96 protein-coding genes are annotated in these 113,687 nt (G+C 73.1%); 37 read left to right on the forward strand and 59 right to left on the reverse strand.

The window, feature by feature from the left end; translation table 11 throughout:
• The 5 genes from ACFOVU_RS26410 to ACFOVU_RS26430 all read right to left on the reverse strand — a co-directional run.
• Nucleotides 1–544 (reverse strand): SRPBCC family protein (locus ACFOVU_RS26410; RefSeq protein ID WP_378537929.1); only part of this gene is annotated, 544 nt, incomplete at its 3' end.
• Nucleotides 541–2,973 (reverse strand): aerobic carbon-monoxide dehydrogenase large subunit, encoded by a 2,433-nt coding sequence (cutA, locus tag ACFOVU_RS26415; protein ID WP_378537930.1) that lies wholly within the window; start codon nucleotides 2,971–2,973, stop codon nucleotides 541–543. The genes ACFOVU_RS26410 and cutA, both read right to left, overlap by 4 nt.
• Nucleotides 2,970–3,506, reverse strand: coding sequence for a (2Fe-2S)-binding protein (locus ACFOVU_RS26420; protein WP_378537931.1), 537 nt, complete (start codon nucleotides 3,504–3,506; stop codon nucleotides 2,970–2,972). Before ACFOVU_RS26420 ends, cutA begins: the two co-directional genes overlap by 4 nt.
• On the reverse strand, nucleotides 3,503–4,414 hold the full coding sequence (locus tag ACFOVU_RS26425) for an FAD binding domain-containing protein (RefSeq protein ID WP_378537932.1): 912 nt from the start codon (nucleotides 4,412–4,414) through the stop codon (nucleotides 3,503–3,505). The genes ACFOVU_RS26420 and ACFOVU_RS26425 overlap by 4 nt, the downstream gene beginning before the upstream one ends.
• Nucleotides 4,415–4,449: 35 nt before the next feature.
• The gene (locus ACFOVU_RS26430; RefSeq protein ID WP_378537933.1) at nucleotides 4,450–5,841 is read right to left on the reverse strand and encodes a uracil-xanthine permease family protein; all 1,392 of its coding nucleotides are present in this window, start codon (nucleotides 5,839–5,841) and stop codon (nucleotides 4,450–4,452) included.
• Between the two features lie 421 nt (nucleotides 5,842–6,262).
• Here ACFOVU_RS26430 and ACFOVU_RS26435 point away from each other — a divergent pair, with 421 nt between their 5' ends.
• Genes ACFOVU_RS26435 through ACFOVU_RS26445 form a run of 3 tightly spaced genes read left to right on the forward strand, consistent with a single transcriptional unit; the run spans nucleotide 6,263 to nucleotide 8,654 of the window.
• Nucleotides 6,263–6,613 (forward strand): hypothetical protein, encoded by a 351-nt coding sequence (locus ACFOVU_RS26435; protein WP_378537934.1) that lies wholly within the window; start codon nucleotides 6,263–6,265, stop codon nucleotides 6,611–6,613.
• 42 nt (nucleotides 6,614–6,655) lie between these two features.
• Nucleotides 6,656–8,257: a polymorphic toxin-type HINT domain-containing protein gene (locus tag ACFOVU_RS26440; protein ID WP_378537935.1), complete on the forward strand. Its 1,602-nt coding sequence runs from the start codon at nucleotides 6,656–6,658 to the stop codon at nucleotides 8,255–8,257.
• Between the two features lie 7 nt (nucleotides 8,258–8,264).
• Nucleotides 8,265–8,654 carry a hypothetical protein gene (locus ACFOVU_RS26445; protein WP_378537936.1) on the forward strand — a complete coding sequence of 130 codons (390 nt, stop codon included), beginning with the start codon at nucleotides 8,265–8,267 and terminating at the stop codon, nucleotides 8,652–8,654.
• 16 nt (nucleotides 8,655–8,670) lie between these two features.
• On the opposite strand, the gene ACFOVU_RS26450 is transcribed toward ACFOVU_RS26445, so the two are convergent.
• The gene (locus tag ACFOVU_RS26450) at nucleotides 8,671–10,548 is read right to left on the reverse strand and encodes a PucR family transcriptional regulator (RefSeq protein ID WP_378537937.1); all 1,878 of its coding nucleotides are present in this window, start codon (nucleotides 10,546–10,548) and stop codon (nucleotides 8,671–8,673) included.
• 817 nt (nucleotides 10,549–11,365) lie between these two features.
• Here ACFOVU_RS26450 and hisS point away from each other — a divergent pair.
• From hisS to ACFOVU_RS26470, 4 genes are all read left to right on the forward strand, one after another.
• On the forward strand, nucleotides 11,366–12,685 hold the full coding sequence (hisS, locus tag ACFOVU_RS26455; RefSeq protein WP_378537938.1) for a histidine--tRNA ligase: 1,320 nt from the start codon (nucleotides 11,366–11,368) through the stop codon (nucleotides 12,683–12,685).
• Between the two features lie 319 nt (nucleotides 12,686–13,004).
• Nucleotides 13,005–15,416, forward strand: coding sequence for an ATP-binding protein (locus tag ACFOVU_RS26460; protein WP_449289743.1), 2,412 nt, complete (start codon nucleotides 13,005–13,007; stop codon nucleotides 15,414–15,416).
• Nucleotides 15,417–15,691: 275 nt separating this feature from the next.
• The gene (locus ACFOVU_RS26465; protein WP_378537941.1) at nucleotides 15,692–18,127 is read left to right on the forward strand and encodes an ATP-binding protein; all 2,436 of its coding nucleotides are present in this window, start codon (nucleotides 15,692–15,694) and stop codon (nucleotides 18,125–18,127) included.
• Between the two features lie 437 nt (nucleotides 18,128–18,564).
• A complete protein-coding gene (locus ACFOVU_RS26470) occupies nucleotides 18,565–19,425 on the forward strand; it encodes an AMP-binding protein (RefSeq protein WP_378537942.1) in 861 nt (286 codons plus the stop codon).
• 3 nt (nucleotides 19,426–19,428) lie between these two features.
• Here ACFOVU_RS26470 and ACFOVU_RS26475 read toward each other — a convergent pair whose 3' ends face one another.
• From ACFOVU_RS26475 to ACFOVU_RS26500, 6 genes are all read right to left on the reverse strand, one after another.
• A complete protein-coding gene (locus ACFOVU_RS26475; RefSeq protein WP_378537944.1) occupies nucleotides 19,429–19,944 on the reverse strand; it encodes an ATP-binding protein in 516 nt (171 codons plus the stop codon).
• Between the two features lie 347 nt (nucleotides 19,945–20,291).
• Nucleotides 20,292–22,466 (reverse strand): ABC transporter ATP-binding protein, encoded by a 2,175-nt coding sequence (locus tag ACFOVU_RS26480; RefSeq protein WP_378537945.1) that lies wholly within the window; start codon nucleotides 22,464–22,466, stop codon nucleotides 20,292–20,294.
• On the reverse strand, nucleotides 22,463–23,404 hold the full coding sequence (locus ACFOVU_RS26485; RefSeq protein WP_378537946.1) for an ABC transporter permease: 942 nt from the start codon (nucleotides 23,402–23,404) through the stop codon (nucleotides 22,463–22,465). Before ACFOVU_RS26485 ends, ACFOVU_RS26480 begins: the two co-directional genes overlap by 4 nt.
• Complete coding sequence (locus ACFOVU_RS26490) at nucleotides 23,397–24,407, reverse strand: ABC transporter permease (RefSeq protein WP_378537947.1); 1,011 nt, start codon at nucleotides 24,405–24,407, stop codon at nucleotides 23,397–23,399. The genes ACFOVU_RS26485 and ACFOVU_RS26490 overlap by 8 nt, the downstream gene beginning before the upstream one ends.
• Before the next feature lie 85 nt (nucleotides 24,408–24,492).
• Nucleotides 24,493–26,229 carry an ABC transporter family substrate-binding protein gene (locus ACFOVU_RS26495; RefSeq protein ID WP_378537948.1) on the reverse strand — a complete coding sequence of 579 codons (1,737 nt, stop codon included), beginning with the start codon at nucleotides 26,227–26,229 and terminating at the stop codon, nucleotides 24,493–24,495.
• A gap of 440 nt (nucleotides 26,230–26,669) precedes the next feature.
• Complete coding sequence (locus ACFOVU_RS26500) at nucleotides 26,670–27,902, reverse strand: acetate/propionate family kinase (RefSeq protein WP_378537950.1); 1,233 nt, start codon at nucleotides 27,900–27,902, stop codon at nucleotides 26,670–26,672.
• 134 nt (nucleotides 27,903–28,036) lie between these two features.
• Between ACFOVU_RS26500 and ACFOVU_RS26505 the strand changes: the two genes are divergently transcribed.
• The 6 genes from ACFOVU_RS26505 (at nucleotide 28,037) to ACFOVU_RS26530 (ending at nucleotide 34,214) form a co-directional block, all read left to right on the forward strand.
• Nucleotides 28,037–29,560 carry an aldehyde dehydrogenase family protein gene (locus tag ACFOVU_RS26505; protein ID WP_378537951.1) on the forward strand — a complete coding sequence of 508 codons (1,524 nt, stop codon included), beginning with the start codon at nucleotides 28,037–28,039 and terminating at the stop codon, nucleotides 29,558–29,560.
• A complete protein-coding gene (locus tag ACFOVU_RS26510) occupies nucleotides 29,557–30,678 on the forward strand; it encodes an alcohol dehydrogenase catalytic domain-containing protein (RefSeq protein ID WP_378537953.1) in 1,122 nt (373 codons plus the stop codon). Before ACFOVU_RS26505 ends, ACFOVU_RS26510 begins: the two co-directional genes overlap by 4 nt.
• 90 nt (nucleotides 30,679–30,768) lie before the next feature.
• The gene (locus ACFOVU_RS26515; protein ID WP_378537954.1) at nucleotides 30,769–31,620 is read left to right on the forward strand and encodes an alpha/beta fold hydrolase; all 852 of its coding nucleotides are present in this window, start codon (nucleotides 30,769–30,771) and stop codon (nucleotides 31,618–31,620) included.
• Nucleotides 31,621–31,631: 11 nt separating this feature from the next.
• Nucleotides 31,632–32,882: an LLM class flavin-dependent oxidoreductase gene (locus ACFOVU_RS26520; RefSeq protein WP_378537955.1), complete on the forward strand. Its 1,251-nt coding sequence runs from the start codon at nucleotides 31,632–31,634 to the stop codon at nucleotides 32,880–32,882.
• A 148-nt stretch (nucleotides 32,883–33,030) separates the two neighbouring features.
• Entirely contained in the window at nucleotides 33,031–33,777 is a 747-nt protein-coding gene (locus ACFOVU_RS26525; protein WP_378537957.1) for a hypothetical protein, read from the forward strand.
• Complete coding sequence (locus tag ACFOVU_RS26530) at nucleotides 33,774–34,214, forward strand: hypothetical protein (protein ID WP_378537958.1); 441 nt, start codon at nucleotides 33,774–33,776, stop codon at nucleotides 34,212–34,214. The genes ACFOVU_RS26525 and ACFOVU_RS26530 overlap by 4 nt, the downstream gene beginning before the upstream one ends.
• 24 nt (nucleotides 34,215–34,238) lie before the next feature.
• Here the strand turns inward: ACFOVU_RS26530 and ACFOVU_RS26535 are convergent, their stop codons facing one another.
• Nucleotides 34,239–35,081, reverse strand: coding sequence for a GNAT family N-acetyltransferase (locus tag ACFOVU_RS26535; RefSeq protein ID WP_378537960.1), 843 nt, complete (start codon nucleotides 35,079–35,081; stop codon nucleotides 34,239–34,241).
• A 144-nt stretch (nucleotides 35,082–35,225) separates the two neighbouring features.
• Nucleotides 35,226–36,743 (reverse strand): alpha/beta hydrolase, encoded by a 1,518-nt coding sequence (locus ACFOVU_RS26540; protein ID WP_378538227.1) that lies wholly within the window; start codon nucleotides 36,741–36,743, stop codon nucleotides 35,226–35,228.
• Between the two features lie 443 nt (nucleotides 36,744–37,186).
• Here ACFOVU_RS26540 and ACFOVU_RS26545 point away from each other — a divergent pair, with 443 nt between their 5' ends.
• Nucleotides 37,187–37,672, forward strand: coding sequence for a M23 family metallopeptidase (locus ACFOVU_RS26545; protein WP_378537961.1), 486 nt, complete (start codon nucleotides 37,187–37,189; stop codon nucleotides 37,670–37,672).
• Nucleotides 37,673–37,723: 51 nt separating this feature from the next.
• Here the strand turns inward: ACFOVU_RS26545 and ispG are convergent, their stop codons facing one another.
• The 3 genes from ispG to dxr form a co-directional block, all read right to left on the reverse strand.
• Nucleotides 37,724–38,881, reverse strand: coding sequence for a flavodoxin-dependent (E)-4-hydroxy-3-methylbut-2-enyl-diphosphate synthase (ispG, locus tag ACFOVU_RS26550; protein WP_378537963.1), 1,158 nt, complete (start codon nucleotides 38,879–38,881; stop codon nucleotides 37,724–37,726).
• Between the two features lie 240 nt (nucleotides 38,882–39,121).
• The gene (locus tag ACFOVU_RS26555) at nucleotides 39,122–40,480 is read right to left on the reverse strand and encodes a M50 family metallopeptidase (protein ID WP_378537964.1); all 1,359 of its coding nucleotides are present in this window, start codon (nucleotides 40,478–40,480) and stop codon (nucleotides 39,122–39,124) included.
• A 10-nt stretch (nucleotides 40,481–40,490) separates the two neighbouring features.
• Complete coding sequence (dxr, locus tag ACFOVU_RS26560; RefSeq protein ID WP_378538229.1) at nucleotides 40,491–41,690, reverse strand: 1-deoxy-D-xylulose-5-phosphate reductoisomerase; 1,200 nt, start codon at nucleotides 41,688–41,690, stop codon at nucleotides 40,491–40,493.
• A gap of 115 nt (nucleotides 41,691–41,805) precedes the next feature.
• On the opposite strand from dxr, the gene ACFOVU_RS26565 reads away from it, so the two are divergent.
• Together ACFOVU_RS26565 and ACFOVU_RS26570 are read left to right on the forward strand one after the other, a co-directional pair.
• A complete protein-coding gene (locus ACFOVU_RS26565; RefSeq protein ID WP_378537966.1) occupies nucleotides 41,806–42,633 on the forward strand; it encodes a DUF4184 family protein in 828 nt (275 codons plus the stop codon).
• Between the two features lie 20 nt (nucleotides 42,634–42,653).
• Complete coding sequence (locus ACFOVU_RS26570) at nucleotides 42,654–43,613, forward strand: trypsin-like serine peptidase (RefSeq protein WP_378537967.1); 960 nt, start codon at nucleotides 42,654–42,656, stop codon at nucleotides 43,611–43,613.
• 60 nt (nucleotides 43,614–43,673) lie between these two features.
• Here ACFOVU_RS26570 and ACFOVU_RS26575 read toward each other — a convergent pair whose 3' ends face one another.
• Entirely contained in the window at nucleotides 43,674–45,098 is a 1,425-nt protein-coding gene (locus ACFOVU_RS26575) for an aldehyde dehydrogenase family protein (RefSeq protein WP_378537968.1), read from the reverse strand.
• Between the two features lie 105 nt (nucleotides 45,099–45,203).
• On the reverse strand, nucleotides 45,204–46,595 hold the full coding sequence (locus ACFOVU_RS26580) for a cytochrome P450 (RefSeq protein WP_378537969.1): 1,392 nt from the start codon (nucleotides 46,593–46,595) through the stop codon (nucleotides 45,204–45,206).
• Between the two features lie 203 nt (nucleotides 46,596–46,798).
• Between ACFOVU_RS26580 and dacB the strand changes: the two genes are divergently transcribed.
• Both dacB and ACFOVU_RS26590 read left to right on the forward strand, forming a co-directional pair.
• Nucleotides 46,799–48,385 (forward strand): D-alanyl-D-alanine carboxypeptidase/D-alanyl-D-alanine endopeptidase, encoded by a 1,587-nt coding sequence (gene dacB / locus ACFOVU_RS26585; RefSeq protein WP_378537971.1) that lies wholly within the window; start codon nucleotides 46,799–46,801, stop codon nucleotides 48,383–48,385.
• Nucleotides 48,386–48,619: 234 nt separating this feature from the next.
• Entirely contained in the window at nucleotides 48,620–50,404 is a 1,785-nt protein-coding gene (locus ACFOVU_RS26590) for a hypothetical protein (RefSeq protein WP_378537972.1), read from the forward strand.
• Between the two features lie 28 nt (nucleotides 50,405–50,432).
• On the opposite strand, the gene ssb is transcribed toward ACFOVU_RS26590, so the two are convergent.
• On the reverse strand, nucleotides 50,433–50,903 hold the full coding sequence (gene ssb / locus ACFOVU_RS26595) for a single-stranded DNA-binding protein (RefSeq protein ID WP_378537974.1): 471 nt from the start codon (nucleotides 50,901–50,903) through the stop codon (nucleotides 50,433–50,435).
• Nucleotides 50,904–51,096: 193 nt separating this feature from the next.
• Here ssb and ACFOVU_RS26600 point away from each other — a divergent pair, with 193 nt between their 5' ends.
• Nucleotides 51,097–52,035, forward strand: a complete 939-nt coding sequence (locus ACFOVU_RS26600; protein WP_378537976.1) for a 3-methyladenine DNA glycosylase — start codon at nucleotides 51,097–51,099, stop codon at nucleotides 52,033–52,035.
• A gap of 79 nt (nucleotides 52,036–52,114) precedes the next feature.
• Here ACFOVU_RS26600 and ACFOVU_RS26605 read toward each other — a convergent pair whose 3' ends face one another.
• Nucleotides 52,115–53,737, reverse strand: coding sequence for a serine hydrolase domain-containing protein (locus tag ACFOVU_RS26605; RefSeq protein WP_378537977.1), 1,623 nt, complete (start codon nucleotides 53,735–53,737; stop codon nucleotides 52,115–52,117).
• A gap of 239 nt (nucleotides 53,738–53,976) precedes the next feature.
• On the opposite strand from ACFOVU_RS26605, the gene ACFOVU_RS26610 reads away from it, so the two are divergent.
• Complete coding sequence (locus ACFOVU_RS26610) at nucleotides 53,977–54,804, forward strand: hypothetical protein (RefSeq protein WP_378537979.1); 828 nt, start codon at nucleotides 53,977–53,979, stop codon at nucleotides 54,802–54,804.
• Nucleotides 54,805–54,885: 81 nt separating this feature from the next.
• On the opposite strand, the gene ACFOVU_RS26615 is transcribed toward ACFOVU_RS26610, so the two are convergent.
• The 9 genes from ACFOVU_RS26615 to ACFOVU_RS26655 form a co-directional block, all read right to left on the reverse strand.
• Nucleotides 54,886–55,383: a hypothetical protein gene (locus ACFOVU_RS26615; RefSeq protein WP_378537980.1), complete on the reverse strand. Its 498-nt coding sequence runs from the start codon at nucleotides 55,381–55,383 to the stop codon at nucleotides 54,886–54,888.
• Entirely contained in the window at nucleotides 55,380–56,453 is a 1,074-nt protein-coding gene (locus ACFOVU_RS26620) for a hypothetical protein (protein WP_378537981.1), read from the reverse strand. The genes ACFOVU_RS26615 and ACFOVU_RS26620 overlap by 4 nt, the downstream gene beginning before the upstream one ends.
• A gap of 160 nt (nucleotides 56,454–56,613) precedes the next feature.
• Entirely contained in the window at nucleotides 56,614–57,696 is a 1,083-nt protein-coding gene (locus tag ACFOVU_RS26625; protein ID WP_378537982.1) for a hypothetical protein, read from the reverse strand.
• Nucleotides 57,697–57,936: 240 nt separating this feature from the next.
• Nucleotides 57,937–60,312, reverse strand: coding sequence for an alpha-xylosidase (gene yicI / locus ACFOVU_RS26630; protein WP_378537983.1), 2,376 nt, complete (start codon nucleotides 60,310–60,312; stop codon nucleotides 57,937–57,939).
• Nucleotides 60,309–61,727, reverse strand: coding sequence for a GH1 family beta-glucosidase (locus ACFOVU_RS26635; RefSeq protein ID WP_378537985.1), 1,419 nt, complete (start codon nucleotides 61,725–61,727; stop codon nucleotides 60,309–60,311). The genes yicI and ACFOVU_RS26635 overlap by 4 nt, the downstream gene beginning before the upstream one ends.
• A gap of 119 nt (nucleotides 61,728–61,846) precedes the next feature.
• Complete coding sequence (locus tag ACFOVU_RS26640; RefSeq protein WP_378537986.1) at nucleotides 61,847–62,668, reverse strand: carbohydrate ABC transporter permease; 822 nt, start codon at nucleotides 62,666–62,668, stop codon at nucleotides 61,847–61,849.
• 5 nt (nucleotides 62,669–62,673) lie between these two features.
• Nucleotides 62,674–63,639 carry a carbohydrate ABC transporter permease gene (locus ACFOVU_RS26645; RefSeq protein WP_378537987.1) on the reverse strand — a complete coding sequence of 322 codons (966 nt, stop codon included), beginning with the start codon at nucleotides 63,637–63,639 and terminating at the stop codon, nucleotides 62,674–62,676.
• Between the two features lie 10 nt (nucleotides 63,640–63,649).
• Nucleotides 63,650–64,900, reverse strand: coding sequence for a sugar ABC transporter substrate-binding protein (locus ACFOVU_RS26650; protein WP_378537989.1), 1,251 nt, complete (start codon nucleotides 64,898–64,900; stop codon nucleotides 63,650–63,652).
• A gap of 41 nt (nucleotides 64,901–64,941) precedes the next feature.
• Nucleotides 64,942–65,955, reverse strand: coding sequence for a LacI family DNA-binding transcriptional regulator (locus ACFOVU_RS26655; RefSeq protein WP_378537990.1), 1,014 nt, complete (start codon nucleotides 65,953–65,955; stop codon nucleotides 64,942–64,944).
• Between the two features lie 289 nt (nucleotides 65,956–66,244).
• Here ACFOVU_RS26655 and ACFOVU_RS26660 point away from each other — a divergent pair, with 289 nt between their 5' ends.
• Nucleotides 66,245–66,988, forward strand: a complete 744-nt coding sequence (locus tag ACFOVU_RS26660; protein ID WP_378537992.1) for a hypothetical protein — start codon at nucleotides 66,245–66,247, stop codon at nucleotides 66,986–66,988.
• Here ACFOVU_RS26660 and ACFOVU_RS26665 read toward each other — a convergent pair.
• The gene (locus ACFOVU_RS26665) at nucleotides 66,985–68,304 is read right to left on the reverse strand and encodes a DUF2786 domain-containing protein (protein WP_378537993.1); all 1,320 of its coding nucleotides are present in this window, start codon (nucleotides 68,302–68,304) and stop codon (nucleotides 66,985–66,987) included. The two genes, ACFOVU_RS26660 and ACFOVU_RS26665, sit on opposite strands and share 4 nt — an antisense overlap.
• A gap of 133 nt (nucleotides 68,305–68,437) precedes the next feature.
• On the opposite strand from ACFOVU_RS26665, the gene ACFOVU_RS26670 reads away from it, so the two are divergent.
• The 6 genes from ACFOVU_RS26670 (at nucleotide 68,438) to ACFOVU_RS26695 (ending at nucleotide 74,367) form a co-directional block, all read left to right on the forward strand.
• Nucleotides 68,438–68,878 (forward strand): spore germination protein GerW family protein, encoded by a 441-nt coding sequence (locus ACFOVU_RS26670; RefSeq protein WP_378537994.1) that lies wholly within the window; start codon nucleotides 68,438–68,440, stop codon nucleotides 68,876–68,878.
• 472 nt (nucleotides 68,879–69,350) lie between these two features.
• Nucleotides 69,351–71,954, forward strand: a complete 2,604-nt coding sequence (locus tag ACFOVU_RS26675; RefSeq protein WP_378537995.1) for an nSTAND1 domain-containing NTPase — start codon at nucleotides 69,351–69,353, stop codon at nucleotides 71,952–71,954.
• Between the two features lie 121 nt (nucleotides 71,955–72,075).
• The gene (locus ACFOVU_RS26680) at nucleotides 72,076–72,759 is read left to right on the forward strand and encodes an RNA polymerase sigma factor (RefSeq protein ID WP_378537997.1); all 684 of its coding nucleotides are present in this window, start codon (nucleotides 72,076–72,078) and stop codon (nucleotides 72,757–72,759) included.
• The gene (locus ACFOVU_RS26685) at nucleotides 72,756–73,154 is read left to right on the forward strand and encodes a hypothetical protein (RefSeq protein WP_378537998.1); all 399 of its coding nucleotides are present in this window, start codon (nucleotides 72,756–72,758) and stop codon (nucleotides 73,152–73,154) included. The genes ACFOVU_RS26680 and ACFOVU_RS26685 overlap by 4 nt, the downstream gene beginning before the upstream one ends.
• A gap of 72 nt (nucleotides 73,155–73,226) precedes the next feature.
• On the forward strand, nucleotides 73,227–73,823 hold the full coding sequence (locus tag ACFOVU_RS26690) for a hypothetical protein (RefSeq protein ID WP_378537999.1): 597 nt from the start codon (nucleotides 73,227–73,229) through the stop codon (nucleotides 73,821–73,823).
• A gap of 76 nt (nucleotides 73,824–73,899) precedes the next feature.
• Nucleotides 73,900–74,367, forward strand: a complete 468-nt coding sequence (locus tag ACFOVU_RS26695; RefSeq protein ID WP_378538000.1) for a hypothetical protein — start codon at nucleotides 73,900–73,902, stop codon at nucleotides 74,365–74,367.
• A 28-nt stretch (nucleotides 74,368–74,395) separates the two neighbouring features.
• On the opposite strand, the gene ACFOVU_RS26700 is transcribed toward ACFOVU_RS26695, so the two are convergent.
• Nucleotides 74,396–74,755: a nucleotide pyrophosphohydrolase gene (locus ACFOVU_RS26700; protein ID WP_378538001.1), complete on the reverse strand. Its 360-nt coding sequence runs from the start codon at nucleotides 74,753–74,755 to the stop codon at nucleotides 74,396–74,398.
• 225 nt (nucleotides 74,756–74,980) lie between these two features.
• Between ACFOVU_RS26700 and ACFOVU_RS26705 the strand changes: the two genes are divergently transcribed.
• Together ACFOVU_RS26705 and ACFOVU_RS26710 are read left to right on the forward strand one after the other, a co-directional pair.
• Nucleotides 74,981–75,553: a hypothetical protein gene (locus ACFOVU_RS26705; protein WP_378538003.1), complete on the forward strand. Its 573-nt coding sequence runs from the start codon at nucleotides 74,981–74,983 to the stop codon at nucleotides 75,551–75,553.
• A gap of 153 nt (nucleotides 75,554–75,706) precedes the next feature.
• Complete coding sequence (locus tag ACFOVU_RS26710) at nucleotides 75,707–76,333, forward strand: phospholipase (protein ID WP_378538004.1); 627 nt, start codon at nucleotides 75,707–75,709, stop codon at nucleotides 76,331–76,333.
• 87 nt (nucleotides 76,334–76,420) lie between these two features.
• Here ACFOVU_RS26710 and ACFOVU_RS26715 read toward each other — a convergent pair whose 3' ends face one another.
• Nucleotides 76,421–77,302, reverse strand: a complete 882-nt coding sequence (locus tag ACFOVU_RS26715) for an Fpg/Nei family DNA glycosylase (protein ID WP_378538005.1) — start codon at nucleotides 77,300–77,302, stop codon at nucleotides 76,421–76,423.
• 172 nt (nucleotides 77,303–77,474) lie between these two features.
• Between ACFOVU_RS26715 and ACFOVU_RS26720 the strand changes: the two genes are divergently transcribed.
• Nucleotides 77,475–78,068: a TIGR00645 family protein gene (locus ACFOVU_RS26720; protein ID WP_378538006.1), complete on the forward strand. Its 594-nt coding sequence runs from the start codon at nucleotides 77,475–77,477 to the stop codon at nucleotides 78,066–78,068.
• A 52-nt stretch (nucleotides 78,069–78,120) separates the two neighbouring features.
• Here ACFOVU_RS26720 and ACFOVU_RS26725 read toward each other — a convergent pair whose 3' ends face one another.
• Nucleotides 78,121–79,596 (reverse strand): PucR family transcriptional regulator, encoded by a 1,476-nt coding sequence (locus ACFOVU_RS26725; RefSeq protein ID WP_378538007.1) that lies wholly within the window; start codon nucleotides 79,594–79,596, stop codon nucleotides 78,121–78,123.
• 140 nt (nucleotides 79,597–79,736) lie between these two features.
• Between ACFOVU_RS26725 and gabT the strand changes: the two genes are divergently transcribed.
• Together gabT and ACFOVU_RS26735 are read left to right on the forward strand one after the other, a co-directional pair.
• Nucleotides 79,737–81,077, forward strand: a complete 1,341-nt coding sequence (gabT, locus tag ACFOVU_RS26730; protein ID WP_378538008.1) for a 4-aminobutyrate--2-oxoglutarate transaminase — start codon at nucleotides 79,737–79,739, stop codon at nucleotides 81,075–81,077.
• A gap of 585 nt (nucleotides 81,078–81,662) precedes the next feature.
• Complete coding sequence (locus tag ACFOVU_RS26735) at nucleotides 81,663–81,797, forward strand: hypothetical protein (RefSeq protein ID WP_378538009.1); 135 nt, start codon at nucleotides 81,663–81,665, stop codon at nucleotides 81,795–81,797.
• A gap of 248 nt (nucleotides 81,798–82,045) precedes the next feature.
• On the opposite strand, the gene ACFOVU_RS26740 is transcribed toward ACFOVU_RS26735, so the two are convergent.
• Both ACFOVU_RS26740 and ACFOVU_RS26745 read right to left on the reverse strand, forming a co-directional pair.
• Nucleotides 82,046–83,605 carry a CoA-acylating methylmalonate-semialdehyde dehydrogenase gene (locus ACFOVU_RS26740; RefSeq protein ID WP_378538010.1) on the reverse strand — a complete coding sequence of 520 codons (1,560 nt, stop codon included), beginning with the start codon at nucleotides 83,603–83,605 and terminating at the stop codon, nucleotides 82,046–82,048.
• Between the two features lie 52 nt (nucleotides 83,606–83,657).
• Entirely contained in the window at nucleotides 83,658–84,953 is a 1,296-nt protein-coding gene (locus ACFOVU_RS26745) for an aspartate aminotransferase family protein (RefSeq protein WP_378538011.1), read from the reverse strand.
• 239 nt (nucleotides 84,954–85,192) lie between these two features.
• Here ACFOVU_RS26745 and ACFOVU_RS26750 point away from each other — a divergent pair, with 239 nt between their 5' ends.
• Nucleotides 85,193–86,803 carry a PucR family transcriptional regulator gene (locus ACFOVU_RS26750; protein ID WP_378538012.1) on the forward strand — a complete coding sequence of 537 codons (1,611 nt, stop codon included), beginning with the start codon at nucleotides 85,193–85,195 and terminating at the stop codon, nucleotides 86,801–86,803.
• Nucleotides 86,804–86,939: 136 nt separating this feature from the next.
• Nucleotides 86,940–87,434, forward strand: coding sequence for an Lrp/AsnC family transcriptional regulator (locus ACFOVU_RS26755; protein WP_378538014.1), 495 nt, complete (start codon nucleotides 86,940–86,942; stop codon nucleotides 87,432–87,434).
• A 25-nt stretch (nucleotides 87,435–87,459) separates the two neighbouring features.
• On the opposite strand, the gene ACFOVU_RS26760 is transcribed toward ACFOVU_RS26755, so the two are convergent.
• The gene (locus tag ACFOVU_RS26760) at nucleotides 87,460–87,933 is read right to left on the reverse strand and encodes a VTT domain-containing protein (RefSeq protein WP_378538015.1); all 474 of its coding nucleotides are present in this window, start codon (nucleotides 87,931–87,933) and stop codon (nucleotides 87,460–87,462) included.
• Between the two features lie 2 nt (nucleotides 87,934–87,935).
• Nucleotides 87,936–89,033, reverse strand: a complete 1,098-nt coding sequence (gene rlmN, locus ACFOVU_RS26765) for a 23S rRNA (adenine(2503)-C(2))-methyltransferase RlmN (RefSeq protein ID WP_378538016.1) — start codon at nucleotides 89,031–89,033, stop codon at nucleotides 87,936–87,938.
• Nucleotides 89,034–89,206: 173 nt separating this feature from the next.
• Between rlmN and ACFOVU_RS26770 the strand changes: the two genes are divergently transcribed.
• Both ACFOVU_RS26770 and ACFOVU_RS26775 read left to right on the forward strand, forming a co-directional pair.
• Entirely contained in the window at nucleotides 89,207–90,295 is a 1,089-nt protein-coding gene (locus ACFOVU_RS26770) for a suppressor of fused domain protein (protein ID WP_378538018.1), read from the forward strand.
• A gap of 89 nt (nucleotides 90,296–90,384) precedes the next feature.
• The gene (locus tag ACFOVU_RS26775) at nucleotides 90,385–91,635 is read left to right on the forward strand and encodes an MFS transporter (protein WP_378538020.1); all 1,251 of its coding nucleotides are present in this window, start codon (nucleotides 90,385–90,387) and stop codon (nucleotides 91,633–91,635) included.
• A gap of 36 nt (nucleotides 91,636–91,671) precedes the next feature.
• Here ACFOVU_RS26775 and ACFOVU_RS26780 read toward each other — a convergent pair whose 3' ends face one another.
• The 5 genes from ACFOVU_RS26780 to rpsB form a co-directional block, all read right to left on the reverse strand.
• Nucleotides 91,672–92,721, reverse strand: coding sequence for a phosphatidate cytidylyltransferase (locus ACFOVU_RS26780; RefSeq protein WP_378538021.1), 1,050 nt, complete (start codon nucleotides 92,719–92,721; stop codon nucleotides 91,672–91,674).
• Nucleotides 92,722–92,849: 128 nt separating this feature from the next.
• Nucleotides 92,850–93,407, reverse strand: a complete 558-nt coding sequence (gene frr / locus ACFOVU_RS26785; RefSeq protein WP_378538023.1) for a ribosome recycling factor — start codon at nucleotides 93,405–93,407, stop codon at nucleotides 92,850–92,852.
• A 49-nt stretch (nucleotides 93,408–93,456) separates the two neighbouring features.
• Entirely contained in the window at nucleotides 93,457–94,182 is a 726-nt protein-coding gene (pyrH, locus tag ACFOVU_RS26790; protein ID WP_378538230.1) for a UMP kinase, read from the reverse strand.
• A 180-nt stretch (nucleotides 94,183–94,362) separates the two neighbouring features.
• On the reverse strand, nucleotides 94,363–95,199 hold the full coding sequence (gene tsf, locus ACFOVU_RS26795; RefSeq protein ID WP_378538024.1) for a translation elongation factor Ts: 837 nt from the start codon (nucleotides 95,197–95,199) through the stop codon (nucleotides 94,363–94,365).
• A 113-nt stretch (nucleotides 95,200–95,312) separates the two neighbouring features.
• A complete protein-coding gene (gene rpsB, locus ACFOVU_RS26800; protein WP_378538026.1) occupies nucleotides 95,313–96,245 on the reverse strand; it encodes a 30S ribosomal protein S2 in 933 nt (310 codons plus the stop codon).
• A 407-nt stretch (nucleotides 96,246–96,652) separates the two neighbouring features.
• On the opposite strand from rpsB, the gene ACFOVU_RS26805 reads away from it, so the two are divergent.
• Nucleotides 96,653–97,210, forward strand: coding sequence for a murein hydrolase activator EnvC family protein (locus ACFOVU_RS26805; RefSeq protein WP_378538027.1), 558 nt, complete (start codon nucleotides 96,653–96,655; stop codon nucleotides 97,208–97,210).
• On the opposite strand, the gene ACFOVU_RS26810 is transcribed toward ACFOVU_RS26805, so the two are convergent.
• The 16 genes from ACFOVU_RS26810 to ACFOVU_RS26885 form a co-directional block, all read right to left on the reverse strand.
• Nucleotides 97,173–98,075 carry a tyrosine recombinase XerC gene (locus tag ACFOVU_RS26810; RefSeq protein ID WP_378538029.1) on the reverse strand — a complete coding sequence of 301 codons (903 nt, stop codon included), beginning with the start codon at nucleotides 98,073–98,075 and terminating at the stop codon, nucleotides 97,173–97,175. The two genes, ACFOVU_RS26805 and ACFOVU_RS26810, sit on opposite strands and share 38 nt — an antisense overlap.
• Nucleotides 98,076–98,124: 49 nt before the next feature.
• Complete coding sequence (gene dprA / locus ACFOVU_RS26815) at nucleotides 98,125–99,363, reverse strand: DNA-processing protein DprA (RefSeq protein ID WP_378538030.1); 1,239 nt, start codon at nucleotides 99,361–99,363, stop codon at nucleotides 98,125–98,127.
• Nucleotides 99,360–100,892, reverse strand: coding sequence for a YifB family Mg chelatase-like AAA ATPase (locus tag ACFOVU_RS26820; RefSeq protein ID WP_378538031.1), 1,533 nt, complete (start codon nucleotides 100,890–100,892; stop codon nucleotides 99,360–99,362). Before ACFOVU_RS26820 ends, dprA begins: the two co-directional genes overlap by 4 nt.
• Nucleotides 100,893–101,052: 160 nt before the next feature.
• Nucleotides 101,053–101,448: a YraN family protein gene (locus tag ACFOVU_RS26825; RefSeq protein ID WP_378538232.1), complete on the reverse strand. Its 396-nt coding sequence runs from the start codon at nucleotides 101,446–101,448 to the stop codon at nucleotides 101,053–101,055.
• 482 nt (nucleotides 101,449–101,930) lie between these two features.
• Entirely contained in the window at nucleotides 101,931–102,263 is a 333-nt protein-coding gene (locus tag ACFOVU_RS26830) for a DUF2469 domain-containing protein (RefSeq protein WP_378538033.1), read from the reverse strand.
• 159 nt (nucleotides 102,264–102,422) lie between these two features.
• Nucleotides 102,423–103,466, reverse strand: a complete 1,044-nt coding sequence (gene lepB, locus ACFOVU_RS26835; RefSeq protein ID WP_378538034.1) for a signal peptidase I — start codon at nucleotides 103,464–103,466, stop codon at nucleotides 102,423–102,425.
• A gap of 78 nt (nucleotides 103,467–103,544) precedes the next feature.
• The gene (gene rplS / locus ACFOVU_RS26840; protein ID WP_378538035.1) at nucleotides 103,545–103,904 is read right to left on the reverse strand and encodes a 50S ribosomal protein L19; all 360 of its coding nucleotides are present in this window, start codon (nucleotides 103,902–103,904) and stop codon (nucleotides 103,545–103,547) included.
• A gap of 157 nt (nucleotides 103,905–104,061) precedes the next feature.
• Nucleotides 104,062–104,853 carry a tRNA (guanosine(37)-N1)-methyltransferase TrmD gene (gene trmD / locus ACFOVU_RS26845; protein ID WP_378538037.1) on the reverse strand — a complete coding sequence of 264 codons (792 nt, stop codon included), beginning with the start codon at nucleotides 104,851–104,853 and terminating at the stop codon, nucleotides 104,062–104,064.
• 116 nt (nucleotides 104,854–104,969) lie between these two features.
• Nucleotides 104,970–105,482 (reverse strand): ribosome maturation factor RimM, encoded by a 513-nt coding sequence (rimM, locus tag ACFOVU_RS26850; RefSeq protein WP_378538038.1) that lies wholly within the window; start codon nucleotides 105,480–105,482, stop codon nucleotides 104,970–104,972.
• Between the two features lie 86 nt (nucleotides 105,483–105,568).
• A complete protein-coding gene (locus tag ACFOVU_RS26855) occupies nucleotides 105,569–105,811 on the reverse strand; it encodes an RNA-binding protein (RefSeq protein ID WP_067964979.1) in 243 nt (80 codons plus the stop codon).
• A 1-nt stretch (nucleotide 105,812) separates the two neighbouring features.
• On the reverse strand, nucleotides 105,813–106,283 hold the full coding sequence (gene rpsP / locus ACFOVU_RS26860) for a 30S ribosomal protein S16 (protein ID WP_378538039.1): 471 nt from the start codon (nucleotides 106,281–106,283) through the stop codon (nucleotides 105,813–105,815).
• Between the two features lie 196 nt (nucleotides 106,284–106,479).
• On the reverse strand, nucleotides 106,480–108,087 hold the full coding sequence (gene ffh / locus ACFOVU_RS26865; RefSeq protein WP_378538040.1) for a signal recognition particle protein: 1,608 nt from the start codon (nucleotides 108,085–108,087) through the stop codon (nucleotides 106,480–106,482).
• A gap of 120 nt (nucleotides 108,088–108,207) precedes the next feature.
• Nucleotides 108,208–109,437, reverse strand: a complete 1,230-nt coding sequence (locus tag ACFOVU_RS26870) for a hypothetical protein (RefSeq protein WP_378538042.1) — start codon at nucleotides 109,435–109,437, stop codon at nucleotides 108,208–108,210.
• A 384-nt stretch (nucleotides 109,438–109,821) separates the two neighbouring features.
• Nucleotides 109,822–111,126, reverse strand: a complete 1,305-nt coding sequence (locus ACFOVU_RS26875) for an ammonium transporter (protein WP_378538043.1) — start codon at nucleotides 111,124–111,126, stop codon at nucleotides 109,822–109,824.
• Nucleotides 111,127–111,514: 388 nt separating this feature from the next.
• Nucleotides 111,515–112,684, reverse strand: coding sequence for a signal recognition particle-docking protein FtsY (gene ftsY, locus ACFOVU_RS26880; RefSeq protein ID WP_378538045.1), 1,170 nt, complete (start codon nucleotides 112,682–112,684; stop codon nucleotides 111,515–111,517).
• A 56-nt stretch (nucleotides 112,685–112,740) separates the two neighbouring features.
• On the reverse strand, nucleotides 112,741–113,687 hold a 947-nt coding region (locus tag ACFOVU_RS26885; RefSeq protein WP_378538046.1), incomplete at its 5' end, for a FecCD family ABC transporter permease.

Below are 113,687 nucleotides of genomic sequence, written 5' to 3' on the forward strand. Positions count from 1 at the left end.
GCGCGGACGGGGGTCCGCCCGGCCGCGGGCCGGGCGGCGAGGCGGGGGCAGTGGGCGGCGAGGCGGGGGCGGCGGGCTCGCCGGAGGCCGCCGCGTGGGGCGCCGCGCCGGTGAGCTCGCCGTCGAGCCGGGCGAAGAACTCCCCCGCCATCTTGCGCGCCACGCCCGTCAGCATGCGCTGGCCGACCCCGCCCACCATCCCGCCCACGACCGCGTCGGCGTCGTAGCGCAGCTCGGTGCGCCCGTCGCCGGTGCCGGCCAGCTCCACGGACACGTCGGCCTTGACGGTGCCGGGGCCGCCCACCCCCGAGGCCCGCATGACCAGCGACGCGGGGCGGCGCAGGTCGGTGAGTTCGACGTCGCCCTCGAAGACCCCCTTGATGGAGCCCACGCCCGCGCTGATGGTGCCGCGGTAGCGGTCCGGCCCGGTGCGCTCCAGCGCCGCGCAGCCCGGGATGGCGCGCGCCAGCACCGCCGGGTCGAGCATGGTCTCCCATACCCGCTCGACGGTGGCGTTCAGGATGGCGGTACCGGTGACCTTCACGCTTGCTCCTTCACGGGGGTGCGGGCCGGGCGCGGGGGCACCGCGGGGATCTCGCCCGCGGCATGCCGCCGGCGCAGGTGGAACAGGTCGGACGGGGAGATCGGCATGGCGTCGATGCGGAAGCCCTCGGCGTCTTCGATCGCCGCGGCCAGCACCGCCGACCCCGGGATCACCCCGGCCTCCCCCGCCCCCTTCACGCCGAGCGGGTTGAGGGGGCTCGCGGTCTCCAGGCTGCCGATCTCGGCCACGGGGACCTCGCTGGCGTAGGGCATCAGGAAGTCCATGAACGAGGCGTTGAGGAGCTGGCCGCCGCCGTCGTAGACCATGCGCTCCAGCAGCGCGCCCGCCACCCCCTGGGCGACGCCGCCCTGCACCTGCCCCTCGACGATCATCGGGTTGATCACGTTCCCGCAGTCGTGCACCACGCAGTAGCGCAGGATGCGGATCTCGGCGGTGTCGGGATCGGTCTCCACGATCGCCGCGTGCGCCCCGTTGGCGAAGGTGCAGCGCAGCGGGGAGTAGAAGGCGGTGCCCTCCAGGCCCGGCGCGTCGCCCTCGGCCACCGGGGGCCGGTCGTGGCGGGCGTCGGAGAACTGGGTGGCGGCCACCGAGGCGGCGTCGAAGGCGTAGCGCAGCGGGTTGGACAGCACCGCGACGGTGCCCAGGTCCATCCCCTCCGACGGGGCGCCCCGGACCCGGATCCGGCCCTCGGAGAGGTCCAGGTCGCCGGGGTCGGCTCCCAAGGCCTCGGCGGCGACGCGCAGCGCCTTCGCGCGCACCTTGCGGGCGGCCATGGCGACGGCGCTGCCGCTGGTCACCGCGCCCCGGGAGGCGTAGGTGCCCACGGAGTAGGGCATGCGGCGGGTATCGCCGGTGGTGACCTCGATGTCGGACATCGGCACGCCCAGCTCGTCGGCGACGATCTGGGCCAGCACCGTCTGGTGCCCCTGGCCCTGCGTGCTCAGCCCGGTGGCCACGCGCACCCGGCCGCTGGTCTCGACCTGCACGTGCCCGCCCTCGTAGGGGCCCGGAGCGGTGCCTTCGACGTAGCAGGCCAGGCCGATGCCCACGCGGCGGCCCTCGGCGCGGGCCCGTTCGCGGTAGGCGGCGAAGTCGTCCCAGCCGACCAGGTCGGTGATCGCGTTCAGGGTGGCCGGGTAGTCGCCGGAGTCGTAGACCAGCGGGCGCCCGTCCTGGAACAGCAGTCCCTGGTCGTAGGGCAGGTCGCGGGGGTGGATGAGGTTGGCCGCGCGCACCTGTGCCCGGTCGCGGCCCAGGCGGTCGGCGATGGCGTCCATGGTCCGCTCCATCGCGAACACGCCCTGGGGGCGGCCGGCGCCCCGGTAGGGGGTGACGATGACCGTCGTGGTGTAGAGGCTGTGGACCTCCACCCGGTAGGCGCCCGGCTTGTAGGGGCCCAGGAGCTGGGTGGAGGTGACGATGGGGATGATCATCCCGTAGGGCAGGTAGGCGCCGTTGTCGTGCAGGATGCGCACGTCCAGGCCGAGGATCCGGCCGTCGCCGTCGAAGCCCACCCGCACCCGCTGCCGCTGGGCGCGCTCGTGGGCGGAGGCGATGAAGTGCTCGCGCCGGTCCTCGGCCCAGGCGACCTCGCGGCCCAGCCGCCGCGCCGCCCAGGGGACCAGCAGCTCCTCGGGCCAGGGGTGCACGATCTTCACGCCGAACCCGCCGCCGACATCGGGCACGACCACCTCGACCTGGCCGAGGGGCAGTTCCAGCCGGGCGGCCACCGCCGCCCGCACACCCGTCGCGGTCTGGGTGGAGGTGTACAGCCGCAGGCCGCCGCCCGCGCCGGGGTCCCAGCGGGCGTGGACGCCGCGGCCCTCCAGCGGGGTGCAGGCGGAGCGCTCGATGGTGAGGTCGAGGTCGAGGGTGTGCGGCGCGGCGGCGATCGCGGCGGGGGCGCCGCCGACCTCCTGGACCAGGAGCCCGGCGACGTTGTCGGCCATGTCCTCGTGGACGGTGCGCTCGGCGCTGAAGGCGTCGTCCAGGCCCACCACCGGGTCTCGGACGTCGTAGCCGACCCGGATGCGCTCCACGGCGTCCTCGGCGGCGTAGCGGTCGCGGGCCACGACCATGGCGACCGCCTCGCCGACGTGGTGCACGTACTCCCGGGCCAGCGCGTAGGGGGTGCGGGCGGCCACGATGGAGGGGTGCGGGACGAGCATCGGCAGCGGGTCGGCCATGGGGCCGGAGAGGTCCTCGTGGGTGTAGACCGCGATCAGGCCGTCGACGTCCAGCGCATCGGTGACGTCGATGTCCAGGATGCGGGCGTGGGCGTGCGGGCTGCGGACGAAGGCGGCCGCCGCGGCGCCGCGGCACAGGTCGTCGAGGAAGGAGCCCTGCCCGGTGACCAGGCGCTCGTCCTCGGTGCGCTGAACGGGCGCGCCCACCATGCGGTCGCTCATAGGGCGTCTCCCCGTGCCGCATTCGGGGCGCTCACATCGGCCTCCCCGGCCTCCCGCCGGAGCTCGGCCGCGCGCAGGACCGCGGCGACGATGTTCCGGTAGCCGGTACATCGGCACAGGTTGCCCGAGACCGCCTCGCGGGCCTCCTCCTCGGTGGGATCGGGGTTGGCCTCCAGGTGGCTCGCGATCAGGGTGAGGAAGCCCGGTGTGCAGAAGCCGCACTGGAGGGCATGGCACTCGCCGAACGCGCGCTGGACCGGGTGGAGCGCGCCATCGGGGCCGGCCAGGCCCTCGACCGTCGTGATGTCGGCGTGGCGGGCCGCGCTCACCGCGAAGATCAGGCAGGAGCGCACCGGGAGGCCGTCGAGGAGGACCGTGCAGGCGCCGCACACGCCGTGCTCGCAGCCCACGTGGGTGCCGGTGAGGCCGAGGTCATGACGCAGGCAGTCCGACAGCAGCCGCCGCGCGGGGACCCGCGCGGTGTGCGGGACGCCGTTCACGCGCAGCCGGATCTCGTGGAGGTCCTCGGTCATCGCTCGCTCCGGATCGCGGTGGGGTGCGAGTCGGGATCGAGGGAGTTGAGTGCCGCCCGGCCGGCGTCGCGGAGCGCCCGCTCGGTGAGGACGCGGGCCAGGTGGGCGCGGTAGGAGGCGGTGGCGTGGATGTCGTCCTCGGGCCGGATCCGGTCGGCGGCCAGGGCCTCCGCGTCGGCGGTGTCGAGGTTGCCGGGGGCCCGGCCGGCGACCGCCTCGGTGAGGTCGACGACCAGCGGGACCGGGGCGACCGATATGTAGCAGGCGCGGGCCGCGGAGATCCGCTGGTCGGCGTCGAGAGTGACGGCCGCCGCGACCCCGCACACCGCGTAGTCGCCCTGCCGCCGGGCGACCTCGGCGAACGCCGTCCCGGTGCCCGGCGCCGGTCGGGGGAAGCGGACGGCGACCGCGATCTCGTCGGCGGCGAGCGCCGTCTCCATCGGGCCGGTGAAGAAGTCGGCCGCCGCCACCGTCCGCACGCCCGCTGGGCCGCGGGCCTCCACCTCGCCGCCGAGCAGGGCGAGCACGGCGGGCATCTCGGCCGAGGGGTCGGCGTGGGCGATGCTGCCCACGGTGGTGCCGCGGTTGCGGATCACCGGGTGGGCGACCAGACGCAGCCCCTGCCGCAGCAGCGGGATCGCCGACACGGCCGCCGCGTGGCCTTCGAGGACGGAGTGGCGCACCAACGCGCCGACGCGCACGCCGCCGGGGTCGACCCGGACGGTGTCGAGGCCGGGGAGGGCGTTGATGTCGATGATGTGGGCCGGGGCCGCCAGCCGCATGTTCAGCAGGGGGACCAGGCTCTGCCCGCCCGCGAGCACCTTCCCCGAGCCGCCCGCCTGGGCGAGCAGGCGCACGGCGTCGTCGAGGTGAACGGGTGCGTGGTACGTGAACGGGGGTGGTTTCACGTGGCGTGTTCTCCCTTCGGCGGCCCGGCCCGCGGTCAGCGGGGCTCCGCGCCTTCGTCGTCGGTGTCCCGTGCCCCTGGTTCTTCCCCCTGCTCGCCTGAAGGGGTCTCCCGGGGGCGCAGATGCTCAGGGGCCAGGCGGTGCAGCGCGTGGTAGCCGACGAGCGTGATGACGGTACCCAGCGCGATCCCCTCGATCACGAACCCGTCGGTGATGGCCAGCCGCAGCCCGCCGATGCCGGCGATCAGGCCCGCCGCGACCGGGACCAGCACGACGGGGTTGGCGAAGTCGACCCGGTTCTCCGCCCAGATCTTGGCCCCGAGCAGGCCGATCACGCCGTAGAGGACGACGGTGACCCCGCCCAGCACGCCGTTGGGGGTGGCCGCGATCAGCGCCCCGAACTTCGGGCACAGGCCGAAGAGCACCGCGACGCCCGCGGCCACGTAGTAGGCGGCGGTCGAGTAGACCCGGGTGGCCGCCATGACCCCGATGTTCTCGGCGTAGGTGGTGGTGGGCGAGCCCCCGACCGCGGCGCCCAGCGAGGTCGCCAGGCCGTCGGCGAAGATCGCCCGGCCCATGTAGGGGTCGAGGTCGTCGCCGGTCATCTCCTGGACGGCCTTCACGTGGCCGGCGTTCTCGGCGATGAGGGCGATGACGGCGGGCAGCGCCACCAGGATCGCGGAGGCCTCGAATTCGGGGGCGTGGAAGGAGGGCAGCCCGAACCACGCGGCCTCCTGCACCCCGGAGAGGTCCACGCGCGGGGCGCTGCCGCCGTCGGGCAGAGCGGCCGGGCCGAAGGCGAGGTCCGACACCCACGACACCGCGAAGCCGAACACCAGGCCGAGCAGGATGGCGATGCGGCCGAGGAACCCGGGCAGCAGCACCGTGGCCGCCACGACGAAGGCCATCGTCAGCAGGGCGGTCCACTGGTCGAACGGCCAGTAGTTCTGGGCCACGACCGGCGCGAGGTTGAACCCGATGAGCATGACGACCGCGCCCGTGACGGCGGGCGGGAACGCCGCCAGCACCACGCGGGCGCCGAGCAGGTGCACGACCGCGCCCGACAGCGCCAGCGCGATGCCGGCGACGCACATGGCGCCGGTGAGGACGGCCGGGTTGTCGCCGCCCGGCGAGATCACCGCGGCGGCGCCGACGAAGGACGCGCTGGTGCCCAGGTAGCTGGGGACCTTCCCCTTGACGATCAGCAGGAACAGGATGGTGGCCAGCCCCGAGAGCATGATGGCCAGGTTCGGGTCGAGGCCCATGATCACCGGGAAGACGAACGTGGCCCCGAACATCGCGACCACGTGCTGGGCGCCGAGACCCGCCGTCCGGCCCCAAGACAGCCGCTCCTCCGGCCTGACGACCTCGCCGGGCGGCGGGGCACTGCCGTCCCCGTAGAGCTTCCAGCGCGAGCCGAGGTTCACGGCGGCCTCCAGTGCAACGTGTCCGGTGCGGCAGGGCCCGGCTCACCGCGCGCCCCGGCGCCCCACCGGCAGAACACGTTGACGTGATCCACTTCACGATGGGGCAACTCTAAAGAGGCCCACGGAGGCGCAGCACCGGCGACACCTGCCAAAGGAACACCGGACGCTTGGCAACCACCGGCCCCGGCCGCGTGTACCCCACCAGTCCGGCACACCCGTGTGTCACCGCCGTCGCCGACCGGTTGCACGTCGATGACGGTTGGGGCCACGGCGGTGAGCACCGGGTCGTCGCGGATCACACAGCGGTGGCCAGGGGCGGTCATGCGCAGGCCGGTCGGTTCATTCCGTGACAACGGGACGCTACGGTGACGAATAGCGCCCAAGTCCCGATTTCCCCACATGGCACGGAGGAGGCGTTCTGATGCCCGAACTTCCGACTCCTGTCCGCTGGGTCCGCATCCTCCTCTACGTATCGGGCGGGCTCTTCGTGGTGACCGCCGTGGGGATGCTGATGCTCACCGGGGTCACCGCCTACGAGCTGGGTTACAACGCCATGGCGTCACTGCCGGGCGTCGCCCAGATCCTGCTGGCGGTCTTCATCCGCCGCAACGGGCGCGTGGTCTTCTGGTCGATCGTGGTCCTGGAGACCCTGCTCGCCTTGTACTCCCTGATCACCCTCGGCGAGGACGGCCGAATCCCCCAGCTCATCCTGCCCGTCGCGACCCTCATCCTGCTGCTGCGCCCTGCCTCCCGCGCCTTCTTCCTCCGCTGACCCCCACCCCCTGCTCCAGGCCGGACCCGAGGTAACCCCCCAATGCTCCGACGCATCCACGACCCCGAACGCGGCGCCGGCTTCACCGAATACGGCGCCGTCATCCTGCTGGTCGCCGCCATCACCGCGGCGGTCATCACCAGCGGGGTCTCCGGCCGGGTCCAGGCGTTCATCGCCTCGGCCATCGACTCGGTCGAGGACGGCGGCGGAGACGGCGAAGACGGAGACGGCCCGGAGGCGACCGAGGGAAGCGACGAGGGCAATGGGCCCGGTGACGGCGAAGGGGAAGGCGACGGGTCCGGCTCCGGGGACCCGGGCGGCGACATCGTCCCCGCCTCCGAAACCAACGACGACGAACGGCCCGACGAGAACGCCGACGACGAAGGAGACGGCGGCGGCGGGTTCTGGAGCGGGGTGGGCGACACCTTCTCCGCCATCGGCGACGGCATCGGCAATGCCGCCACCGAGGCCTGGGACGGCGTCGTCGATGGCTGGGACGGCCTGGTCGACGGCGCGCAGCGCCTCTGGGACGACCCGGGCCAGTGGGCCTCCGACACCTGGGGCGGCTTCACCGAGGGCCTCTCCGGCACGTGGGACCAGATCACCACCGACCCCCTCGGATGGGCCGGCGACGTCCTGTTCAGCGAGACGGTGCAGGAGAACTGGGCCAACGGCAACTACTGGGAGGCGGGCTCCCAGGCGGTCGTGGAGAACGCGGTCGCCTTCATCCCCTTCGTGGGCTGGGCCAAGAAGGCCGAACGCATCGCCGACATCGCCGACGGCCCCGGCAACGACCGCGACGGCAATGGGAACGGCGACAACAACGAAGACGGCAATGACGGAGACGGCGACCGGCGGAACGACGAACTAGCGGAGGAGGACACCTATGATCCCCCCTCGTGCACTCCCGGCAACAGTTTCGTGCCCGGTACCCCGGTCCTGCTCGCCGACGGCTCCACCCTGCCCATCGAGAACGTCGCCATCGGCGACCAGGTCCTGGGCTTCGACCCGCTGACCGGTGAGGAAGGCCCCCGCGAGGTCACCGATCTCATCACCGGCACCGGCAGCAAGACCCTCGTCACGCTCACCATCGATTCCGGCGACGGCGCGACCGACACCCTCACCGCCACCGACGCCCACCCCTTCTGGGTGCCGGACCGCGCGGAATGGGTCGACGCCGCGGACCTGGAACCGGGCACGTGGCTGCGCACCTCCGCCGGCACCTGGGCCCAGGTCACGTCCATCGACACCCGCGCGGCCGACGACCAGCGCGTCCACAACCTCACCGTCGCCGACCTCCACACGTACTATGTACTCGCCGCCCAGACCCCGGTACTCGTCCACAACCTGGACCCGTGCGAGTGGGCGAGCCACACCGAGAACGCCGGTGATCTCGCCGGGCGGTACACCGAGGGACAGTCCACCCGGGATCCCGCGTCGCAGATGTACCACGAGTACCTGAGCGACGAGGAACTCCTCGACGCGATCAACAACGCCGAAGAGGGAGACGGAATCGCCGTTTCACCCGGCGGGACGATTCTCGGCGGCCACCACCGCTGGGACGAACTCCAGACGAGGATCAACGACGGCCGTATCGACCCGAACACGCCGATCCGTATCGATGTCTACGAGGGGGAGGAGTAGCGCCTCGATGCCCATGATCCGTTCGACCGACCCCGACTTCCGTGTGTGCCGGATCGATTTCGCGACGCTGGTCGACATCCAGTCGGAGGCTGAGGACCGGGGGTTCGCGACCCGGTGGACGTCGGTGGATGCGCTCCGGGGGCAGGTCAAGGAAGGGTCCGTGGTCCTCCAGTCGCTCATGCGCGAGGAGCGGGGTGGGGATGTCCGGGCCTACCGGTGTCTCCTCCTGTTCGCGACCGTGGAGGACGGGGATACCGGAGGGGTCGCCACGATCGACCTTGATCCGGTGAGGTTCCGGTCGTTGGAGCGGCTCGATCGCGATCCTGATGTCCGGAAGGCGCTCACCCGGATGTTCTCCCTTGCGCTGGGCGGGATTTCGATGGTCACCAAGAAGTAGGGGCCCGCCAGGGCGCTCACCCCCGCATCCCCCGCATGCGGATCACCCTCAGGGCGACCATCAGGTCGAGGCGGAGGTGGGGGTCGGTGGTGAAGGGACCCAGGAGGCGTTCGAGTTTGGTGATGCGGTAGCGCAGGGTGTTGTAGTGGAAGTGCAGGAGCCGGGCGGTCTCGGCGACGTTGAGGTTGTTGTCGAGGAGGGCTTCCAGGGTGGCGCGGAGGTCGTCGGTGTCCGGGTCGCCGGTGGCCGCCAGAGGGCCGAGGGTCTCGGTCATGAAGGAGTGCAGTTCCGCGCTGTCGGGGATCTGGCTGAGCAGCCGGTAGACGCCCAAGTCGTCGAACTCCGCCACCGAGCCGGTGCCGTGCATCCGGCGGCCCACGCGTGCCGCCTGGCGTGCCTGGTCGTAGGCCACGGGGATGTCCTCCGGCCGGGTGACCACGCGGCTCACCCCCGTTGCGAAGGAGCGGCGCCCTCCGCCGCCGTCGCCGGACACCTGCGCGATGAGGTGGCGCACCATACGGCCCGGGCGCGCCTCGGCGCCTGACGGAGCCGCACCGCTGCCCCTCCCTCCCGCACCGCTCCCCGTCCCCGCCGCACCGCTCCCCGCCCCTGGCGCGCCGTTCCCCGTCCCTGCCGCACCGCTCCCCGTCCCTGCCGCGCCCGCGACGGCTCCGGCCGTGCCCGTGGCGGCTGGGGCCAGCTCTGCACCCATCACGACGACCACCTCCTGGCTGTAGCCCGCGACGGCGGCCTTGGGGTCGCGTTCGCGGACCACCAGGTTCCAGGCGCTGGCGAAGCGCTCGTGGGCGGGGCGCAGTTCGCCGGCCGCGGGTGGGCCGGTGCCGGAGTCCGGGTCCATCTCGGCGACGATCACCACCAGCGGGCGGTCGAGGTCCCAGCCCAGGGTGGCGCAGTGGCGGGCCACGTGCTCGGGGTCGCCGGCCTTTCCGGCCAGCAGGTCGCGGAGGAAATCGCCCTGGTACTTGCTCTCGACCGCCGCCACGGCCAGGTCCCGGGTGATGACCAGGGCGGCGGTGGCCGCGGCCCGCTCCAGCAGGTGGACGTCGGTGGGGTGGACCGGGCGGTCGCGGGTGATCAGTACGACCCGGCCGTGGTCGAGCGTGCCCGCCAGGATCGGCACCTGCACGACGCGGGCCCCCTCGTCGTCGAGCGCCCGGATGCCGTGCTTGAAGTTCTCCACGTGGAACCGGCCGCCCGCGACGTCGAAGAAGCGGGGGTCCCGCAGGACGGCGGCGTCCATCCCGGAGCGGGCGAGCACGCGGCCGTCGGGGGTGGTCACCATGACGCTGCCGTCGAGCAGGTCGGGGAGCTTGCCGGTGATGGCCGCCAGCCCGCCGCCCGCCAGGATGACGTCCACCAGGACCCGGTGCACCTCCTCGGCGCGGGCGAGGGTGGCGGTCTGCCGGTTGAGGATGTCGGTGAGCAGCTGGTTGAGGACACCGTCGAAGGCCACGGCGTCGCCGAGCCGCAGGATGGGCAGCCCCCGCTCGTCGGCGGCCCGCAGCACCTCGCCGGGCAGGGCGTCGAGGTGGCGCCCCGGTTCGACGGCGACCGCCGCCAGCCCGCGGTCGTCCAGCTCGCGGACCAGGCGCACCAGGTCGCCGGGGGCGGCGCGGAGCGGGTAGCCGGTGGTCAGCAGCAGCTCGTGCGGCTTGACCCAGGGCAGGATGTCGGGGACCTCCATGACGTTGAGCCGCTGGATCACGCGGTCCAGGCCGCCCGCCCCCGCGAGGACCTCGGCGCCGCGCAGGCTCGACAGGCTCAGGGCGTCGGCGACGGTGAGCCCGCGCGCCAACGTGCTGGCCGAGCGTACCCGCTCGGGGCTCGGCAGATCCTGTCCAGGTCCGGCCGGATCGTTGGCAACGTTTCCCATGGGTCGACGATAGCCGCTCGCATACCGTCTCTCTGCGGGCCGGGGATGGCCTCGGAAGGGGCGGGCACGCGTGCCGCCGGACGCGTCGGCATCCGTGCATTCGCCCTGGTGGGAGACGGGACGGCCGCCTCGGGCGGTGGTCCCGGCGGCGCCGGTCCGGGGACCGTCCGCGGGAGGACGGCCCGGACGCCCGTGGCCGGCCGCCGCACCCGCCGTGCTTTACGACATTGTGAGCGGCCCATTTCGGCCGCCGGGAATACTGGGCGTGTCCCGTCTCGCGGTTTACCTTGAAGTCGGGGACCCTAACGCGGCCGCCGTGATCACGCTCCTGGCACGAGTCGTGGTCGGGCTGCCCATCGGGACGGTCTCCACCCGGCACGCAGAGCGTGGGGCCGCTTGCCGACGTGGCCTTGGCAACGTCGGTTCGCATCGGTCGATGCTCCGTAGTGCTCGACGGCCCCACCGGCCCGCGTACCGTCCACGTGGGCCGGTGGCGGCGTCACCTCCGCCGCCGCGGGCACATCCCTGGATCGCGGGCCGCCCGCCGCGCCCGGCCTGCGGCCCGCACCGAGACGCCGGAGGGTCCCGGAGATACGGTCGCCCTCCCGCCGCCGCCCGCTGGCCGGTTCCGGCCAGGCCCGCAAGGGCACTCCCCCCGAGCCGCTCCCCCGCTCCGCCCGCGGAGCCGGGCCCCCGGCCGCGCGGCTCCGCCGCCGTCCGGGCGCCTCCCGCGTCATTCCGGGCCCGGCCGCCCAAGGGCCTACCATTGAGCTGCATCCAGCGATTTCGCAGTGGCCGTAAGGAGCCTGCCGAACCCATGTCCGATCAGCGCGTGGTCCGCCCCACACCCATCAGCGGCTTCCCCGAGTGGCTGCCGGAGATCCGGTCCGTGGAGCTGCGCTGGCTGGACCATATCCGCGCGGGCTTCGAACGCTACGGGTTCGCCTCCGTCGAGACCCCGTCGGTGGAGAACCTCGACGTCCTGCTGGCCAAGGGCGAGACCTCCCAGGAGGTCTACACGCTGCACCGGTTGCAGGCCGACGCCGGCGACGACACCGACGCCCGGCTCGGGCTGCACTTCGACCTCACGGTCCCGTTCGCGCGCTATGTCGCCCAGCACTTCAACGACCTCACGTTCCCGTTCAAGCGCTACCAGATCCAGCGCGTGTGGCGGGGCGAGCGCCCGCAGGAGGGCCGGTTCCGCGAGTTCACCCAGTGCGACATCGACGTCATCAACGTCGACCGCGTGCCGCTGCACTTCGACGCCGAGCTGCCGCGGATCGTGCACGAGGTGCTGTCGGGGCTGCCCCTGCCCGCATGGACCATCAACATCAACAACCGCAAGGTGCTCCAGGGCTTCTACGAGGGCCTGGGCATCGCCGACCCGCTCGCGGTGATCCGCGCCGTCGACAAGCTGCACAAGATCGGCGACGACGGCGTGCGGGAGATCCTGACCGGGCCCGCCGGGCTCACCGCCGACCAGGCCGCCGCGTGCCTGGAGCTGGCCCGCGTCAAGGGCACCGACACCTCGGTGGTCGACGACGTCAAGCGGCTCGGGGTGTCCTCGGCGCTGCTCGACGAAGGGCTCGACGAGCTGGGCTTCGTGCTCGACTCCCTGGCCGACCTGCCGCGCGGCAGCGTGGTGGCCGACCTGTCGATCGCCCGCGGCCTCGACTACTACACCGGCACCGTCTACGAGGCGACCTTCGACGACGACCCCGGCTACGGCAGCATCTGCGCCGGCGGCCGCTACGAGAACCTGGCCGGCCAGTTCATCCGGCGCAGCCTGCCGGGGGTGGGCATCTCCATCGGGCTGACCCGGATCTTCGCCAAGCTCGTGGCCGAGGGCCGGATCGGGGCGGGCCGGGCGTGCCCGACCGACGTGCTGGTGGTGGTCCCGGCCGCCGACCGCCGCGGCGAGGCGCTGCGCACCGCCGCCCGGCTGCGCGAGCGCGGGTTCAACACCGAGGTCTTCCACCAGGCCGCCAAGGTCGGCAAGCAGATCCAGTACGCATCGCGCAAGGGCATCCCGTTCGTCTGGTTCCCGCCCTTCGAGGACGGCCGTCCCCATGAGGTCAAGGACCTCGCCACGGGCGAGCAGGCCGAGGCCGACCCCGCGTCCTGGGCCCGCCCCTGACCCCTGCCGCACCGCCGCGGCGCTGCGCCGCCGCCCGGTCCCGTTCCGGGCGGCGACCCCGCCGCGGCCGGCCCCGCTGACCATCGCGGACGCCCCGGAGCCGGGCCTGCGCCGGGCCGGGCGGACCGCGGGCGCGCATTGGGGTTCGGCCGGGAGCCTTGCCAGGACCGGCCATTTCGAAGACACGGCCCGCCCCACATGGAACACTTCTTGCAGGGCTCACGTCCGTGCCGGCACGCCCCCGCCGGCGCGTCCGAGCGGCTCCCGACGCGGTTGCCCAGTGAACGAGGCCATGCCAGATCCTCGCCAGAACCCGCCCATGCCCGCTGACGACTTCATCGGCCGTGAACGCGACGTCACCGATCTCTGCCGGATCGTCGGCGGCACCCGCATGGTCACGCTCACCGGAACGGGCGGCATGGGCAAGACCCGGCTGGCCCTGCGGGTCGCCGAGCGCGTCCTGCCGCGCTTCGCCGGCGGCCTCCGGTTCGTCGACCTCAGCGAGGCCGCCTCCCCCGCCCAGGTCGTGCGCGCCGTGGCGCGCTCGCTCGGGGTGCTGGAGAACGGCGACAAGCCCCCGGTCGAGGCCGTCGTCGCGGCGCTGCGCCCCCAGCGGGTCCTGCTGCTGCTCGACACCTGCGAGCGCGCCGTCGGCCCCTTGGCCGACCTGTGCCGCAGCCTGCTTACCTCCTGCCCCGGCGTGCAGATCCTGGCGACCAGCCGGCAGCCGCTGCGGGTCCCCGGCGAGTCCGTATGGCGGGTCCCCCCGCTCTCCCTCCCCCCGCCGCCGGCAGGCGGCCGCGCCTCCGCTGCGTCGCCCTACCCGGTGACGCCCGAGCAGGCGCTGCGCTTCGAGGCGGTGCGGCTGTTCACCGCGCGGGCGCAGGCGGCCCGCCCCGGCCTGGAGATCACCGCCGCGAACGCCGCCGACATCGCCGAGATCTGCCGCATGCTCGACGGCGTCCCGTTGGCGATCGAGCTCGCGGCGGCCCGCGCGCGGGTGCTCTCGGTGCAGCAGATCCTGCGCCGGCTTGACGACCGGTTCCTGCTGCTGGTGACGGCCGGGAACGAGCTGCCGCCGCGCCAGCGCACCCTGCGCGCCGTGCTGGAGTGGAGCCACGACCTGCTCACCCACCCCGAACAGGTGCTGCTGCGCCGGCTCACCGTGTTCGGCACCTGGAACCTGGAGCAGGCCGAGACCGTGTGCGGGCACGACGGCATCGACCCCGGGGACGTGCTGGAGCTGGTCTCCTCGCTGATCGACAAGTCGCTGATCGTGCTCGACACCGAGGTCGACGGCACCGCCCACTACCGGCTGCCCGACTCCGTGCGCGCCTACGCCGCCGAGCGGCTGGCGGCGGCGGGCGAGGAGGAGACCGCCTGGCGGCGCTGCCTGGACGCCCTCGTGGCCTCCGCCGAGGACATGGCGGCGGCGGGATCGGGCCGGCTGGCGTGGGAGGAGCGGCTGCGCCACCTGCGCCGGCTCGACCACCAGCGCGAGGACACCGCCCGCCTGCTGGAGTGGGCCCTGGAGCAGGGCCGCGCCGAGGAAGGGCTGCGCCTGTGCGTGGCGCTGCGCCCCTACTGGTTCGTCCGGGGGCTGTTCACCGACGGCAGCCACTACCTGCGGCGGCTGCTGGCCGTCGCGCCGCCGTCGTCGCTCGATCCCGTCCGGGCCCGCGCGCTGGCCGTCCACGCCGAACTGTGCCTCGACATCGAGGGGGCGGGCGCGGCTGCGGCGCTGGCCCGCTCGGCCCTGGGCATGGCGCAGGCCTGCGGCGACACCGCAGCGGAGGCGATCGCGCTGAGCGCCCTGGCCGACGCCGCGCTGCGCGCGGGCGAGACCGGCGCCTGCGAGGAGCATGCGCGCCGCGCCCTGGACGCCTCCGGCGCGGCCGGCGACCACCTCAGCGCGGTCGCGGCCCTGGGCACGCTGGGCCGGCTGGCCCGGCGCAGCGGGAACGCGGCGGCGGCCGAGGCCTACCTGACCCGCAGCGCCGAGGTGGCCGAGGAGGTCGGCGACCGCTGGTGCACGGCGCGCTGCCTGAACGGGCTGGGCGTGCTCGCCACACAGCTCGGCGACCTCGAAGGCGCCCGCCGCCGGCTCGACGAGGCGCTGCGCATCTTCGCGGAGATGGACGTCGCGCCCGAGACCGCCCGGTCCACCGCCGCTCTCGGCTACCTGGACCTCGCGCGGGGCGACATCTCCGGTGCCCGCCGCCGCTTCTCGGGCTGCCTGCGCGCCGGAGTGGCGTCGGGCCGCCGGGGGGCGGTCGCGCGGTCGATGGAGGCCCTGGCCGAGCTGGCGCTGGCCGAGGAGCAGCCCGAGCGCGCCGCCTCGCTCGCCGGCGTCGCCGCACAGCTCTACACGGCCCTGGGCCAGCCTGCGCCGCACGCCACGCGCCTCTACGACGCCGCCCGGCAGGACCTGACCAGTGACGCCGCGGAGAAGTCGTGGCGGGCCTGGCGGATGCTCCCGCGGGAGCAGGCCGTGGAGCGCGCCCTGGACTTCCCCACACCGCGCCGCGCGCTGCCGTCGCTGCTCACCCCGCGGGAGAAGGAGATCGCCGCGCTCGTGGGCGAGGGCATGTCCAACCGGCAGATCGCCGAGCACCTCACGATCAGCCAGGCGACCGCCGCGCGGCACATCGCCAACATCTTCCGCAAGCTCCTCATCACCTCGCGCACCCAGCTCGCCGAATGGGCGGGCCGCCACGGCATCGGCGGCTGAACACGTGGCGGGAGCGCTTCCGTTCAGCGGGCGCGGCCGCCCGTCCTCACCGCGGCGCCATACGCCCCTTCCCCCGCCGGGCAGGGCCCGCGGCACCGGCCGCCGGGTTTCCGACATAGCGGGGAGATTCCCTGGTATCGCTTGCGCACGGCCGATGCAGCTACTAAGACAGAAGCTCTAGGCACGCGCACGCACCGTCCCTCCGACCACCGCCGAACGCTCTTACCCCCAGGCAAGGTGAGAGCGGCCCCCTACTGCCTACTCGCGTGAAGGCCATGGCACCTCAGACCGCGCCCGCGCGGCAGAACCTCCCTGCGGACTCCGACAGTTTCATCGGCCGAGAACGCGATCTCAGCGATCTGCTACGGCTGCTCGACACCGACCGCGTGGTCACCCTGTGCGGTACGGGCGGGATGGGCAAGACCCGGCTCGCGCTGCGCGTGGCCGCGCACGCCGCCGCCTCGTTCCCCGACGGTGTGTGGCTGGCGGCCCTCGCCGAGGCCTCGACCCAATGGGAGGTCACCTCCCGGATCGCCGCGGCGCTCGCCGTCGCGGAGGAGCCCGGGCGCGACCTCATCGAAACGCTCTGCGATTCCCTGAGCGGCCGCCGGCTGCTGCTGGTGCTCGACTCCTGCGACCGCGCGGCCGCGCACGTGGCCGCGGTGGGCCGCATCCTGACCCGGCACTGCCCCGAGATCTCGCTGCTGCTGACGGCGGCCGAGCCGGTCGGGGCCGACGGCGAATCCGTCCGGCGGGTCCCTCCGCTGTCGCTGCCGCGGTCCGACGACGGCGGCGGTCCTGCGGGCGGCGAGGCGGTACGGCTGTTCCTGGACCGTGCCGGGAGAGCCGCGCCCGCCCGCATCGGCGACGCCGACCTGCCCGCGGTCGCCGAGATCTGCCGCCTCGTCGAGGGCAACCCCCTCGCCATCGAGCTGGCCGCCGCCTGGACCGGGCGCCTCGCGCCGGCCCTGATCGCCGAGGGCCTCGCCGAGCGCCTGGCGCCGGAGGCGGCCGGCCCCGGGCCCCGGCCGCCCGTGGTGGACACGGTGCTGGACTGGAGCCACGGCCTGCTCAGCGAGCCCGAGCGCGTGCTCCTGCGCCGGCTGGCGGTGTTCCCCGACTGGGACCTGGAGCTGGCCGAGCGCGTGTGCTCCGGCCGCCGCCTGCGCGATACCGCCGTCCTCGATCTGCTGTCGGCCCTGGTCGAGCGGTCGCTGGTCGGGCTCACCGGCGAGCACCGCGGCCGGGTCCGCTACCGGCTGCCCGGACCGGTGCGGCGCTTCGCCGCCGAGCGGCTGGCCGAATCCGGCGAGCAGGACCCCGTGCACGAGCGCCACTGCGAGCAGATGGCGCTGATCGTCGAGGAACTCGGTCGCGCGTCGGTCATCGGCCGTGCCATGCCCTGGCAGGAGCGGTTCGGCAACTGGGAGCGGGTGATCGCCGAATACGACAACATCCGCGCCGCCCTGCATTGGGCCGTGTCCGCGCGGCGGGTGCGCAACGGCCTGCGCATGTGCGTGGGGCTGCGGCCCTTTTGGGTGACCGGCTACCACTTCTCCGAAGGGGAGCGCTGGAGCGGGCTGTTCCTGGACATGCCCGGCGGCCCGGCCCTGCTGCGCGGCCGGGCCCTGGTCGGCCGCAGCGAACTGGCCTGGGCACGCCACGACCTCGGCCCGGCGGTGCGCCTAGCCGAGGAGGGCATGCGCATCGGCCGCGAGAACGGCGACAACGACCCGGTGGTGCGGGCGCTGAACCTGCTGTCGATGATCGACCTGCGGGTCGGCGCGCACGACCGGGCCGAGGAGCGCCTCGCCGAGACCCTGAAGATGGCGCGCGACTCCGGCGACCTGTGGAACGAGGCCATGGCGCTGGGCTCGCAGGGCAGCCTGGCCGCGCGCCAGGGCGACCCGGCGACGGCCGATACCCGCTACAAGAACGCGCTGATGATCCTGCGGGGCATGGACCACCGGTGGGGCGTGGGCATCACGCTGATCGCCCGCGGCGCCGTCGCGGAGGACCAGGGCGACCTCCTCGCCGCCGACCACTCCTACCGCCAGGCGATGGACATCCAGCGTGACATCGGCGCGGCACCGGAACTCGCGCGCTGCCTGGCGGGCGTGGGCCGCGTCGCCCACGGGCTGGGCGCCACCGGCCAGGCGTTCGACTACCTGAGCGAAGCGCTGATGCTCAGCCACTCCACGGGCCAGCGCATCGGTGTGTCCGACGCACTGGCGTCCATCGCCCGGGTGGCGGCCGCCCAAGGGCTGGAGCACGACGCCTTCCGGCTCGCGGGGGCGGCGGTCACGTTCCGCGAGGGGACCGGCCTGCCGCCGTCCAGGCGGCCGTGGCCGCTGCCCGAGGGGACCGGCGAGCCGGGCCCCGGGCTGGTCGCGTGCTGGGACGAGGGCCGCGCCCTGAGCGTCGACGCCGCGGTGGCGCTGGCGCTGGGCGTGGCCGACACCGCCCGGTCGCCGCGGCCGCGCCCGCCGGCGCCGCGCCTGGCCGAGCCGCCGAGGAAGGCGCTGACCCCCCGCGAGCACGAGATCGCCGGTCTGGTGGGCGAGCAGCTGTCCAATCGCGCGATCTCCGAACGGCTGTTCGTTGCGCCCGCCACCGTGGCCCGGCACATCGCGAACATCAACCGCAAAATGGGGTTCAACTCACGCAAGCAGATCGCCGCGTGGGTGAGTCAGCACGACGGCGCTGTGTGACCCCTCTCTGACCTGCAACAACTCGGGCCTACATAGAGAGGTCCAATATTTACATATGCAGCTGCACACGTGGATGCATGTGCAGAAGCTCGGGAAAACGCTAGTGTCATCGGCATGGGACCGCACGCAGGTTCCGGCGCCGATACGGCGGCGGAATCGGTGCGTCCCTGGCGTCCGGAGGGTCACCTCCGGGCGGCCGCGGATTCGGCGGGGGCCGGCCGGCACCATGTGCCATCCGGCGCGCCCGCTCCGCGTTCCACGGGGGCGGCGGAGCGGACGGCCCTGCCGCGTCAACGGCACCGCTGGAGATCCGTGGCCCCGGGTGCGCTTTGAGGGGAGGCATCCGGGATCCGCGGAACGGCGCCACCGGGCTCGCCACGTGGAGGGGGCGTGACGAGCCCGGCAGGCGATCATCCGATGCGACCTGGGGGCACCTCATGACGGTCGACCGACGATCCGGAGCGCCGGTTCCGCGGGTCGTCCCGGGCGACGGCGGCGTCCCGGTGGGGTCGCTGACCGGCGGGCTGCTCGACCGGCTGCGCCGCCGGGGCGGGCACGCGACCGTCACCGGCCACCGCGGCCGGGGGACCGACGCCGTCACGTTCGCCGGCACCATCGAGCGCGCCGCCGCGGGGCTGAGCCGCCGCGGCATGTGCCCCGACGACGTCGTGGGCGTTCTGGCACCGGTGTCCCCCGAGCGGCTGACCGCCGTCTACACGGTCCTGGCCGTGGGCGGGGTGGCGCTGCCGCTGGAGCTGACCTCCGACCTCGAAACCCTGATCTCGCTGCTCACCACGGTCGACGTGCGGATGATCCTGGTGGCCGCCCCGCTCGCCGGGATCGCCCTGGAGCTGGCCGACCGCTCCCGCGTCCGGCAGGTGATCGCCTTCGGCCAGGCGCCCGAGACCACCCCGTTCGGGGAGCTCCTGCTGCCCAGCCCCGACGGCAGCGGCTACGACCCCGCGCGCGGGCTCTTCGACAACGGCGTGATGACCTACGAGGTGGGCCCCGGCGGCCTGCTCACCACCCTGCACGCCCACGCCGACCTGCTGGCGCGGTTCCGGCGGATGGCCGATGAGCTGGAGCCCTCGGCCGACGACACCGTGGCGGTCGACGCCGGGATGCCGGAGCCCGACCGGGCCGCCCTGGCCGCGGCCGCTCTGTGGCACGGCGCGTCGGTGGTCACCGCACCCGGCGACTGCGAGGCGGATGTCCGCCGCGACCTGGCCGCGTTCCGCGTCACGGTGCACCGGACGAGCCGGACCGGCTGGACGGGCCGGAGCGGCCGGAACGCGTAGCCGTCAGGATCCTTCGGGCGGCGGCGGGGGGACGTCGATCTCGAACCAGGCCACGTGCGTGCTGTCGGTCCAGTACTCCCCGCTGCGGGTCGTGCAGCTCTCGATGATGAGCTTGCCGCGGCCGTAGTCCCCGTTGCCCTCGCGCAGGGAGTCGGGGCCCGACGCGCCGTCGGAGCGCTTCTCGCCCTGGTCGGCCACTGCCACCCGGACGCGTTCGCGGCCCGAGCGGATGAACAGCGTCATGACGCCGCCGACCTGGCCCGAGCGGGAGTGCAGCAGGGCGTTGGTGGCCAGCTCGCTGGCGGCGAGTTCGGCGTCGTCGAGGGTGGCGTGGGGCGGGCGCGAGCGCTCCAGGAACTCCCGCACGCGCGCGCGGATCGAGCGCACGGCGGTCAGGTTGCCGACACAGCTCCAGACGGTGTGGTCGGTGGCGTCCTCGGCGGGCTCGCTCGCCTCGAGGTCGGGCGCGTCGAAGGGGTCGGCAGCGGCGTATTCCTGGAGTCGCTGCGAATCGCTCATCCCCGTCTCACTCCCCATCACCACCGGGCGGTAGCCGACGGCCTCACCTTAGACAACGGCGCACCATGACCAGGACAGCACACCGCACCCCGGTAGTTCTCGGATACCCCACAAAACGCGGCCATGTGTCCGATCGCGATACGACAAAGGATTCCACCCGGAGTCACCGATTACCACTGTGACCTGGCCTTTCATAGGGAGGGCCGAATCCGGGCCCCGGGGGGCGCCGGATGCGCGTGCGGCCCCGCGCGCCGCCACCGGGCGGCCAGGACACGATCAGGTGAAAAGAGTGACACGAAGGGCGCAACGACGACGGTGACCGTTTCCCCGCGCGCCTCCGGGCCGGCTCAGACCAGGTGCAGTTCCTCGGCGTAGTGGCAGGCGGTGCGGTGGCCGCCGCCGCGGTCGGTGAGCGCCGGGACCTCCTCGACGCACCGCGTGCGCTCGCCCTCCGACAGCTCGCCCGCGAACTTCGGGCACCGGGTGCGGAACCGGCAGCCGGACGGCGGATCGGTGGGGCTGGGCACGTCGCCGGTGACCAGGATGCGCTCCCGGGCGCGCTCCTTGGGCGGGTCGGGCAGCGGGATCGCCGAGATCAGCGCCTGGGTGTAGGGGTGGGCCGCGCCGCCGAACAGGCGGCGGGTGGGGGCGACCTCCACGATGCGGCCCAGGTACATCACCGCGACCCGGTCGGCGATGTGGCGCACCACCGACAGGTCGTGCGAGACGAACAGGTAGGACAGCCCGAAGTCCTCCTGGAGGTCCTCCAGCAGGTTGACCACCCCGGCCTGGATGGACACGTCCAGGGCCGAGACCGGCTCGTCGAGGACGAGCACCTCGGGGCGCAGCGCCAGGGCGCGGGCGATCCCGATGCGCTGGCGCTGCCCGCCGGAGAACTCGTGCGGGTAGCGGCCGGCGTGCTCGGGGTCGAGTCCGACGGTGCGCAGCAGGTCGCGCACGCGGTCGCGCCCGCCGTCGGCGAACAGCCCGTGGATGCGCAGGGGCTCGGCGATGAGCTCGAAGACCGTCATGCGCGGGTCCAGGGACGCGAAGGGGTCCTGGAAGACCAGCTGGACGTCGCGGCGGAGCCGGCGCAGGCCGGCCCGGCCCATCGCGGCGAGGTCGGTGCCCCGGTGCCGGACGCTTCCGGAGGTAGGCGGGATGAGCCCCAGGAGCAGGCGCGCGGTGGTGGACTTGCCGCAGCCGGACTCCCCCACCAGGGCCAGGGTCTCGTGCGCGTGCAGCTCAAGGGAGACGCCGGATACCGCATGGAGGTCGCCGATCCGGCGGCGCAGCAGCCCTTTGGAGCGCACCGGGAAGTTCTTCACCAGGTCCTCGGCGACGAGGAGGGGGGCGGCGGCGTCCCGGCCGGGGGATCCGGTGCCCTCCTCCGGCGGGGCCTGCACCACGGCGCCGTCCCCGGACGGGGCCGTGGCGGCAGCGGCGGCAGTGGCGGCGGAGGCAGGGGCGAACAGGTCGGCGGGCGAGGTGCCCCCGAGGCGTTCGCTGAAGTGGCACGCCGCGGTGTGGTCCCCGGTGCCCTCCGACGGGGCGCGCAGCAACGGGACCTCCTCGCCGCACCGCTCCTCGGCCATGGGGCAGCGGGGCGCGAAGGCGCAGCCGGGCGGCGGGGTCAGCAGCGACGGCGGGCTGCCGAGGATCGGGGTCAGCCGTTCGTGGCGGGTCTCGTCCATGCGCGGCAGGCTGCCCACGAGCCCGATGGTGTAGGGCATCCGGGGCCGGGCGAAGACCTCGTCGACGCCGCCGCTCTCCACGATCCGCCCCGCGTACATGACCGCCACCCGGTCCACGTGGCCGGCGATCACCCCGAGGTCGTGGGTGATGAGGACCAGCGCGGCGCCGGTCTCGCGGCGGGCGGCCTCCAGCGCCTCCAGGACCTGGGCCTGGACGGTGACGTCGAGGGCGGTGGTGGGCTCGTCGGCGATGATGACATCGGGGTCGTTGGCCATGGCGATGGCGATGACGACCCGCTGCCGCATCCCGCCGGAGAGCTCGTGGGGGTAGGAGTTCACCCGCTGCTCGGGGAAGGGGATGCCGACGACCCTGAGCAGCTCCACCGCCCGTTCCCGGGCCGCGCGCTCGCCCACCGCGCGGTGGGCCCGCACGGCCTCGGCGATCTGGCGGCCGACGGTGTAGACGGGGTTCAGCGAGGTCAGCGGGTCCTGGAAGATCATCGCGATCGTGTTGCCGCGGATCCTGCTGATGCGGTCGTCGGGCAGGCCGACCATCTCCTGGCCCAGGACCCGGGCCGAGCCGGTGACCTCGGCGGTCTTGGGCAGCAGGCCCATGACGGCCAGGGACGTCACCGACTTGCCCGACCCGGACTCGCCCACGATGCCCAGCGCCTCGCCGCGGTGGACCCGATAGGAGACCCCGCGCACGGCGTGCAGCCGGCCGTCGTCGGTGGGGAACGCGACGTCCAGCCCGTCGAGTTCGAGGACCACGTCGTCGCGTTCGCTGCCGGGGGCCGCCCCTCCGGGGCGGGGGTCGGTCGTCGTCATCGGCGCACCATCGTCTGTCGGGGGTCGAGAGCGTCGCGGAGGCCGTCACCGATGAAGTTGATCGTGAGGCAGATCAGGACGATGACGATCCCCGGGGGGTAGAAGAGCCAGGGCCGGGTGAACGCAGCGGTCTGCGCGGTGCCGATCATCTGGCCGAGCGAGATGTCGGGCGGCTGGATGCCGAAGCCGATGAACGACAGCGCCGCCTCCAGCAGGACCGCGGTGGCGATGAGCAGCGTGGCGGCCACGATGATGGGGCCGGCCGCGTTGGGCAGCAGGTGGCGCAGGACGATGCGGGCGCCGGACGCCCCCGCTGCGCGCGCGGCTTCGATGAACTCCTGCTCGCGCAGCGACAGCACCACGCCGCGCACTACGCGCGAGACCGACGTCCAGGAGAACGCGGCGATGATCAGCGCCACGCTGTACCACTGGGTGCCGCCCTGCACGTTGCCGCCCACAGCGGCGACCACGACCAGCAGCGGCACCACCAGGAACACGTCGACGATGCGCATCATGACGGCGTCGGCCCAGCCCCGGTAGTAGCCGGCGACCGCGCCCCACACCGCGCCGAACACGGTGCCCAGCACCGAGATGGTCAGCGCGATCTGCAACGACTGCTGGGTCCCGCGCATGAGCTGGCCCATGACGTCGTGCCCGGCGTTGGTGGTGCCCAGGGGGTGCGCGAGGCTCGGCGCGGCGTTGCTGGGGATCTCGCGGTGCACCTGGTGGTCCCAGGCCCACACGAGCGGCCCGAGGAACGCGAAGGCGGCGATGGCGATCAGCAGGAACAGGCTGATCATGGCGGGCCGGTGCCGGCGGAAGCGGCGCCGGACCAGCCGCCACTGGCCGTGTTCGGCGGCCGCGGCCCCGGGGGCCGCCGGGTCTCCGGCGGGCCGGCCGCCGCCGGGGGCGCTCAGCCGCCCCTCCAGGTCACTCATAGCGGATCCTCGGGTCGAGCACGGCGTAGAGCAGGTCGGCGATGAGGTTGGCGACGATCACGATGGTGCCGCTGAGCATCAGCCAGCCCATCAGGGCATAGGAGTCGTTGCGGCGGATCGACTCCACGAAGAAGTCGCCCAGCCCCCGCCATTGGAAGACGACCTCGATGAGGATGACGCCGTCGATGAGCCCGGCGATCGCCACCGCGGTGACGGTGGTCAGCGGGATCAGGGCGGTGCGCAGCGCGTGGCGGCGCATCACCACGCGGTTGGGCAGGCCCTTGGCGCGGGCCAGCCGGACGTAGTCGCTGTTGAGCACCTCCAGCATGGAGGTGCGCTGGTAGCGGCTCCACGCCGCGTACCCGGTGAGCATCAGCGTGATGGTGGGCAGGACGAGGTGGCCGAACCCGTCGGCGAACCGCTCCCACGGGGGCAGGGCCGAAGCGCCGGGCGAGGCCGCGCCGATCGTGTAGAAGATGGTGGTGCCGACCTGGTCGTTGGTCCAGACGCCGGCCTCCTTGATCAGCGCGCCCAGCCAGAACGTGGGCATGGCGAGCGCGAGGAAGCCGATGAAGGTGAGCGTGTAGTCGAGTTTGGAGTACTGGCGCACGGCGCTGATCACGCCGGAGATGACGGCCAGGCCCAGCGCGAGCACGACGGCGATGCCGATCAGCCGGAGGGTGATGACGAACCGCTCGGCGATGGTGGCGCCGATGTCGAAGGCGGGTCCCTCGACGGAGGGGCCGAACTCGCCGCGGAGCAGGCCGATGTCGCCCTCGCCGCCGATGCCGGTGAGCCAGAGCCAGTAGCGCTCGGGCGTGGAGCGGTCGAGGTAGAGGCGCTCCTCCTCGGTCGCGATGGTCTCGGGCGGTGGCGGGGGCTGCATCGCGCGCAGTTCGCCCAGCGGGTCGCCGGAGACGTCCACGAGCAGGAAGGACAGGACCGAGGCGGCCAGCAGGATCGGGACGGCCATCGCGAGGCGGCGCGCGGTGTATACGAGCATGGCGGTAAGGGGTCCTTCGTCGACGCACGTGGCCTGCGGAGGGCCGGGCGGGGCGCAGTTGCGCCCCGGCCCGGCGGGGTGCGGGTCAGCCGGCGGCCACGCCCCACTCCTCCTGGTTGTACAGCGCGCGCCGGGACTGGGAGTTGTTGTCCCGGATGTTGGTGAACTCCTGGGTCACGAAGGTGACGACCGGGGTGTCCACGATGGGCAGGACGTAGGCGTCCTCGGCGACGATGCGGGCGGCCTCGTTGACGTACCCGGCGGCCTCCTCCCGGGTGGTGGAGGTCGCGGCGTCGCGGACCAGCTCGTCGACCTCCTCGTTGGCGTAGCCGCCGAAGTTGCTGCCGCTCTCGCTGTGCCAGTACTGCTCGGCGCTCGCGCTGAACTCGGGGGTCTGGCTCCAGCCGAAGAGCATCAGGTCGTAGTCCTGCTCGGCGAGGGTGCCGCCCAGGTCGTCGGTGGTCTGGATCTCGGCGGTCACCCCGATCTCGGCGAGGTCGGCCTGGATGAGCTCCGCCTTGGTCGCGCGGGCCACGTGGCCTTCGGTGTAGCGCAGCCGGAGAGGCGGCACGGCCTCGCCGTCGCGGGTCAGGGTCTCGCCGTCGAGTTCGTAGCCGGCGTCCTCCAGGATCGCCAGAGCCGCTTCGGTGTCGCCGGAGCCCTGGCCGGTGTCGGTCAGGACGTCCTCGTGGAAGGGGCTGTCCGCGGAGAAGACGTGGTTGGTGCGCAGCGCGTAGTCGGGGTACAGCCCACCGTAGGTGCGCTCGGCGAGGTTCCCGGTGTCGATGGCGGTGAAGATGGCCCGCCGCAGCTCGACGTCCTGGAGCCATTCGCTTTCGACGTTGGCGTCGACGTGCTCCCAGCTGCCGCCGGAGCCGAAGCCGGTGCGCACGGTGCCCAGGTCCTGGAGCTGGGTGATGACGTCCTCGTTCCAGGTCTCGGGTGAGGAGCCGTCGATCTCGCCGTTGGCCAGGGCCGGGATCCAGGAGCCCTCGTCGGTGATGAACCGGATCGTGATCCGGTCCAGGTTGGCGGGCTCGCCGTAGTAGTCCTCGTTGCGGACCTTGACGACCTGGTTCTCCAGGTCGCCCTCCTCGATGATGAAGGGGCCGCCGGACCAGTCGGGGACGGTCTCGTTGAACCACTCGGCGGATTCGAGCATGCCCTCGGGGGTGTCGAGGTCGAAGCCCTCCTCCTCGGCCCGGTGGGCGGGGAAGAGGCCGTCCTCGAAGGAGACGAACCACTCGGGCGAGGCGACGCCCTCGTCCATGGTGACGACCACGGTGGAGTCGTCGTCGCCCGGCTCGATACTGGCGATGAGCGATTCGGGGTTGGTGTCGCGCGAGCGGCAGATGTCGGCGCAGAGCTCTTCGTCGTTGCTGTTCATCCGCCACGCCCACCGGAAGTCCTCGATCCCGATGGGGGTGCCGTCGTTCCAGACGGCCTCGGGGTTGAGGTGGTACTCCCAGGTCATCGGGTCCTCACTCAGGAGCTCGGGCTCCTCGGTGAGCAGGTCGGTGTTCCACTCCCAGTCGCCGGAGGGGGCCCACTGGCCGACCGACGCGAAGATACCGGTGGTGGCCTGGAGGCCGTAAACCGATCCGCCCTCGGGCTGGTAGTGGTTCCAGCCGCCGAAGGGCTGGCTGACCACCCAGGTGATATCGCCGCCCTGTTCGACCTCCCCGCTGTTGCAGGTGTTCGGTTCCGCTTCGCAGTCCTCGAAACCGGAGGCGGTGGCTCCGTCGTCGCCGCCGCCCGAACACGCGGTCAGCGCCAAGAGCACCGCGGCCGCCGCGGCGGCCGGACCTTTTCCGAATCGCATCGATCTCGCTTCCGATCTGCCCTGCCGGTGGGGGTGAACCGATCAAGGCCGGCCCGAGCCGGACTTGATGCAATAGAAGACCATTGTCCGAATATGTCTGACTAGACCCATCCCACAATTCGAGACGGATCCGCAACCGTCCGGGTTCCCGATGCGCCGGAATTCTCAGGCGGTTCCCAGCCTTCCCGAGATCCGCACGGGGAAGGGGATACCGGCGCCCGAATGCGACGAATACATTTCCTCCGGGTAAACCCGTCGAATCACGCACCGATCATGCCGATCGGGGCGCAAGGATGGTTCCTTCCCGGAAAGCAAGATCGCCAATCATCGCGATAGATCGGATTTCGCGGGGAAATGCGAGTTTTGTCCGCGAACATTCGTGCGACGGATCGAATGGGCGTTTCCCCGCGTTCGGGCGGTGGCCGGACGCGGCCACGGGCTCACGGGCGCGTGATCACCGTCAGCGACTGCTCGGCGATCTCCAGCTCCTCGTCGGTGGGCAGCACCAGGACAGTTGTCGGCGCGCCCTCCGGCGAGATCACGCGCTCCCCGCCGCCGGGGGCGTCGTTGCGGCGCGGGTCCACGCTCAGCCCCAGGGCCTCCAGCCCGGTCAGCGCCCCCGCGCGGGTGCGGGCGTCGTTCTCCCCCACCCCCGCCGTGAACACCAGCGCGTCCACGCTGCCGAGCACCGCGGCATAGGCGCCGATGTACTTGCGCAGGCGGTGCTGGTAGACCTCCACGCCCAGGAGCGCCCCCGGGTCGCCGCGGTCGGCCGCGCGCCACACCTCGCGCATGTCGTTCGCGCCGGCCAGGCCCTTCATCCCGCTGTCGTGGTTGAGCGCCGCCTCGACCTCCTCGGCGGACAGCCCGGCGGCGCGGCCGAGGTAGGCCGTCAGCGACGGGTCCACGTCGCCGCTGCGCGTCCCCATGACCAGCCCCTCCAGCGGGGTCAGCCCCATGGAGGTGTCGACGCTGCGCCCGGCCGACACCGCTGTGGCGGTCGCGCCGTTGCCCAGGTGCAGCACGATGACGGCCGCGTCGTCGCGGCGCAGCCACGACGCCGCGCGGCGCACGACGTAGGCATGGGAGATGCCGTGGAAGCCATAGCGGCGCACCCCGTGCCGCGTGCGCCAGTCCTCGGGCACCGCGTAGGTGGCGGCGGCGGGCGCCAGCCCCAGGTGGAAGGCGGTGTCGAAGACCGCGACCTGCGGCACGTCCGGGAACAGCGCGATCGCCGTGCGGATGCCCTGGAGGTTGGCCGGGTTGTGCAGGGGCGCGAGCGGCGCCAGGTCCTCGATCGCCGCGAGCACCGCATCGTCGATGGGGGTGGGCCCGTCGAAGCGCTCGCCGCCGTGGACGACGCGGTGGCCGATCGCGGTAAGGCCGGCGTGGGCGAGGTCGGGGCCGGTGTCGGCGAACGCGTCGAGGACGGCACGCAGGGCGGCGTCGTGGTCGGCGTAGCGCTGGCAGCGCTGGTAGCGGCCGGCCCCGGGCACGCGGTGCGAGAGCACCCCGCGCCGCTCGCCGATGCGGTCCACCGCGCCCGACGCCGCCGATGCCGCCCGCGGCCCCGATGCGGTGGGCAGGGCCACGCCCTTGGCACGGCCGCCCATCTCCAGCAGCCGGTACTTGAGGGAGGAGGACCCGCTGTTGAGGACCAGCACCCTGTCCACGCGCCGGCCTCCTTTCCCGCACACCGGCCGGCCCGCCCTTGGTCGGCCCACGCGCGGCTACCCGGGAGGCCGCCGGGTACACGCCCGCCGCAACCCCTCTATACCAAGCAAATGCTTGGTGTTAATTTGGCGCCATGACCCCAGCGGCCCCCGCCATCACCGAATACCGCAACCACATCGACGGTGAAGCGCGCCCCGCACGCGGCGGCGGGCTGCTCGACAGCGTGGACCCCTCCACCGGCCGGGTCTGGGCGCGGGTCCCCGACTCCGGGGCCGCCGACATCGACGACGCCGTCGCCGCCGCCCGCGCCGCCCTCCCCGCGTGGCGGGCGGCCCCGCCTACGCGCCGCGCCGCCCTCCTGCGCGCCTGGTCCGACACGGTCCTGGCGCACGCCGACGCCCTCGCCGCGATCGAGAGCCGCGACAACGGCCGCGTGCTGAAGGAGACCCGCGGCGGCGACGTGCCCGGCGGCGCCCTCAACATCCGCTACAACGCCGAGCTCGCCGACAAGGTCACCGGCGACACCGTCCACCTGGGCGGCACCACCCTCGCCTCGACCCGCTACGAGCCCTTCGGCGTGGTCGGCGTCATCATCCCCTGGAACGCCCCGCTCGCCATGTTCTTCGCGAAGGTCTCCGGCGCCCTGGCAGCGGGCAACACCGTCGTCGTCAAGCCCGCGGAGCAGGCGTGCTGCTCAATCCTGGCGGCCTGCGAGCTCTTCGCCGAGGCCGGCCTGCCGCCCGGCCTGGTCAACGTCGTCTCGGGCACCGGGCCCGTGGCCGGGGAGGCCCTCGTGGACCACCCCGGGGTCGCCCGGCTGCACTTCACCGGCTCCACCGCCACCGGCAGGCGGATCACCCGCCACGCCGCCGCCGGGCTCAAGAACCTCTCCCTCGAACTGGGCGGGAAATCGCCCAACATCGTCTTCGACGACGCCGACCTCGACGCCGCGACCGCCGGGGTCGCGGGCGGGATCTTCACCGGAGGCGCCGGGCAGGCCTGCGTCGCCGGGTCGCGCATCCTCATCCAGGAGGGCGTCTTCGAGGAGTTCACCCGGCGGCTGCGCGCCCACGCCGAAGCCATGCGCGTCGGCGACCCGCGGGACCCGGCCACCGACATGGGGCCGATCGCCTTCGCCGGCCAGTACGACAAGGTGCGCTCGTATCTGGAGCTGGGGCCGCGCGAAGGGGCCGAGATCCTGTTCGGCGGGGGCACCGGCCCGGATGTGGCCGGCGCGGATCCGGCGCTGGCGGGCGGCTACTGGGTGGAGCCCACGCTGATGGCGGCCACCGACAACCGGCTGCGCGTCTGCCAGGAGGAGATCTTCGGCCCGGTGGCCGTCGCGCTGCCCTTCCGCACCGAGGAGGAGGCCTACGCCATCGCCAACGACACCGACTACGGCCTGGCCGGGGGCGCCTGGACGCGCAGCCTGGACCGGGCGCACCGCGCGGTCGCGGCCATCGACGCCGGGACCGTGTGGATCAACACCTACCGGCGCATCCACTGGGCGGTGCCCTTCGGGGGGCGCAAGCACAGCGGCGACCGCGCCTCCAACGGCGCCGAGGGCCTGCGCGAGTGGCTGACCCTCAAGGCGGCCTGGATCGAGGTGGGCGCGCCGCCCGATCCCCCCGATCCCACGCAGGGAGGCCCCCGATGAGGACGCGCGCCGCGGTACTGGAGGGGTTCGGCGCCCCGCTGCACGTCCGCGCGGTGGACATCGCCGGCCCCGGCCCCGGCGAGGTGCGGGTGCGGATCGCCGCCGCCGGCATCTGCGGCTCCGACCTCAAGGCCGTCGACGGCACCAGCCCCGTCGTCTCGCGGCTCCCGGTGGTCTGCGGGCACGAGAGCGCCGGGACCGTGGAGGCGGTGGGCGCGGGCGTCGAGCGCGTCTCCCCCGGCGACCGGGTGGTGATCGCGATGAACCGGCCCTGCGGCGCCTGCCGGATGTGCGGCCGCGGCGACGCCCACCTGTGCACGGACGCCGCGCGGCTGCGGGCGATCGCCGGGCTGATGCCCGACGGCGGGACGCGCCTCACGGTCGACGGCGGCCCGCTCCGCCCCTATCTGGGGATCGGGGCCTTCGCCGACCACGCCGTCGTCGGCGAGCCGGCGCTGGTCCCCCTGCCCCCGGACGTCCCGCTCGATGCCGCGGCCCTGCTGAGCTGCGCCGTGGTCACCGGGGTCGGGGCGGTGCTCAATACGGCCCGCGTGCGGCCCGGCGCCACCGTGCTGGTGGCCGGCTGCGGCGGCGTGGGGCTGGCCATCGTCCAGGGTGCGGTGCTGGCGGGCGCGGCGCGCATCATCGCGGCCGACGTCGCCGAGGCCAAGCTCGCCGCCGCCGCGCACTTCGGAGCCACCGACACCGTCGTCTCGGGCCCCGGCCTCGCCGACGGCGTGCGCGCGCTGGTGGCGGGCGGCGTCGACGACGCCTTCGACGCAACGGGGGTGCCCGGTGTGCTCGCCGCCGCGTTCGAGGCCACCCGGCCCGGCGGCACCACGGTCCTGGTGGGCAGCCCGCCGCCCGGTGCCACGGCGTCGGTCCCGGCCGGGGCGCTGTTCGCGTCGCGCCGGCTGATGGGCTGCCAGGGCGGCGACGCCGCGCCGGCGCACGACCTGCCGCGCCTGGTGGACCTGTACCGGGCGGGCCGGCTCGACCTCGAGGGGCTCATCAGCGAGCGGATCCCGTTGGAGGCGGTCAACGAGGGGATCGCGCGGGTGCGCCAAGGGGAAGTGGCCCGCAGCGTCGTCGTCCTCGACCCGGCCGAAGCAAGCTGACCAAGCGATTGCTAGGGGATCGTCTGGGCGCTACCGTGGACGAGAACAGAAACTGAAACACGTTCTGTTTTCAGTCCGGAGAGGAGCGCCGTGCCCTTCGCCGACCTGCCCGGGGTCCGGATGTTCTACACCGACGACGGCCCCGCCGCCGCCCCGGACCCCCTGCTGCTGGTGCACGGCTGGGGCGCCGACTCCCACGAATGGGTGCACCACCTGCCCGCGCTCGCCGCCGGCCACCGCGTCCTGGCGCCCGACCTGCGCGGCCACGGGTACTCCGGCGTCCCCGACCGCGACAACACCCCCCGGGCGATGGCCGCCGACCTCGCCGCGCTGCTGGAGCTCACCGGCACCGGCCCCGTGGTGGCGGTCGGCCACTCCATGGGCGGCCAGGTCGTGGGGCACCTCGCGCTGGAGCGCCCCGACCTGGTCGGCGCCGTCGTCACCGCCGACCCCGCCTACGGCTACGCCCGCGGGCTCGCGCCCGCCCTCGCCCGGATGGCCGACGAGCTGCGCGGACCCGATCCGATCGCCACGGCGCTCGCCCTGGACGCCTGGGACTACACCGACGACACGCCCCCGTGGATCCGCGCCTGGCACACCCGCCGGCTGCTCGCCGCTCGCCCGCACGTCCTCGCGGAGTCCTTCGCCGCCATGTTCGCCGACGCGGGGGCCGTGGGGGTCCGCCCCGCCTCCGACGCCTTCGCCGGCGGCCGCACGCAGCCCACCCTGTCGCTCTGGTCCGACGCCGGCCGGGCCGGCTGGGAGCGCACCGTCCTCGCCCACCCCCGCTCCCGGGCCCTCCACCGCCCCGGAACGGGCCACCGGCTGCACGAGGAGCGCCCCGGCGACTTCGTGCGCGACCTCCTGCACTGGCTCGGCGCCCCGGCGCCGGAGCGCCCCACGACGGAGCCGCAGCGGCCCCGTCCCGCCCCCGACCGTTGAGGTGACACGCCGTGAAGTTCGCCATCTTCATGAACCCGCAGATCCCGGGGTCCGGATTCGCCGCCGAGGACAACGCCCTGGCGCGCCGTCCGATCGGGCGCGACGTGGAGTCCTACCAGCGGCTGCTGCACGAGGTCCGCGAGATCGCGGTGCACGCCGACCGGATCGGCTTCGACGCCCTGATGCTGACCGAGCACCACTTCCACTCCGAGGGGTTCGAGTCCTCGGTCAACCCGCTCATGGTCCTCGCCGACCTCGCCGCCCGCACCGAGCGCATCCTGCTGGCGCCCCTGGGCCTGGTGCTGCCCGCCTGGGACCCCATCCGCGCCGCCGAGGACGTCGCCCTGCTCGACCACTTCTGCCGCGGCCGGCTGCGGCTGGGCATCGCGCGCGGCTACCAGTCGCGCTGGGCCAACGTCCTGGGCCAGCGCTGGCGGTCCCAGGCGGCGCGCAGCGACGGCTCCGCCTCCGACGACCGCAACTTCGACGTCTTCGGCGAGCTCCTGAAGATCATGAAGCTGGCCTGGACCGAGGAGTCGCTGCGCTACCGCAGCGACGTCCTGGACTACGAGGTCCCCTCGCCCTACAGCGGGATCGAGGGCTGGCCCGCCCGGGACTGGACCGCGAGGTTCGGCGCGCCGGGCGAGCTCGACGAGGAGGGCCGGATCCGGCGGGTGTCCGTCATACCGCGCCCCTACCAGGACCCCTACCCGGAGCTGTGGCAGCCGTTCACGATCAGCGACCGGTCGGTGCGCCGCGCGGCGAGCGAGGACATCGTGCCGTGGATGTTCACGCCCATCCCCGGGGAGCACCGAAAGAAGGCGGAGCTCTACCGCGCCGAGGCCGCCGCGCACGGGCGCGACTACCGGCTCGGCGAGCACACCGGCATCCTGAAGATCGTCGGCATGGCCGAGACCCGCGAGCAGGCGATCGCCACCTACGGCAGCAAGATGCAGAAGGACTTCGCCTCGTTCTTCGGCCCGTTCGGGTACCTGGAGGTGCTGCGGACCCGCGAGGACGACTCCGCGGTCCCCATCAGCCCGCAGAAGGGCGACTTCCGCCGGATGGCCGAGGTGCAGATGGCGCTCATCGGCGGGCCCGACGACGTCAAGCGCGGCATCGAGGCCATGCTCACCGAGATCCCCGACCTGGAGTGGTTCGGCCTGTTCATGCAGGGCCAGCAGGGCGTCCTCCCGCTCGACACCGTCAAACGCAACCTGGAGATGTTCGCCCGCGAAGTGATCCCCGAGTTCCGCGACTGACCCCCTCCGACCTCGAAGAACAGGACCCCCGCGGGGTCCTGTTTTTTGTGTGTCCGAGAGTGGCCGCCGAACATCCCATGGGAAATCGGGGTGTACTGCGGCATAATCAGCGATCCGGAAGATCGTGGCATATTAGAGAAAGCAGCGCATGGAGCTAGCACGCATCATTGTGGGTCTCATCGCCGCGGTCCTGCTCCCTTATTCGATTCCCGCGTTGCGCACGAGGACGCCCTTAGCACTCTCCGCGACCGTCCTCTACGCCGGTTACGCTCTGCTACCGGTCATCCTTTCCTGGGTGTCGGTCGTCGTGATTCCGATATGCGCGGGGTCGGCCTGGGTACTAACGCGCCTGGCGCTCCTGGACGAGGACATGCAGGGCGCGCCCAGAATCTTCGTCTCACGGCGTGTGCTGAAGTTCACACTCGCCCCCATAGGCCTTGCGGTGCTGGCGATCGGGGCCGCGGTCGCGTTATACGCGATGCCGGAGATGCTGCGCGCGACTCGTGAGCTTATCCTGGACGACAGGGTGATGATCCTGGTCTCAGGGTTCCTCATCGCCACCTTCATCGGGGGAGAGGTGGTCACACATATGCTGCGCCCCTTCTCCGCCGAGCTCAAAAAAGCCGAAGCGGACGAAATGGCTCCGCTCAAGGGCGCCGGCACCGTCATCGGCTGGCTGGAGCGCTCGCTCACCTACCTCTTCATTGTCGCGGGCCGGGCCGAAGCGGTCGCGGTCGTCGTCGCGATTAAGGCGCTGGCGCGTTTCCCCGAGTTGCAGAGCAACCAGAAGCGCTTTGCCGAATACTTCCTCATCGGCACGATGACCAGCATTGGAATCTCTCTCGTATCGGCCGCCGTCGTGCGTGTCGTATTAGGAGAAGGGGCATTAGGTTGACCCAGCAGATCACCATTCACCAGCACCCCTATTTCGTCGCCCTGCGCCGGCTCGAACTCCCCGTGGACGACTTCATCATCGCGGGCAGCGGCCCGCTCCTGGCGCACGGCATCCGCACCGAGGTCTCCGACATCGACGTCGTCACGCGCGGGCCCGCCTGGGACATCGTCCGCACCATGGGCGAGGTCCAGGACGCCCCCTGGGAGGACGTGCAGCGCGTCCTGCTCATGGGCGGCCGGATGGAGGTCCTCAACGGCTGGTTCCCCTCGATGTGGGACGTCGACGAGTTCATCTCCTCCCGCGAGTTCTACCTCGGCCTGCCCTTCGCCCCCCTCGACCGGGTCTTGCGCTGGAAGCGGCGCTTGGGCCGGGCCAAGGACCTCGCCGACATCGACGCCACCCTCCACTACCTCACCCGGGTGCCCTTCGCGAGCTGACCCCCTGAGGGGTGCGAGAGGCACTCAGAAGAGAACGGACCGCACCGCACCGACCTCGCGGAACCCCACCCGGCGGTAGGCGGCCCGCGCCGGGGTGTTGTAGTCGTTGACGTAGAGCGTGACCCGCGGCGCGATGTCGGCCAGCGCGGCGCGCACCACCGCGGCCATGCCGCCGACCGAGTGGCCGCGGCCGCGCAGGTCGGGGTGGACCCACACGCCCTGCACCTGGCAGGCGTAGGGGGTCACGGCGCCGATCTCGGCCTTGAAGACCACCCGGCCGTCCTCGATCCGGGCGAACGCCCGGCCGGTGCGCACCAGCTCCTCGACGCGCGCGCGGTACAGCGACCCGCCGTCGCCGGAGTCGGGCGGCACGCCCACCTCCTCGGTGAACATCGCGACACAGGCCGGCACCAGGATGCCGAGTTCGCTGACCCGTACCCGGCGCACCAGCGGGTCGGGCTCGACCAACGGCTGCTCCGACAGCTCCAGCACCGGCTGATGGGCGCGGATGGCCCGGGCCGGCCCCCATGAGGGGCCCAGCCGGGCCCACAGGTCGCCCACCGCCGCGACCGGGCCGACGATGGACGAGCAGCGGCGGCCCTGCCAGCGGGCGTGCTCGGCGAACTGCCGGACGGCGGCCGGGCCGGCGTTGATGGGCACCAGGTTGGCCCCCGAGTAGCACAGGGCGGTGAGGGTGCCCTGCTCGCTGTAGCCCCACACCTCGGCGCCCAGCCGGCCGGAGTCGAGCCCCGCCCCGCGCAGCCGGGAGCTGACGAAGACGTTGCCGACGGGGTCGGTGTCGAGCAGGGCGTGCACGGCATCGCGGTCGCGCTCGCCGAGCACGCGCAGCGACGAGGTCCGCAGCACCCGCATCACCTCATCCGCCTAGGAACCGCCCGCCCGGCCTTCGGGACCGGACGCCCGCCACGGGCCCGCGCCGCGGTGTGCGGTCCCGGGCCGTGAACAGTCAGGATCGTGCCTTTCAAGACTAATCGACCAGCCGCGCCGGCTTCATCGCCGCTCCGCTCCGGGCTCTGGCTCGGGTCCGGGTGCGGGCTCGGGTTCCGGAGCGGCGGCGCAGGTCGCGTCGGCGGCGCCGGCGGCGGCCCGCTCCGTCGGCAGCGTGCCGTCGCGCAGGTAGTCCGCGAACGCGGTGTCGACGCAGGAGTTGCCGCCCAGGGCCACCCCGTGGGTCCCCCCACCGTCCTCGATGAGCAGCCGGCCGGCGGGGAACCGCTCGCGCATCGCGTAGGCGCCCTCGACCGGGGTGGGGCCGTCGCCGGTGGCCTGGATCAGCAGGGCGCTCTCGACGGCCGAGCCGTCGACCTCGAACCACGGCCCCGAGGGCGCGGGCCAGGTCGCACACGGCGCGTTGTACCAGGTGTTGTTCCAGGCGACGAAGGGGGCGTCGCGGTGCAGGCGCTCGGCCTCGGCGTGCCACGTGGACCAGTCGCGCGGCCAGCCCGCATCGGTGCACTGGGTGGCGAGGTAGGCGCCGAAGCCGCCGTCGCTGTCGCCGTCCTCCCCGAAGGCCTCGTGCACCTTCAGCAGCGCCTCGGGGTCGTCCTTGACGACGTGGTCGGCGAGCGCCCTCGCCAGGTCGGGCCAGGCCGCCTGCGCGTAGGTCGCCACGAGGTAGGCGGTCTCGAACTCGGTCGGCCCGACCGTGCCGGACAGCGGCCGCTCGCGCAGGGCGTCGCGGGTGGCGTAGTAGTGCCCGGCGACCTCGTCGCCGGTCGCGCCCAGGCCGTAGGCGTCGTCGTGCCGGGCGGTCCAGTCGAAGAAGCGCCCGGCCGCTTCGTCGACCGCCCGGGTCTGCTCCAGGTTGCTCTCGTACCACGGGCGGCCCGGGTGGACGATGCTGTCGAGGACGAGGTGGCGGACCCGGCCGGGGTGGAGCGTCGCATAGACGGCGCCCAGGTAGCTGCCGTAGGAGTAGCCGAGGTAGTCGATCCGCTCGACGCCCAGCGCGGCGCGCAGGGCCTCCAGGTCCGCCGCGGAGTCGGCGGTGGTCATGTGGTCCAGCAGCGCGCCGGTGTTCTCGCCGCACGACGCGGCGTATCCGGCGGCCCGGCGGACCAGGTCCTGTTCCTCCGCCGCTGAGCGCGGGACGGTGTCGGGGCGGACCGGGTCGAAGTAGGCGGGGTCGCAGGCGACGGCCGGCGTGCTCGCCCCGGTGCCGCGGGGGTCGAAGCCCACGACGTCGTAGCTCGCTTGCAGGTCCTCGGGGAGCCCGGCGGCGGTCGTGGCGGCCCAGGCGCGCCCCGGGCTGCCGGGGCCTCCGGGGTTGACCAGCAGGGTGCCGCGGCGCTCCCCTGTGGCCGGGACCCGGGACAGGGCGATGTCGGCGGTGCCCTCCCCTGCTCCCGCCTCGTGGTCCAGCGGTACCCGCAGCGTGGCGCATTCGAGCACGCCGCCCTCGGCGGGGTCCAGGTCGGTGCACTCCTGCCAGTCCAGCGCCTCATGCGCCGCAGCGGGGGCGGCCGGCACCACCGCCGCCGAGGCCAGGAGCGCCCCGGCGCCGGCCATCGCGAGGCCCTTGCGTCGTCGTCGCACCGTCCCGCCTTCCGTGTCGGCAACCCCTGCATTCTCTCCCGGGACGGGCTCATCACCACGGAAACGACACGGCGTGCGACCATGGGTGATCGCATGCCGGGGCGGGATACGGCGGGGATACAGCGCCGCTGACCGTGCGTGGCCGCCGCACGGCGCGAGAAAATGAATTCCGTTCAACTTCGACCGGGGCGTAGGAAACCGCCACCCTGGTCACCCTCGCCGCCGCCCCGCGCCGCACCGCCCCTGGAGCGCGCACACCCAGCGTATTTGGGTCTTCACGCACACGATCCGGCATGCCATCGTGTTCCCGCCCCCGTCCCCCGCACAGGGAGGAATAGGAACAACCCATGCGTTTTTCCGGATTCGGAATCAGATCCGCGGCACGCCGGATCGGCGTGGTCATTGCCTCCGCGGCCTTGCTCACCACGACGTTCAACGTCACCGCGGGAGCCGACCAGCAGGCGCTGGCCGCGATCAACCTGCGGACCCCGTTCGACTGCGGCCAGACGTGGAACGCCAACACCCGCACCAACCACAACCCGCAGCTGTCGGTGGACTTCCAGCGCAGCAGCGCCCTCAACCAGCGGGTGCGCTCCAGCGCGTCGGGTACCGTCACGACGGTCCGCGACCTGGGCAACACCAGCTACGGCAAGTACATCATCGTCAGCCACGGCAGCGGGATCACCACGCTGTACGCGCACCTGAACTCGTTCAACGTGTCGGTGGGCCAGTCGGTCAGCACCGGAACGGTGATCGGCCGCGTGGGCAGCACCGGCGGGTCCACCGGCCCGCACCTGCACTACGAGCAGCGCACCAACGGCACCCCCGTGCGCGTGGTGCTCAACGGGGTCAGCGTCCGGTACTACGGGAACACCTCGATCACCAGCAGCACCGGCTGCTAGTGGCCGCGACGTGCGGGCGGGCGGCGTCGGCCACCCGCCCGCACGGGCGTGTCAGGCGCCGACGGACACCGAGGGCGCGCCGGAGGCGGCGCCCTCGTCCTTCATGTCCTCGGCGATGCGCATGGCCTCCTCGATCAGGGTCTCGACGATCTTGGACTCGGGGACGGTCTTGATGACCTCGCCCTTGACGAAGATCTGCCCCTTGCCGTTGCCGGAGGCGACCCCGAGGTCGGCCTCGCGGGCCTCGCCCGGGCCGTTGACGACGCAGCCCATGACCGCCACGCGCAGCGGGACCTCCATGCCCTCAAGGCCCGCGGTGACCTGCTCGGCCAGCGTGTAGACGTCGACCTGCGCGCGCCCGCAGCTGGGGCACGACACGATCTCCAGGCCGCGTTCGCGCAGGCCCAGGGACTCCAGGATCTGCGCCCCCACCTTGACCTCCTCGGCCGGGGGCGCCGACAGCGAGACGCGGATGGTGTCGCCGATGCCCTCGGCCAGCAGCGCGCCGAACGCCACCGCCGACTTGACGGTGCCCTGGAAGGCGGGCCCGGCCTCGGTCACACCGAGGTGCAGCGGGTAGTCGCACCGCTGCGCGAGCAGCCGGTAGGCGTTGATCATCACGACGGGGTCGTTGTGCTTGACCGAGATCTTGATGTCGCGGAACCCGTGCTCCTCGAACAGCGAGCACTCCCACAGGGCGGACTCCACCAGCGCCTCGGGGGTGGCCTTGCCGTACTTCTCCATCAGGCGCTTGTCGAGCGAGCCGGCGTTGACGCCGATCCGGATGGGCACGCCGGCGTCGCCGGCGGCCTTGGCGATCTCGCCGACCTTGTCGTCGAACTTGCGGATGTTGCCCGGGTTGACCCGCACCGCGGCGCAGCCGGCGTCGATCGCGGCGAAGACGTACTTGGGCTGGAAGTGGATGTCGGCGATCACCGGGATCTGCGACTTGCGCGCGATGATCGGCAGGGCTTCGGCGTCGTCGGCGCTGGGGACCGCCACCCGCACGATCTGGCAGCCGCTCGCGGTGAGCTCCGCGATCTGCTGGAGGGTGGCGTTGATGTCGGAGGTCAGGGTCGTGGTCATCGATTGGACCGATACGGGGGCGTCCCCGCCGACGGGGACGTTGCCGACCATGATCTGCCGCGACCGCCGCCGGGGCGCCAACGGGCGCGGACGGGCGACAGGGATTCCGAGATCGACGGACACGCGATTTCACCTCGTCGGCCGCCGGGGTATCGGCCGGCGGCGTCGTTTGAAGGCCGTTGAAGTCCGGGCGGCCGGTACCAGGGCACGGCGCCACCGGACGGAAGCCGGGCTCGATCCCGGGCTCCCCTTCCACCGCACAGGCTACCCGTATTGAGCAGGGCATTACGCCGACATGAGGAAAATCGGGGATTCACGCCCCATGTCGTCGAGCGGTCCTCGAGGAGGCGCCTGCCTGCGGCGTCACTGCACCAGGCGTACCGGGTTGAACACGTCGGCGATCAGCAGCATGACGCTGAACATCACGAAGCACGCGACCACGATGTAGGCCACCGGCATCATCTGGGCCACGTCGAAGGGGCCGGGGTCGGGGCGGCGGAACAGCTTGGCGAAGCCGCGGCGGACGGACTCCCAGAGCGCGCCGAGGATGTGGCCGCCGTCGAGCGGCAGGATCGGCAGCATGTTGAACGCGAACAGGAACAGGTTGACCCCGGCCAGCATGTTGACCAGGAAGACCACCCGGTCGGTGACGGGGATCGGCTGGGCCAGCACCTCGCCGCCGATGCGCGAGGCCCCGACGATGCCCACCGGGGAGTCGACCGTGCGCTCCTCGCCCATGAAGGCGGCGCGGAACACGCCGGGCACCTTCGAGGGCAGCTCCCACAGGGCCCGGCCCACGCCGACCACGGCGTCGCCCATGTAGGCGGCGGTGTCGGCGACCCCGAGCGGGCTGCGCTCCTGGGCGAAGGTGATCCCGAGGAAGCCGGCGGTCTGGGTGTCGGGGATCTGGTATCCCTGCTCGTCGGTGACGGGGTCGCCGTTGGCGTCGGTGCGGAAGACGATCTCGCCCTCGGAGTCGCGCGCCACGACGTCGTTCTCGATGAGGTCGGCCTCGAAGGCGACGGTCTCGCCGTCGCGGTCCACCACGATCTCGGTGGGCCCCACGGAGTCGCGGATCGCGGAGTTGGCCTGGTTCCACTCGGGCGTGGGTCTGCCGCCCACCTCCACGATGCGGTCGCCCGGCAGCAGGCCTGCCTCGGCGGCGGGGGTGGGCGGGGCGTCAGCGGGGCAGTCGCGGGCGGTGGAGTCGGCCGGCAGCACGCACTCGGCGACGGTGTCGACCGTGGTGGTGCTCTGCGGCAGGCCGACGCCCATCAGGATGATGGTGAACAGCACGACCGCCAGGATCAGGTTCATCCCCGGCCCGGCCGCCATGACGATGACGCGCTTCCAGGGCGCCCGCTGGTAGAACTGGCGGTCCTCGTCGCCGGGTTCGAGGTCGACCTGCGAGGCCTCGCGGGCGTCCTCGATCATCGCCCGCCAGCGCGACATCGGCTTGCCGGAGGTGTCCTGGGCGCGCTGGGAGGGCGGGATCATCCCGGCCATCCGCACGAAGCCGCCCAGCGGGACGAGCTTGACGCCGTACTCGGTGTCGCCCTTGCGGGTCGACCACAGGGTGCGCCCGAAGCCCACGAAGTACTGGGTGCAGCGGATGCCGAACATCTTGGCGGTCGCGAGGTGGCCGAGCTCGTGCCAGGCGAGGGACAGCAGCAGGCCAATGAAGAACAGGACGATCCCGAGCGCGGTCAGTAGCGCGACCATGTACCTCTCCTCATGCGGACCGGGCGATCAGCTCCCGGGCGCGGATGCGGGCCCATTCGTCGGCCGCGTAGACGTCGGCCGGCGACAGGGTTGCACCGGGGGCCGCCCGCTGCTGCTCCGAGACTACCCGCGCAACGGTGTCCACGATCGCGGGAAATGCCAGCCTTCGATCGAGGAATGCGGCGACGGCCTCTTCGTTGGCGGCGTTGTAGACCGCCGGGGCGGTCCCGCCCGCCGCGCCGACCTCGCAGGCGAGGCCGACCGCGGGGAACGCGTCGGGGTCGAGCGGCTCGAAGGTCCAGGTCTGCGCGGTGGTCCAGTCGACCGCCGGCGCGGCGCCGCTGACCCGATGCGGCCACGCGATGCCGTAGGCGATCGGGATGCGCATGTCGGGCGGGCTCGCCTGCGCCAGGGTCGAGCCGTCGGTGAACTCCACCATGGAGTGGATGACCGACTGGGGGTGGACCACGACCTCGATGCGGTCGAAGGGGACGTCGAAGAGCAGGTGGGCCTCGATCACCTCCAGGCCCTTGTTCACCAGCGTGGCACTGTTCACGGTGATCACCGGCCCCATGCTCCAGGTGGGGTGGGCGAGGGCCTGCTCGGGGGTGACCCCGGCGAGCTCGGCACGCGTGCGCCCGCGGAACGGGCCGCCGCTGGCGGTGATCACCAGGCGGCGCACCTCGTCGAGCCGGGCGCCGACCTGGCCCTGGGCCAGGCTGGTCAGCTCGGCCGCGGGGGGCCGGGGGAAGCACTGGGAGAGGGCGAAGTGCTCGGAGTCGACGGGCACGATCTGGCCGGGCTGGGCGGCCTCGCGGACCAGGGGGCCGCCGATGATGAGCGACTCCTTGTTGGCCAGCGCGAGCAGCCGGCCGGCGCGCAGGGCGGCGAGGGTGGACTCCAGGCCCAGGGCGCCGGTGATCCCGTTGAGGACGACGTCGCAGGGGAAGGCGGCCAGTTCGGCGACCCCCTCGGGGCCGGCGAGGACCTTCGCCGCGCTGCCGCGCTCGCGCAGCAGCTCCGCGAGCGCGGTGGCCGCGGCGGGGTCGGCCACCGCCACCGCTTCGACGCCCAGGGCGCACGCCTGGTCGGCGAGGAGGTCGATCCGGCCGCCGCCGGCTGCCAGGCCGGTCACCCGGAAGCGGCCGGGGTCGGCCTTGACGACCTCGATGGCCTGGGTGCCGATGGAGCCGGTCGACCCGAGGATCACGACCTCGCGCCGCTGGGAGGGGGTGGGGTCCTGGAGGAGTCGTTCCGCGATTCGCACCCCTCCATTCTGGCCTACCCCGGGAACGCCCACTCGGCGATGGCCGGATACTTGCCCAATGCCCTTCACAGTGAGCCATGTGGCGGCGGTGCTGCCGCTGGCCCGCACGCGGCTGCCGCTCGCGGCGCTGGCGGTCGGCGCGGTCGTCCCCGATCTGCCCTACTACCTGCCGATGCCGTCGCTCGGGACGCACGCCCCATGGGGGCTGCCGGTGGACGTGGTGCTGGGCGCCGCGGTGCTGCTGGTCGTGCGCACCGCCGTGCGCGAACCCGTGGCCGCGCTCGCCCCGCGGACGGTCCGCGAGCGGATCCCGGCCGCACCCGCCCCGCTGACCCGGCGCCATGCTGCGGCGGCCGGCGCCGCACTGCTGATCGGCGCGGCCACGCACATCCTCTGGGACTCGGTGACCCAGCCGGGCGGGGCCGGGGTGCAGCTGCTGCCGGCGCTCCAGGCGAGCGTCGTGGGGCCCCACCGGGTCTACAACGTGCTGATGTACGTGAGCTCGGCGGGCGGCCTGGCGGCGCTGGCGGTGTGGGCGCGCTTGCGGCTGCGGGCGACCCCGCCGGCGGAGCGGCCGGTCGCGGCGCTGCGGCCGGCGGCCCGTTGGTGCGCGGTCGCGGCGGTGGCGCTGGCCTCGGCCGCGGGGGCGGTGGCGCTCGGGATGTCGCCGCGGGCCGCTGTCAGCTCCTACGACCTGGTGCGATGCGTGCTCGTCGGGGCGATGCAGGGCGCGGGCGCGGGGCTTGCGGGCCACGTGGCGGTGTGGCACCTCGTTCGGGCGGCACGCCGTATCGGCGGGTCCGGCGGCGTCGGCGAGCCCGGCGCGCGGGGTGATCGCCGATCAACCGAGAAGACTAGCCGAAGAGTAGCCGATTCGTCACGCTGAGTATGGCAAAATCCAATGCCATGACTCTCGCCTACAAAGTCCTGGGACCGCTCGCGGCGGTCGCGGTCGCCGTGCTCGGTGCCCCCTCCGCCGCCGCGGATCCGGCACCCCCCTCCAGCGTCCACGAGGTCGTCCACTCCACGGCGGCGGCCGGCGAGGACCCCCGCGACATGCTCGCCTATTGGACACCCGAGCGCATGGCGGCGGCCGAGCCGCTGGGCAGCCTCCTCGACGGTGTCACCCGCGACCTGCCGCTGCCCGCCTCGCAGGTCATCGCGCCCCAGGCCGCGCCGCGCCCCGACAGCACCGGAACGCGCTGGACGGCCGGCGGCAAGGTCACCCGCACCACGGGCCGGGTCTTCCTCACCATGGACGGACGCGACTTCACCTGCTCGGCGTCGGTCGTCAACGCCGGCAACAAGGACACCGTCGTCACCGCGGGCCACTGCCTCAAGGACGGCACCGGCGCCTGGGCCAAGAACTGGACGTTCGCCCCCGGCTACGCCGACGGCGACAGCCCCTACGGCCGCTACCCGGCGCGCGAGATGCTGGTGGCGCCCGAGTGGTCCGACCAGGCCGACGACAGCTTCGACTTCGGGTTCGCCGTCCTGGGCACCGACGGCGGCGACCACGTCCAGAGCCGCACCGGTGCGCAGAAGATCGCCTTCGACCGGGGCCAGAGCGACCCCGTCTACGCCTTCGGCTACCCCTCCACCGGCCGCTACAACGGCCGCAGCCTCCACTACTGCTCCGGGTCCACCCGCCCCGACCAGGGCGGGACCACCGCCAACGGCATGGCCTGCACCATGACCGAAGGGTCCAGCGGGGGACCGTGGCTGTCGGACTTCAACACCGGCAATGGCACGGGCACCATCACATCGGTCGTCAGCTTCAAGTACGCCGACGACTCCCGCACCCAGTACGGTCCGCGCCTGGGCGACGAGGCCCGCGACCTCTACCGGCGCGCCGCGTCCCTGTGACCCCGCCGCCGCGCCGGACCGGGGACCGCGCCCGGCCCGGCGCGGCGGCGGGGCCCAGCATCACAGCTGGACGCCGGTCAGGGCCAGGACGCGCTCGTAGGTCAGGTCCGCCATCGCGGCGGCCAGGCCCTCCTTGCCGACCCCCGACTTCTTGACGCCGCCGTAGGGCATCTGGTCGGCGCGGAAGGACGGCACGTCGCCGATCACCACCCCGCCCACCTCCAGTTCGCGGTGGGCCCGGAAGGCCACCTGGAGGTCGCGGGTGAACACCCCGGCCTGGAGGCCGTAGTCGCCGGCGTTGACCTTCGCGAACGCCTCGTCCACTCCGCTCGTGCGCTGCACCACCAGGACCGGGCCGAAGACCTCGTCGCGGACTACTCTGGCGTCGTCGGGGACGTCGGCGAGCACCGTGGGGGCGACGCTCACGCCGTCGCGGCGGCCGCCGGTGAGCAGGGTGGCGCCCGCCTCCACCGCCTCGCGCACCCACGACTCCACCCGGACCGCCGCGTTCTCGTCGATGAGCGGGCCCACCTCGGTCGCGGGGTCGGCGGGGTCGCCGGTGCGCAGGGCCTCGACGCGGCGCACCAGTTCGGCGGTGAACTCCTCGTAGACCAGGTCGTCGACGATGACCCGCTGGACGCCGACACAGACCTGGCCGGCGTGGTTGTTGCCGAACACCGCGATCCGGCGCGCCGCCCAGTCGAGGTCGGCGTCGGGCAGCACGACGGCCGCGGCGTTGCCGCCGAGCTCCAGGGTGACGTGCTTGTGCGGCGCCAGGCGCTGGAGCTCCCAGCCGAACTGCCCGCCGGTGAAGGAGATGACCGGCAGGCGGGGGTCGGTGATGAGGGGTGCGGCGCGCTCGTTGGGCATGGGCAGCACCGACACCATGCCCGCGGGCAGGTCGGTCTCGGCCAGGATCTCGCCCAGGACCAGGGCGCTCAGCGGTGTGGCCGGCGCGGGCTTGAGGATGATCGGGGCGCCCACCGCGATCGCGGGGGCGATCTTGTGGGCGACGAGGTTCAGCGGGAAGTTGAACGGCGAGATGCCCAGGACCGGGCCCTTGGGGACCCGGCGGATGAGGGCGATGCGGCCGGTCGCCGAGGGGTCGGTGTCGAGGCGCTGGAGTTCGCCGCTGTCGCGGCGGGCCTCTTCGGCCGCCCAGCGGAACACCGAGACGGCGCGGGCGGCCTCGACCCGGGCCCAGGTGATCGGCTTCGCGCTCTCGGCGGTGATGAGCGCGGCGATCTCCTCGGCGCGCTCGGCCAGGAGGCGCGATACGTGCGCCAGCGCCTCGGCGCGCACATGCGCGGGCAGCGCCGCCGCCTGCGGCGCCACGGCATCGGCGGCGGCCACCGCCTGCTCGATCTGGGCGGTGGAGGGGACGGCGGCGGTCCCCGCGGTCTCCCCGGTGTAGGGGTTGAGCACCGTGAGTTCGGTGTCGCCGGTCGCGGCACTTCCGGCCAGCCAAAACGGGCGTGTGGACATGTCCATGACGCTAACGCGGGCGGCGCACCCGCCTCTTGTCCGTCCCGGCCAACGATCCGGGGCACCGTTGTCCAGAGTGCAGTGGCACGGTGCCCCGGTCGCCGGTCAGCGGCGCCGCCTCCTACCGCTGCCCTGCCACCAGCGCATCACCCGGTGCAGCAGGTCATTGGTCTGGGCCGCGGGCTCGCCGTCGTCGGCGGGGCGCGCCGCCGCGGGAACGGTCTGGGCCGGGCGGACCGGCGGGGGGACCGGCGTGAACTCGATGGGCAGCGAGGTCAGGCCCCGGGAGAGGAGTTCGCGGCGCCAGCGCAGGTCGCCGGGGTCGACCGCCAGGCGCACCCCGGAGAGCCGGTCGAGCAGCCGCTCGATACCGATGGCCACCACCTGGAGCGCCAGTGACTGCGCCGGGCACCGGTGCTCCCCGGCGCCCCACATCAGGTGGGCGCTGTTGTGGCCGGAGGGCAGCGGCGCACCGGTGTCGTCGCGGGCATCGCGCAACCGGGGGTCGTGGTGGGCCGGGGCGAAGCCGATGATGAGCGGCTCGCCTTCGGCGATGCGGGTGCCGTCGATGGTGACATCGCGGGTCGGGAACCGGGCGCAGAGCGCCTGCATCGGCGGCTCGGTCCAGATGACGTGGTTGACGATGTCGTCCAGGAGCAGGCCGCCGCTGGCGTACTCGCGGGCGACGTCGGGGTCGACGAGCAGCTCGCGCAGCACGTTGCCGAGGAGGTTGGCCGCGGGCTCCTGCGCCGCCGCCGACAGCAGCACCAGCTGGTCGGCCATCTCCCGGTCGGTGAGGCCGACGGGGTGCTCCATCATCCAGCTCGTGAGGTCGGGCCCGGGTGTCTCGCGCTTGCGGATGACCAGGCCGCCGAAGTAGTTGCGCAGCTGGACGACCGCATCGGCGCCGCGCGCGCTGTCGTTGGTCCAGATGATCCCCGACAGTTCACCGAGGACGTAGCCGTAGATGTCCTCCAAGCCGAAGAAGCGGTTCATCAGCAGGGCCGGCAGGAGGTCGGCGTAGTCCGCGACCAGGTCGGCGCTGCCCTCGGCGCAGAAGTCGTCGATGAGCGTGTCGGCGGCCTCGGTGATGTCGGTGCGGATCCGGGTGTCGGTCAGCCGGGAGAGCGCGTCGTTGATCGGCGCCGCCAGCCGCGCGTGCTCGGCGCCGTCGCAGTAGATGGCGCTCTTGCGGTAGCCCATGGCCGGGCGCAGCCCGGCGTCGAGCTTGCGCCGGCCGTCGCGGATCTCGTTCCAGCGGCGGGTATCGCGGGAGAAGGTCCCCCAGTCGCGGAGGACTTCGAGGTTCTCCTCGTAGCCGAGCAGCAGCCAGGCGGGCAGGCCGGGCTCGAGGAGCACCGGAGCGACCTGACCGAACCGGGAGCGCAGGGATTCCCAGACGCGCCTCCGATCCGGTTCGGACACCGTCTCGTACAGCGGAACGGCGTCGGCGTGCCACGGGCACGCGGGAGGTGCGCCGTCGTCTCGTTCTGTCATAAGCGGCCTCGCGAACGCTGTGGTCAGGAGGGTGTGGGCGTTCGATGAGACTAGCGTCACAAGGCCCGGCCCACTACCGAGTCGCGCGGTTCCGCGGACACTCCTCGTTCCCACGTGATCGCTCGCGGTGTAGATTGCCGCTGGAAGGCCGTATGCGTCTCGACGTTGCGGCCGACCGCGCCATCCGACGAAGGGCTGCCCTCATGACGGCCACCCGCTTACCATCCCACCCCCTGCGGCTGGCGTTACCGCTGGTCGCCGCCGTCGCGATCGCGGTGCCGCTGGCCTCTCCGGTCGCGGCCGACACCGCCGACGGCACCGCCGACCTCCGCTCCGACCTCGACGCGCTGCTGGCCGACCCCGCTCTGGAGGGGGCGCTGTCGGGGGTGGCCGTGGCCAGCGTCTCCGAGGGCGACGTGCTCTACGAGAACGAGGCCGCCGCCCCGCTGATCCCCGCATCGAACATCAAGCTGCTGACCACCGCCGCGGCGCTGGACGTGCTCGGGGCCGGCCACACCTTCACCACCACCGTCTCCGCCGCCGAGGCCCCTGCTTACGGGAGGGTCGAGGGCGACCTCTACCTGGCCGGGACCGGCGACCCCAGCCTGACCGGCGACGCCTTCGACCGCCTGGCCGCCCGGGTGGCCGCCGCCGGGGTGACCGAGGTCACCGGCGACCTGCTGGCCGACGACACCTGGTTCGACACCGAGCGCCTGGCCCCCGACTGGGAGGCCGACGACGAGCCGTACTACTACGCGGCGCAGATCTCCGCGCTCACGGTGGCGGCCAACGAGGACCTCGACACCGGGGTCGTGAACGTCACCGCGAGCCCCGGCACCGCCGAGGGCGACCCGGTCGACGTGGAGCTGGACCCCATGGCCGGCAACCTGTCGATCGAGAACGCGGCGCGGACGGGGGCGCCCGACGCCGAGGCCACCGCCGACATCACCCGCGCCCCGGAGACCAACGTGTTCACCGCTGCGGGCGTGCTGCCCGCCGGCGGCGAGCCCTTCACCGATCTGCGCACCGTGCACGAGCCGACCGACCACGCGGTGCACCTGTTCGCGGCGGCGCTGGAGGAGCGTGGGGTGAAGGTGCTCGGCGACATCGGCCGCGGCACCGCGCCCGGCGACACCGTGCCGCTGGCCGAGCGGGAGTCCCGCGAACTCGGCGCCCTGGTCCTGCCCTTGATGAAACTGTCCAATAACGGCCACGCCGAGATCCTGGTGAAGGCGATGGGGCGCGCGGCCGCGGGTGAGGGCACCTGGGCGGCCGGGCTCGCGGAGCTGGGCCCGGCGCTGGAGCGGATCGGTGTCGCCCGGACCGGGTTCGAGGCCCACGACGGGTCGGGGCTGTCGCGGACCAACCGGCTCGACGCCGCCACCGTGATCGACGTCCTCCAGGCCGTGCAGGACGAGCCGTGGTTCGGCACGTGGGAACGGTCGCTGCCGGTGGCGGGGGTGTCGAACCGCATGGTCGGCGGCACCCTGGCCGACCGGATGCGGGGCACGGCCGCCGCGGGCAACGTGCGGGCCAAGACCGGCACGCTCAGCGGGGCGAGCTCGCTGTCGGGGTATGTCACGAGCGCCGATGGCGAGGAGCTGGCCTTCGCGGTCATCAACAACGAGTACCCGGGCGCGGCCCCGCGGGGTGTCCAGGACGCGATAGCCGTCCGTTTGGCGGAATTCTCCCGCTGGTCGCCGACCACATCCGGCCTGGCCGCGCGCACCGACGATTCGCCGTCGGCACCCGACGCCGACCTCGAATGCAGTTGGGCCGGTACGTGCTGACGCGTTGACCTGCCATTTCGTTGCGCCGTCGCGTGCCGGCCCCGGGGCGGGCACGCGACGGCCGGCCGGACGCGGCGGCGCGCGGCGCCGGCGCTTTGATCGTTTCCGGGCCTCGGTCGTGTCTGGCGAATCCGCCCCGGTTAGGCCACAGTGGTCGATGAGGGCCATCCACCACATCCCAGGCCAGACCGCTCCGAGGCCCTCCGGATCTTGTGACCCACCGGGAGAGCAGGAGTGTCCCTCGTCTACCGCAGCATCGTCACCGTCCCCCAGGACCACGATGTGATCGCCTCGACTTCGACCGTGCTCTCGCAGTGGCTGAGCAAGCGCGGCACGGCGGGCGCCCGGGTGTCGTTCACGCATTCCGGGGCCTACGAGCTGAGCAAGCGCTCGCGGGCCATGGTGCTCCGGCACGACAACCGCGAAGAGGACATCAGTTTCCTGCGGCTGACCACGGAGTCGGACAAGCCCGATGGGGTGTGGCGCACGACCGTCACCGCGGTGTCGGACCCGCAGCGGCTGGCCCACCGCTACATCTGGATCGACATGACCGCCGATCCCCGCAGCGACCTGTCGGGCAGCGAGCGGCTCGACATCGCGCCGCCCGACGCCGTGCGCATGCTGCTCGACGAAGTGCCCGGCTTCGACGGCGGGCACCGGCTCCCGGCCGAGCCGAAGATCGTGCGCGGCAAGGAGGACGGCGCCGTGCGGGCGCTGATCGACTCCATCGGCGACCCCGGCCGCCACCTGGCCGTGGTGGTCAGCGTGCCGCCCGCGGACATGACCGTGGCGGGCTGGCGCGAGACCATGAGCGGGGTGCTGTCGCGCTCCACGGGCATGTGCGCGGGCTACGTGCTCGACGCCGCCGCCCAGGAGCAGGTCGACGCGCTCCTGCCGCACGGGTTCGATGTCCCCCACGGCGGGGTGCGCACCTTCCTGCCGCGGGTGGAGTTCTCCGACGCCTCCGACGGCCTGCGCCACCCCCGCATGAGCGCGCACACGCTCGACTCCGCGCGCGACGGCGGCCGGGTCCGGGCCTGGGTGAGCCTGGCGCTGGCAAGATCGGTGCGCGACAACGCGCTGGACTCGCCGCTGCCGCCGGCCCTGCGCGACATCGACTCCCTCCTCAACGAGGAGGAGATCGACGTGTTCATCCAGGAGGAAGAGGACTCCGACCCCACGGTGCCGTCGCGCCCCACACCGCTGATGTCGGCCTCGCCGCAGGTGACCGAGATCATCATGCTCCTCAAAGGGCGGCTGTCGGACAAGGCGCTGGAGGCCAAGCGGCTCGGTACCGAGGCCCGCCGGCTCAACACCCGCACCACCGAGCTCACGCGCGAACGCGAGCGGCTGGCCGCGGAGCTGACCGAGCTGACCGAGGAGCTCGACTCCGCACGCGAGGCGCTGCACGCCGTCCGCCACGAGCTGACCTGGCTGCGCGGGCGGCTGCACGAGGAGGGCCTGTACCGCCTGGCGGCCGAGGCCGTGCCGCCCGACCCGCGCCAGCGCCCGCCGCAGAAGGTCGAGGACCTGCTGGAGCGCATCACCGACGACCACTACTTCCCCCACCTGTTCTTCACCATCGAAGACCGCGACACCGTGCGCGAGCTGACGGGCAGCCGCAAGGAGAACCTGTGGGTGGCGCGGGCGTGGGAGGCGCTGCTGGCGCTCGACGACTACGCGCGCTACCAGATGGGCCACCCCGACAGCAGCCTGAGCTTCCACGCCTACCTGCGGGAGCCGCCCGACGGCTACCGCGCGATCCCGGTGCGGCGGCTGGCCGCGCAGGAGAGCGACCACGTGCGCAACCGCGACAAGCTCAGCGACAAGCGGGTGTTCAAGGTGCCCCACCAGGTGGACCCCAGCGGCGAGGTGCCGATGTTCGCCCACATCAAGCTCGACACCGAGTACGGGATCTGCCCCCGCCTGTACTTCTATCCCCATCTCGGCCCCCAGACCACCAACCGCATCTACATCGGCTACCTCGGCCGCCACCTGCCGATCCAGCACACCAACTGACGGCGCCGGGGGGCGCCGCCCGGCGCCCCTAGAACGGCGGCTCGCCGGCCGCGGCGTGCACGGACCGCCGGCGGGCGCTCTGCGCCCAGGGGTCGGCACCGCGCGCACGGGGCATCACCAGAGGCGGATCCTCCCCCGGCTCCTGGCGCTCGACCCGGGCGGTGGCCCACCGCAGGGCCGGGGCGGCATCGTGCACCCGGAGGTCGGTCACGGCGCGGACCGTGCCCTGGGGGTCGGTGTAGCGGCGCCGCCGGAGTTCGCCGGTGACGATCACCCGCATGCCCCGGGCCAGGGTGACGGCGATGTTGGCGGCGTGGCGCCGCCAGGCCGAGCAGCGCAGCACCACCGTGCGGTGATCGCGCCAGGATCCGGTGGTGCGCTCGAAGAAGCGCGGGGTGGTGGCCACGGTGAACCCGCACAGCGGGGTTCCGTCGCCCAGGATCCGGATTTCGGGGTCGCGGGTGAGACGGCCGACCAGGGTCACGATGGTGTGGTCCACGGGCGCTCCTCAGGGTCGCGGGCGGCGGGGACGGTCCCGCCACATCCAGGATCGGCCGCCCCCGTCCCGCGCCACCAGTCCGATTCCGCGGCTGTGGACAACCCCGCCGCGCCCGGAGAACACGGCACCACGACGACCTCCCGCACGGCCGCCGGGCGCGAGATGTGCACGGCCGTGCCTACCCTGGAAGGCGATGAAAACGGGCACTCCGACCTCCAGCGCCAGCGCGCAGGCCACCGCCGCCCTCCCGGCGGGCACCTGGCGTCAGCGCGAGCGCGCCCACCACGCGCGCGTGGACGCGCTGCTCGCCGGCCACCTGCGCCGCCGCGCCGAGGGGGTCGCGCACCCCGTCGAGGACTTCCTGTTCACCTACTACAGCCACAAGCCCGCCCACCTGCGCCGGTGGCACCCGGGGATCGGCGCCGTGCTGCTCGGCGACGCCGCCCGCGACCGCCTCGGCGAGCGCTGGTACACCGAGGTCGACACCGCCGACGAGAACGGGCGGGCCGTCACCGGCGTGGGCCTGGACACCGCGGCGTTCATTGCTGCGCGGGGCCGGACCGCCGCGTTCATCGGATCGCTGCTGCGTGCGGTCGCCGGGCGCCCCGCCCACCTGGGCTGTTTCGGCCTCCACGAGTGGGCGATGGTCTACCGGCCCGGCCCCGGCGACGTGCGCCACTCCGCGGTCCCCCTGCGCCTGGGCCCCGAGGGCACGGACCAGGTCGTGGAATCCCACCGGATCCGCTGCTCGCACTACGACGCGTTCCGCTTCTTCACCCCCGAGGCGCGCCCGCGCAACCTGCTCCGGCCCACGCGCGAGAGCCAGGCCGACCTCGACCAGCCCGGGTGCCTGCACGCCACCATGGACCTGTACAAGTGGGCCTACAAGCTCGCCCCCGCGGTCCCCGGCGAACTCGTGGTGGACTGCTTCGAGCTCGCCAAGGACGTCCGCGAACTGGACATGCGCGCCTCGCCCTACGACCTCGCCGCCTACGGCTACGCCCCGGTGCGCATCGAGACCGCCGAGGGCAAGGCCGAGTACGTGGCGGCCCAGCGCTCCTTCGCCGAGCGGGGCGGCGCGCTGCGCGCCCGCCTCCTGGAGGTCTGCGACGCCTTGGCCGCGGCCGGCTGACCCCGCCCTCAGGGGCCTTCCGCGTCACGGCGAACGGGCGGCGGGGCGGGAGCGTCCCCGCCCCGCCGCCCGTTCCCGGTCAGCCGTTGGCGGCGGCGAGCCCGTACAGCATCGTCCCGCCCAGCGTGAGCGACGCCGCGACCGACACGGCGAAGAACACGGCGTGCAGCCACCGCCAGCGGGCCGCGTTGACGGCGACGCGCGGCCAGAACCAGGCGCCGACCGCGACCGAGGCGGCGACGGCGCCGATCGCGAGCGCCCACAGCACGGGCGGTGTGTAGACCCAGCTCCCGGTGCGCAGCGCCGCCAGGAGCACGGCGAGGGCGCCCAGCGGCATCGACACGATGCGCAGCCGGTCGAGCGGGCGCTGTCCGATGAGCGTGCGGCGGCGGACCATCAGCGTCACGGCGAGCAGCACCGGCAGCAGGACGATCGGCAGCGTGGTCCCGAGGCCCACTGCGGGCGAGAACGACATGCCGCCCTCGGCGACCGTGACCACCTCGGGGGCGCCGAGCGCACGCGGGCCGACGAGGGAGACGTCGATCTGGAAGCTGTTGGACAGGGCGATCACCCCGCGGTCGTCCTGGAACGCGACGAACGCCGTCGACCCGAACGTGCCGCCGCTGTGCTGCACCAGCTGCACGCCGTCACCGAAGTCCGTGGTCATCCAGGCGAGGCCGAGCCGCGTCTCCTCGGCCGGGCCGTCGTAGGCCGCCTCGGTGGCCGCCATGCCGGGGGCGGTGCCGTCCATCAGGGCGCGCACGAACCGTTCGAGGTCGGCGGGCGTCGTCCACGTGCCGATCCCGGCGGGGGCGTACTCCACGGCGTTCCAGGGCTGGGAGCGCGCGCCGGCCTCCATGTGCGGCAGGGCGGCGCCCTCGGGGACCGTGTCGGTGTCGGCGCCGAGGATGAACGTGTCGTCCATGCCGACCGGCCCGAGCACGCGCTCGTGCACCACCTCGGCATAGGACGTCCCGGCCTCGCGGGCCAGGGCCTCGCCCAGGACGGCGAAGCCGAAGTTGGAGTAGGCCCACTCCCCCTGGTTCCGGGGGACCGCGGCGGCCAGCGATTCCGTCAGCGGCGGGAAGGCCCGGTAGGGGTCGGTGGTCAGGAAGGTGTGGCTCGACGCCGAGCTCAGCACCTCGGCGGGCACACGCTCCAGCCCGGACTGGTGGTTGGCCAGCTGCTCCAGGGTGATGGCCGCCGTGTCGGGGGAGGCGAACTCCACGTCGGGGAAGACGTCGCCGAGGGTGCGGTCGAGGGAGGTGGTTCCGTCGTCCGCCATGTCGGCGAGGGCCATCGCGGTGACGACCTTGAACACCGACCCCGTCTCGAACGGGGTGTCGGCCGTGACGGGCGCCGAGCCGTCCGCGGTGCCGCCGGTCACCGCGGCGGTGTCGTCGCCGTCGATGACGGTGACGCTCAGCCCCTGCACCTGCGTCTCGCGGCCCTCGATGGCCTCGGCGACGGTGGCGGCCAGGTCCGCGTCGCCCTCCAGCTCCACCGGCCCCGGGCCCCCGGCGGGCATCACCACGTAGGCGGCGATGGCGACGGCCGCGCCGATGGCCAGTGCGATCGCCCAGACCCGCCCGGGGGCGCGGCCGGGGCGCGCGCGGCGGGGGTCGGGCACCGGGCCGTGCGGTGCGGTCCCCGGGGGAGGCGGCCCGGTGCCGCCGTCTGCATCTGTGCGTGTCGAGGTCATGGCCACCACCTTCGCGGCCCCGGGACCGGCCTGGTAGACGGCGATGTCATCGCCGGGCGGTGAGGTTCTCCCGCTCCCGGCATGACAACTCCGCGCCCGCCCCGATGACAGTTGTCATGGGCCGCGGGATCACCGCAGGTCGCCCGTTCACGCCGTGCCGTGCGCGCCCGCACGCCGCCGCGCGGGCCCCGTCCGGCCGGAGCGGGAACGGGAATCGCGCGCGCACCGTCTCACCAGCCATGACCCCTTCAGAACCCTCCCCCAACGGGCGCGCCGGCGGCCGCGGCATGGCGATGGCCGTCGGCACGCTCATCGGCGCCCTCTCCGTGGCGATCATCGTGCTGGTCGCCATCTACCTCCGTGATGTGGACCTGTTCACCGGCTCGGATGAGGCGGCGGGCGCGGACGCCGCCGCGTCCGCCTCGCCCTCCGCCGACGCGAGCCCCGTCCCGGTCACCACCCCGACCGCCGACGACCCCGAGGCGCTGGTCGAAGCGGCGACGGCGGGCTGGAAGGGCGTCGCCGTCGAGGAGCGGGGCGTGGCCTACGACATCCCCGACGACTGGTTCGCGCACGCCCCCGATCTGACCGTCGGCTTCGAGGAGGAGGACCCCGACGCCCCGTTCGGCTACTCCCCCCGGGTCGCCATGAGCGGCGCCGCGGAGTACGGGGCCCGCGAGGAGCCCTGCTACGACTACCCGCCCGCGCCCGCCATGTCGGGCACCTCCGGCGCGGGAGAGGTCGTCGACACCGCCGAGATGTCGATGTTCCTGGCAGGTGAATGGGCCGAGGCCGGCTACGGCAACGACAGCGGCGAGCCGGAGGTGGAGGTGGGCGAGACCGCCGAGTTCGCCGCCAACGGCCTCGAAGGCCACCGCACCACCGCCACCGTCCAGGTCGCCGAGCACCCGTGCTACCCGGCGCAGGCTCAGGCGACCGTCTTCGCGTTCCTGGCGCCCAGCGGTGACGACGTCTACACCCTCGTCGTCTACTCCGACACCTCGGGAGACCAGGCCACCTCGTCCGAGACGGTCGACGGCATCATGTCCTCCCTGCGCCCCCTGTAACGCGCGTCGGCACCCTCCCCGAAGGGGAGGGTGCCGACGACGCGCCGACCCGGCCCGGCCACGCCCCGGGCCCGGGCCCGCTCACTCGTACTCGTAGGCCAGAACGTGCACCGACGCCTGGTCCTCGGCCGGGTAGAGCACCAGGACGTCGCGCTGCACCTGGCTGGAGTCCAGGGCGGCGCCGCGGCAGGAGGTGGAGCCGTCCACGGTCTCCTCCGCGGTGCCGAACGCCTCGCGGTCCTCCTCGTCGGGCCCCTCCGGGTCCGGGTAGGCGCCGATGCCGTCCGCCGCGCAGAACGCCTCGGCGCCCGCGCGGTCGGTGGCGAACGACCCCTCCATGCGCAGCCGGCCGTCGTCGGTGGTCGCGAAGGCCACCTCCAGCCCTTCGGCGGAGTCCGGCGGGGTGAGCCCGGTGAACTCGGCCAGCTGCTCGGCGGGCGGCCCGGTCGGGCTCGGCCGGAGGTCGGTGGGCGGTGCCTGCTCCGCATCCGCGCCGCAGCCGGCGAGGGCGGACACCGCCGCCAGCGCCGCGGCCAGGACGGCGGAACGGGTCGTCATGGGGCGGTCGGGCCGGCTCACGGCGCGCTCCCCTCACTGGTCGTCACGTGCGATCCCTCGATCCAGAACTCCCGGGCCATCCCGGCCCGGTGCATGTTCCACAGGTCCCGTTCGCTGAACTGGCTCTGGAACGGGCCGGCGCTCACCACGGGGTCGGTCTCCCTCGGGTCCCAGTCGTAGTACTTCTCGATGTTGGTCTGCGCGCTCATCTCATAGGTCCACTCGCCGCCGGGCTCATCGGGCGGGAACACGCGGACCTCGCCGGTGTGGTTGTAGCGCCAGCTCCCCAGCGTGTTGATCCAGTCCGCGTCGTCGTAGACGTAGCCCGTGCCGTCCCTGCCGTAGCCGAAGGAGTTCCACTCGGTGCTCACCGGGAAGGTGAGGGGTCCGGTCGCGCCCTGCTCCCGGGCCTCGCGGATCGCCTGGAGGCCGATCTCGCGGTGCGCGTCCTCGACCTCCTCCTCGAATTCCGGTACATCGTCGATCAGTTCCTCGCCGCTGATCTCCATGGTCTCTCCCGAGGCGTCGAGGAAGTGGTGCAGCGCCTCGCTGGCGTTGTGCCGGCCGGCGATCGCCCCGCCGTTCGCGTAGCCGCGCGCGTCGCGGTACTTGCGCTGGATCTCGTGGTCGATGCACAGGGTCCACCAGTCGCACCCGGACACCTCGCCCATCTCCACGCTGTCGAACTCCGTGTGGGACTCGATGGCGATGCCGGTCTCGGGATGGACGGGCGGCTCGGGCCAGTCCGCCAGGTTCACGGCGCCGGGCTCGGGCTCGCACAGCGGCGCGCAGGCCGGCGGTCCGCCGCCGTCCGGGGCGGGGGGAGCCATGATCGTGAGATCGTCCGGATCGACGCCGTCGCCCTCTCCGGCGCCGCCATCAGGCTCCGCGCACCCCTCCCGGGTCTCGACCCGGCAGACGGCGCCGTCGATCAGGCCCGAGACCCGGCCGGGGATTCCCGCGGTGAGGACCACGCCCGCGACGATCGCGATCAGGGCGATCACCGACCCGTACTCCACCATGCCCGCTCCGTGATCGGTGCGCGGCCGCCCGGCGGAGCGCGGTCCGCTCCCATCGGGGTGCCTGGGCATGGGGTCCTCCAAGGTCGGCGGGGTGCGCATTCGACGCACGTGACCGGAACCCTAAGGTCGGCGACCGGACGGTGTCGTGAGGCCGTGGACCCAAGTCCCCGCACCGCGGACCCATCCCGTCAGGGCCCCGGATGGGCCCGGACCGGGCGGGAACGCCGCGCTACACATCGCCCCGGCTGGACGTCACCGCGGCGCCCTCGATCCAGAACTCCCGGGCGATCCCGGCCCGGTGCATGTTCCACAGGTCCTGTTCGCTGAACCGGCCCGGATCCGGGCCCTCGCCGGTCACGGGTTCGGTCGCCTCCGGGTCCCAGTCGTAGTACTTGCGGATGTTGGTCTGCGCGGTGATCTCGTAGCTCCAGTCGCCCTCGGCCGCCGAGGGCGGGTAGGCGGTCACCACGCCGGTGTGGTTGTACATCCAGGTGCCGAGCATGGCGGCCCAATCGGGATCGTCGTAGACGTGCCCGGTGCCGTCGGTGCCGGTGCCGAAGGAGTTCCACCCGGTGTTGACCGGGAAGGTGACGGGGCCGTCCGCGTCCTGCTCCCGCGCCTCGGCGATCGCCTGGAGGCCGAGGTCGGTGTGGGCACCGGCCACCTCGTCGCCGAACTCCGGGACCTCGCTCAGGAGCTCCTCGCCGTCGATCTCCATCGTCCCCCCGGAGGCCCCGAGGAAATGGCGCAGCGCGTCCCCGGCGTACTCCCGGCCGGAGAACGCCCAGGAGTTCGCGAGGTCGCGCGCGTCGCGGTAGTCGCGTTGCAGTTCGTGGTCGAGGCACAGGGTCCAGCCGTCGCACCCCGAGACCTCGCTCAGCTCCACGGTGTCGAACTCTTCGTCGGACTCGGTGGCGGCGCCCTCCTCGGGGTGGCGGGGCGGCTCCGGCCACTCCGCGTCGCCGGCAACGGGCGCGCACAACGGCGTGCACACGGAACCGTCGCCGCCTTCGGGGACCGGACGCTCCGATGTCTCCGTTCCGGCGGGGTTCTCGGGACCCATCCCGTTGTGGGGCATCGCCGCGGCCGCGGTGGGCGGCGTGCACACCGCCAGCGTCTCCACCCGGCAGATGGCCTCGTCGAGCAGGGCGTAGACCCGCACGGGGATCCCGAAGGTGAGTACCACCCCCACGACCGTCGTGACCAGGGCGATCACCGCCCCGAGCTCGATCTTCCCCGCCCCGCGGTCGGACCGGCCCGGGAACCGGGGACGTATGCCGCTCCCGTCGCTCCCTTCACTGCGCTGGGGCATGTCGCCTCCAAAGGTGGTGTGAACAGCGCGTTTCTCAAGATCGTCCGGAACCTTATGCCCGGCCCCGGCCGCTGTCGTGAACCCGTGGGCCCAATTTCCGCGCCCCCTGGACCCACGCCACCAGGGCCTTCGCGCAGCCCGCCGCGGCCGGTGCGCCCCCGGGGCCCGGCACCCCATGTGAAAGGCCCCGGTTCCCCTTCGCCGTGGGAGGGGGAACCGGGGCCTCGGCCGGTGGACGGGTCAGGCCAGGGCGATCCGCAGCTCGCGGGTGCCCGGGGCGGCGGCGAGGGTCACCCCCTCCGCTGTCGCGTGGACGCCCGCGGCGCCCTGGGCCGCCCCGGGCGCGTGCACGCCCACCAGGAGCACGTTCCAGGCGGGCGGGTCCCCGTGGTCGGTGGTGACGGTGACCGCGCCGTCGGCGATCCGGGTCGTGAACGTCGCCGCGGGGCTCCCGTCCGGGGCGTGCACCACCGTGGCCGTGCCCGCAGCGGCGCCCTCGGCCCCCACCGTGGCTCGGCCCCGCTCCTCCGGCGCGGCCGCCGCCCCGTATACCCGCAGGGTCACGCCGTTGAGGTGGTCGTAGTCGGGCCGGGTGTCCTCGGCGCCGACGGGCACCACCGCCCCCGGCCGCACCAGCAGCGGCAGGGAGTCGAAGCCGTGGGCCTCGCGCCGCCACGACGGCCCGCTGACGGTCTCGCCGGTCAGGAAGTGGGTCCACTCCCCCTCGGGCACGTAGTACTCCACGGTGTCATCGGCGCTCAGCACCGGCGCCACCAGCAGGTCGCCGCCCAGCATGTACTGGGTGTCGAGGTGGTGGCAGGCGGGGTCGCCGGGGAACTCCAGCAGCATCGCCCGCATGACCGGCGTCCCCTGCTCGTGCGCCTGCACCGCCGCGCCGAACAGGTAGGGCATGAGCCGGCACTTGAGGCGGGTGAAGAGGCGTGCGACGTCCACCGCCTCCCCGTCGAACGCCCACGGCACCCGGTAGGACCGGCTGCCGTGCAGCCGGGAGTGCGAGGACAGCAGCCCGAACGCCAGCCAGCGCTTGAACAGCGCGGGATCGGGGGTGCCCTCGAAGCCCCCGATGTCATGGCTCCAGAACCCGAACCCCGACAGCCCCAGCGACAGCCCGCCGCGCAGGCTCTCGGCCATGGCCTCGAAGGTCGACGCGCAGTCGCCGCCCCAGTGCACCGGGAACCGCTGCCCGCCGGCGGTGGCCGAGCGGGCGAACACGACCGCCTCCCCGTCGCCGCGGTGCCGCCGCAGCAGCTCGAACACCGTCTCGTTGTAGAGCTGCGTGTAGTAGTTGTGCATGCCGTGGGGGTCGGAGCCGTCCGCCCACACCACATCGGTGGGGATGCGCTCGCCGAAGTCGGTCTTGAAGGTGTCGACCCCCATGTCGAGCAGCCTGCGGAGCTTGCCCGCGTACCACTCCCGCGCGGCGGGGCTGGTGAAGTCCACCAGCGCCATCCCCGCCTGCCACTTGTCCCACTGCCACACGCTCCCATCGGGCCGCCGGACGAGGTGGCCCAGGCGCGCCCCCTCCTCGAACAGCGCCGAGCGCTGCGCGATGTAGGGGTTGATCCACACGCACACGCGCAGCCCCCACTCCCGCAGCCGGGCCAGCATGCCCTTCGGGTCGGGGAAGACATCGGGATCCCACTCGAAGTCGCACCAGTGGAACTCCCGCATCCAGAAGCAGTCGAAGTGGAACACGCTCAGCGGGATGTCGCGCTCCGCCATTCCCTTGACGAAGGAGTTGACGGTCTCCTCGTCGTAGTCGGTGGTGAAGGAGGTCGACAGCCACAGCCCGAACGACCAGGGCGGCGGCAGAGCGGGACGACCGGTGAGGGCGGTGTAGCGGGCCAGGACCTCCTTGGGCGTGGGCCCGTGGATCACGAAGTAGCGCAGCCGCTGGTCCTCGACGCTCATCTGGACCCGGCCCACCGACTCCGACCCCACCTCCAGCGACACCGGTCCCGGGTGGTCGATGAAGACGCCGTACCCGCGGTTGGTCAGGTAGAACGGGACGTTCTTGTACGCCTGCTCGCTGCTGGTGCCGCCGTCGGCCTGCCACAGGTCGACGACCTGCCCGTTGCGCACGAACGGCGTGAAGCGCTCCCCCAGGCCGTAGACCAGCTCGCGCACGCCCAAGGCGAGCTGAGTGAGCATGTGGTGGGCGCCGTCCGGGGTCTCGGCGAACCCCGTTCCCTTGGCGTCGACGGAGGTGAGGGTGCGCCCGCCGGCGCGGAAGTCGAGCCGCAGCGGCCCTTCCGTCGCCACGCTCAGGGTGAGGTCCCCGCTGGTCAGCTCGGCGGCCCCGTCGCCGCGGACGGCCGTGGGCGCGGCGGCGGGATCGGGGGTGAGCGCGTAGGCGGGGTTGGCGCGCACGCCCCCCGCGAGGTGGGTGGCCTCGACGCCGATCACCCCGGGCGCGGGCGACCAGCACTCGATGGTGATCAGCGGGGTGTTGAGGGTGTCGCCCCGGTGGAGGACGGGCTTGACGGGAGCGTAGAGGGTGATCCGGTCGTCGGCGACGTTGGTTCCGCGGGCCTCGCGGGCGTAGTGGGCGCGCACGCCCTCCCGCATCAGCCAGAAGCCGTCGGTGAACTTCATCGGGCCGCCGCCTCTCCCGCGTGCCGCCGCCCGTGCACCCGGATCAGCTCGCGGAACCAGTGGTAGCTGTCCTTGGGGGTCCGCTCCAAGGTGTCGTAGTCGACCCGGATGATCCCGAACCGGCGCTCGTAGCCATAGGCCCATTCGAAGTTGTCCAGCAGCGACCAGACGAAGTGGCCGCGCACGTCCACCCCGGCCTCGATGGCGGCGGCGACCGCCGCGAGGTGGTCGCGGAGGTAGTCAATGCGCCCGGTGTCGTGCACCCGGCCGTCGGCGTCCGGCTCGTCGGCCTCGGCCGACCCGTTCTCGGTGATGTACACCGGCGGCAGGTCGTAGCGCCGGTCCAGGTCCACGAGCAGGTCGGTGAACGAGGCCGGGACGACCGGCCAGCCCATGGTCGTGTAGCGAACCCCCTCGATCGGCACCTCCTCGGCACCGATGTCCATCGCGGTGCGCAGGGCGGTGTCCGGTTCCCGGTGCGGGGCGTCGCGCAGCACGACGGGCCGGTAGAAGTTGATGCCGAGAAAGTCCAGCGGCTGCGCGATCACCTCCAGGTCGCCGCTTTCGCGGTAGGACCCGTCGGCCAGGGCGCCCCAGGTCTCGGCCTCGTTGTGCGGGTAGCGGGCGTTGAGGAGCGGTTCGAGCCAGACCCGGTTGTGGAGGGTCTCGGCGCGGTCGACGGCCGCGCGGTCGGCATCGGAGCCGGTGGCGGGCAGCAGCCGGTCGAGGTTGAGGGTGATGCCGACCTCGGCGGTGCCGCCCCGGGCCGCGGCCGAGGCGCGCAGCTCGCGGGCGGCCAGCCCGTGGGCGAGCATCAGGTTATGGGCGGCGGCGAGGGCGGGGGTGCCCTCGCGGGCGCCCGGGGCGTGCCGGCCCACGGCGTAGCCGATGAAGGCCGAGCACAGCGGCTCGTTGAGGGTGATCCAGCGCGTGATCCGGTCGCCGAGCCGGTCGGCGGTGATGCGGGCGTACTCGGCGAAGCGCTCGGCCGTGGAGCGAACCCGCCAGCCGCCCTCGTCCTCCAGCTCCTGGGGCAGGTCCCAGTGGTACAGGGTGGCGACCGGTTCGATCCCGGCGGCCAAGAGCTCGTCGACCAGCCGGTCGTAGAAGGCCAGGCCCTCGGGGTTGGCGGGCCCGCGCCCGCCGGGCCGGATGCGCGGCCACGCGGTGGAGAAGCGGTAGGCGCCCACGCCCAGCTCCTTCATCAGCGCGACGTCCTCGGGGTAGCGGTGGTAGTGGTCGCAGGCGGTGTCGCCGGTCTCGCCGCGCAGGACGTTGCCGGGGGTGTGCGCGTAGGTGTCCCAGATGGAGGGGGTGCGGCCGCCTTCGGTGGCGGCGCCCTCGATCTGGTAGGAGGCGGTGGCGGTGCCGAACAGGAAGCCGGCGGGCAGTACGGGGAACCGATCGTCTGTCATGGTGCGCTGTCCTCGTGTCGGTGTTCGGTGTTCGGTGTTCGCTGTTCCCTGGCGGACGCGCGCTGCGCGCGGGGACCGGAGCGCGGCGCCGGGCGGGCCGCGCGCCGTTGCGGGGCGGGTCACTTGACCGACCCCGCCGTCATCCCGGCGGCGACATAGCGCTGCGCGACGACCAGCAGCGCGGCGGCGGGGATGGACGACAGGGTGGCCACCGCCATCACCGCCCCCCAGTCGCCCACATGTGCGCCGATGTACTCGTAGATGCCCAGGGTCACCGGCTTGACGGCGTCGGTGGTGTTGAGCGTGAGGGCGAACATGAAGTCGCTCCAGGCGAACAGGAAGGTGAAGAGCCCGCCGGTGATCAGGGCGTTGCGGCTCATCGGCAGCACGATCCGCAGCAGCACCCGGAGCCGGCCCGCTCCGTCGACCATGCCCGCCTCGACCACCTCGCGCGGGATCGACACCATGAAGGCGCGCAGCAGGATGATCGTGAAGGGGATCCCCAGGGAGGCGTCGGCGAGGATCAGCCCGAGGTAGGAGTTGACGAGGTCGAGCTCGACGTAGGCGTTGTAGATGGCGTTGGCCACGACGATGCCGGGCACCATCTGGGTGATCAGGGCCCCGAAGACGACCGAGCGGGACCCGGGCGGGCGGAACTGCGCCAGCGCGTAGGCCGCCGGTGCGGCCACCGCCAGGCACACGCCCACCGCGCCCAGTGCGACGAGCATGCTGGTGACGAGGTTGCCGCCCTGCGACTCCCAGGCGCGGGCGAAGTTGCCCAGGTCGAGGGTGCGGGGGAACCAGCCGATGTCGGCCATGACCACACCGGGTTGCAGCGCCGTGTTGACCATCCAGTACAGCGGGAACAGCAGCACGGCCAGGATGGCGGTGCCGATCACCAGGTCGGCGCGGCCGCGGCGGGTCCGCGTTGTGCTGCGCATCGGCGTCATCTCCCCTCGGTGAAGCCGTCGCGGTTGGCCCGCAGGTAGATGACGGCGAAGACCATGCTGACCAGGATCAGGACGTTGCCGACGACGGCGCCCTGGCCGAAGTCGAGTTGCAGGAACGACAGCTGGTAGGTGTGGGTGCCCAGCGTCTCGGTGGCGTGCGCCGGGCCGCCGTTGGTGAGGGCGAGGATGAGGTCGAGGATCTTCACGGTCGACATGAACCCGAGCACGAGCACCACCGTCACGACCGGGCGCAGCATCGGCAGGGTGACCCCGAAGAACGCGCGCACCGGGCCCGCGCCGTCGATCACCGCGGCCTCGCGGACCTCGGCGGGGATCTCTTGCAGCCCGCCGTAGAGGATGACCATGTTGAACGGGATGCCGATCCAGATGTTGACCAGGATCACCGAGACCAGCGCGGCGTCCGGGCTGCTCAGCCAGGGGATGTTGGCCGACGTGAGCTGGAGGCCGCGCAGGATCTCGTTGGCCACGCCCGTCTCCTCGTCGAGCACGCGGCGCCAGACCGTTCCGGCCACCACCATGGGGATGAGCCAGGGCAGCAGGAGCAGGGAGCGCAGCACGCCCGACAGCGGGAAGCGGCGGGAGAAGAACAGCGCGAGGCCCATGCCGATGGTGAACTGGCCGGCCAGCGAGCCCAGCGTGAAGAGCAGGGTGTGCCAGAGCGAGGCGCCGAACAGCTCGTCGGCGAAGACGGCCCGCCAGTTGTCCAGGCCGGCGAAGGGCGCCTCCCCGGTGAAGTACGTGGCGACGGAGTAGTCCTGGAAGCTCATCGTCACGTTGCGGATCAGCGGGTAGCCGAAGAACGCGAGCATGTAGAGGACGGCGGGCGCGATGAACAGCCATTGCGCGGCCGATCTGCGGCGCCGCGCGGACCGGGCGGCGTCGGCACTGGTGCGGGAGCGCTCCCGCGGCGCGGGCGGGGCGGGTGAGGTCGTCGTGGTCATGGGGGCTCCCTCACAGCTCCTCGTCGATCTGCGCCTGCGCCTGACTGAGAGCGCTTTCCGGACTGGCCTGCCCGGTCAGCGCCGCTTGGAGCGCGGTGCCGATGGCCTGGGAGTAGGTGTTCCACTCGGTGCCGACGTACTCGGTCCGGCTGCGGGCGGTCTGCACCTGGTCGGCGAACGGGGCGAGTTCGGGCACCTCTTCGCGGTAGCCCTCGACGGCCCCGGCGTCCAAGGGGACGTTGCTGACCCTGGCCGCCCAGTCGAGCTGCGCCTCGGGGGTGGTGAGGCAGGCGACGAGGGCCGCCGCCGTCCGCTCGCGTTCGGGGCGCTCGCGGTTGACCGGGACGGTGTAGGTCTCGCCCCCGAGGGGGGCCACCGGGGTCGCCCCCGCCTCGGGCACCGGGATCTCCACGACGCCCCAGTTCACATCGGGGTGCTCACGCAGGACCGGCATCTGCCACGGGCCGTTGACCATCATGGCGGCGTTGCCCGCGATGAACTGGTCGTTGACATCGGCCTGCGTCCAGTTCACCGCCGAGCGCGACGCGTATCCGGCCTCGATCAGTGAGGTCACGAAGGTGAGCGCCTCGACCGCTTCGGGGGCGCCCAGCTCGCGTTCGTCGCCGCCGTTGGACCACAGCCACGGCAGGAACTGGTACACGCCGTCCTCGGTGGCCAGGGCGCTGATGGCCAGGCCGTAGCGGTCGCCCTCGGTGAGGGCTGCGGCGGCCCGCCGCAGCTCCTCCCACGTCTCGGGCGGCTCGACCCCGGCCTCCTCCAGAATGTCGGTGTTGTAGAAGAGGCCGAGCGAGTTCACCGAGCGCGCGGCGCCGTAGTAGACGCCGTCGTAGCCGCCGAAGGACAGCGCGCCGTCGGAGAGCGAGGCGGTCGACAGGCCCAGCTCCTCCAGCGGGACCAGGCCGCCCGCCGCGGCGAACTGGGGCAGGTCCGATCCGTCCACGATCAGGACATCGGGCAGCGACCCGGACGACGCCATGCGCAGCGCCTTGGGAACGAGCTGGTCGGCGGGCACGCTGAGCTGCTGCACGCGCACGCCCGCCTCCGCGCCGCAGCGGTCCATCTCCTCCTGGTCCCAGGTGTGGTAGGGCTCATCGGTGGCGGAGTTCATGATCGTGAACACGCCGGGGTCGGGCTCGGCGGCGCAGCCGGCGGCGGTGAGCGCCAGCGCCGCGACGGCCGCGGTCAGGGGAACGGGGCGTAGGCAACGGGGGGCGGGGTGGTCGGGGGTCCGGTGGGGCATGTGGGTGCTCCGTCCTCGCAGACGGCGGATGGGCGGTGGGTTCAGGCGGGCGGCGCCAGGGTGCCCCCGCTGGTGAGCCGGGGCGGGATCAGGACGCCGGCCCCCTGATCGGGGGCGTCCCGGTCGGGGCGGGAGGCGGCGACGGCCAGCCGGGTCACGGCGGCCGACATCTCGGTCACGGGCAGCTCGATGCGGGTGGTGTCGAGCCCGCCGAGGTCTTCGGGGAAATTGCCGATGGCGATGAGCGACACGTCTCGGGGCACCTCCACGCCGCGGCCCGAGAGATGGCGCAGGATGCCGGGGATCGCGGCGGGGTGCTGGACGGCCAGGCCGGTGGGCGGTTCGGGCGCGTCGAACAGCGCGTCGATCCGGCGGGCCAGCTCGGCGGGGTCGGTGCTGGAGGGGTGGACGGGTACCCCGGTGCCGAGGCCGGCGGCGGCGCGGCGGGCGCCGTCGATGCCGCGGACGGAGTAGCTGCGGCGGGTGCGGATATCGGCCTCGACGGTGGCGAGGTAGTGGATGCGCCGGTGCCCGGCGCCGTGGAGGGTGCGCACCGCCAGCGCGGCGGCCGCGGCCCAGTCGAGGTCGGCCCAGGGGGCGGCGGCCTCGTCGGCGGGGCGGCCCAGCAGCGCGACGGGCAGGCCGAGGCCGTGCATGGCGTCGATCCGGGGGTCCTCCATCTCGACCCCCATGAGCACGGCGGAGTCGGCCAGCCTGCTGCGCGCGACGCGCTCCAGCCCCGATCCGCCGTCGCCCGCGGTGATCAGCAGGAGGTCGTGGCCGAACGCGCGGGCCGCCTCACTGATCCCGTACATGAAGCGCCCGCCCACCGGCAGGTAGCCGCGCGCGGGCAGCGGCAGGGACAGGGCGATGACGTTGGTGCGGGTACTGCGCAGCGACCGGGCGCCGGCGTTGGGGTGGTAGCCCAGTTCGGCGATCGCGGCGCGCACGGCGTCGCCGGTCTCCGCGGAGATCTTCCGCGATCCGCTGAGCACGTAGGAGACGGTGGAGGGCGCCACTCCGGCGGCCCGGGCGACATCCTTGATCGTCACCATGAACGGCCTCCCGCAGTCGACCCCGCCGGAACGATCCGCCACTGTCGAATCGATTCACCTGGATCGTAAGAACCCGGCGCTCCGGGGTCAATGCCCCTTCGGCGCAGGTATCGCGGCGGCCGGCCGGGAAACGGCCGCCGCGGCATACTTGGGCGCGGGCTTTACCCTCCCTTTGCCAGAAATGATGGTGCGAGATATCGTTTCTCACCGTTCATGTTTTTTCGTGGGGCGGCGGGCGCCGCGTCCTGTCCGGGATGGAACAGCGGTGGATCTGGACGATACGCAGGTAATGCACAGGCCCGGGGAATTCGGCGGCCCGGAGGACGGCCCGGCCCCCTGGGAGGCGGTGGCGCGCGACCGCCTGAGCGGGGCGATGCGGCGGTTCGCCGGCCCTCTGGCGGAGCTGGTGCAGCGCGGGGCCAACGAGGGCGACACCCGGCTGCTCGTGACCGATTTCCTCAGCGACGCCCTCAATTACAACAAGTACGGCGAACTGACCACGGAATACCGCACCAAGGGTGAATCCGTCGATTACGGGATCGTCCTCGAGGACGAATTGTTCGCCCTCATCGAGGTGAAACCGGTCGGGCAGAGCCTCGACAACCGCAACCTCCGCCAGGCGAAACTACAGGCCGTGTCGGAGAATGTGGAATGGGTGATCCTCACCAACGGCTCCGTCTGGCAGGTCCACCACTTCCCGGCCGACGAATCCGGCGCCTCCGAGCTGATCATCGACGTCGACGTCCTCGACGACGAGGCGCGCGACACCACCGTCGACGCGCTGTTCCACCTCAGCCGCGAAGCCGTGCAGAACGGGCGCCTTGACGACCTGCGCAAATGGCGCGCTGCCCTGGGCCCGGCCCCGCTCGCCGACGCGCTGCGCAGCACGCGCGTGGTCACGGCCATCCGCGCCGAACTCCGGCGCCGCACCGGCCACGCGGGCCACGTCGGCGACTCCGACGAGATCGTCCGCGCCCTGGCCGACGACGTCGTCGCCCGCGGCCTCCTCGACACCGCCGGAGGCGAAGGCTAGCCGCGGCCCAGCCGGCCGCGCGCGTCCAGCGCGGTGTCGTCGGCCGCGGCGCGGCCCGACTCCCACCCCTCGTGGTCGTGGACCCCGCGGATCCGGCCCCGCACGGTCTGGGGGAACAGGCTCTCCGTTGCGTCCTCGACCTCGCGGTCGCGCGCGGCCAGGACCGGCAGCAGGTCACCGCCGGCCTGCTCCTCGGCCGCGCGCCGCTCCTCGGCTCCGGCCGCCGCGCGCAGCCGCTCGCCGATGCGCTGGGCGAACGCGTGCAGGAAGGAGTGGCGGAACGCCTTCCGGCGCCCCCCGGCCATGGTCCCGGCCGCCTGCACCAGCAGGGACGTGAACATCAGCTCCACCGCGTCCAGCTCGCCGGGAAAGCCCACCACCGTGCACCAGCCGAGGTCCTGGTCCCACACTGCACGGCAGCCGTTGGCCTCGGCGACCGTGTCGAGCAGGACGGCCTTGGCGTCGGGGTAGGGGTCGTCGACCGGGATGCGCCGGCCGACCGGGCCGCCGTTGTCGCCCGCCTCCGCCGCGGCCAGCAGCGCTTCGTCGATCCGGTGGCGCGCCATCAGCTCCTGCGCGCGTGCCGTGAGCGCATCGGCCTCAGCGGGGAAGCCGGTGCTCTCGGCCTTGCCGAGCAGCGCCCGGACCTTGTCGAGCATCCGCCGGTCCACCGGCGCGGCCCCGCGGGCGGCCTGCGGGGCGGCGATGCGCCGGGCCCGGCCGGGCGGCGGCCGCAGCTGCGTAATGGCCGGCAGCCGCGAGAGCACGTGCAGCGTCTCCACCGCGGCCTCGATCCACTCGGCGCGCAGGGCGCCGGCGCGGCGCGTCCACGCGCGCACGTAGGCGTCGTCGCCGTCCCACCACTGGCGGGCGCCGATGGATGCGAGCTGGCCGTCCCAGCTCGCGTCGATGGTCCGCGGGTCGTAGCGCCGCAGTTCGGCCGCGATCATGTCGGTCGCGACGCCGGCCTGCGTGTCGCCTGCGGAGCGCCGCACGTGCCGGACGAGCTCGGCGGGCTGCCACCCCTTGTGCCAGGCGGAGGAGGTGGCGCCGATGAGCCGGGCGACGAGCGCGCGGTCGGCCGCGTCGCAGGACGCCTCGTCGGGCCGGGCCGTGAGCTGGTCGAGGCACCACTGCACCTCGCCGTGGTCGCCCCGGCCGTGCGCGTCCAGCGCCGCGCCGATCAGGTCGTCGGGGGACGGCGGAACGGCGTCGGCTGCGGGGCCCGTCTTCGCGCCGGGCGCGGCGGAACCGCCGCCCCGGCCGGCGCCCTTCCGCTGCCCGGCCCGCCTGCGCCCGCGATCGGCCCCGCCCACACGTCCCCCATTCACCCCCGGGCGCCTCATGCGCCCGGATGCGATCCATGGTCGCAGCTCCGAACGGACCGCCGAGGCACCGTCCCCGGGGTAGCGTGAGAAACCGATGCGACCGGGAAAGGACACAGGACCCATGAGCCCTTCGAACGTCCCCGCTGAGGTGGATCCGGCCGTCCGGCAGGCGGTGGACCGGCGGGTGGCGGCGCCCCGCGGTTCGGTCGCGGACGGACTCGTGTCCCGGATCGGCGGCGCGCTGAACGCGCACGCCGTCTACGGCGCCCCCGTCGAGCGCGCTGGGGTCACGGTGATCCCCGTCGCCAAGGTCGCCTTCGGCTTCGGCAGCGGCGCCGGTGAAGGCGGGCCGGACACCCGCGGGGCGGGCGACGGCGCCGGAGGCGGCGGGACCGCCGTCCCCCTCGGCTTCATCGAGATCAGGGACGACGGGGCGGCGTTCGTCCCGATCCGCCGCCCGGCGAAGGCGATCGTCATCCCGCTGGCGTTCATCGCCGGCGCCACGGCGGTCGGCATCGTCTCGACCGTGATGAAACGACGCGCCATCGCGCTGCGGCGCTAGCCGGCGGGCGCTGCCCGCCCCGGTCGCCGCGCACCGGGCGGGCCGTCCCCAACCGTTCGGGCCCGCGCACGGTCCTCCCGTGTATGAAGCGACTCCCCGTGATCCTCCCGGGAACCGCCCTCTGCGCGGCGGGCTGCTCGTCCGGGCCGTTCGCCGATCCCCGCGAACGGGCGGTCGCCGACCTCGATACCGCCGGCCCCGGCGAGGGCGAGGTCCTCAACTTCACTCCAGGCCAGGCGGGCAACAGCGCCCTGCCCCGGTCCTCTTCGACGTGCCCCTCGGCACCGACGAGGTCACCCTCGTGCTCGTCCTCAACGTCCGGATGAGCCCTCTGCTAGGTCAGGGAGACGTCGCGTGGTCCCCGGAGCCGCCGCCCGAGGAAGTCGAGCTCACATTTGAAAGTAACTAGTCCGGATCGCGTCGTGACGGACTGTACCCTGCTGTGGAACTTCCCGGAGGAAGGGGCACCGTCATGGGAGGTCCGCTCGCGCACGACCACGGCCCGCTCGGCCGCTCGATCATCCGCATCTGGGATTCCCGCGGTGATGTCGCGGGCGCCGGGTTCCTGATCGGCCCGCGCCAGGCGGCGACGTGCGCGCACGTCGTCGCGGCGGCGATCGGCGGCGACCCCGAGGCCGCCCCGGCGCCGGACGGCCCCCTCACGGTCGACTTCCCCATCACGGGCGACCGCGACGGCGCCTCCGCCCCGATCACGGCACACGTGCGGGCGTGGCGGCCCATCCTGCCCGACGGCACCGGCGACGTCGCGGTCCTCGAACTCGCCGAACCGGCGCCGCCCGCGGCTCAGCCACCGCCGATGCGCCGCGCCGGGCACGTCTGGGACCACGGCTTCCACGTGCTCGGCTTCCCCGCGGGCATGCAGGACGGCGTGTGGGCGTCCGGCACGCTCCGCGACTCCCAGGGCACCCGGTGGGTCCAGCTCCAGGGCGCCGCGAACGGCCGCCCCATCACCGCGGGCTTCAGCGGGGCGCCGGTGTGGGATTCCGAGATCGGTGCCGTCGTGGGCATGGTCGTCGCCGCCGACGACGACCGCTCCGTCTCCACCGCCTACCAGATCCCGATCGAGCAGGTCCTCGGCTCCGACCCCGAGCTGATGCCCAACCCCTACCGCGGCCTGGAGGCGTTCGGCGAGGAGCACAGCGCCTACTTCCACGGCCGCGACGACGACGTCGGGCGGCTCGTCGACGCCGTGGCCCACCATCCCGTGGTCGCGGTCACCGGCCACTCCGGGGTCGGCAAGTCCTCGCTGGTCCGCGCGGGCCTCCTGGCACGGCTGCGGGCCGATGGCGCCCGGATCGCCGAGGTCAGGCCGTCCCCGGCCGTTCCCGCACGCGCCGCGCTGGCCGCCGCCCTGGCGCGGCTGCTGGCCGCGGCGCCGGCCACTGGGCCGACCGCAGGGCCGACCGCGGGCGACCTGGCCGCCAGGCTGGCGACGGACGGCGGGGCGATCGGCTCCGTCGCGGCAGAGGTCGCCGCGCTCGCCGCGAGCGGCGCCGAGGGCGCGGGCGGGGTGCTCTTCCTCGACCAGTTCGAGGAGCTGGCCGGCGAGAGCCCCGCCGAGGCGCGGGAGCTGCTGCGCCTCGTCGCCACGCTGATCGAGGAGGCCGGCCGCGCGGCGGGGCCCGGCCGCCGCCCGCTGCGGGTGGTGCTCACCCTGCGGCTGGAGAGCATCGGCGAGCTGCTCGCTCCGGACGGCCCGGTGGCGGCCGAGGCCACGGTCGTCGCCCTGTCCCCCATGAACCGCGCCCGGCTGCGGGAGGCCATCGTCGGCCCGGCCGGGCACGCACCGGGCCTGTACTTCGCGCCCGGCCTGGTCGAGCGCATCCTCGACGACGCCGGCACCGCCCCCGGCCAGCTCCCGCTGGTGGAATCCCTGCTCACCCTGTTGTGGGAGCGCCGCGAGGGCGGCTCCGTGACCGCCGAGGCCTACCAGCGGATCGGCGGCGTGTCCGGTGCGGTGACACGCAGCGCCGAGGAGGCGATCGCCGCCTACTCCGCCACCGGGGACCGTGCCCGGCTCCGGCGGCTGTTCACCCTCCTGGCCCGCCCGGACGATGACCCGTCCGGCGCCGACGACCACCCCGAGGCCCGGTTCGCGCGCCGCCGGATCCGCCTCGACGGGCTGCCCACCCCTCTGCGGCGGCTCGCGCAGGACCTTGCGGCGAGCCGACTGCTGGTCATCGGGCGCGGCGTGGACGGCGCCCCGACGGCCGAGCTCGCCCATCAGGCGCTGATCGACCACTGGCCGCGGTTGCGCGGCTGGCTCACCGAGGACCTCGGCTTCCTGCGCTGGCGCGACCGGCTCGACCAGCAGCTCGCCCGCTGGGAGCGGGCGGGCCGCGCACCCGATCTGCTGCTGCGCGGGGCGTCGCTGACCGAGGCGCGGCGCCGGCTCTCCGCCCGGCCCGGCGACCACACCGCCGCGCACCGCTCCTACATCGGTGCGAGCCGGGGGCGCCGCGCCCGGCGCCGGACGGCCCTGGTCGCCGCGGCGGGCGCGGTGGTCGTGGCGACAGCGGGCACGACGTTCGCGTTCGCCCGCACGGGCATCGGCGGGCCGGCCGGCAGGGCGGCGGCGCCCGAGTCCGTCGCAGGTGCTTCCGGTGCCACGGGCACCGCGCCGCCCCCGGGCCTCGAGGCGACGGCGCCCGATCCCGGGAGGGGCCTCACGGCGACCGCCGCCCCTTTCCCGAGTTCCGGGCCCGAAGCGTCCGCCCAGCCGGACGACCCAGCGGCGGACTCCCCCGCGTCGCCCGGACCGGCGGATCCGGAGCCGGCCGGCACCCCCGAATGCGACGAGCGGCGCATCTGCTTCTGGACGGAGGAGAACTACACCGGCGACAAGTTCACGTTCCCGATCGACCTCTCCAGCACCTCGGAATGCAACGACATCGGGTTCACCGCGCGCTCCGCCTACAACAACAGTTCGACCGGCGAGAGCCAGCGGCTCCACTCGACGGACACGTGCTCGGTCATCGGCCCCGACGCCGAGACGGTCCTCGTCGACGGTCAGGCGAAGCCGTCGATCGCCGCCACCCACTACATGCACACCTGACGCTCGGCGCCGCCCGATCCCGCGGGCATCGCGAAATCCTCTCCGGTGTCCCCAACCTTCCGCGCCCCTTTCCGGTCTCCCCGGTCAAAGGGCGACGAGGACGAAAAGGGGACGGTGCACGATGGCACCACCAGTGGACGGCCTGGACGGGGCGCGCGACGCCGCGCTGAACGCGCTGCTGGGCTCGGTGCTCCGGCGGCTGCCGGACGTGCCCGCGGGAGGGGTCCGGGCCGACCGGTCGCGGCGCTCGGGGATCAGCCGGGTCGCCCGGACCGCGCCGCCGCCGGGCCACGAGTCGCCGTTCACGCGGCTGCTGGTCGACGTGTTCGCCGCGTCCCGCGACGCGTTCATCGGCTACGCGGTCAACCGGACCGGGAGCCGTGAGAGCGCGGAGGACATCGCGCAGACCGCCTTCATGCGCGTGTTCGCCCGCTGCCCCGACGTCAAGGACCCCGCGCGCCTCCGCTCCTACCTGTGGACGGCGGTCCGCAACCTCACCAATGACGCGCTGGGCAGGATCGCCGTCGAGCGCGAGCGCATCGAGCCCGCCGCCGGGGACCAGGTCGAACGGCTCTGCGAGCGCGCCGGCCTCCCCTTCGACGACCTCGTGGCCCTGCGCGACGCGCTGATCGCCGCGCTGGACACGCTGTCGCCCCGCGAACGCGAGGCGGTGGTGCTGCGTGGCTACGGCGGCTACACCTACGCGCAGACCGCCGCGATCATGGGCGTCGCCGAGGGAAGCGCGAAGAGCTACGCCCACCACGGCCTGGCGCGCGTGCGAAGACTGCTGGAGCCCGGCAGATGACCGGCCGCCCCTCCGGTGAGCCGGTGGCGGGCGGTGGCGGCGCCACCGGTGATGCCGTGTGGGCGCTGGGCTGGCTGGCCGCTCAGATCGCCGACGGCGCCGCCCCTGAGCCGCCCCTGGAACCGCCCGGCGGGGCACCGGATATGGACGGGTCCGGCCCCGCCGGGCCGGACGGCCACCTCACGCGCGCACGTGCGCTGGGGATCGCGGCCCTGCTGCTCGGCACACCGGATGCGGCCCAGGAGGCGCTGCACGCGGCGCTGTGCCGGCTGCTGCTGACGCCCGATGATGCGCCGCGCGTGGACCCCCCGCTCGGCCTGGCGGCCGCCCTGGTCGCGGAGGCGCGGCGGGCCCGGCCCGAGGAACATGACGGCCCCGCCCCGGACGGCGGCTGACCAGCGGGCGCCCCCATGGCCCGCTGCCGGACGCACGATCGAGACACCCCCAACGAACGGAGTGAGAAGGCCATGACCAACGACCCCGGGCGATCCGTGTTCGTCGGCCTCCAACGGAACCTGTATCTGTCCATCGTGCACGTGGCGATGGCGGTCGCCCTGATCGTCGGCGGGGTGGTGTTCCTCGTCCAGTGGTTCACCGGTGCCCCCTACCCTGTGCCCAACGCCGCCATCGGCATCCTCGGCACCGTGGGCGGCGCGTTCGGGCTGCTCATCTCGGTCGTCACCCTCCTCCAGTGGACGAAGCCGTTCCACGTGGCCTTCGACGACGCGGGCGTCCAGGTGCTGATCCGCGGCAGGGACGTGCGCATCCCGTGGTCGGACATCGCGTCGGTGTACATCACCGACCGCAACCCCAACGGGACCAGGCTGCCGATGCGCCGCTTCCCCGACGAACGGGGCGTGCGGACCCGCTGGCTGGTGGCCACGCCGGCGCCCCATGTGGCGGATCCCGGCGCCGGCGACCGCGCCCACGTGTACTGGCTCTCGCGGTGGTCGCTCTGCGCGACCCACACCGTCTCCGGCACCGAGGCGCAGATGGCCGCGGCCATCCGGGCGGCGTCGCCGAGGACGCCGCTTGACGTCGCCCCTGTGGACAATGAACCGTGACCGCGCCCTGCGGTGGGATCATGGGGTCGCGGGTGGCACCCCTACCCGCGACACCACTTGAGGGGGGACTACGGGCGTGGACATCCATCGGCTGGCGGTGCGGATCCGCGGGGAGGTCCTGGGGCCGGCGAGCGCGGCGGCGGTCGACCGGCAGGTCGAGGGCATCGAGCGGCTGCTCGCCGGGCACGCCGACGCGTTCGGCTACGACCACGATCGGCTGAGCGAGGAGCAGGCCGACGCCTTGGCCGAGAACTTCCTCGCCGAGCGCGACCTGCCCGTGGTCGAGGCCGACGACATCCGCGACATCCACGAGGCGCACGAGGCGGGGGCGGTGCCGCACAACAGCGACATCACCGTCCTGGCGGTCGACCCCGCCACCTGGGGCCACTACGCGGTCATGAGCGCGGGCGAGGCGGAGCAGCGCGCGTTCCGCGTCGTCTACACCGCGGCGCAGCTCGCCGAACGCCTCGGGGGCCGCGAGCTCACCGACGACCTCGCCGAGGAGATCTCCTGGGAGGTCACCAGCGAGGTCTCCCCGGCCTGACAGCGGTGGTCAGCGCCTCGCCGACTCATCAGCGCCCCGCCGGGCCGTCCGTACCGACGACGTCCCCGGCAGGCCCGGCCGCCGGGAACCGGCCCTCGTTGATGGCGACCTTCTCGCGGAGCGCGGCCTCCAGGTCGACATCGAGCACGTCGGCGAGGCGCAGCAGGTAGCTGAAGACGTCGGCCATCTCCAGGCGGACCGCCCGCGCCTTGGCGGGGTCGTCCATGACCCGCTCCGACTCCCCTGGTTCGAGCCACTGGAACTCCGCGGCCAGCTCACCCGCCTCGCCGGTCAGGGCCATGGCGAGGTTCTTGGGGGTGTGGAAGGGGCCCCAGTCGCGGCGGTCGGCGAAATCGGCCAGCAGGAGTTGCAGCGCGGATATGCTCACACGGCGACTTCTACCACCTCCGCGACCCGCGCGGCACACCGTCCCCGCAGGCTGTGACCCGCCCGGCCCCCGGATTTCGGATCGGCAACAGGACCGGTCACGGCGGAACCGCAACGCGCTCATGGCCGTCTGAGACGATCGCGACGGCCACCCGGTCCGGCGCCCTGCTCCGCCGCCGGACGCGTCCCCGCCGCCGCACTCGCCACCAGCACGCGAAGGCCGACGATGAACCAGCTCCAGTCCCTCACCCACATCACCGTGCGTCAGCGCCTCAGGCTGGGGGTCAACCAGTACGAGGTGAACGCCGCGCAGCCCGACGGAAGCGAAGGCCCCCTGCTGGCGTTCGCCCAGCAGAAGCGGCTCGCCTTCAAGGACGAGGTCACCCTCTACACCGACGACACCAAGCAGTACCCCGTGCTGCGGTTCAAGGCCCGCCAGGCCATCGACCTGGGGGCGACCTACGACGTCTACGACGCGTCGGGTCAGCCGATCGGCCTGTTCCGGAAGGACTTCGGGAAGTCGCTGACGCGCAGCACCTGGCACATGGAGCAGCCCGGCCTGCCGCCGATCGTCGGCCAGGAGCGCAACGCGACGCTGGGGGTGCTGCGCAGGGTCAGTGACACCGCGCAGATGATCCCCTACCACTTCGACTTCACGATCAACGGCACGCCGGTGTTCAGCGTCGACAAGCGCTTCGGCCTGCGCGACCGCTACTCGGTGGAGATCCCCGACCGGAACCTCGACCGCCGACTCGTCATCGCCATGGCCGTCGCCCTGGACGCGCTCCAGGCGCGCTGACGCCGGCGCCGGATGCGGTGGGGAACCAGCCCCACCGTATCCGGACGGCCATACGATCATTACCCCTGATTCCCCGTGTCCTTCTTCCATTGAGCGGCGGATTCCCTTATTACTCAGGGGTCACATCGTGTTGGACGGAAGGGAATCCCCCACATGCGTCACCCCGCTCGACGTATCGGCCAGTCGTTCGTCGCGATCACCGCCGCAGCCCTCGTCTCCCTCAGCGGAGCCGGCGTCGCCAACGCCGCCCTCCCCCCGGCCGAGCTGCAACGGGTCACCGACCAGTACCTCTTCACCGACTCCATCACCACGTTCATCTCAACCCGCGACCAGGCCCCCTACGCCGACCAGCTCGACTGGAGCAGCGACTCGTGCAGCTGGTCGCCCGACTCCCCGCTGGGCTTCAACTTCGACCCGTCGTGCAAGCGGCACGACTTCGGCTACCGCAACTACAAGCGGCAGGCCCGGTTCAATGAGGACACCCGGCTGCGGATCGACGACAACTTCCGCTCCGACCTCTACAACGAGTGCGACGGCAACTGGGTGTGCAACGGCGCCGCCGACATCTACTACAACGCCGTGCGCGAGTTCGGCGCCTCCAGCACCAGCACCGCCGACGCCCTGACCCAGGCCGGAACCGAGGACACCCTGCGCGCCTTCGCCGAGACCGCGGAGTCCCTGGAGCAGGCCGGCACCCAGGGCGAGGCCGACCGCCTGCTCACCGCATTCGAGCAGGGCAACGACGTCGAGATCCGCCAGGACTACCCGGTCAACGGCTGATCCCGCGCTTTCCCGCCGGCCACCGGGCCGGCCCCGGCCCCGGCGCGGGTGCGCCGGGGCCGGCGCGCACCCGGTGCGGCGGGGCGCTCAGCGGGCCTGGCAGGCGGGGCAGCGGTAGAGGGTGCGCGCGGCCAGCTCGGCCTGCACGACGGCGGTGCCGCAGATCCGGCAGGGCTCTCCGGTGCGGTAGCAGACGTAGAGGGTGTCGGGCCGGGGCACCGGGAGGGCGCCGGGGTCGGGCCGGTGCTCGGGGCGCGTGGTGATGATGTAGCCGTCGCGCACGCCGTCCTGGAGCAGCCCGGTGAGGTCGGCCCACAGCGCGTCCCATTCGGCGCGGGTGACATCGCGACCAGGGCGGTAGGGGTCGATCCCGGCGCGGAAGAGCGACTCCGCCCGGTAGATGTTGCCGATCCCGGCGATGACGTCTTGGCGCATCAGCAGCGCGGCGATGGTGGTGCGCGACCGGCTGATGACGTTCCAGGCGCGCTCGGGGTCGGCGTCGGGGCGCAGCGGGTCGGGGCCCAGGCGCGCCTGCGCGGCCTCCTGCTCCGCTTCGGTGATGACCTCGCAGGCCGAGGGGCCGCGCAGGTCGGCCCAGCCCGATGCGGTCACGATCCGGGCCCGGACGGTCCCCACGGGGTCGGGGGCGAGGACGAAGCCGTCGGCGTCGCGCAGCAGCTCGCGCCGCTCGCCGCCCGCCACCCGCGGGGCGCCGAGGTGGCGCTCGCCGTCGGCGTCGCCGAAGGTCCACGCCCCGTACAGGCCCAGGTGCACGCGCAGCCGGTCGCCGGAGTCGAACGCGAGGAACAGCTGCTTGCCGTGCGCCTCGGCCTCGGTGAGGGTGCGGCCGTCGATCCGCCGCGCGCCGTCGGCGAACCGCCCCTGGGGGCTCGACACCCGCACCCGGGAGCCGCCGAAGTGCTTGGTGAAGTGCGCGGCCAGGCGGTGCAGGGTGTGGCCTTCGGGCACGTGCGTCCTCCCGTGTGCTCACCGGGCCGGGGGGCGGCCCGGACGATGGGCACTCTACCGGGGCGTCCGGACACGTCGACCGGTGTGGGCGGATGTGATCACCAGGTCGCAGGCCCGCTTAAAGTGAAGGCATCCCACCCGTTTCACCCGCTCGTGAGAAGAAGAACCGCCGATGACCGACGTGCCCGCTGCCACGAAGATCTCCGCCTCCAGCCGACTCAGTCTCGGGTACCTGATGTTCCTCAGCCGCTGGCTACAGGTGCCCCTGTACCTCGGCCTCATCATCGCGCAGGCGGTGTACGTCTGGCTGTTCATGCTGGAGCTGTGGCACCTCATCCACGAGGTCGCGCTGGGCAACGTCGACGAGACCGCCATCATGCTGATCATCCTCGGGCTGGTCGACGTGGTGATGGTCGCCAACCTGCTGATCATGGTGATCGTCGGCGGCTACGAGACGTTCGTGTCGCGGATCAACCTCGACGGCCACCCCGACCAGCCCGAGTGGCTCGACCACGTCAACGCCAACATCCTCAAGGTCAAGCTGGCCACGGCGATCATCGGGATCTCCTCGATCCACCTGCTCAAGACCTTCATCGAGGCCGCGCGCACCGAGTCCGACACCATGCTGTGGCAGACCGTTCTGCACCTGACGTTCGTGGTGTCGGCGCTGGCGCTGGCGCTGATCGACCGCATGCTGAGCCCGTCGGTGGCCCGGGTGGCCCATGAGAAGCGGGCACGCGACGCCCTCGACGACGCGCAGGTCTGACCGGCTCCCCACCCCGGGACCACGGCGTCCGGCCCGGTGAGCGCCCCGCCCTTCAGGGACGGGTGCGGTCGAGGGTGCGCAGGGCGGTCCAGAGCTCGGCGCGGTAGTCGGGGTCGTCGAGGTCGCCGGGCAGGAGTTCGCGGATGCGGGTGATGCGGTACCGCAGCGTGTGCCGGTGCACCCCGAGGGCGTCGGCGGCGGTGTCCCAGCGCCCCGCGGCCGCCAGGTAGGCGCGCAGGGACGCCAGGAGGTCGTCGCCCGTGCGGTGGGCGAGCAGTGGGGCGAGCAGATCCCGGGCGATGCGCGCGCCGGCCGGGGTGGCGGCCAGGCCGAGGAAGCCGCCGGGCAGGTCGGACGCGCGGACCAGGGGTACGCCGTCGCGCCGTGCGGCGTCGAGCGCCCGCTCGGCCTGGGCGCGCGCCGAGGGCAGGGCGGCGTAGCCGCCGGGTTCGGCCGCGCCGACCGGGCCCCCGGTGACCCGGGCGAGGACGCCCCCGGGGTCGGCGGATGCGGTGCCGAGCACGGTGAGGCGGCCGCCGGCTTCGGCGACCAGGCAGCCGTCGAGCGCGGGGTCCCACACCGGGCCGCGCCCCTCGGCCGCCTCGGCCACGGCCAGTGCCACGGGTTCGGCCGGCAGGGCGGCGCGCAGCCGCGCGGTGGCGTCGCGGCCGAGGTCGACGGCGCCGTCGAGCAGCGCGTCCAGCAGCCCGCCGCGCACCTCTTCCGCGCGGCCGGGCGCGGTCCGTTCCAGTTCCAGGGAGAGCAGTGAGACGGCGGCGTTGACCAGTGTGCGCTCGTCGGTGCCCAGCCGGTGCCCGGTGCCCACGGCGAGGAAGCCGCGCACCCGCCCGCCCACGCCCAGGGGCTGGAGGGCGATGCTCTCCCCCGCCGCCGACACCGCGGCGCCGGCGCGCTGCCGGGAGCCGCGCAGCCGCCCCACCTCCCCGGCCAGGGCGGGGGCGCGGGAGGCGGCCGCATCGGGGGCCGCGTGGCGGAGCGTTCCGTCGGCGCCGAACAGCAGCACCCAGGCGCCGAGCTCGGCCCGCAGCCGGTCGGCCACGGGTCCGGCGCCGCGCAGGGCCGCCTGGGTGAGCTGCCGCTGCGCCGCGAACGCGCGGGTCAGCCCCTCGTACTCCTCGCGCGCGAGGAGGCGGGAGACCTCCTTGCCGACGGCCATGAACGGGGTGGGGCGCGCCACTTCGATCAGTGGCAGGCCGGCCTCCTCGGCGGCGTCGACCAGCCGGGCGGGGACCCGGCCGTGGGCCACCCCGACACCGAACCCGAGTCCGGCGACCCCGCGTTCGACGAGGCGGCCGACGTAGTCGCGGGCGTCGGGGTCGCCGTCGTCGTCTCCGGGCCAGCGGACGCCGGTGGTCAGCACCAGCTCGCCGCCTTCGAGGAAGGGGGTGGGGTCGGTCAGCTCGCTGACCGCCACCCAGCGGACGGGCCGGTCGAGGCCGTGCTCGCGGGTGAGCAGGCGCAGCCCCAGGCGGGGCGTGCGCAGCAGGGCGCCGAGTGTGGGCGGCAACCGTCCCCCGATCACCGAAATGGCCAATGAGCTGCCTCGATCTTATCCACCAAGGAGATTTCCGGCGTGCACGCGCGCCTTTAGGGTCGAGCCCGATCGCCGTGCAGGCACCGGCGCGTAGGCACAAGGAGGACCGCCCGATGGCAACGACCGAGGTCGCACAGGAGCGCCGGATCGTCACCGAGATCCCCGGCCCGAAGTCGCGCGCGCTCCAGGAGCGCCGCAGCAGGGCGGTCGCCCAAGCGGTCGGCAGCGTCCTGCCGGTCTACGTGCACCGCGCCGGGGGCGGCATCGTCGAGGACATCGACGGCAACGCCCTCATCGACTTCGGCGCGGGGATCGCCGTCACCAACGTGGGCAACGCTGCCCCGGCCGTGGTGGAGCGCGCCGCCGAGCAGCTGGCCCGGTTCACCCACACCTGCTTCATGGTCAACCCCTACGAGGGCTACGTGGAGGTGTGCGAGGCGCTGAACCGGATCACGCCGGGCGACCACGAGAAGCGGTCGGTCCTGCTGAACTCGGGGGCCGAGGCGGTGGAGAACGCGGTGAAGGTGGCCCGCAGCGCCACCGGGCGCTCCGCGGTCGTGGTGTTCGACCACGCCTACCACGGACGCACCAACCTCACGATGGCGCTGACCGCGAAGAACCTGCCCTACAAGCAGGGGTTCGGGCCGTTCGCGGGCGAGGTGTACCGGATGCCGATGGCCTACCCTTACCGCTGGCCGACCGGGCCCGGGAACTGCGGACCTGAGGCGGCCCGCCAGGTGGCCGACCAGATCAGCAAGCAGATCGGCGCGGCCAACGTCGCCGCGGTGCTGATCGAGCCGATCCAGGGCGAGGGCGGGTTCATCGAGCCGGGGCCCGGCTTCCTGCCCGGGATCGCGGAGTTCTGCCGCGCCAACGGGATCGTCTTCATCGCCGACGAGGTGCAGACGGGCTTCGCCCGGACCGGCGACATGTTCGCCTGCGAGCACGAGGGCGTCGTGCCCGACCTGATCACGACCGCCAAGGGGATCGCGGGCGGGCTGCCGCTCGCGGCGGTGACCGGGCGCGCCGAGCTGATGGACGCGGTCCACGCCGGCGGGTTGGGCGGCACCTACGGCGGCAACCCGGCCGCCTGCGCCGCCGCGCTCGCCGCCCTGGAGAGCATCGAGTCCGGCGGGCTGGTGGAGCGCGCCCGCGAGATCGGGGCGACGCTGCTGGACCGGCTGCGCGCGCTGGCGGACAAGCACGACGTCATCGGCGACGTGCGCGGGCGCGGCGCGATGGTCGCGATCGAGCTGGTGGCGGGGGGCGGCGACACGACGCCCAACACCGAGGCGCTGGCCGAGGTCGTGCGCTACTGCCACTCCCGGGGGCTGATCCTGCTCACGGCCGGGACCTACGGCAACGTCATCCGGCTCCTGCCCCCGCTGGTGATCGGCGACGGCCTGCTGGACGAGGGCCTGTCCATCCTGGAGGAGGCGTTCGCGCGGCTATAGCACGGCGAGCCGACGAGCGAGCGGAGGCGACGCCGCCCCCGGCCGAAGGCCCGACCCGCGGGGTCGTTGTAGCAGAGCGAGGAGGCGAGCGTGCTCAGGGACAGGGGCGGACCGCCCTGCGGCGGCCCCGTCCGCGTGCATCCGCGCTCCCCGTTCCACCGTCGCCCCGGTGGAGCGGGGAGCGCGGTGGTTTAACCCTTCCGGTCGGGATCGGTGTGCGAAACGGGCCGCCCGAGCGCCGCGCGCCGGCCCGCGGGCTGGGCGACACAACCGACATGTCACCTGCCTTGCGACACAATCGGGCGGCATATTCCCTTCTGAACTACGGAGAGTTAGTCTGTCTAAGCTCACAGTCACAAAAATCGGCCTGGCCTATTCCCGAGACAGACTCGTTCTGGTTCAATAAGAGTCGATAGCTATAGGTCCGCCAGACTGTCCTAAACCACGGGGGGAGCAGGGACGTTGAGCGGTCTGAGCATGATGTGCGCAAGCACACCCAATGCGGACACAAGCGACAGCTGTATCTACGATCCAGGGTCACTCAGCTCCGCGCAGGCGTTGGGGGACGCCTGTGTGGTCTGCCATGTGAAGTGGCCGCGGCCTCGCAACCCGCTGGGCGTGCTGCCCGACGGAGCCGAGGTCTACGGATGCGATGAGTGCGCGGGGATCGCCGCCTCACACGCGGCCCGCGAGTTAGAGCACGCGCTCGTCGCCCACTGAGGGGGACATCAAGGGGAGGCGCTCCGGGACCAGGGGGGAGTTAGGTCCCGGAGCGCCTCTCTGACGCGCCCGCTTCCGTGGGGGGAGGAGGGGAATGAGCGCGTCGTCCGGCAGGGTCCGCGGCCGGCCGCGGCGCCCGTGCGTCCGCGCACCGCGGATGACCGGACACTACGATACCCCTCGTGGCGCCCGCGCGACCTAGAGTAGGCCAATCCCGTGCCGCGCGGACGCCGTGACCGGCCGTGGGGTCACCCGTTGGTCGGGAAGCCCAGGTCCACCCCGCCCGAGGCGGGCGCGGCCCCGGCCGCGCCGGCGGCCGCCGCCCGCCGGTCCACCGCGGCGCCCCCGGTGTCGGGCCAGCGCGAGGTCACCGCCTTCGTGCGGGTGTAGAAGTGGACGCCCTCGGTGCCGTGCGCGTGGGAGTCCCCGAACAGCGACTGCTTCCAGCCGCCGAACGAGTAGTAGGCCATGGGCACGGGGATGGGCACGTTGATGCCGACCATGCCCACCTCCACCTCGTTCTGGAACCGGCGGGCGGCCGCGCCGTCGCGGGTGAACACCGCGGTCCCGTTGCCGTAGGGGTTGGCGTTGACCAGCTCCAGGGCGGCGTCGTACCCGGAGACCCGCAGCACGCTGAGGACCGGGCCGAAGATCTCGTCGCGGTAGCAGGACATCTCCGGCGTGACGTGGTCCAGCAGCGACGGCCCCAGCCAGAACCCCTCGGCGGCGTCGTCGCCCAGCACCGGGTGCACGCGCCCGTCGATCGCCAGGGTCGCGCCCTCGTGCACCCCCGACTCCAGGTAGGACGCGACCTTGTCGCGGTGGGCGCGCGTGACCAGCGGGCCCATATCGCTTCTGTCGTCGTCGCCCGGGCCCACCCGCAGTCCGGCGACGCGGTCCTTGATCCGGTCGATCAGCTCGTCGGCGACGGACTCGGCGGCGACGACCGCCGAGATCGCCATGCACCGCTCGCCGGCCGAGCCGAATCCCGCGGAGACCGCCGCGTCGGCGGCGAGGTCGAGGTCGGCGTCGGGCAGGACCAGCATGTGGTTCTTGGCCCCGCCGAGGGCCTGGACCCGCTTGCCGTTGCGGGCCGCGTTCTCGTAGATGTAGCGGGCGATGGGGGTGGACCCGACGAAGCTGACCGCCTTGACGTCGGGCGCCTCCAGCAGCGCATCGACCGCCTCCTTGTCGCCGTGCACGACGTTGAACACGCCGTCGGGCAGCCCCGCCTCCGACCACAGCTCGGCGATGCGCACCGCCGCCGAGGGGTCCTTCTCGCTCGGCTTCAGCACGAAGGTGTTGCCGCAGGCGATCGCCACGGGGAACATCCACATCGGCACCATCGCCGGGAAGTTGAACGGCGTGATGCCCGCGACGACGCCGAGCGGCTGGAGGATGGAGTAGGCGTCCACGCCGGTCGACACGTTCTCCGAGAACCCCCCCTTGAGCAGGTGCGGGATCCCGCAGGCGAACTCCGCGACCTCCAGGCCGCGCGCGACCTCGCCGGCGGCGTCGGAGACGACCTTGCCGTGCTCGGCGCTGATCAGCCGGGCGAGTTCGCCGCTGTGGGCGTGCACGAGCTCGCGGAAGCGGAACAGGATCGACGTGCGCTTGGACAGCGAGGTGTCGCGCCAGCCGGGGAACGCCGCGCGGGCCGCCTCCACGGCGGCGGCGACCTCGGCGGTCCCGGCGAAGTCGACGGTGCCCGAGACCCGGCCGGTCGCCGGGTTGTGGATGTCGCCGCGGCGGGCGGCGGTCCCCGCGAAGGGCTTGCCCGCGATCCAGTGGGTGACGTGCTTGCTCATGGAGACCTCATTCGGTGCGGTGGTGGCGTGGGCGGGCGGTGCGCCGGGTACGTCAGGACGCCGCGGCGGTGTCGACCTCGGTGATGGCGTCGACGAGGATGTCGCGGGCCTCGCGCGCGTCGGCCTCGGTGATCGTCAGCGGCGGCGCCATCCGCAGCACGTTGCCGCGCAGCCCGCCCTTGCCGATGAGCAGCCCGCGGCTCCGGGTGGCCTCCAGCACGGCCCCGGCCAGAGCGGGCGAGGGCGCCCCCGTGGCGGGGTCGGCCATCTCGACCGCGAACATCAGGCCCTTGCCGCGCACCGCCCCCACGCTCGCCAGATCGGCCAGAGGACGCAGGCCGTCGAGGACGACGGGGCCCAGGCGCGCGGCGGAGGCCTGGAGGTCGTGGTCGAGCACGTAGTCGAGGGTGGCGTTGGCGGCGGCCATGGACACCGGGTTGCCGCCGAAGGTGGACACCCCGTTGGCGGTGAGCCCGTCCATCAGGTCGCCGCGCGCGACGACGCCGCCCACGGCGAAGCCGTTGCCGAGGCCCTTGGCGAAGGTGATGGCGTCGGGGACCACCCCGTGGTTGCCGATCCCCCAGAACGAGGAGCCGGTGCGGCCCCAGCCCGTCTGCACCTCGTCGGAGATGAACAGGATGCCCTGTTCGTCGAGGACCTCCTTGTAGGCGGCGTAGAGGCCGTCGGGCGCCATGGCGAACCCGCCGACGCCCTGGACCGGCTCGGCGATCAGGCAGGCGACATCGGGGGCGGTGGCGGTGGCGAGCACGTCGCGCAGGTCGGCGACGCAGGCCTCGATGTACTCGGCGTCGCCCATCCCCCGGAACGCCGGGGTGTCGCGGTCGGTGCCGTGCAGGTAGTGGACGTTGAGCGGCGACAGCGCGGAGTTCTTCCAGCCGCGGTTGCCGGTGACGGCGATCGTGCCGTAGGAGCGGCCGTGGTAGCTGTTGCGCATGGCCAGCACCTGGTCGGTGCCGCGCGCCTGCGTGGCGAGCAGCAGCGCGGTCTCGTTGGCCTCGGTCCCGGAGTTGGTGAAGAAGACCTTGGCGTCGGGGATGCCCGACAGGCGGGCGATCTTCTCGGCGAGCTCCACTTGGCCGCGGAGCAGGTAGAGGGTGGAGGTGTGCACCACCCCGGTGGCGATCTGGCGCTCGACGGCCTCGCGGACCTCGGCGACGTCGTAGCCGAGCATGTTGGTCACGATCCCGGCGAAGAAGTCGAGGTAGGTGTTGCCGTCGGCGTCGGTGACGCGGACGCCCTTCCCGCCGGTGATCTCGATGGGTGCGTCGTAGTAGAGGGAGAGCCACGAGGGCATGACAGCGCGGTGGCGAGCGAGGAGTTCCGACATGCGTTCAGTCTCACAAGCGGATCCCGGCGCCGCCAGGATCAGACTGTTGAGGTCGCACCGGCGCTCTTGACACTGTGTCAGTCCGAATCGGGTGCTTTGGGGGTCGATGGGGGTCGCTGGAGGCGGACCCGGGGAACCGGTCCTGGTCGCTCCCCCTGCCCCGCGACCAGGCGGAGCCGTGCGCTCCAGCAGTCTGTAAAGGCCACGGGCCGCCGGGGCCCGCCGCCTAGACTGATGGGGTGCTGCCCACCCTTGCCGACGTGCTCGGCCTGCCCGCCGTCCAGCGCGCCCGACCGCGCGTGGTCGTCGGCTCCGAGCACCTGGGGGTCACCGTCCGGTGGGTGCACATCGCCGAGGTCACCGACCTCGCGCACCTGCTGCGCGGCGGCGAGCTGGTCCTGACCACCGGCATCGCCATGCCCGACGACCCCGCGGCGCTGCGCCGCTACGTCGACGACCTCGCCTCGGCCGGGGTCAGCGGCATCGCCGTGGAGCTGGGCCGCAAGTACCACTCCGAGCTGCCCGAGGCGCTGCTCGACGCGGCGCGCGAGGCCGGGGTCCCCGTGATCTCCCTGGAGCGCGAGACCCGGTTCGTGGAGATCACCGAGGCCGTGCACGTCCGGGTGGTCAACCGGCAGCTGGAGGAGCTGCGCGAATCCGAGCGGCTGCACGAGGTGTTCACCCAGCTCTCGGTCGAGGGCGCGCGCCCCGCCCAGGTCCTCGAGGAGGTCGCCCACCTGTCGGGGTGCCCCGTGGTCCTGGAGAACCTGGCCCACCAGGTGCTGGTGTGCGACCTCAACGGCGAGGACCCGGGGTCGCTGCTGACCTCGTGGGAGAGCCGGTCGCGCGCCATCCGCAACGGGCCGCGCACCGTCCACGACCCCGCCACCGGCTGGCTGGTGACCATGGTCGGGGCGCGCGGCCAGGACTGGGGGCGGCTCATCCTCATCTGCGGCGCCTCCCCCGCGCCGCGGCAGACCATGCTGGTGGAGCGGGCCGCGACCACGCTGGCGCTGGGCCGGCTGCTGGAGCGCCACCAGGAGAGCCTGGAGCGCCAGACCCACCGCACGATCATCGCGGGGATCATCGACCGCGCCTACTCCGACCCCGAAGAGGCGCTCGTGCGCGCCCGGGCGGTGGGCGTGCCCCTGACCGGCCGCAACCTGGTGGGGCTGGTCCTGCGGCTGCGCGAGGGCGGCACCGGCCTGGCGGCCCAGGCGCGGCTCGCCGACAGCGCCGAAGGCGTCGCCCGGGCCTGCCGGGAACTGCGGCTGGCGGCGCTGGTCGGCTCGGTCGACGACCTGAGGGTGGGCATCCTGCTCGCGCTGCCCCCGCGCGAGGGCCTCGACGCCTGCCTGCACCGGCTGGCCGAACGCGTGCGCGAGCGGGTCGGGCTGGGGCCCGTGCTCGCGGTCGGCTCGCAGACCGAGGACATCCGCCAGGTGCGCCGCTCCTTCCTGGAGGCGCGCCAGGTGGCCGACGTCGCCGTGCACCAGGCCGACGACCGCCCGTTCTACCGGCTGCCCGACCTCCACCTGCGCGGGCTGCTGCACCTGTTCCGCGACGACGAGCGGTTGCAGACCTACGTGGAGCGCGAGGTCGGCCCGCTGCTGGCCTACGACGCCCGCCACGGCACCGACCTCACCGAGATGCTGCGCTGCTACCTCAACGCGGGGCGCAACAAGGCGCTCGCGGCCTCCACCGCCCACCTGTCGCGGCCGGCGTTCTACGAGCGGCTGCGCAGGATCTCCCACGTGCTCCAGGCCGACCTGGACTCCGTGGAGACCTGCCTGTCGCTGCACGTGGCCCTGCTGTCGCTCGACTCGGTGCGCGACCGGCTGACCGGGTGAATTCTCACCAGCCGAACCGTGGGATAATCAAGATTCCGTCGCCCGTGCACCCGGCGGCCACCGATTCCGGTTCCACGGCGGCGATCCACCGGCCATCCGCCACCGGGCGGGCACGGCCACGAGACCGGAGGACCGTGTGACCGACCAGGGCGCCCCGGAGACCGCGGTGCACAGGACCCCCTCGGGCGTCGTCCTCGATGCCACCGCCAAGCGCATCATCGAGCAGTTGCAGCAGGACGGGCGGCGCTCGTATGCGGCCATCGGCAAGGCCGTGGGCCTGTCGGAGGCCGCGGTGCGCCAGCGGGTGCAGCGGCTGCTGGAGTCCGGTGTGGTCCAGGTCGTGGGCGTGACCGACCCGATGATGCTGGGGTTCAGCCGCCAGGCCATGATCGGGGTGCGGTGCAGCGGCGACCCCACCGCCGCGGCCGACGCGATCGCCGCCCTGGCGGGCGTGGAGTACGTGGTGGTGACCGCGGGGTCCTTCGACATCCTGGCCGAGGTCGTGACCGCCGACGACGACCAGCTCCTGGAGGTCCTGACCCGCATCCGCGCGGTCGCGACCGTCACCGCCACCGAGAGCTTCGTCTACCTCAAGCTGCGCAAGCAGTCCTACGCGTGGGGCACCCGCTGAACGGCGCCCCCAGGGGACGCCCCGCTCAGCCGGGCAGCAGGGCCATGGCCGTGCCCGGCGCGAAGACCAGCAGCAGGAACCGCGCCGAGCGGGTGGCCATGGTGACGGCCACGAAGGCCCACACCGGCATGCGGACCGTGCCGGCCAGGACGCACACGACCATGAACGGCGGGATGCTGGCGAAGGAGCTCACCGCCACCAGGCCCGCGGTCCACCACGGGCGCCCTTCGGCCTTGGCGCGCAGGCCGGCGATCCGCTCGCCCCACCGGCCGGTGGTCGCGGCCCGGCGGCGCAGCCACGGCAGGTCGAGCACGCCGCGGCCCAGGTAGTAGTAGGCGACCTTGCCCAGGGTCTGCCCGGCCGCCGCCGCCACGGCCATGGCTGAGAGCACCGGGCCGCCGGAGAGCGACGCGGCCCCCAGCAGGTACAGCTCGATGTTGAGGACCGGCAGCAGCGCCGACGCCAGCGCGACCGCGAACGCCAGCGCCGTGCCGGCCACGGCTAGCCCTCGGCGGCGGCGAGCTGGCCGCAGGCGCCGTCGATCTCCTGGCCGCGGGTATCGCGGATGGTGGTCGAGATCCCGTGCGCCTCGAGCCGGCGGACGAACTCGCGCTCGTCCTCGGGCCGCGACGCGGTCCACTTGGACCCGGGGGTGGGGTTCAGCGGGATCAGGTTGACGTGCACCAGGTGACCCTTGAGCAGCCGGCCCAGCAGGTCGGCCCGCCACGCCTGGTCGTTGATGTCGCGGATGAGCGCGTACTCGATGGAGACCCGGCGGCCCGTGGTATCGGCGTAGCGCCACGCGGCGTCAAGGACCTCGGCGACCTTCCAGCGGGTGTTGACCGGCACGAGCTCGTCGCGCAGTTCGTCGTCGGGGGCGTGCAGCGAGATGGCCAGGCGCACCTGCATGCGCTCGGCGATCAGCTTGTCGATGGCAGGGACCAGCCCGACCGTGGAGACCGTGACCCCGCGCTGGGAGATGCCCAGGCCGCCGGGGACGGGGTCGGTCATGCGCCGCACGGAGTCGAGGACCCGCCGGTAGTTGGCCATGGGCTCGCCCATGCCCATGAAGACGATGTTGCTGATGCGCCCCGGGCCGCCGGCGACCTCGCCGCGGGCGAGGTCGCGCGCGACGGAGACCACCTGGTCCACGATCTCACCGGTGGAGAGGTTGCGGGTGAGGCCGTTCTGCCCGGTGGCGCAGAACGGGCAGTTCATCCCGCACCCGGCCTGTGAGGACACGCACAGCGTGGCGCGGTCGGGGTAGCGCATCAGCACGGACTCGAACAGCACGCCGTCGAAGGCTCGCCACAGGGTCTTGCGGGTGAGACCGTTGTCGCAGGTGATGTGCTTGACCGGGGTGAGCAGCGTGGGCAGCAGCGCCTCGCGGAGCCGGTCGCGCGACGCCTCGGGGAGGTCGGTCATGGCCGCGGTGTCGGATTCGAGGTGGCCGAAATAGTGCTGGGCGAGCTGCTTGGCGCGGAACGGCTTCTCACCGAGTTCGGAGACGACGTCGCGGCGCTCCTCGGGGGAGAGGTCGGCGAGGTGGCGGGGCGGCTTCGCCCGGCGCGGTGCGGCGAAGGTGAGCTCGGCAGGCATGGGATTCCAACGTGGACGGGAAAGGGGAGGGCGGACGGTACCGGCGATGCGCGGTAATTTAGGGGCCTGTACGACCTTTCGCGTTCACCACCGCGGTGCCACCCTTGGGGCATCACGGTTCATACTATGCGGCGCCCGGACACCGCCGCGCGACGAGCCGACAAGGAGGGCAGGTGGCAGGAGCGCAGGTCCTCCTCGACCAGTTCAGCCCGTACCGCAGCCGCCGCGTGATCGTCGAGTACGACTCCCGGACCACGGCCGCCTACCTGCTCGACGCCCGCGGGACCATCCGGGTGCCCGTCTGGCTGGCCAACCACGTCATGGCGCCCGACTCCGGTGACCCCTCCGGCCCCTACGAGGGGCAGGCGCCCCTCATGCCCGCAGCGCACACCAAGCATCCGCAGGGGCGTGCCCCGTTCGACGCCGACCGGCTGCGGGCGGTGTGGTTCGAGGAGGGCGACGGCGTCGCGCTCCTCGACGACGACGGCCTGCTGGCGATCGTCCCGGGGTGGGCCGAGGCCGACAGCGGCCTGCCCGGCTACGCGCGCGAGGCGATCGGCCGCAGCCCCTACGCCTGGGCCCTCGACCCCGTGGCCGCCCAGCTGTGGCCGCGCGTGGTGCACGCCGAGGCCTACTGGGACTGGCGCTCCTCCCCCAGCGCCTGGCGCAGCGTGCAGCGCACGGTGTTCAACCACCTCACCCGCACGGTCGGCCCCGCCGGGCACTACTGGGACGTGTCCGACGGCCACGCCCCGCTGATCCGGGTCTCGGAGCGCCCGCCCACCGCGGAGCGGCCCTACACCATCCTGAGCACGGTGGGCATGTGCGGGCAGCGCATGCCCACGCTCGACCGGTACATGGCCGACACCTCCTCCTACGCCCGCATCGAGCTCGCGCTGGCCACCACCGCACCCGCCCACGTCGCGGCCCGGATCTTCCGCTGGATCGGCGCCTTCCCGTGGCGGGCGGTCACCTGGTTCGGGTCGGGCCACAGCGTGAAATGGCTCGACAACCCCGAGGACTCCGCCATGCGCGGCACCAGCACGGCGGTCCTCCTCATCGCCGACCCGGCCCCCCTCGCCGGCCCCGACGGCCGCGTCCCCCCGGCCACATCCGGCCTGACCTTCCACGGCGACCCCGTCACCTGGCTGTGGATCGTCCCCATCACCCGGCCCGAGCACCTCTTCGCCAAGGAGCACGACTCCGCCACCCTCCTCGACAAACTCGCCGCCGAGGGCCGCACCTGGATCCTGGGGCCCTGACCGGGAGGCCGTCACCCGGATAACCGGTTGACGGCGGTCGCCGGGCACTCGATTCTGGGGCGCATGCCCGCAAACGCGTCCCTGCCCCCATGCGTTCGCACGGCGGGCCGATGACCGCCCCCGCCGAACCGCGGCCCGACGTCCTGGCGCCGCTGCGGCACGGGCCGTTCCGCGCGCTCGCCGCCGGACGCACCCTCATGTACTTCGGCAACGGGCTGGCGACCGTGGCGCTCGGCTTCGCCGTGCTCGACGCCACCGGCTCCCTCGTGCACCTGGGGCTGGTCGTCGGCGCGCGCTCTCTGGCCAACGTCGTCCTGCTGCTGTTCGGCGGGGTGCTCGCCGACCGGCTCCCGAGGGCGCTGGTGCTCCAGGGCGGCTGCGCCCTTGCGGCCCTCTCCCAGGGCCTGGTGGCCGCCGCCGTCCTCCTGGGGGCGGCGAACCTGCCCCTGCTGGTCGTGCTGAGCCTGGTCAACGGCGCCGCTGCGGCGGCCAACCTGCCGGCGTCGGCCGCCCTCACCCCGCAGACCGTCCCGCGGCCGCTGCTCCGGCAGGCCAACGCCCTCGTGCGCGTGGGCGTCAACATCGGGATGCTCACGGGCATGTCGATCGGCACCGCCATCGTCGGCGGGATCGGCCCCGGGTGGGCCATCGCGGTCGACGCCGCCCTGTTCGCGCTCGCCGGCGTGTGCTTCGCACTGCTCCGCCTGCCCGCCGCCGCACCGGCCGCCGACGGGCCCGCCCACCCCCTGCGCGAACTCGCCGAAGGCTGGACCGAATTCGTGTCGCGGCCGTGGGTGTGGATCGTCGTGCTGCAATTCATGGTCGTCAACGCCACCTGGTCGGGCACCACGGCCGTGCTGGGTCCCGCGATCGCCGACGCCACCTTCGGCCGGGTGGCGTGGGGGCTGATCCTCATGGCCTACAGCGCCGGGCTGATCCTCGGCGGCCTGCTCGCGGCGCGCTGGCAGCCGCGGCGGGCGCTGCTGTTCGGGGTGGTGCTGGTCGCGGTCGACGCCGTGCCGATGCTGGGGCTGACCGGGACCCCGGTGCCGCTGTTCCTCTTCGCCGCGATGTTCCTCACCGGGGTGGCGGTGGAGCAGTTCACCGTGGCCTGGGAGGTGTCGGTCCAGGAGAACGTCCCGCCGCAGAAGCTGGCCCGGGTGTACTCCTACGACGCCCTGGGGTCCTTCATCGCCCTGCCCGCCGGGGAGATCGCCGCGGGGCCGCTGGCCGAGGCCGTCGGCACCGATGCGGCCCTGGAGGGGATGGCCGCGCTCCTGCTGGTGGCCACCGGCGCGGCCGCCGCGAGCCGAAGCGTCCGCGGCCTGACGCGCAGGTGAGCCGGGTGACCCGGCCCCGGGGGACGGCCGGGCCGGCTACCCCGCGGCGGGGACCAAGAGGGTCAGCACGACCCAGGCAACAGGGCCGGCGATGAGGAGGGAGTCCACGCGGTCGAGCAGGCCGCCGTGGCCCGGCATGAACCGGCCCATGTCCTTCAGCCCGAGGTCGCGCTTGACCAGCGACTCGATGAGGTCGCCGACCGTCGCGGCCACGACCACGGCCACGCCCAGCACCAAGCCCGCCCAGATCGGGCCGTCGAGCATCAGGGCCACGGTGAGCCCCCCGGCGATCATGCAGCCGAGCACCGACCCGCCGAAGCCCTCCCAGGTCTTGTTCGGGCTGATCACCGGCGCCATGCGGTGCCGGCCCATGAGGATCCCGGCGAAGTAGCCGCCGATGTCGCTGCTGATGGTCACGAGGATGAACGCGACGATGCGCTCCTGGCCGTCGCCGGGGGTCGCGATCAGCAGCTGCCAGGTGCCCAGCAGGAACGGCAGGTAGATCAGCGAGAACAGGCTCGCGCCCGCGTCGCGCACGTAGCCCTCGGCGCCGTCGCGCAGCCGCCACGACAGGGTGATGATGGCCGTGAGCGCCGTGACGCCCACCAGCCACTCCGGGCCGCCGAAGTGGGCGGCCGCCTGCATCGCCACCCCGCCAACGGCGAGCGGGACCAGCGCGATGCGGGTGCCGCGGGCGGCGACGGCCCGGTGCAGTTCGCGCATCCCCAGCAGCACGGCCAGCGACGTGATGGCCACGAACACCGCGGGGAACGGGTAGATCGAGACGAACACGAGCGCGCCGAGAGCGCATCCGCTGATGATCGCCAAAGGCAGGTTGCGCCCGGCGCGCACGGGCTCGCCGCTGGGCTTGTGCAGGACGAACCGCTGCTTGTCACCGTCGGCTTCGGGGCCGGGGGCGTCCGCGGCGGACGCGCCGGCGGCGGCCTCGGGGGTGGACGCGGCGGCGGTCTCCGTGCTCGCGTTCGCGTTCGCTTCCTCGTCCGCGCCGCGGCGCGGGTCCGGCGCGCCGTTCACGGCGTCGCCGTCCTCCTCCGGACGGGCAGGGCTATGGGCGGTTCCGCTCATACGTGCGGAACCGTTCGGTGACGACACCACCGGCACCTCTCCGGAGTCGGCAGCGGGCGGGCCGGGGGCTGCGGCCTGCCCGCGATCGTCTCCCTGCTCGGATCCGGGCTCGGACAACGACACAGAACCTAGACCTCTAGCAGTTCGGATTCCTTGTGCTTCAGCAGTTCATCGATCTCGCCGACGTACTTGTGGGTGAGCTGTTCCAGCTCCTCCTGGGCGCGGTGGCCCTCGTCCTCGCCGATCTCGCCGCCCTTGACGGCCTTGTCGAAGCTGTCCTTGGCCTGCCGGCGGACGTTGCGGATGGCGACCCTGCCGTCCTCGGCCTTGGTCCGCGCCACCTTCACGTACTCCTTGCGGCGCTCCTCGGAAAGGTCGGGGAAGGAGACGCGGATGACGGTGCCGTCGTCGGTGGGGTTGACGCCGAGGTCGCTGTCGCGGATCGCCTTCACGATGGCGTCCTTCGAGGAGCGGTCGAAGGGCGACACGACCACCATGCGGGGCTCGGGAACCGAGAACGAGGCGAGCTGGTTGATCGGGGTCTGGGTGCCGTAGTACTCCGCCGTGATCTTGTTGAAGGTGGCGGGGCTCGGTCGGCCGGTGCGGATCCCCGCGAAGGTCTCCTTGGCGACGACGACGGCCTTCTCCATCTTCTCCTCGGCTTCGAGGAGGGTCTCTTCGGTCATTGCGGCTCCCGTGTGTCGCTGTGGTCCGTCGGTTCGAGGTGTGCGCGGATCAGCTGTCGGCCGGACAGACGATGGTGCCGATCTTCTCGCCCCGCACGGCGCGGACGATGTTGCCCTCGCCCATGAGGTCGAAGACCACGATCGGCAGGCCGTTGTCCATGCACAGGCTCACCGCCGTGGCGTCCATGACCTTCAGGCCGCGGGTGAGCACTTCGTTGTAGTCGAGCCGGTCGAAGCGCACCGCGTTGGGGTTGCGGTGCGGGTCGGAGTCGTAGACGCCGTCGACCTGCGTGCCCTTGAGCACCGCCTGCGCGCCGATCTCCAGCGCGCGCTGGGCGGCGGTGGTGTCGGTGGAGAAGAACGGCGCGCCCAGGCCGGCCCCGAAGATGACGACCCGGCCCTTCTCCAGGTGGCGCACCGCGCGGCGCGGGATGTAGGCCTCGGCGACCTGGCTCATGTGGATGGCGGTCTGCACGCGGGTCTCGACGCCGAGCCGCTCCAGGAAGTCCTGGAGCGCCAGGCAGTTGATCACCGTGCCCAGCATGCCCATGTAGTCGGCGCGGCCCCGCTCCATGCCGTGCTCGGCCATGGCGGCGCCGCGGAACATGTTCCCGCCGCCCACGACGACGGCGACCTCGATGCCCTCCGATACGGCCGCGGCGACCGCCTCGGCCACGTACTGGACGACTCCGGGATCGATGCCCTGCTGCTCGCCCCCTGCGAACGCTTCTCCGGACAGTTTGAGTACGACACGGCCCCAGCTCGAATCATGCATGGCTGGGCCGTCGGCGATGGTGCTGTCTTCGGTCTCCGGCACGGCGCTCGGCCTCCTTCTGATTCCCCCGAGTGGTATTGCGGCACGCGGCCCCACCCGTGCCGGGACGGAACCGCGCCTTATCCACCGAAGGTGCCGGGGACGATGTTTCCTCCCCGGCACCTCCATCATGTCAAAGGTCTACGCCTGCCCGACCTTGAAGCGCACGAACCGACGCACCGTGACACCGGCCTCGTCGACGATCTTCTGGACGGTCTTCTTGTTCTCCTTCACGAACGGCTGGCCCAGCAGGGTCGCGTCCTTGAAGAAGCCGTTCACCCGGCCCTCGATGATCTTGGGCAGCGCCTGCTCGGGCTTGCCCTCCTCGCGGGCGGTGGCCTCGGCGATGCGGCGCTCGTTCTCGACGATGTCCGCGGGGACGTCGTCCTTGCTCACGTACTTCGGCGCGAGAGCGGCGATCTGCTGCGCGAGGTCCTTGCCGACCTCGGCGTCGGCCTTGTCCAGCTCGACCAGGACGCCCATGGTCGGCGGCAGGTCCGGGTCGGACTTGTGCATGTAGCTGGCGACGAAGGCGCCCTCGAACTTCGCGAAGCGGCGGAGTTCGAGCTTCTCGCCGATGACGGCGCTGTTCTCCTCGATCACCTGCTGCACGGACTTGCCGCCGGCGTACTCGCTGGCGAGCAGGGTCTCGACGTCGGTGGCGTCGGAGGCGGCGACGAAGTCGGCGATCTCGCCGGCGAGCTGCTGGAACTTGTCGTTCTTGGCGACGAAGTCGGTTTCGCAGTTGATCTCGACCAGGACGGCCGCGGAGTCGGAGTCCTGCTTGAGCACGACCAGGCCGTTGGCGGTGGTGCGCTCGGCGCGCTTGCCGACGTCCTTGGCGCCCTTGACGCGCAGGAACTCGACGGCCTTGTCGAAGTCGCCGTCGTTCTCCTCCAGCGCCTTCTTACACGCCATCATGCCCGCGCCGGTCAGGTCGCGGAGCTTCTTGACGTCGGCGGCGGTGTAGTTCGCCATAGCTGTTCTCTAATTCCCTTGGTGTGGGTCGACGGGGTCTGAAAGCGCCCCTGCGCGCCCGCGGGACGGATCCCGCGGGCGCGATGCGAGGGGCGGCACACGGCCTCGGCGGCTCAGGCTTCCTTCGGGGCCTCGGCGGGGGCTTCCTCAGCCGGAGCCTCCTCCGCAGGAGCTTCCTCGGCAGGAGCTTCCTCGGCGACCGGAGCCTCGGGGGCCGGCGCCTCGGCAGCGGGGGCCTCGGCCGGGGCGGCGGCCTCCGCGGCGGGGGCTTCGGCCTTGGCCTCGAGGAGCTCCCGCTCCCACTCGGGCAGCGGCTCGTCGGCGGCCTTCTCCTCACCGGCGGTGGAGGCACCGGAACGGGCGAGCAGGCCGTCGGCGACGGCGTCGGCGACGACGCGGGTCAGCAGGCTGACGCTGCGGATGGCGTCGTCGTTACCCGGGATCGGGTAGTCGACCTCGTCGGGGTCGCAGTTGGTGTCGAGGATCGCCACCACGGGGATGTTCAGCTTGCGAGCCTCGCTGATCGCGATGTGCTCCTTCTTGGTGTCCACGATCCACACGGCGCTGGGCACGCGGGACATGTCGCGGATACCGCCGAGCGTGCGCTCCAGCTTCTCCTTCTCGCGGCGCAGGCCCAAGAGCTCCTTCTTGGTCAGGCCGGAGGCGGCGACGTCGTCGAAGTCGATCTCCTCGAGCTCCTTGAGCCGCTGGAGCCGCTTGTGGACGGTGGAGAAGTTGGTGAGCATGCCGCCCAGCCAGCGCTGGTTGACGAAGGGCATGCCGACGCGGCGAGCCTGCTCGTCGATGGCCTCCTGCGCCTGCTTCTTCGTGCCCACGAAGAGGATGGTGCCGCCGTGGGCCACCGTCTCCTTGACGAACTCGTAGGCGCGGTCGATGTAGGCCAGCGACTTCTGAAGGTCGATGATGTAGATGCCGTTGCGCTCGGTGAAGATGAAGCGCTTCATCTTCGGGTTCCAGCGACGGGTCTGGTGCCCGAAGTGGACGCCGCTCTCGAGCAGCTGCCGGATCGTCACGACTGTGGCCATGACCGGGTCCTCCTTGGTGCGGCGGGGCGAACCCGCCTCGGTTGTTCCTGACGCCCCGGCCGCTCCGCCGCGCCGTCTCTTCGACGGCGCGGACCGCAAGAGCGGCCCCTCCCTGGGGAAGCACGAGGACGTGCGTAGTTGTCGGCTCATGACGAGCCATAGAAGATTCTAACCGTGATCGGGCGCCGTCCGAGCCGGACCGGATCGGCCGCCCGGATGTCAAGCACCGTTGCGTCACACTCGGTTGCAGCGGGTCACCGGGGGCGGCGAGAACAATGACGGGACGGAGGACGGACGGCCGTCGGCGGACGGGCGGTTCCGGGCGTCGGGCGTCGGGCGTCGGGGCGTCATCCACAGTGCGGGAATCGGGCTGGCGCGCCCGGTGCGCGGCCGGGCAGGCTCGGAGGATGGCGCTCCTCCCCCGCACCCCGGCCCCGCTCATCGGCATATCCGCCCTGCTGATCGCGGTCCTCGTGGTTCTCGCCTCCGCTCCGGCGGCCGGCGACGACGGCCCGTGGCGACCGCCTCTCGACGGCCGCCCCGTGGTGCTGCGCGCGTTCGACCCGCCGGAGCAGCCCTGGCTGCCGGGGCACCGCGGGGTCGATCTCGCCGCCGAGGCGGGGGCCGACATCGTCGCGGCGGGCGCGGGCCGGGTGGCCTTCGCGGGGCGGGTCGCCGGAACAGGCGTGGTCAGCGTGGTCCACGGCGAGCTGCGCACCACCTACCTGCCGGTCGCGCCCGAGGTCACGCGCGGCGACACCGTGGCGGCCGGAGCCCCCATCGGCACCCTCGCCGACGACCCGCCGCACTGCGCGGACCGCCCCTGCCTGCACTGGGGCCTGCGCCGCGGCACCGACTACCTCGACCCGATGGCCCTGCTGGGCAGAGGCGAGATCCGCCTGCTGCCGCGGCCGGGCCCTGTGGCGCTCAGGCGCGCGGGTGGGCCTGGTTGTAGGTGCGGGTGAGGCGCTCGATCGAGACGTGGGTGTAGATCTGGGTGCTCTGGAGCGACGAATGGCCCAGCATCTCCTGCACACTGCGGAGGTCGGCGCCGCCGTTGAGCAGGTGCGTGGCGGCGCTGTGCCGCAGGCCGTGCGGGGCGATGTCGGCGTCGCCCTCGGCCGCGCCCATGTGGGCGTGGACATCGCGGCGCGCCGTACGCGTGCCGAGCCGGCCGCCGCGCGCCCCCAGGAACAGCGCCGGGCCGCTGCCGGGCACGGCCAGGTGCGGGCGGCCGGCGGCCAGCCACCGGTCGACCGTGTCGAGGGCGGGCACGCCCACCGGCACCACGCGCTCCTTGCCGCCCTTGCCGAACACGCGCGCCGTGCGGCGCTCGCGGTCGATGTCGTCGACGTCCAGGGCGCACAGCTCGGCCACCCGGATGCCGGTGGCGTAGAGGAGTTCGACCACGGCCCGGCGGCGCAGGCCCGCAGGGGTGGTGTCGTCGGGCGCGGTGCCGGTCTCGAGCGCGGTCCCGGCCTGCTCTTCGTCCAGCACCACGGGGAGGGTGCGGTGCGCCTTGGGGGTGGCGATCAGAGGGCCGGGGTCGACCGTCAGCCGGCCCGTGCGGTGCAGGAACGCGGTGAAGGCCCGCGCGGCGGCCACGCGGCGGGCGACGGTCGAGCGCGCGGCGCCGGCGGCGTGCTGCGCCGAGAGCCAGCCGCGGAGGGCGGCGACGTCGATGCCGTCGACGGCGCACCCGACGGAGTCGAGGTGGCCGAGCAGCCCGCGGAGGTCCCCCATATAGGCACGGACGGTGTGCGCGGAGCGGTCGGTACCGATATGGCGCCGGAACTCCTCGACGAGGTCGTCGTGTCCGGGCGACGTCATGGGGCGCACCACGGGCAAGGGACCGGGCCGGCGGCGCTGTGACTCTTCGTCATGGGAGCACACTACTCCCGTCAGAGTCGGCGGTTCCGGGGCGGACGCGCCACCCCGACGCGCACCGCTCGATGAACCCGCCGGCGGCGAGCAGGCCGAGGCGCCCGAGGGTGAGGTCGAGGCCGAGCCCGGCCGCCGACGCGATGGTGGCGGTACCCGCCCCGGTGCGGGCGGGGACGGAGTCGAGGACCTTGCGGGCGAGGTCGTCGAGGGCATCGCGGGCCAGGGCGGTACCGCCGCCGGGCCGGAGGTCGTCGCCGATGTGCCCCACCTGCTCGGCGACGTCGGTGGCGTCGGTGACACAGGCCGCCCGCCATTCGCGCAGCAGGCGGTGGCAGCCCGCGGAGAGGGCGGAGGTGACCGGGCCGGGCACAGCCATGAGGACCCGGCACAGGTCGAGCGCGTGCCGGGCGGTGTTGAGCGCCCCGCTGCGCAGACCGGCCTCGACCACGACCGTGCCGGGGGTGAGCGCGGCGATGATGCGGTTGCGCACGAGGAAGCCGTGGCGGGTGGGCGCGGTGCCCGGCGGATGCTCGCTGACCAGGGTGCCGCGCGCCGCGATGTCGGCGAACAGGCTTTCGTTGCCGCGGGGGTAGCAGAGGTCGAGGCCGCAGGCGAGGACGGCCACGGTGGGCGCTCGCCCGGCCAGCGCCCCCCGGTGGGCGGCGGAGTCGATCCCGTAGGCGCCGCCCGATACGCAGGTCCACGAGCGCGCGGCGAGCGCCCAGGCGAGGTCGCCGGCGACGTGCAGGCCGTAGGCGGAGGCGGCCCGCGAGCCGACCATTGCGACGGAGCGCAGGCAGGCGTTGCGGAGGTCGTGGGCGCCGCGCACCCACAGTGCATAGGGCCTCCGCTCCGCGAGCCCGTCGAGCTGACCGGGCCACTCGGGGTCGCCCGGGACCACGAGTCGGCTGCCGATGTCGGCGGCGGCGCTCAGCACCTGATCGGGGTCGAGCCCCGAAGCGCGCCGGCACCAGCGCTCCCAGCGTTCGCCGTGAGCACGAGCACGAACCCCCGCCGGAGCGGGCAGCACGCCACCGCCCCGCAGCCCGCCCCACACGGCAGAGGCCCCGTGCAGATCCAGCAGCGCCCCCATGACGGGATCCCCCGCCCCGGCCACGACCGTGAGACAGGCACGGGACACGGCGTCGTCGGAAAGAGCGGGATCGACCGCCCCGTCGGCCGGTTCGTCGGCCGCTGGGCAGGGGCCCGGTGACCGCGGACCCGTGGGGGTCATGGGGTCGACCTCCCGGACCAGAGGGCGAAGGCGTAGGCGGTGTCCTCGGGTTCCGGGCGGGGGCGGGCCGCGAGGTCGGCGAGGGTCCAGGAGAGGCGGATGGCGCGGTCGACTCCGCGGGCGCTGATCTCGCCGCGTTCCAGGGCCGCGGCGAGGATGTGCAGGGCCGGGCCGGGGACCGGGAAGTCCCTGCGCAGGGAGGCGCCGGGGACCTCGGCGTTGGTGGTCCACGGGGTGGCGGCGAGGCGCTTGGCGGCGCGGTCGCGGGCCTGGGCGACGCGTTCGGCGACGGTCGCCGACGATTCCGCATAGGCGCGGTCGGCGAGGAGCTCGGCGTGCGCGACCGGCTGGAGTTCGACCTTGAGGTCGACCCGGTCGAGCAGGGGGCCCGAGAGCCGCGCCAGGTAACGGCGGCGCTGAAGCGAGGAGCAGGTGCAGGCGTTGCCCGATTTTCCGCAGGGGCACGGGTTGGCCGCCATCACGAGCTGGAAGCGCGCGGGGAAGCAGACCGTTGCGGCGGAGCGGGAGACCGTGACCTCACCGGATTCCAGGGGCTGGCGCAGCGAGTCGAGCACGCCCGTGGCGAACTCCGGCGCTTCGTCGAGGAACAGCGCGCCCCGGTGGGCCAGCGAGACGCAGCCGGGCCGGAGCCGGACGCTGCCGCCGCCGACGATCGCCGCGCGGGTGGCGGTGTGGTGCGGGGCGCAGAACGGCGCCCGGGTGATGAGCGGCTGGCCCTTCCGCAGGGTGCCGGCGACCGAATGGACCGCGGTGACCTCGATCGCCTCCTCCGGGGTGAGCGGCGGCAGGACGGTCGGGAGGCGTTCGGCGAGCAGGCTCTTGCCCGTGCCCGGCGGGCCGACCATCATCAGGTGGTGCCCGCCCGCCGCCGCGATCTCGACCGCCCGCCGGGCGACCGGCTGCCCGAGGACGTCGGCGAGGTCGGGGCTGCGACCGTGGGTGGGATCGGGGACGTCCGCATCGGGATCGTCATCGTCGGCCGCGTCGGGAATGGGTTCGCCGCGAACCCAGGCGAGTAGGTCGCCGAGGCCGCCGATGGCGACGACCTCGGCATCCGGGACCAGGGCGGCCTCGGCGGCGTTGCCCCGGGCGACCATGATCGTGCGGTGGCCGCGGCGGACGGATTCCAGGACCGCGGGCAGGACGCCGCTCACCGGCCGTGCCCGGCCGTCGAGCCCCAGTTCGGCCAGCAGGACGCGGTCGTGCACGACTTCGGCGGGGATGGCGCCGTCGGCGGCGAGTACGGCGGTGGCGATGGCGAGGTCGAAGCCGCTGCCGCGCTTGGGCAGGCTGGCGGGTGACAGGCTGACCGTGATGTGGCCTTCGGGCCAGGTCTCGCCGGCGTTGACGACGGCGGCTCTGATGCGGTCGCGGGCCTCGCGCAGGGCGGTGTCGGGCAACCCGACCAGCGTGAGCCCGGCGGCCCCGCCGCCGAGATGGGCTTCGACCTCGACCGTGTGGCCCTCGACCCCGAGGAGCGCGACGGACTTCGTGCGCGCCAGGCCCATCACGACCCCCCGGTTCTGTGGCCGCTGGTCGCGCGCGCCCGGGGGCTACCGATCCCGGACCTGCGGGCTCCCGCCGTGCGGACCGTGCCCGCTGGGCGGTCGACGTGGGGGCCGGCGGACGGGGCGGGGCGGCCGGTCGCAGTCCGCCGTGCCGGGAGGTTCACCCCACACCCCGGTGGTGCCGGAGGAACATGCGGCCGCCGGTTCCGGCCAGGACGGATACGACGTCGATACGGACGCGCGCGCCGGGGTGGCCGTGTTCGGCCGACCACGCCCGGGCCAGATGGCGCAGACGACGCAGTTTCACCGGGGTGACGGCGTCGAGCGGAGAGCCGAAGCGCAGGCTGGTGCGGGTCTTGACCTCGACCGCGACCAGGGTGCCGGCGTCGCGCGCCACGATGTCGAGCTCACCCTCGCGGCACCGCCAATTCCGGGCGAGCACGCGGATCCCGCTGCGTTCGAGATGGGCGGCCGCGATGTCCTCACCCCGCCGCCCGAGCACGTCCTTGTGCCGCGCCGCGCGGGGTGGCGGACCTGAGAGCGGAGACGCCGTCACCGCGGCCGGCGACCCGCAGAGGGAGTCGGGGCCGGGTCGTCCGGCCCGCGGTTCGGGCCCCGGACCGTCCGCCTCGCCCACGGGCAACCGGGTGGCCAGGTGCCACAGGACCCCCGCCCACAGGGCGCGCAGCCATCGGAGCGGCCGCCGCGGTTCGTGGTGACTCGCGCGGTTGTCAGGAAGAGGGGCGGGAAGCCGGGGACCGGGGCGATCGCCGTAGGCGGGGCCGGCAGGGCGGTGTGCGGTGGGGACCGCGAGCGTGAGAGGGGTCGCGGGGGCGGGTGGGGCGTACGTGGATCCGGTCATGGTGGATCACCTCCACCACCCACAGTGACCGAACGGCTCCACGCCGCGCGACCATGATTCTCAGGCTGTGGAAAACCTCCGGCGAGACCTCTGCAACGGAATCTCCGGAGGAAGACGCCGCTCCCTGGGCGGGGAAGCGGCCCGGCGACCGGGCCGCTTCCCCGCCCTCAGGCGGGTCAGTCGGCCGTGCCCGGGTGGCCGGAGTCGGGGACTTCGAGATCGGCCTTGGTGATCTCTTCGACGTTGACGTCCTTGAACGTCACCACGCGCACGTTGCGGACGAACCTGGCCGGGCGGTACATGTCCCAGACCCAGGCGTCCTCCATCGTGACCTCGAAGTACATCTCACCGTTCTCGGTGCTGCGCGGTTGCAGGTCCACGTGGTTGGTCAGGTAGAACCGGCGTTCGGTCTCGACCACGTAGCTGAAGAGGCCGACGACGTCGCGATACTCGCGATAGAGCTGAAGCTCCATCTCGGCCTCGTACTTCTCCAGGTCCTCAGAACTCATCTCGCGCTCGCTTTCGTCGTGCACTCCCGATTTCGGCCGGCCCGGCCCCCTTCGCCCTCGTGCACTGCACTGGCATGCGGTGTCGTGTGGTGTCGTGGCCATGAGAGCGGACGTATCCGCTACAGAATCCATGATGCGCCACGTGTCAACCGCATGGGGTCAATCCGCCGAATCCCCGGCGTGTGCGCCCCGGATACGCCGGGCCACCAGGCGGCCCGCACGGTGCACGGGCAGGGCGCCCGCCGCGCCCAAGGCGAGCGGCAGCGCGGCGGCGGCCCCCTGTGCGACGGGGGCCGCGGCGGAGTCCTCCGAGTTCAGGGGGGCGAAGCTGTCGGGGATGGGGAGGGTGGTGATCCGGTTCAGGGGCCACACGACGACGAACGCGCGTCCGACCACGCTCTCGATGGCGACGCTGCCGCCGCCCGGGTCGTTCTGGTGCAGCCGGGAATCGTAGGAGATCTCGCGGTGGTCGCCCATGAGCCACAGCCGCCCCGCGGGCACCTCGACCGGGCCGAACTCGGTGTGGGTCTCCTGGCTGCCCGGGAAGAGGTAGGGCTCGTCGATCGGCTCGCCGTTGACCATGACGCGGTTCTGGTCGTCGCAGCATTCGACGGTGTCGCCGGGGATGCCGATGACGCGCTTGATGTAGTCCTTGCCCGTGGGCGCGACCCCGAACTGCTGCCCCACCCAGGTGAACAGCTGCGAGACGGGGTTGGAGGGCGGCTCCACGGTGACGGTGTTCTCCTCGTCCCAGGAGCCGGTGCCGTTGAAGACGACGACGTCGCCGCGCTCGATGTCGCGGACCTGGTAGACGAGCTTGTTGACGAGGACCCGGTCACCGACCAGGAGGGTGTTCTCCATCGACTTCGAGGGGATGTAGAACGCCTGGACCACCCAGGTCTTGATGACGAACGCCAAGACCAGTGCGATGACGATCAGGATCGGTAGTTCCTTCCAGAAGGAACCGGCCTTTTCGTCCTTGGTGCGTTCCTTTTCGGCGCTCATCGCATCCCCTGAGCTCTCGGCATCGACCTCATCCGCGGTCACGGTCTCCTTTTTGGCACCGGCCCCCGACATGACGCTGGCCCCTCTGTGCCTGGGCGCAGAGGAGCCAGCGTCATCGGGCTGGTCGCCCGGTTCGGGCCGGGTGGTCCCACGGGTGTGGGGCCCGGCCTCGCGAGGGTCCAAATCGTCGTTGCTCATCGGGATCGAAGCCTAGCCGAGCACGACGCCGGGCGCCGGAAAAGGCGCACCCGGATACGGCGTGTGAAGAACCTCGCCTCAGCGGGCGACGGGCTCGCGGCGCTCGCGGATGCGGGCGGCCTTGCCGCGCAGGTTGCGCAGGTAGTAGAGCTTGGCGCGGCGGACGCGGCCACGGGAGACGACCTCGATCTTCTCCAGAGCCGGGGTGTGCACCGGGAACGTGCGCTCGACGCCCACGCCGTAGCTGATCTTGCGGACCGTGAAGGTCTCGCGGGCGCCCGGGCCCTGCCGCCGAATCACGACACCCTTGAAGACCTGGACCCGGGAACGGTTCCCCTCCGTGACCCGCACGTGGACGTTGAGCGTGTCGCCGGGGCGGAAGTCGGGAATGTCGGAGCGCAGCTGGGCCTTCTCGAGCTCCTGAATAGCGGTGTGCATCTCAGCGGTTCCTCATCGATTGCGCGCCGCGGCGACGGACATTGCGGTTCGCGCGGGCGGATCTGCTGGGGTCGTATTCGCGTGCCTCTGCGGGCTCCGCAGCAGTCGGCCGGTGCCTGGCGCATGCGGACACGGTTCTATGGCAGGGGCAACTCGTCTAGTCTGCCATAGGTTCGGGACCGGTCTGTAACCGAGCCTCGGCGATGACCTCCTGGTCGCGCCGGTCGAGATCATCGTCGGTGAACCGGTCCAGGAGTTCGGGCCGGTTGCGCGCGGTGGCCCGCAGCGCCTGGTCGCGGCGCCACCGGTCGACCGCCCCGTGGTTGCCCGACAGCAGCACCGGCGGGACCTCCCGGTCGCGCCACACGGGCGGCTTGGTGTAGACGGGCCCTTCGAGCAGGTGCGCCATGGCGCCGGTGGCGAAGGAGTCCTGCACCGCGGACTCCGCGTTGCCCAGCACGCCGGGCAGCAGCCGCGAGACCGTCTCGACCATCACCAGGGTCGCCGATTCGCCCCCGGCCAGCACGTAGTCGCCGATGCTCAGGTGCTCCACGGGCATCCGCCCGGCGGCGTCCTCCGCCACCCGCGAGTCGATCCCCTCGTAGCGCCCGCAGGCGAAGACGAGCCATGGCTCGGCCGCCAGGCGGTCGGCCCGCTGCTGGGTGAAGGGCAGCCCGCTGGGGGCCGGCACGATGAGCCGCGGCGTCGCGCCCTCCTCACCGCCGCCCGTGACGGCGTCGAGCGCCTCTCCCCACGGCTCGGGCTTCATCACCATGCCGGGGCCGCCCCCGTAGGGGGTGTCGTCGACGGTGTTGTGCCGGTCGTGGGTCCAGGAGCGCAGGTCGTGCAGGCGGATGTCGAGCAGCCCCGAGGCGCGCGCCTTGCCGATGAGCGAGAGCTCCAGCGGGCTGAAGTACTCGGGGAAGATGGTGATGATGTCGATACGCATGGGCTCTTCCGGGCTTCGGGGGCCGCCGTCCACGGCGCGGCGGAGGTGGCGGCCCGTCCGGGCGGGCGGCGCCGGCGATGGGGGCGGCGACGGTGGCGGGCCGGGTGCGGCCGGGGTCAGCGCCCCAGGTCGAGCAGGCCGGGAGGGGGCTCGACCACCAGGCGTCCGGTGCCGGTGTCGACCTCGGGAACCAGCTCCCGGACGAAGGGGACCAGCACCTCGCCGCCCTCGGCGTCCTTGATCACCAGGACGTCCTGGGCGTGGTGCAGGATGTCGTCGACCACGCCGATGTCGGCGCCGCCGGAGGTGACGGCGCGCAGGCCGATGAGCTCGTGGTCGTGGAACTCATCAGGGTCGTCCACCGGCGGGATGTCGGCGGAGTCGACCAGGAGGGTGACACCGCGCAGCGCCTCGGCGGCGTCGCGGTCGGCGACCGAGGCGAACCGGATGAGCAGCCGCCCCGAATGGGTGCGCACCGCCTTGACGGTGAGGGGGCCGGCGTCGTCGGGGTCGGTCAGCAGCCGGGCGCCCGCGGCGAACCGCTCAGCCGGGTCGTCGGTGCGCACATCGACCGCGACATCGCCCCGGACGCCGTGCGCACGGCCGATCCGGCCGACAACCAGACGCATCGTTCTCCTCGTGCTCGGTACCCGCGGCACGGCCGGCGGGCACGACACTGGGGCGCCGACCGGTGGTCGGCGCCCCAGCGCGCGATTCAGCGCACTTCGTTCAGGTCCAGCAGGTCGACGCGCACGTACCGGCCGCCCGCCAGCGAACCCACAACGGTCCGCAGGGCCTTGGCGGTCCGGCCGTTGCGGCCGATCACCTTCCCGAGATCATCGGGGTGGACCCGGACCTCGAGCACCTTGCCCTTGCGGAGCCGGCGGGCTCTCACCTGGACGTCGTCGGAATTCTCTACGATTCCGCGCACTAGGTGCTCAAGCGCCTCTTCCAGCACGTCAGTCCTCGCCCTCGGGCTTCTCCGCGACCTCGGCGGCCTTGTCCTCGGCCTTGTCGGCCTTCTCCGCCTTGTCGGCCTTCTTCTCGGACTTGCGGGCCTTGCCCTTGCCCTCGTTGTCGGGCAGGACGAGCTCCTTGAGGACGGCCTGGAACTCCGCCTCCTTGGCCTCCGCGTCCTTGGGCTCGGCCACCTTCAGCGGCGCGGGCGCGGGCAGGCCCTTGAACTTCTGCCAGTCGCCCGTGCGCTTCAGGATGGTCTTGACCGCATCGGTGGGCTGGGCCCCAACGGACAGCCAGTGCTGCGCCCGCTCGGAGGCGACCTCGATGAAGCTCGGGTCCTCCTTCGGGTGGTACTTGCCGATCTCCTCGATCGCCTTGCCATCGCGCTTGGTGCGGGCGTCGGCGACGACGATGCGGTACTGCGGCGTACGGATCTTCCCCATACGCTTGAGCTTGATCTTGACAGCCACGGGTGTGGTCTTCTTTCGATTGCGATGCGTGTGCCCGGTTCGGCGCCGCGTGGGGTTGCGGCGCACCGCCGAGGCGGGGACGTAGGTGCCGGGGCAAGGTAGAGGGCCGGCCCGTAGCACCGTTAGTCAACACTCAATTGTGCCAGACGCCGGGGCGTGCGGCGTGCGCCCCACGCCGTGCGCGGGCGCGCCGGCCTCACTTCTTGGGCAGCTTGAAGCCCGAAAGGTCGGGGATGTTGCCGCCGCCGCCAAGGCCGGGCGGGAGCTGCTGTGCGCCGCCACCGCCGAGGCCCGGGGGAAGCTGCGGGGGCTGCTGCTGCGTGCCGGGGTCGTCCTTGCGGCGCTGCCGCTCGGCGGCGCGCTCGGCCTCCTGCTGCTTGGCCTTGAGCGGGTTGCCGCTGCGCTGCTTGCCCTTCTTGAGCTTCTTGGCCTGGGCCTTGCCCTTCTTGCGGCCGCCGCCCACGCCCGGCATCCCCGGCATCCCGGGCATGCCCGGCATCCCGCCGTTCTTCATCTGGCGCATCATCTTCTGCGCCTCGAAGAACCGCGTGACCAGGCCGTTGACGTCGCTGACCTGGGTGCCGGAGCCGTTGGCGATGCGCAGCCGGCGCGAGCCGTTGATGACCTTGGGGTTAGCCCGCTCGCCCGGTGTCATCGACTGGATGATCGCCGCGATGCGGTCGAGGTCCTTGTCGTCGACGTTGCTGATCTGCTCGCGCATCTGGCCCATGCCGGGCATCATCCCGAGCAGGTTGCTGATCGGCCCGAGCTTGCGGACCATCGCCATCTGCTGGAGGAAGTCGTCGAGCGTGAAGTCCTCGTCGGAGGCCAGCGTGCTGGCCATCTTCTCGACTTCGGACTCCTCGAACGTGCGCTGCGCCTGCTCGATGAGCGTCAGGACGTCGCCCATGTCGAGGATGCGCGACGCCATCCGGTCGGGGTGGAAGAGGTCGAAGTCCTCGAGCTTCTCGCCCGTGGACGCGAACATGATCGGCCGGCCGGTCAGGTGCCGGATGGACAGCGCCGCACCGCCGCGGGCGTCGCCGTCGAGCTTGGTCAGCGCGACGGCGTCGTAGCCCACGCCGTCGAGGAAGGACTGCGCCGTGTTGACGGCGTCCTGGCCGATCATGGCGTCGACGACGAACAGGATCTCGTCGGGGGTGACGGCGTCGCGGATGTCGGCGGCCTGCTGCATCATCTCGGAGTCGATGCCCAGCCGGCCGGCGGTGTCGATGATGACGATGTTGTGGTTGTTGCGCCGCGCGTGCTCGATGGAGGTGCGGGCGACCTCGACCGGGTCGCCCACTCCGTTGCCCGGCTGCGGGGCGAAGACGGGGACGCTCGCGCGCTCGCCCACCACCTGGAGCTGGGTGACGGCGTTAGGGCGCTGGAGGTCGGCCGCGACGAGCAGCGGGGTGTTGCGCTGGGCGGCCAGCCAGCGGGCGAGCTTGCCCGCCAGCGTGGTCTTACCGGCGCCTTGGAGGCCCGCGAGCATGATCACGGTCGGCGGGTTCTTGGCGAACCGGATCTCCCGGGTCTCGCCGCCGAGGATCGCGATCAGTTCCTCGTTGACGATCTTGATGACCTGCTGCGCCGGGTTCAGGGCCTTGGAGACCTCTTCGCCGCGGGCGCGCTCCTTGATCTGGCCGACGAACGCGCGGACGACGGGGAGGGCGACATCGGCCTCGAGCAGCGCGAGACGGATCTCCCGCGCGGTCGCGTCGATGTCCTCGTCGGACAGCCGCCCCTTGCCGCGCAGTGAGGAGAAGACCGATGTCAGCCGGTCGGAAAGCGTCTCGAACACGAGTGTGGCCAGTTCCTTCGTCGCAGGGTTCTGTTACCTAGGTTACCCGCCGGGGCGCCGTCGTGCGCCCCGGCGGTCGCGCGCCCTTCACGGGGCCGCCCGGCAGGGCCGCCCACTCGGCTAGTTCCCCGATGCGCTGGGCTCCGCGGAGGGGTCGGCGGAAGGCTCGGCCGAACCGGTGCCCTCCTCGGGCGACAGGGTGGCTTCGCGCTGCTCGCCCACCGTGGCGACGAGTTCGTCGCGGGCGTCGCCGCTGAGGCCGCGGGTGGACAGCAGGGCGTCGCCGGAGATCTCGTACTCCTGCGGCTCCGTGCTGGGCGCCAGCTCGAAGTCGACGCTGCACGTGAGCTCGGCGGTCCCGCCGGCCTGGATCGATGTGGAGTCGCTGCACTCCTGCGAGCCGAGCTCTTCGTTGGTCAGCTCGGCGTCCATCCGGATGATGACGGTGGTGTCGCCGCCGGCGCCGGAGTCGTCGGTGGCCTGCCCGGTGACCGTGCACGCCCCGCCGTCGGCGCACTCCAGGGCGAGCTGCCCCTCCCAGTTCACGGGGAGGCGGGCATCGCGCGAGGAGCCCAGGCCGTCCTCGGCGGCCGCGAGGATGTCGTCGTAGACGGTCTCGATGTCGGCGGCCTCGGGCGCGGTGAAGTTGAGCCGGGTGCGCGGGCCGGAGTCGGCGTCCTCGGGGGCGAGCTGCTCGATCTCCATCCGCATCAGCTCACCGCTGTCCTCGCCGATCCAGACGCGGTTCTCCTCGCCGCCGCCCAGGTCGATCCGGTAGGCGGAGGTGCCGTCGAGGTTCTCCAGGGTGGCCTCGCCGCCCTCGGGCGCCAGACCCCGCAGGATCTCGGCGAGAGTGGCGGGGGTGAGCACCGCGCCGGGGTTGATGCCCAGCTGGGCGCCCGAGACCCGCACCCACGCGCCGGCGTACTGGTCGGTGTCGGGGTTGGCGACGTCCTGGTCGAGCCAGTACTCGTCGGGCGCGTTGACGAAGAGCCGGCCGTCGGCCTGGACGACCTCGGCCTCGTTCTCGCTCTCCTGGACGGTGCCGTAGGTGGCGCCGGCGTCGGTGACCGTCAGCGCGGTCTCCTTGACGACCTGGTCCTCGGCTTCGGCGATCTGCCCCTGCACCGCGATCGCGGGGGCGGCGGCCAGGGATTCGAGGGCGGCGTCCAGCAGCGGGCCGGCCTCGACCGGGGTCGGCGAGGGCGCCGGCTCCTCGCCTCCGCCGCCCGGTCGCCAGCTGCTCAGGTCGATCGAGCATCCGGCCGCGCCGAGCGCGAGGACGGCCGTGGCCGCAGCGAACCTGACCGGTCCGCTGGGTCGGCGTCTGCTGGGTAGGTCCGGCGACATCATGCCTCCTGGCCCCTTGCCGAGGGGTTCACGGTAATGGACGGGCTGAGCGGGATTCGGATCGAACGCACCCGTGCGAGGTCGGGGCCCTGGGCGCCCATGGCCGTCGTAACCGGCCGGGCGGCGGAAAAGCCCCCGTCGCACTCGTGTGCGGCCCCTCCGTTGCGGACAGCGTACCCAACGCCTCCACACACCCGGTCAAAGCAGTGTTTCCCGCTCAGCTCTCGGGATGCTCACCTGCGCTTCTCCCCAGAGGGCTCAGGCTTTCCCGGCCACAGGCCCCCGGAAAACACCTGGACCGGTGAGGAGGATCTCCTCACCGGTCCGGCGTACTGCGACCTCACCGCATATGCGGCCGGGCTCGCACCCTCAACGCTGGGGACGCTAGGACCCGACCTGCTGCGAGGTCTTCTCCTCGCCCGGAGGCGTCGGCGAGGAGAGCTCTCCGGTCTCCAGCTCGTCCAGCTCGTCGAAGGCGTACGCGGTCTCGGAGTGGAGCTCGTGGTCGAGTCCGTTGGTCTCGACGTGCTCCGGGATCCGGAAGCCGATGATCAGGTCGATGACCTTGGCGATGATCCAGGTGGCCACGAAGGAGTACACCAGGACGGCGACCACGGCCAGGGCCTGGAGGCCGAGGAGGCCGACGCCCCCGCCGTAGAACAGGCCGTTGTCCTCGCTGACCGAGGCGGCGGTCGAGGCCGCCAGGAGGCCGATGGCCAGGGAGCCGATGATGCCGCCGACCATGTGGATGCCGACCACGTCGAGCGCGTCGTCGTACTTGAACTTGAACTTCCAGCTGATCGCGTAGGCGCAGACGCCGCCCGCGATGAGGCCGAGGACGATCGAGCCGATCGGGGTCAGCGACGCCGCGGCCGGGGTGATGGCGACCAGGCCGGCGATGGCGCCCGAGGCGAAGCCCAGCGCGGTGACCTTGCCGTAGCGGATCCGCTCGACCAGCATCCAGGCGCCGGTGGCGGCGGCGGTGGCGACCTGGGTGTTGACCAGCGCCAGGGCGGCGGTGCCGTCGGCGGCCAGGCCGGAGCCGGCGTTGAAGCCGAACCAGCCGAACCAGAGCAGCGCGGCACCCAGCAGCACGAACGGAAGGTTGTGCGGGCGCATGGACTCCGAGCCGAAGCCCTTGCGGCGGCCGAGCACCAGGGTCAGCGCGAGGGCGGCGACACCCGCGTTGATGTGCACCGCGGTACCGCCGGCGAAGTCGATGACGCCGAGGTTGAAGATCCAGCCGGTGCCGCTCCACACCCAGTGGGCGACGGGGAAGTACACCAGCAGCGCCCAGAACGGCACGAAGAGCAGCCACGCGCCGAACTTCGCGCGGTCGGCGACCGCGCCGCTGATGAGCGCGACGGTGATGACGGCGAACATCATCTGGAACCCGGCGAAGGCCAGGTCGGGGATGTCCTCGCCGGTGCCGATCAGGCCGCTGAGCCCGGCACTGCTGAAGTCGCCCACCAGCGGAGCGAGCGGCCCGTAGCCTTCACCGAAGGTGAGGGAGTATCCGCAGACCACCCAGAGGACGCTGACGATCGCGATGCTGCTGAAGCTCATCAGCATCATGTTCAGCACGCTCTTCGCACGCGACATGCCGCCGTAGAAGAACGCCAAGCCGGGTGTCATCAACATCACCAGCGCGGCGCATATGAGCACCCACGCAGTGTTTCCGCTGTCCATGCCGCCTCCAGAGTCGGGCTGGGGGATTAAGTAGCCGTCGAAGTAGGGTCAGCGGGCACGCCGTCGGGCCCGGTGAAGATCACCACGGGCGCCAGCCTCGTACCGGCGTGTTTCCCGGCCGAGCCCCCGATGTTGCCCCGGCGTAAAGAGATGACCTGGGGTGTTACAACACGGTGAATCAACTGGTCAGACGGGTCGCGGATGGTGTCGCGGGGGTGACACGGGACCGAAATGGGGCATCGCGGCGCGCCCGGAATCCGCGCGGCCTGTCTCCCTTGCTCGCGGCGACCGGTTCCGGCCACCGGCGCCTCCTCCCCCTCCCCCGCACACGACGCGGCCCCTCCCCATTCGGGAAGGGGCCGCGGTGCTACGGCAGTGCGGGGCCGGGTCAGCCCTCGCCGAGGATCGCGTCGACGAACGTCTCGGCGTCGAAGGGGGCGAGGTCGTCGGGGCCCTCGCCCAGGCCCACGAGCTTGACCGGGACCCCCAGCTCGCGCTGGACCTGGATGATGATGCCGCCCTTGGCGGTGCCGTCGAGCTTGGTGAGGACGATGCCGGTGACGTTGACGACTTCGGCGAACACCCGCGCCTGGCGCAGGCCGTTCTGCCCGGTGGTGGCGTCGAGCACCAGGAGCACCTCGTCGACCTGCGACTTCTTCTCCACGACGCGCTTGACTTTGCCGAGCTCGTCCATGAGCCCGGTCTTGGTGTGCAGCCGCCCGGCGGTGTCGACGATGACGGTGTCGGCCTTCTCCTCGACCCCGCGGGCCACGGCGTCGAAGGCGACGCTGGCGGGGTCGGCGCCCTCGTCGCGGCGGACGACGGGCGCCCCGACACGGGAGCCCCACGTCTCGAGCTGGTCGGCGGCCGCGGCGCGGAAGGTGTCGGCCGCGCCGAGCACGACGCTGCGGCCGTCGCCCACCAGCACCCGGGCGAGCTTGCCGGTGGTGGTGGTCTTGCCGGTGCCGTTGACGCCGACGACCATGACCACGGCCGGGCGCCCGGGGAAGGGCCCGGTGGCCACCGTGCGGTCGAGTGCGGGGTCGATCTGGGTCAGCAGCTCCTCGCGCAGGAGGCCGCGCACCTCTTCGGGGGTGCGGGTGCCCAGGACCTTGACCCGCGTGCGCAGGCCGGCGACGATCTGCGCGGCCGAGGTGACCCCGACGTCGGCGGTGATCAGGGTGTCCTCGATCTCGTCCCACGCCTCGTCGTCGAGCCGGTCGGACGACAGCAGCCCCAGCAGGCTCTGCCCGAACACGTTCTGCGAGCGCGCCAGCCGGGCGCGCAGCCGGACCAGCCGCCCGGCCGAGGGCGGCGGGATCTCGATCTCCGGCGCCGGGGGCGGTTCGGCGACCGCGGTGGCGGTCCCGGCGGGCTCCCCGCTGCGGGGTTCGCGCTCCTCCGGCTCGGCGACGGCGGTCGCGGCCGGTGCGCCGGAGGACGGCGCCGCGGCGGACTCATCGCGGGATTCGGGCTTGCGGGGTCGGATCAGGAAGACGCCGCCGAACACCAGGAGGGCGACGATGAAGACGGCAACGCCGAAGATCGTGTAGTCCATAACGCGATCCAGTCTCGCAGAAGAAGTGTTGTCGTGAGGTCACGCCCCAGCCGCGGTCACGCCGCCCGGTGGCGGGTGGCGCGCAGGATCATGAGGAAGAACGGGGCGCCCAGGAACGCGGTCACCACCCCCAGCGGAAGCTCCGCGGGGGCGATCGCGGTGCGCGCCAGGGCGTCCACGAGGACCAGGAACGCCGCTCCCGTGACGAGCGACATCGGCAGGATGAGCCGGTACCCGCTGCCCACGAGGCGTCGCACGATGTGCGGCACCACGATGCCCACGAACCCGATGAGCCCGCTGACCGACACCGCCGCCGCGGTCGCCAGTGACGCCGCGGCGATCACGACGAGCCGCACGGCCGTCGCGTTGAGCCCGAGGCTCTGCGCCTTCTCGTCGCCCAGCGCGAGCAGGTCCAGGAGGTACCCGCAGGCCAGCAGGGCCAGCACGCTCACCGCCGCGTAGGGGGCGATGGACCACACGTCGTCCCACCCGCCGCGCCCCAGGCCGCCGAGCACCCAGGAGTAGATGCGCTGGAGCTCCTCGGTCCGCGTCGCCTGGACGAGGGTCTGCGCCGCCGAGAGGAACGACGACACCGCGACCCCCGCCAGGACCAGCGCCGCCGTGCCGCCCCGGCCCGCCGCCGAGCCCAGCGAATAGGCGGCGGCGACCCCCGCCAGGGCCCCGATGAAGGCGGCGACGGGGACGAGGGAGCGGGGGGCGTCGAAGAGCTGGTCCCCGTAGGCGATCACCAGGGTGGCGCCCAGCCCGGCGCCGCCGGCGGCGCCCAGCAGGTACGGGTCGGCCAGGGGGTTGCGGAAGACGCCCTGGTAGGCGGCGCCCGCGACGGCGAGCAGGGCCCCGACGACCGCGCCGAGCACCACGCGGGGCAGCCGGAGCTCGACCAGGACCGCGACCTGGCGGTCGCCGAGCGGGGACGCCACCCCCAGCGGGAGCCGGGAGAGCAGTTCGCGGACGATGTCGGCCGGGCCGATGGAGGAGGCGG

This window comes from Nocardiopsis sediminis (assembly GCF_042650565.1).
Classification (GTDB): Bacteria; Actinomycetota; Actinomycetes; order Streptosporangiales; family Streptosporangiaceae; genus Nocardiopsis_B; species Nocardiopsis_B sediminis.

Bases quoted from the DNA above. Each gene is read 5' to 3' on its own strand.
- ACFOVU_RS26575 (WP_378537968.1), bottom strand. From the start codon at position 45,098: ATGTCCACACGCCCGTTTTGGCTGGCCGGAAGTGCCGCGACCGGCGAC.
- ACFOVU_RS26875 (WP_378538043.1), bottom strand. From the start codon at position 111,126: ATGGACAGCGGAAACACTGCGTGGGTGCTCATATGCGCCGCGCTGGTG.
- ACFOVU_RS26450 (WP_378537937.1), bottom strand. From the start codon at position 10,548: ATGGGAAACGTTGCCAACGATCCGGCCGGACCTGGACAGGATCTGCCG.
- frr (WP_378538023.1), bottom strand. From the start codon at position 93,407: ATGACCGAAGAGACCCTCCTCGAAGCCGAGGAGAAGATGGAGAAGGCC.
- ACFOVU_RS26525 (WP_378537957.1), top strand. From the start codon at position 33,031: ATGGAGCTAGCACGCATCATTGTGGGTCTCATCGCCGCGGTCCTGCTC.
- rimM (WP_378538038.1), bottom strand. From the start codon at position 105,482: ATGCGTCTGGTTGTCGGCCGGATCGGCCGTGCGCACGGCGTCCGGGGC.
- trmD (WP_378538037.1), bottom strand. From the start codon at position 104,853: ATGCGTATCGACATCATCACCATCTTCCCCGAGTACTTCAGCCCGCTG.
- ACFOVU_RS26495 (WP_378537948.1), bottom strand. From the start codon at position 26,229: ATGCGATTCGGAAAAGGTCCGGCCGCCGCGGCGGCCGCGGTGCTCTTG.
- ACFOVU_RS26820 (WP_378538031.1), bottom strand. From the start codon at position 100,892: ATGGGCCTGGCGCGCACGAAGTCCGTCGCGCTCCTCGGGGTCGAGGGC.
- tsf (WP_378538024.1), bottom strand. From the start codon at position 95,199: ATGGCGAACTACACCGCCGCCGACGTCAAGAAGCTCCGCGACCTGACC.
- lepB (WP_378538034.1), bottom strand. From the start codon at position 103,466: ATGAGCAACGACGATTTGGACCCTCGCGAGGCCGGGCCCCACACCCGT.
- ACFOVU_RS26720 (WP_378538006.1), top strand. From the start codon at position 77,475: ATGACCGACGTGCCCGCTGCCACGAAGATCTCCGCCTCCAGCCGACTC.
- rpsB (WP_378538026.1), bottom strand. From the start codon at position 96,245: ATGGCCACAGTCGTGACGATCCGGCAGCTGCTCGAGAGCGGCGTCCAC.
- ACFOVU_RS26555 (WP_378537964.1), bottom strand. From the start codon at position 40,480: ATGGTCGCGCTACTGACCGCGCTCGGGATCGTCCTGTTCTTCATTGGC.
- yicI (WP_378537983.1), bottom strand. From the start codon at position 60,312: ATGAAGTTCACCGACGGCTTCTGGCTGATGCGGGAGGGCGTGCGCGCC.
- ACFOVU_RS26435 (WP_378537934.1), top strand. From the start codon at position 6,263: ATGCCCGAACTTCCGACTCCTGTCCGCTGGGTCCGCATCCTCCTCTAC.
- ACFOVU_RS26690 (WP_378537999.1), top strand. From the start codon at position 73,227: ATGACCAACGACCCCGGGCGATCCGTGTTCGTCGGCCTCCAACGGAAC.
- ACFOVU_RS26580 (WP_378537969.1), bottom strand. From the start codon at position 46,595: ATGACAGAACGAGACGACGGCGCACCTCCCGCGTGCCCGTGGCACGCC.
- ACFOVU_RS26780 (WP_378538021.1), bottom strand. From the start codon at position 92,721: ATGAGCGGAACCGCCCATAGCCCTGCCCGTCCGGAGGAGGACGGCGAC.
- ACFOVU_RS26650 (WP_378537989.1), bottom strand. From the start codon at position 64,900: ATGCCCCACCGGACCCCCGACCACCCCGCCCCCCGTTGCCTACGCCCC.
- ACFOVU_RS26640 (WP_378537986.1), bottom strand. From the start codon at position 62,668: ATGCGCAGCACAACGCGGACCCGCCGCGGCCGCGCCGACCTGGTGATC.
- ACFOVU_RS26810 (WP_378538029.1), bottom strand. From the start codon at position 98,075: ATGACGTCGCCCGGACACGACGACCTCGTCGAGGAGTTCCGGCGCCAT.
- ACFOVU_RS26670 (WP_378537994.1), top strand. From the start codon at position 68,438: ATGAGCCCTTCGAACGTCCCCGCTGAGGTGGATCCGGCCGTCCGGCAG.
- ACFOVU_RS26440 (WP_378537935.1), top strand. From the start codon at position 6,656: ATGCTCCGACGCATCCACGACCCCGAACGCGGCGCCGGCTTCACCGAA.
- ACFOVU_RS26710 (WP_378538004.1), top strand. From the start codon at position 75,707: ATGCGTCACCCCGCTCGACGTATCGGCCAGTCGTTCGTCGCGATCACC.
- ACFOVU_RS26635 (WP_378537985.1), bottom strand. From the start codon at position 61,727: ATGACAGACGATCGGTTCCCCGTACTGCCCGCCGGCTTCCTGTTCGGC.
- pyrH (WP_378538230.1), bottom strand. From the start codon at position 94,182: ATGCATGATTCGAGCTGGGGCCGTGTCGTACTCAAACTGTCCGGAGAA.
- ACFOVU_RS26805 (WP_378538027.1), top strand. From the start codon at position 96,653: ATGGCGCTCCTCCCCCGCACCCCGGCCCCGCTCATCGGCATATCCGCC.
- ACFOVU_RS26445 (WP_378537936.1), top strand. From the start codon at position 8,265: ATGCCCATGATCCGTTCGACCGACCCCGACTTCCGTGTGTGCCGGATC.
- ACFOVU_RS26745 (WP_378538011.1), bottom strand. From the start codon at position 84,953: ATGTCGGAACTCCTCGCTCGCCACCGCGCTGTCATGCCCTCGTGGCTC.
- ftsY (WP_378538045.1), bottom strand. From the start codon at position 112,684: ATGGACTACACGATCTTCGGCGTTGCCGTCTTCATCGTCGCCCTCCTG.
- ACFOVU_RS26600 (WP_378537976.1), top strand. From the start codon at position 51,097: ATGAAAACGGGCACTCCGACCTCCAGCGCCAGCGCGCAGGCCACCGCC.
- hisS (WP_378537938.1), top strand. From the start codon at position 11,366: ATGTCCGATCAGCGCGTGGTCCGCCCCACACCCATCAGCGGCTTCCCC.
- rplS (WP_378538035.1), bottom strand. From the start codon at position 103,904: ATGCACACCGCTATTCAGGAGCTCGAGAAGGCCCAGCTGCGCTCCGAC.
- ACFOVU_RS26510 (WP_378537953.1), top strand. From the start codon at position 29,557: ATGAGGACGCGCGCCGCGGTACTGGAGGGGTTCGGCGCCCCGCTGCAC.
- ACFOVU_RS26660 (WP_378537992.1), top strand. From the start codon at position 66,245: ATGCACAGGCCCGGGGAATTCGGCGGCCCGGAGGACGGCCCGGCCCCC.
- ACFOVU_RS26830 (WP_378538033.1), bottom strand. From the start codon at position 102,263: ATGAGTTCTGAGGACCTGGAGAAGTACGAGGCCGAGATGGAGCTTCAG.
- ACFOVU_RS26475 (WP_378537944.1), bottom strand. From the start codon at position 19,944: ATGAGCGATTCGCAGCGACTCCAGGAATACGCCGCTGCCGACCCCTTC.
- ACFOVU_RS26680 (WP_378537997.1), top strand. From the start codon at position 72,076: ATGGCACCACCAGTGGACGGCCTGGACGGGGCGCGCGACGCCGCGCTG.
- ACFOVU_RS26655 (WP_378537990.1), bottom strand. From the start codon at position 65,955: ATGGTGACGATCAAGGATGTCGCCCGGGCCGCCGGAGTGGCGCCCTCC.
- cutA (WP_378537930.1), bottom strand. From the start codon at position 2,973: ATGAGCGACCGCATGGTGGGCGCGCCCGTTCAGCGCACCGAGGACGAG.
- ACFOVU_RS26505 (WP_378537951.1), top strand. From the start codon at position 28,037: ATGACCCCAGCGGCCCCCGCCATCACCGAATACCGCAACCACATCGAC.
- ACFOVU_RS26480 (WP_378537945.1), bottom strand. From the start codon at position 22,466: ATGACGACGACCGACCCCCGCCCCGGAGGGGCGGCCCCCGGCAGCGAA.
- ACFOVU_RS26775 (WP_378538020.1), top strand. From the start codon at position 90,385: ATGCGTTCGCACGGCGGGCCGATGACCGCCCCCGCCGAACCGCGGCCC.
- dprA (WP_378538030.1), bottom strand. From the start codon at position 99,363: ATGACCCCCACGGGTCCGCGGTCACCGGGCCCCTGCCCAGCGGCCGAC.
- ACFOVU_RS26490 (WP_378537947.1), bottom strand. From the start codon at position 24,407: ATGCTCGTATACACCGCGCGCCGCCTCGCGATGGCCGTCCCGATCCTG.
- ACFOVU_RS26565 (WP_378537966.1), top strand. From the start codon at position 41,806: ATGCCCTTCACAGTGAGCCATGTGGCGGCGGTGCTGCCGCTGGCCCGC.
- ACFOVU_RS26625 (WP_378537982.1), bottom strand. From the start codon at position 57,696: ATGCCCCAGCGCAGTGAAGGGAGCGACGGGAGCGGCATACGTCCCCGG.
- ACFOVU_RS26610 (WP_378537979.1), top strand. From the start codon at position 53,977: ATGACCCCTTCAGAACCCTCCCCCAACGGGCGCGCCGGCGGCCGCGGC.
- dacB (WP_378537971.1), top strand. From the start codon at position 46,799: ATGACGGCCACCCGCTTACCATCCCACCCCCTGCGGCTGGCGTTACCG.
- gabT (WP_378538008.1), top strand. From the start codon at position 79,737: ATGGCAACGACCGAGGTCGCACAGGAGCGCCGGATCGTCACCGAGATC.
- ACFOVU_RS26740 (WP_378538010.1), bottom strand. From the start codon at position 83,605: ATGAGCAAGCACGTCACCCACTGGATCGCGGGCAAGCCCTTCGCGGGG.
- ACFOVU_RS26620 (WP_378537981.1), bottom strand. From the start codon at position 56,453: ATGCCCAGGCACCCCGATGGGAGCGGACCGCGCTCCGCCGGGCGGCCG.
- ACFOVU_RS26645 (WP_378537987.1), bottom strand. From the start codon at position 63,639: ATGACCACGACGACCTCACCCGCCCCGCCCGCGCCGCGGGAGCGCTCC.
- ACFOVU_RS26465 (WP_378537941.1), top strand. From the start codon at position 15,692: ATGGCACCTCAGACCGCGCCCGCGCGGCAGAACCTCCCTGCGGACTCC.
- ACFOVU_RS26605 (WP_378537977.1), bottom strand. From the start codon at position 53,737: ATGACCTCGACACGCACAGATGCAGACGGCGGCACCGGGCCGCCTCCC.
- ACFOVU_RS26570 (WP_378537967.1), top strand. From the start codon at position 42,654: ATGACTCTCGCCTACAAAGTCCTGGGACCGCTCGCGGCGGTCGCGGTC.
- ACFOVU_RS26485 (WP_378537946.1), bottom strand. From the start codon at position 23,404: ATGAGTGACCTGGAGGGGCGGCTGAGCGCCCCCGGCGGCGGCCGGCCC.
- ACFOVU_RS26675 (WP_378537995.1), top strand. From the start codon at position 69,351: ATGGGAGGTCCGCTCGCGCACGACCACGGCCCGCTCGGCCGCTCGATC.
- ACFOVU_RS26460 (WP_449289743.1), top strand. From the start codon at position 13,005: ATGCCCGCTGACGACTTCATCGGCCGTGAACGCGACGTCACCGATCTC.
- ACFOVU_RS26540 (WP_378538227.1), bottom strand. From the start codon at position 36,743: ATGGCCGGCGCCGGGGCGCTCCTGGCCTCGGCGGCGGTGGTGCCGGCC.
- ACFOVU_RS26870 (WP_378538042.1), bottom strand. From the start codon at position 109,437: ATGTCGCCGGACCTACCCAGCAGACGCCGACCCAGCGGACCGGTCAGG.
- ACFOVU_RS26420 (WP_378537931.1), bottom strand. From the start codon at position 3,506: ATGACCGAGGACCTCCACGAGATCCGGCTGCGCGTGAACGGCGTCCCG.
- ACFOVU_RS26705 (WP_378538003.1), top strand. From the start codon at position 74,981: ATGAACCAGCTCCAGTCCCTCACCCACATCACCGTGCGTCAGCGCCTC.
- ACFOVU_RS26685 (WP_378537998.1), top strand. From the start codon at position 72,756: ATGACCGGCCGCCCCTCCGGTGAGCCGGTGGCGGGCGGTGGCGGCGCC.
- ACFOVU_RS26470 (WP_378537942.1), top strand. From the start codon at position 18,565: ATGACGGTCGACCGACGATCCGGAGCGCCGGTTCCGCGGGTCGTCCCG.
- rlmN (WP_378538016.1), bottom strand. From the start codon at position 89,033: ATGCCTGCCGAGCTCACCTTCGCCGCACCGCGCCGGGCGAAGCCGCCC.